We start from the raw sequence: 111,312 nt of genomic DNA, 5'->3' as shown, positions 1-111,312 counted from the left end.
CCTTCTTCAGACCGAGCGTGTTTGTGGGCTCGGCATAGATGAAATTGAAGGTCTGCCCCTGGAACGCTTTGACGTCCCATCCCGCCCGCATCAGTTCCAGTGGCATGAACCAGCGCAGGCAGATCCAGACCATCAGGCAGGCAAAGAGGAACAACACCACATCAACGAAGCGTCCCAGGCCGCGCCGCAGCGGAGCGGCGAGGACCTCGTTCAGGATCGTGACAGAAATCGCGCTGCGAAAATGCACGGCGGCAGAGGCAGCGAGAAAGGTCATCCAGACCATGGCATAGATCGCCGCCTCGTCGACCCAATAGATCGCGTTACCGGCGGCGCGGGTCGTTACGTTCAGCAGGATCAGCCCGGTCACGGATGCGGCCAGCGTTGCGGCGCAAAAGATCTCGGTCCTGGCCCAGAAACGCGATGCTCGATACAGCATGTGCCTGCCTGTTTGTTTGCGCGAAACGGGCCAGTCGGAGACCGGCCCGTTTGCCGTGTCGCTTGGGTTACTGGGTTTCCGAGGCGGTCTTGCGCAGATCCGGCAGGGACGGGGCCTTGCCTGTCCAGATCGTTTCCCATTGCGCGATCGCCTCGCCAAAGAATGTGGCATCAACCGTCTTGATGGTCTTGCCGGTCTTGGTCAGCGCTTCGGTCCATTCCGGTTCCTTGGCGATATAGACGTCCAGAGTGCTGTCCACATGCTTGGCCATCAGCTCGGCGATCATGGCCTTGTCGTCATCGCTCAGCCCGGCATAGACCCGGGCCGAAATCAGCCCGACCATCGGAAACATCATATGGTTCGAGAGCAGGAGCGTGTCGGCATGTTCATAGTATTTCAGGACGTTGATCAGTTCGACATCCATGTCGATCGCGTCGACCTGACCATTGGCCAGCGCGTCATAGACCGCCGGCAGCGGCATCGGGGTCGGCGCCGCGCCCAGCGCGTTGTAGAAATCGAGGATCGGGTCGAAGGGCGTGATGCGCAGCTTCAGCCCCTTGAGGTCGGCGGCCGAGGCAACCGGGCCACGGCTCAGGATCTGGCGCATGCCCGCGCTGCCATAGCCCACGCCCACGACACCGGCCTCTTGCGGCAGAACTGCCAGCATTCCTTTGGCGGTGTCAGACCGCAGGATGGCGGCCGCATGCCCGATGTCATTTGCAAGGTAAGGCGCATAGAAGGCACCCATGTTCGGCACCCGGTTCGAGACCTCGGCAATCGTCATGAAGGCCATGTCCAGCGCGCCGGTCTGCAGCTGTTGCAGCATCTGCGCCTCGTTGCCCAGCTGTTGCGCCGGGAACACCGAAACGCTGTGGGCGCCGCCGGATTTCTCGGCCAGTTCGGCGCCAAACGCCTCGGCCGCCTTGGTCCAGGTATGTGGCGGCGGGGTGATCAGGCCCAGGCGGAACTCCGTGGCAGCGGCGGGCAATGCCCCCAATACCAGCGCGGCACAGGCGATCCCCTGAGCCAGACCCTTGAAGCTGAATGTCATTGTCGTCTCCCTGTTAGAATCGTTGTTTTTTTGGCAGTTTAATCCGGGTTCATAGTTTCACCCAACCCTCGGGCGGCTCTTTACCTGGGTGGATTTCTCCGCAACTGGGGCAGGTACGCGCAGCCGTGTCGGCGTAGAATGTCTGGTAGACCGGCGGCAGGTCCCGCACGATGCTTTCCAGCACAAGCTCAGCCCGGTGGACCAGGCTACCGCAACCGAAACAATACCACTCGATGGCGTCATGGGCGCCTTCGGGGCGCTTGGGTTCGATCACCAGCCCGATAGAGCCTTCTTGCGGGCGCTGCGGTGAGTGGCGCACATGCGGCGGCAAGAGAAAGATGTCGCCCTCACGGATCGGCACGTCATAGAACTCGCCGCCTTCGTAGAGCTTCAGCACCATGTCGCCCTTGAGTTGGTAAAAGAACTCTTCGACCGGGTCGTCATGATAGTCGGTGCGCTTGTTAGGGCCGCCGACCACGGTCACCATCAGATCCGCATCCTCCCAGACCTGCTGGTTGCCGACGGGCGGTTTCAGCAGGTGTTTGTGTTCGTCGATCCATTTCTGGAAATTGAAGGCGCTCAGCCGTGCCATCACGTGTTCCTCCTCACCGGTACTGCCCCTTGCGGGCCTGTTTCAGCGTCGGGCCGGGCGGGGCTGCAAGACAAGGAATTTGTCCGAATGCCGCTATCAAAAATCGCGATAGCAGCGCGTTCGGTCGAGGGAGGTGAATAGGTATTCTTCATGTATGAAACTTTAAGATTAAAGTATATTGATCTGTCAAGCGCCTTGACCACGGGTGAGGGGCAGGGTGCTTGATCACCTCTGTGTCAACATGCTTTCCTGACGCGCGGGACGCGCCAGTTCGAGCGGAAAGAGGACAAGCAGGAGATTTCCCATGCGGATCAACGCGGATTTCAGCCAGCGCGCGGCGGTGCATTTTGACCAGATGGACTGGGTGCCGTCGCCCGCGCCCGGGGTCGAACGCAAGATGCTGGACCGAATCGGGGCCGAGGTGGCACGGGCCACCACCATCGTCCGCTTTGCGCCGGGCAGCGCCTTTGCCGCCCATACCCATGACGGGGGCGAGGAATATCTGGTGCTGGACGGTGTGTTTCAGGATGAGCTGGGCGACTTTCCGACCGGCTCTTATGTGCGCAACCCGCCGACCTCGTCCCATACGCCCGCAACCGAACCGGGGGCGATCATCCTGGTCAAGCTGCATCAGTTCGACCCCGCCGACCGCACCGAGGTGCGCCGTTCGATCACCGGAAAGAGCGACGAGACGCTCTTTGCCGATGTGCATGAAGAGGTGCGGCTGGAAAGCTGGGCGGCGGGTGCGCAGGTGACGCGCGATCTGCCCGGCGGGATCGAGGTCTTCGTGCTGGAGGGCGGGTTTCAGGAGGGTGGGGACTCCTTTTCGCGCTGGGACTGGCTGCGCCTGCCACCGGGCGCGCGGCTGGAGCTGACCGTGGGCGCCGAGGGGGCGCGTGTCTGGGTGAAATCCGGCCACCTCGCCGGAATGGTCTGACATACTTGCGGCAGGCGGCAAGAATTTTCGCCGAAAATTCTTGCACCCAGCCTTGCGGACCCGGGTGAATTCACCCGGGTTCTTCATTTTGACCGAAAGATAAATTTTACCAGTTGATAAAATTTCTGGATGTGGCAAGCTGATCCCAATAACAAACATATCTTCAGGGAGAAGAGCGATGGCACAGGGCCAGATGGCTCCCGGCATTGTCGCCGGGCGGCTTTCCAGCGACGAACTTGCCGCGAATTTCGACGATCTGCATCCGGCCTATGCGCCGCATGAGGCGGCGGTGGCTGCGGATCGCTGCTATTTCTGCTATGACGCGCCATGTCAGACGGCCTGTCCGACCGAGATCGACATTCCGCTGTTCATCCGGCAGATCCAGACCGGCCACCCCGAGGCTGCCGCGCGGACCATTCTGGAGCAGAACATCCTGGGCGGCATGTGCGCCCGCGTCTGTCCGACCGAGACACTGTGCGAAGAGGCCTGTGTGCGCGAGGCCGCCGAGGGCAAGCCGGTTGAGATCGGGCGCCTGCAACGCTATGCCACTGACACGCTGATGGCGCGCGGCGTGCATCCCTTTACCCGCGCGGCGTCCACCGGCAAGCGCGTGGCGGTTGTTGGCGCAGGGCCTGCGGGCCTGGCCTGCGCGCATCGTCTGGCGATGCTGGGCCATGACGTGGTCATCCACGAGGCGCGGCCCAAGGCAGGCGGGCTGAACGAATTCGGTATCGCGGCCTACAAGGCGACCGGTGGCTTTGCCGGGGCCGAGGTGGACTGGCTGCTGCAAATCGGCGGCATCACGGTTGAGCAGGGCTCGGCCCTGGGGCAGGGCCTCACGCTCGATGCGCTGCGCGCTGACTATGACGCGGTGTTCCTGTCCATCGGTTTGGCCGGGGTGAACGCCCTGCGCGCGGCGGGTGAGGACAAGGCAGGCGTCCGCGACGCGGTCGATTTCATCGCTGAACTGCGCCAGGCGGATGATCTGTCGGCCCTGCCGGTGGGGCGCAACGTGGTGGTGATCGGCGGCGGCATGACCGCGATCGATGCCGCCGTGCAGTCGAAACTGCTGGGCGCCGAGAACGTGACCGTCGCCTATCGCCGCTCGCGCGCTGAGATGGGGGCGAGCGGTTTTGAACAAGATCTGGCCGCCTCCAAGGGCGTCAGGCTGATGTTCAACGTGATGCCGGTGGCGGTACATGGCAATGGCGCGGCGGTCGAGATCGAGCTGGAATACACCACCAGCGCCGGCGGTTCTGTCACCGGCACCGGAGAAACCGTGCGCCTGGCTGCCGATCAGGTGTTCAAGGCCATTGGTCAGACGCTGCGAGGTGCGCCAGAGGGGCTGGAACTGGATGGCCGCAAGATCAAGGTCGAGGGGGCGGGTCGCACTTCGGTGCCCGGGGTCTGGGCCGGGGGCGACTGTGCCTCGGGAGGCGAGGATCTGACCGTGACCGCCGTGGCGGAGGGTCGCGACGCCGCCATGGACATCCACGCCCAGTTGAGTGCGTGACACCGAACAAGGATGCGAAAGCACATCAGGGAGGCCGTATAAATGGCTGATTTGAAGACAAACTTTCTGGGTATCGAAAGCCCGAACCCGTTCTGGCTGGCCTCGGCGCCGCCGACCGACAAGGAATATAACGTCCGCCGCGCCTTTGAGGCCGGATGGGGCGGTGTCGTCTGGAAGACGCTCGGTTCCGAAGGGCCGCCGGTGGTCAACGTCAACGGGCCGCGCTATGGCGCCATTTATGGCGCCGACCGGCGGCTGCTGGGCCTCAACAACATCGAGTTGATCACAGACCGCCCGCTGGAAACCAATCTGGAAGAGATCGCGCGGGTCAAGGCGGATTATCCCGACCGGGCGGTGATCGTGTCGATCATGGTGCCCTGCGAGGAAGCGGCGTGGAAAGCGATCCTCCCGCGGGTGGCTGAAACGGGGGCCGATGGCATCGAGCTCAATTTCGGTTGCCCGCATGGGATGAGCGAGCGTGGCATGGGTGCTGCGGTGGGCCAGGTGCCCGAGTATATCGAGATGGTGACCCGCTGGTGCAAGACCCATTACGACAAGCCGGTGATCGTGAAGCTGACGCCCAATATCACCGATATCCGCTACCCGGCGCGGGCCGCCAGGAATGGCGGTGCGGATGCGGTTTCTCTCATCAATACAATCAGTTCCATCACGTCAGTGAACCTGGATAACTTCAGCCCCGAACCCTCGATCGACGGCAAGGGCAGCCATGGCGGTTATTGCGGCCCGGCGGTGAAACCGATTGCGATGAACATGGTGGCCGAAATCGCGCGCGACCCGGAAACACAAGGCCTGCCGATCAGCGGCATCGGAGGCGTGACCACCTGGCGTGACGCGGCCGAGTTCATGAGCCTCGGTTGTGGCACCGTTCAGGTCTGCACCGCCGCGATGACCTATGGTTTCCGCGTGGTGGAGGAGATGAAATCCGGCCTCAGCCAGTGGATGGACGAAAAGGGATATACCAGCGTCGATGATTTTATCGGACGCGCGGTGCCGAATGTGACCGACTGGCAGTACCTGAACCTGAACTACGTCGCCAAGGCCAAGATCGACCAGGATCAGTGCATCAAATGCGGGCGCTGCTATGCCGCCTGCGAGGATACCTCGCACCAGGCGATTTCCATGTCCGAAGACCGCGTGTTCGAGGTGATGGATGACGAATGTGTCGCCTGCAACCTCTGCGTCGATGTCTGCCCGATCGAGGGGTGCATCTCGATGGTGCCGATGCAGCCGGGCGAAACAGATCCGCGCACCGGCAAGGTGGTGCAGGCCGATTATGCCAACTGGACCACGCATCCCAACAACCCGATGGCACGCGCGGCAGAGTAATCTGCGGGGATAGAGGCGGGTTGTTTCTCCCGGCACGACTTGATTAAATTGATGTCAGGGGCGGCCCATTCGGCCGCCTTTGGCTTTCGGAGACTTGTTCATGGTACGTCAGTTACTGCCAGTCAGCGCCCTATTGCTCGGCTCTGCCTTGCTATTGTTTGCGGGTGGTATGAATGGTCTGATTCTGCCGATCCGGGGGACGCAGGAAGGGTTCAGCGCGGCGGCGTTGGGTCTGCTCGGCACTGGTTGGGCGTTGGGTTATGTCGCGGGCTGCTTCTATACGCCCCGGCTGGTGGGCAAGGTCGGGCATGTGCGTGCCTTCAGCGTGATGTCGGGTTTCGCTGCCGTCGCCGTACTGCTCTCACTGTTGCTCCTGACCCCGTGGACGTGGATTCCCCTGCGCGCGATGTCGGGTTTCTGCTTTGCCGGGGCGGCGATGATTGTTGAAAGCTGGCTGAGCGAGCGGGCCGAGCCAAGCACACGCGGCCGCATCTTCGGTCTGTACACCATGGTCAACCTCGGCGCCTCGACTGCCGGTCAACTGGTGCTGACGATGGGGGACACTACGGGGTTTCTGTTTTTTGTCCTGCCCGCGATTTTTTACTGCCTGGCGTTGATGCCCACTGCGATGTCGTCAAAAGCGGTGCCGAAACCGCTGGTCAGTGTCCGGCTCGATATGATGGCTCTGTGGCGTAATTCGCCGGTGGCGGTGATTGGGGTGCTGTGCGTCGGCATATCGAACAGCGCCTTTGGCACGCTATCGGCGGTCTATGCCGATGGGATCGGTCTGGCGCTTACGGCGGTGGCGCTGTTTGCCAGCCTGCCAGTGCTGGCAGGCGCCGTGTCGCAGATCCCGATTGGCTGGCTGTCGGACCGGCTGGACCGGCGCGCGGTGTTGATCGGCGTTGCGGCATTGGCTTTGGCGGTTGATCTGATCTTTATCGCCGTGTCGCCCGAGGCGCGGATGCTGAACCTCGTGCTGGCCTCGCTGTTCGGTGCCGCGATTTATGCCATGTACCCGATCATCATTGCCCATGCCAACGACCATGCCGCAGCGAATCAGGCGATTCAGGTCAGCGGCGGATTGCTGATGCTCTACGGGGTAGGTGCGATCCTTGGGCCTTTGCTTGCAGGGTTCGGTATGCAGTATCTTGGCGGCACAGGTCTGTTTATGAGCTCGGCCGGTGCGCATGTGCTGCTGATCCTGTTCGCGGGCCTGCGTATCCTGTTGCGCGCGCCTGTGGATGAGGCCGACAAGGCCAGCTTTGTACCCGCGCCCGCCGCAAGGGCGATGACGCCGGAGACCGCAGTGCTGGCAAGCGGCGAAACGGATATTGCCGAAAATGCCGATGGCGGCTCTATTCGGGACGCGGACTGAGCAATCGGCGATAAAGCGTGTCGAGGAAAATGTCGGCACCGTCAAACGGGTCTTCATTTCCCAGCACCGCGCGCACCTGCACGTCGAAATCCGCATAGTGCTGGGTCAGCGACCAGATCGAGAACAGCAGGTGGTAGGGATGCACGCGGGCGATCCGGCCCGCTGCCATCCAGTCCTCGAGCAGCGCCACCTTGTCATCCACCAGCGCCTTCAGATCCTCGCTCAGAGCCTGATAAATCCGCGGGGCGCCCTGTACGATCTCATTGGCGAACAGGCGGCTTTCGCGGGGATAGGTGCGGCTCATCTCCAGCTTGCGATGGACATAGGCGAGTAGTTCGGTCAGGGGCTCACCCTGATCATTGAGCGCGCGAAGCGGATCCAGCCAGGTATCGAGCAGCTCTGCCAAGAGCGCATCGTGCATCGCTTCTTTCGACGGGAAGTAATACAGCAGGTTGGGTTTGCTCAACCCGGCTTCAGCGGCAATCTGGTCCACCGTTGCCCCGCGGAACCCATGGGCAGAAAAGACGTTCAGCGCTGCCTCCAGAATGGCGGCGCGGTTTTTCTTCTGGATGCGGGTCGGCGCACGGTCCTGCGGCATGATCTGCTGATTTTTCCTTCGCTTGCCCGTCGAAGTGACGGAATCTTGCAGGGGAACTCGGCTATTTCTTGACTGGTGTCAAACCCGTGATAGCGTGAGTTTGACCAGTTGGTCAAATAGCTAGGCCAGCAAGAATGCAAAGCAAGCAACAGGGGAACAGGTATGGCGGCTCCGGCACAGAATCTCAGAATCAACGGTGACCGGTTGTGGGACAGTCTGATGGAGATGGCCAAGATCGGCCCCGGCGTGGCCGGCGGCAACAACCGTCAGACCCTGACCGACGAAGATGGCGAAGGCCGCGCGCTGTTCCAGAAATGGTGCGAGGCGGCGGGCTGTTCCATGGGGCTGGACCAGATGGGCAACATGTTCGCCATGCGTGCGGGCAGCGACCCGGACGCGCTGCCGGTCTATGTGGGCTCGCATCTGGATACCCAGCCCACGGGCGGCAAATATGACGGGGTGCTGGGGGTTTTGGCGGGGCTGGAGGTGATCCGCACCCTGAACGATCTGGGTATCCGCACCAAACACCCGATCGTCGCTACAAACTGGACCAACGAGGAGGGTACGCGCTATGCCCCCGCGATGCTGAGTTCCGGCGTGTTTGCCGGGATGCATACGCAGGACTGGGCCTATGCCCGTACCGATCCCGAGGGCAAGAAGTTCGGTGACGAACTGGTGCGGATCGGCTGGCGTGGCGAGGAAGAGGTAGGCGCGCGCAAGATGCATGCGTTTTTCGAGCTGCATATCGAACAAGGGCCGATACTGGAGGCCGAGGGTAAGGATATCGGCGTTGTGACCCATGGCCAGGGGCTGAGCTGGACCCAGGTCACGGTCACCGGCAAGGACGCGCATACCGGCTCGACGCCCATGCCGATGCGGCGCAATGCGGGGCTGGGCATGGCGCGGGTGCTGGAAAAGGTGGATGAGATCGCGCTGAGTCACGCGCCGCATGCGGTGGGGGCGGCGGGCCATATCGACGTCTATCCCAACTCGCGCAACGTGATCCCGGGCAAGGTGGTGTTCACGGTGGATTTCCGCAGTCCCGAATTGTCAGTGATCGAGGATATGGAGGCGCGGCTGCGCGTCGAAGGCCAGAAGATCGCCGATGATATGGGGCTGGAGATCGCCTTTGAGAAGGTGGGCGGCTTCGACCCGGTGGCCTTTGACGAAGGCTGTGTTTCGGCCATCCGCAAAGCGGCCGAACGGCTGGGATACAGCCATATGAACATCATCTCGGGCGCGGGTCACGATGCCTGCTGGATCAACCGGGTGGCGCCAACGGCTATGGTGATGTGTCCCTGCGTCGACGGACTGAGCCATAACGAGGCCGAGGAGATATCGAAGGACTGGGCTGCTGCCGGGGCGGATGTTCTGTTCCATGCGGTGGTGGAGACGGCGGAAATCGTGGAGTGATCCGGGGGCGATGCCCCCGGACCAGCGGGGGGCGCTGCCCCCCGACCCCCCCGGAGTATTTTCGGCGAAATGAAGGACATGGGATGGTGCCGGACACGGCCATAATGCGCAAACGGGTCAGGGAGGCAGTTGACGCCGATCTTTCGAACGCGCCATTGGATGCGGTGGGTCGGGCCACGCTGCGCGATTTCGCGGCTTTGCGGCAAGAGCCGGAGGTTGTGGAGGTGCAGTTCAGCGGCGGCGTGATGGGGCAGGGCTGGGCGGTCACGCGGCCCAATGGCCCCTATGTGGTCGTCTACCTGCCGCAGGCGGGATGTTTCTCGCTCTGTGTCGAGGGGCCGTTCGGGCCGCTGGATATCGGGGTGCATGGCAATGCGATCGGCTGTTTCGGGTCGGTCTGACAAGAAAACAGGGAGTTCAAGCAAATGAGCACAGTCATCAGGAACGGCACCGTTGTAACCGCCGATCTGAGCTATAAGGCGGATGTGCGGATCGAAAACGGCGTGATCGCCGAAATCGGCCCGGGGCTGAAGGGTGATACCGAGCTGGACGCAACCGGCTGTTACGTGATGCCGGGTGGCATCGACCCGCATGTGCATCTGGAGATGCCCTTCATGGGCACCTATTCCAGCGACGACTTCGAGAGCGGCACACGTGCCGGGCTTGCGGGCGGCACCACGATGGTGGTGGATTTCTGCCTGCCCAACCAGGGTGAGAGCCTGCTGGACGCGATCAAACGCTGGGACAACAAGTCGACCCGGGCCAATTGCGATTACTCTTTCCACATGGCGGTGACCTGGTGGGGCGAGCAGGTCTTCAACGACATGAAGACCGTGATCGACACCCGCGGCATCAACACGTTCAAGCATTTCCTCGCCTACAAGGGCGCGCTGATGGTGAATGATGACGAGCTTTTCGCCTCGTTCAACCGACTGGCCGAACTGGGCGGGATTGCCATGGTGCATGCCGAAAACGGCGATGTGGTGGCCGAGATGACGGCCAAGCTGCTGGCTGCGGGCAATACCGGTCCCGAGGCGCATGCCTATTCGCGCCCCTCTCAGGTCGAGGGCGAGGCCACCAACCGCGCCATCATGATCGCCGATATGGCGGGCGTGCCGCTTTATGTGGTGCATACGTCGTGCGAAGAGGCGCATGAGGCGATCCGGCGCGCCCGCATGCAAGGCAAGCGGGTCTGGGGCGAGCCGCTGATCCAGCACCTGACACTGGACGAGAGCGAATATTTCCATCCCGACTGGGATCATGCGGCACGGCGCGTGATGTCGCCGCCCTTCCGCAACAAGCAGCATCAGGACAGCCTGTGGGCGGGGTTGCAATCGGGCTCACTGAGCGTGGTGGCGACCGATCACTGCGCCTTTACCACCGAGCAGAAACGCTATGGCGTGGGCGATTTTTCCAAGATCCCCAACGGCACAGGCGGGCTGGAGGACCGGATGCCGATGCTGTGGACCCATGGGGTGGCGACCGGTCGTCTGACGCCGAACGAGTTCGTAGCCGTCACTTCAACGAACATCGCCAAGATATTGAATTGCTATCCGAAAAAGGGTGCGGTTCTGGTCGGCGCCGACGCCGATCTGGTGGTCTGGGACCCGGAGAAATCCAAGACGATCAGCGCGGGCAGTCAGCAATCGGCGATTGATTACAACGTGTTCGAGGGCAAGGAGGTCAAGGGCCTGCCGCGCTTTACCCTGACGCGCGGCCAGGTGGCGGTGCATGATGGCGAAATTCGCACCCAGGAGGGCCATGGCAAGTTCGTGGCGCGCGAGGCGAATACTCCGGTGAACCGGGCGCTCAGCAGCTGGAAAGAACTGACCGCACCGCGCCCGGTGGAACGGTCGGGCATTCCGGCGACGGGGGTGTGATGCGCCTACTCGGGCACAAGCGCATCCAGTTCGGGCAGGAGAACGACGCTCTCCTGTTCGTGCGGATCGGTGCGGGCCAGGATGGCGACCGCCTCGGTCTGGCCGGTGTTGATCGGCAGGTGCGGGACACCGGCGGGGATATAGATCAGATCGCCCGCATTGGTTTCCATCCGGTGTTCCAGCGCAGGACCCCAGTACATGACCGCCGACCCCTCGATCACGTAGATCGCGGTCTCGTGGTCGGCGTGCAGATGGGCCTTGGCCCGGCCACCTGGCGGAATGCGAAGCATGTGCATGCAAATGGATTGGGCGCCGGTCGTCTCGCGCGCGATCCCTTGAAAATAATTGAACCCCTGCTTGCCGGCATAGGTTTCGCCAAGGCGGAGTTTTTGGCAGGTATCTGGCATCTGATCGGACATCGTTCGGGGGTCTCCAACAGGACAATGACACTATGAATGGGACAGGGCAGCAGCCGGAGTTGTCAAGCGTGGTTTCGGCCAAGGGGCTGGATCTGACGTTTCAGACCAATGACGGCCCGGTTCACGCGCTCAAGGACGTGAACCTGGAGATCAACAAGGGTGATTTCGTCAGTTTCATCGGGCCGTCGGGTTGCGGCAAGACGACGTTCCTGCGCTGTATCGCGGCGCTGGAAACACCCACTGGTGGCAGCCTGACGGTGAACGGGATGACACCTGACGAGGCGCGGCGCAAGCGTGCCTATGGCTATGTGTTCCAGGCGGCAGGGCTGTATCCCTGGCGGACTATCGCCAAGAACATCAAACTGCCGCTCGAGATCATGGGATACTCCCGGCAGGAGCAGGATGAACGAGTGAGGAATGTTCTGGAGCTTGTTGATCTTGCTGGATTTGGTGGCAAGTTTCCCTGGCAGCTATCGGGTGGGATGCAGCAGCGGGCGAGTATCGCGCGGGCTCTGGCCTTTGACGCCGATATCCTCTTGATGGACGAGCCGTTCGGGGCGTTGGACGAGATCGTGCGCGACCACCTGAACGAGCAGTTGCTGGCGCTGTGGGCGCGGACAGGTAAGACGATTGGCTTTGTCACCCATTCGATTCCCGAGGCGGTCTATCTGAGTACTCGGATCGTGGTGATGAGCCCACGTCCCGGCCGGATCACCGATGTGATCGAAAGCCCGCTGCCCAAGGAGCGTCCGCTCGACATTCGCGACAGCGCTGAGTTCATCGAAGTGGCGCATCGGGTGCGCGAGGGGCTGAGGGCGGGACACGCCGATGAGTGAGCGGGGTTCAAGCATCAAGGCGGGGCAGAGAAAACTCGACAAATTCTCTCTGTCGGTTCCAGGCCGGGCCGGAGGAGCGTCATGAGACAGATGCTGGCTGTTCTGACCGTGGTCGCGACGCTGATCGGCCTTTGGTATCTCGCCTGCATTCCGATGAACATGCAAGGCGTGCTGGTCGAGGCCGAACGCGCGGGGGCCGAGGTGTCGCCGCCAGATGCCGCCGTTCGACGCGAGATGGGGGGCGTATCATTGGCATTGCGCAACGGGTTTGCCGTTCCGGCGACCTGGGCGCAGGAACGGCCGCGATTGCCCGCGCCGCATCAGGTGGCGGTCGAGTTGTGGGACACCACGGTGATGAAGAAGATCACCTCGAAACGCAGCCTGGTCTATCACGGCTGGGTGACGCTGAGCGCCACGCTTTTGGGTTTTGGCATCGGCACCGTTCTGGGGGTGTTGCTGGCGGTGGGGATCGTGCATTCCCGCGTCATGGACATGTCGGTGATGCCCTGGGCCATTGTCAGTCAGACCATCCCGATCATCGCGCTGGCGCCGATGATCATCGTGGTGCTCTATTCGGTAGGCGTTCAGGGGATCATCCCCAAGGCGGTGATCTCGGCCTATCTGAGCTTTTTCCCGGTCGTGGTCGGTATGGTCAAGGGGCTGCGCAGCCCTGATGCGATGCAGCTCGACTTGCTCAGGACCTATAGCGCCTCGAAGGGCGAGACCTTTTGGAAGCTGCGCCTGCCCGCGTCGATGCCCTATCTCTTTGCCTCGCTCAAGATCGGTATCGCCGCCTCGCTGGTCGGTGCCATCGTGGGCGAGCTGCCCACTGGTGCGGTTTCCGGTCTCGGCGCGCGCCTGCTGGCAGGCAGTTACTATGGCCAGACCGTGCAGATATGGTCGGCGCTATTTGGCGCCGCGATCCTGGCGGCCTGCCTTGTCGGCCTGTTGGGGCTGATCGAGAAAACAGTGTTGAAACGGATGGGGATGGCCTGATGACGCTGGTTGCCTTTGCTCTTGTCCTTTGGGGGTTCGGCTGGTGGCTCAACACCCGGCTGGCCGAGGGGCCGCGTTCCGGCACCCGGGCCATCCGGCTCGCCATTCCCCTGATCTTTGGCGCCACGATCCTGGTGGTATGGGAGCTGGTGGTGCGGGGGCTGGAAGTGCCGCTGGTGATCCTGCCCGCGCCCTCGCTGATCGCGGCCCGGGTTGCAGGGAGCTTGCCGATCCTCTGGGCGGATTTCGTACAGACCTTCGTCAAGGGGGCACTGAGCGGCTATCTGATCGGCTGCGGTGCCGCGTTCCTGATGGCGGTTGCGGTAGACCGGTCCGAGTTTCTGCGGCTGGGCCTGCTGCCAGTGGGTAACTTCGTGGCGGCCCTGCCCATCGTCGGCACCGCGCCGATCCTGGTGATGTGGTTCGGCTTTGACTGGCAGTCGAAGGCCGCCGTGGTCGTGGTAATGGTGTTCTTTCCCATGCTGGTCAACACCGTGGCGGGTCTGCGCGAGACCACGGCTATGCAGCGCGACCTGATGGAGACCTATGCGGCCAGCTATTGGCAAAGCTTCTTCAAGCTGCGGCTGCCGGCGGCGATGCCGTTCATCTTCAACGGTTTGAAGATCTCGACCACGCTGGCGCTGATCGGGGCGATTGTGGCCGAGTTCTTCGGCTCGCCGACGCTTGGCATGGGGTTCCGCATCTCGACCAGTGTCGGGCAACTGGCGCTGGACATGGTCTGGGCCGAAATCGTGGTGGCGGCGCTTGCCGGAACGCTGTTCTATGGGCTGGTGGCGCTGATCGAACATCATGTCACCTTTTGGCATCCCTCGCAGAGGCGCTAGGCTGACAGATATGCGACAAGATCCCGGACCGAACCGGGGCAAAGAATTGAACAACCAACAAGGAGTGAAATCATGAAGAAACTGATGAATGGCGCGGCGCTTGCCCTGGCCCTGGCGGCTGGTCCGGCTCTGGCGGCCGACGAGGTCAAGCTGCAACTGCAATGGGTGACCCAGGCGCAGTTTGCGGGTTACTACGTGGCGCTGGACAAGGGGTTCTATGACGAAGAGGGGCTGGACGTGACCATCCTGCCCGGCGGCCCCGATATCGCCCCGCCGCAGGTTCTGGCCGGTGGCGGTGCCGATGCGATGCTGAACTGGATGCCCTCGGCGCTGGCGGCGCGGGAAAAGGGGCTGCCGGTGGTGAATATCGCGCAGCCCTTCAAATCCTCGGGCCTGATGCTGACCTGCTGGAAGGATACCGGCATCACCGGGCCGCAGGATTTCAAGGGCAAGACCATCGGTGTCTGGTTCTTTGGCAATGAATACCCGTTCCTGAGCTGGATGAGCCAGGAGGGGATCAGCACCGATGGCGGCGCCGACGGGGTGACCGTGCTGAAACAGGGCTTCAACGTCGATCCGCTGCTGCAACGGCAGGCCGATTGCATCTCGACCATGACCTATAACGAATATGGTCAGGTGCTGGATGCCGGCGTCAGCGAGGACGAACTGGTGACCTTCAAATACGAGGACATGGGCGTCGCCACGCTGGAGGACGGCATCTATGTGCTTGAGGACAACCTCAAGGACGCGGGCTTCAAGGACAAGATGACCCGCTTTGTACGCGCCTCGATGAAGGGCTGGAAATATGCCGAGGCCAACCCGGAAGAGGCAGCAGGCATCGTTCTGGACAATGATGCCACCGGCGCCCAGACCGAGGCGCATCAGGTCCGAATGATGGGCGAGATCGCCAAGCTGACCGCCGGATCAAACGGTGCGCTGGACCCGGCCGATTTCGACCGTACCGTTGCCACATTGCTGGCGGGCGGCTCTGATCCGGTGATCACCAAGACACCCGAAGGCGCCTGGACCCATGAGATCACCGATGCGGCGCTGAAGTAACGCCACACGAGCTGAACCGGGGTCATACCCGGGATGCGCGGTCCCTTTCGAGGGGCCGCGTTTTTTCATGCCGGAATGTCGGTTTTGTTTGGGATGACATCTTGAAGGATGATATGAATTAAGCAGCAAGATACCGTTTTCCCGTTAAATATGTGAGACATTTTGGAGAAAATGCAGAATTTTGCGCATGAAATGCAAGTGGCTTTCGCCCTGATCCTGGCTGGTGATTCCGAGCTGCTGGGCATCGTCGCTCTGTCGCTGCGGGTATCGCTGTTTGCGGTTCTGTTTGCGGCACTGATCGGCATGCCACTGGGGGCTGCGCTGGCGGTGGGACGGTTCCCGGGTCGGCGCGCGCTGGCGGTACTGGTCAATGCGCTGATGGGGCTGCCGCCGGTGGTGGTGGGGTTGCTTGTCTATCTGATGCTGTCGCGCTCGGGCCCGCTTGGGGTGTTGCAACTGCTCTACACGCCAACCGCCATGATCATCGCACAGGTGGTGCTAGTAACCCCGATCATCGCCGCCCTGACCCGGCAGGTGATCGAGATGCTGGATGCGGAATACGCCGAACAGATGCGCAGCCTGGGTCTGTCGCGGCTGGCGACGGTGCCGGTCCTGTTGTGGGACGGTCGGGTGGCGCTGCTAACGGCGCTGCTGGCCGGGTTCGGACGAGCGATCGCCGAAGTGGGCGCGGTGATCATCGTCGGTGGAAACATAAACCACGTCACCCGGGTGATGACCACCACAATCGCGCTGGAAACCTCCAAGGGGAATCTGGCGCTGGCCTTGGCATTGGGGACGGTCCTGATTGCCATTGCAGTCACTGTAAACGCGATGGTCAGCCTGCTCGGACAGCGTGCCGAGGCCCAGGAGGACGTCCGGCATGCGTGATTTCTGTGGAGGACAGGGCGTGCTGATCGAGGCCACGGGCCTGCGCTTGGTGCGCGGCGACAAGCTCCTTCTGGACATCGCGCACCTGCGATTGGGTGGACCGGGGCCGACGGTGATCCTGGGACCGAACGGTGCCGGCAAGAGCCTGCTGTTGCGCTGCCTGCACGGGCTGATCCGGGCCGATGCGGGGCAGGTGTGCCAGGATGGGTTGCCGTTGAACAAGGCCCAGCGGATGCGGCAGGCTATGGTCTTTCAGCGCCCGGTTCTGTTGCGCCGCTCGGTGGCGGCCAATCTCGACTTTGTGCTGCGAAGGCAGGGTTTGTCGCGCCCTGCGCGGCGAGAGCGGACCGCCGAGTTACTGGCAACCGGTGGATTGAGCGGTCGAGAGCGGCAATGGGCGCGCTCGCTGTCGGGGGGCGAGGCTCAGCGCCTCGCGATCCTAAGGGCGTTGGCGACCGAGCCGGATGTCCTGTTTCTGGACGAACCGACCAGCGCGCTTGATCCCGGTGCCACCCAAGCGATTGAGGCGCTGGTGATGCGTGCCAGCGCCCATGGGGTGCGCATTGTCATGGTGACCCATGATATCGGTCAGGCCAGGCGTTTGGCGCGGGATGTTGTGGTGATGATTGGCGGTCAGGTGGCTGAACATGGGGATGCCGCGCGCGTATTGGATCAATCCACACATGGAACAGTCCGGCGCTTTCTCGCCGGTGACCTCATTTTCTGAACAGAGCGGAGAGAATTGGATGTTCGAGAACTGGATCAAGGCTGGCGCTGTTGCGTTGGCGATCACTGGGGCAGGGTCTGCGCAGGCGACCGAGGAGTTCATCGTGATGCAGTCCACCACATCGACACAGAACTCGGGGCTGCTTGATCATATCCTTCCCGCGTTTACGGCGGAAAGCGGGATCGAGGTGCGGGTCGTTGCGGTCGGTACCGGCCAGGCGATCAAGAACGCGATGAACGGTGATGGCGACGTGCTGCTGGTGCATGCCAAGGCGGCGGAAGAGAAATTTGTTGCCGAGGGCTGGGGCGTTCAACGATTCGACGTGATGTACAACGACTTTGTACTGGTTGGACCGGCTGCGGATCCGGCTGGTATCAAGGGGGGTGAGGATGTGGTCGCTGCGATGAGCATGATTGCAACGGCGGGGGTGCCGTTTGCCTCGCGCGGCGATGACAGCGGCACGCACAAGGCGGAACTGAGCCATTGGAAATCGGCTGGTGTGGATGTCGCCGCTGCCTCGGGGGGGTGGTATCGCGAGACCGGATCGGGGATGGGCGCGACACTGAACCTTGCGGCCGGAATGGGGGCGTATGCGCTGACCGACCGCGCCACCTGGATCGCGTTTGCCAACAAGGGCGACCTTGAGATCATGGTCGAAGGCGACACGCGGCTATTCAACCAGTATGGCGTGATTCTGGTGAACCCGGAGAAACACCATGGCGTCAAGGCGGAAGCTGGTCAAAGGTTCATCGACTGGCTGATCGGATCGGACGGCCAAGCCGCGATCGCGTCCTACACGCTGGACGGTGAGCAGTTGTTCTTTCCCAACGCGAACTAAGCATGCCACACCGGGCACAAGATTTTTCGTCGAAAAACTTGCGCCCGGCGGGACTTATTACAGCGAAATCAAAAGGCGGAACCGCGCGTCAACCAGACGCGCCGTTCCAGTGGACTGTCCCAAGCCCGGAAATGTCATACCCGTCGAGTTCGGCGGCCCGCGTCGCAAAGGATGATGACCGCAAGAACTGCATGAGGCGCTGCATCGGCGGATCAAACGCGGCGCGGCGCCAGATCGCCAGATCAAATCTCTCTTCATGGGTGGGGATGAAGCTCAGCCCGTGCGACGCAGCCAGCGCGCCCAGGCCAAAACCCAGCTCGGCCTTGCCGGTCTGGAGCAGAACGGCAAGGTCTTCTTCGGTGCGGGCGCGGTTTTCGAGAGGTTCGATGTCGTTCAGTGTCAGACCGGACCTTGCGAGTTCGTTACAGAACAGGTGTTGGCTGGCGGCGCTATCCTGGCGCATCGCGACCTTTCGGCCGCGCAGATCACCGAAGCCAGCAACACCTTTTACCTCTGTCGCCAGTAACAGGCCGCGGCTGCGGCGGGCGATCTCGATCAGGACCACCGGCGCCTCGCCCATGGTTTCGGCCAGGGTTTTGACGTTGAACCCGTCATCCTCGCGAATGTGAAGTGCTGCGGCTTGTGCTGCGCGGTCTTTCAGCCGGTCGAGCCCATCGAAAGACCCATCGTAATAGGTCGCCAGCCCCGATCCGCTTTCGCGCAGCGCCCAGTCGAGCAGCGGGTCGTGGCTGCCCGCCAGGATTGGCGGCAGAGACGGTTCGGCCACAAGCGGCCCCGCGCGCGAAGCGTTCAGCCAGGCCAGCACCTCGGCGCGGGGGAACAGCAGCTTGCCCATGGCGCGCACATGCGGGATCTCGCCTGACGAGGCAAGATCATACGTCTTGCGCTCGCCGATCCGGAGCAGATCGGCAAGCTCGCGGGTGGTCAGGTACTCGGGCATTCAGTCGAGGCGCACGTCGATGCCAGATGTCCGGTCGGCGGCGGAAAAGCCGAATTGGTTCAGGGCATAGGGGGCGGCCACGGTAACGACGATCATCATGACGACGGCGCTCAGGAAGGCTTTCATTTCTGGTTCTCCACTTGAGTGGCCCGGTGCAGATAAGCGATCAGGTCGGCGCGATCCTGCGCTTGGGTGATCCTCTGCATCGGCATCTTTGACCCCGGAATGTAATGGTCCGGGCCGAGGTCGAAAAGCAAATTGATCGTTTCGTCCGTCCAGACGATATCCGAACCTTTCAGTGTGTCGGAGTAAAGGTAACCGGACAGGGTACCGGCGGGGCGGCCAAAAATGCCAAAGAGTGTCGGGCCGGCCCTACGCCCGCCATCGGGCGTCAATGCATGACAGATCGAGCATTTGCGCGCGAACTGGCGCTCGCCGTTCTCCATCTTGTCCGGGTCTTTCAGAAAACTCCGGTCCGTTTCCGCCATCTTGCCATGTTCGTCCAATGAATCGACGGGCCAGCTGTACATGGTGTCGGCAATCCCGCCAGCGTGGATGTTCTTGCCGTTCGGAGAGAACGCCAGCGCCCAGACCGGCCCGTTCAGGGTGGCGCGAAAGTCGCGGGCGATACGCCAGTCTGACGTGTCGATCACCATGATGTAGCCCTCGCCATCTCCCACGGCGAGGTGGCGGCGGTCGGGGCTCAAGGTCAGGGCCAGGATGGGACGGCGATCCAGCGTAAAATCGCGTTCCGCCCCGGTTTCGAGATCCAGAATCCGGGTCACCCCATCGACCGCGCCATAGGCCAGCCAGCCGTCGCTTTCATTCAGCACGATCTCGTTGATGCCAAATCCGTGGCGAACCAGCTGGCGCAGTTCCTGCCCGCTGTTCACATCCCAGAGCCGCAGTACCCCATCCATGCCGGCCGAGAAGAGGCGGGAACCGTCAGCGCTGAAGGCGACCGCGTTCACTCCGGCCCCTGTCGGACCCAGCAAGCGGCCCGTTGTGCCGTCCTGCGGCCAGAGGCCGATGGTTCCATCCCAACTGGCGGTCGCCACTTGGGTTTCGGACAGCGCCACCGCCACGATCTTGCCCTGGTGCTGGCCGACAATGCCGCCACCGGGCCAACGGCGCAGGGTAAAGTCGTCACTGACCGAATAGAGCGCGGTGCCGTTGAACGCGACCGCATTGACTGCTGCCTCATGCCCTTCCAACCAGCTGGCCTGCGTCCCGGTCCACAGACCCACGGAATTGTCGAAACTGGCGGTGGCGATGCGCCCGTCAGGGGCGGTAGCGATGCCCATGATCGGGCCGCCGTGCCCCTTGAGGGTAAAGAACTCTGCCGCCCCGGCCACGGGCAGCAGGATCATCGCCAGCGCCAGCGCCCGCATCATTCTGCTGGTGTGGGTTTTCCCTGGGTGGCTTCGGCCGATTTGACCTCGTCCAGCCACAGCGAATGGTGTTCACGGGCCCATTGTTCTTCGACTTCGCCGGTTCCCATCGCGTCAAAGGCACCTTCCATGCCGACCGAGCCCAGATAGATATGGGCGATGATGATGGTGATAAAGGCAAAGGCCACGATGATATGCCAGAGCTGGGCGAACTGCATCTCTTGATGCGGGCCCATTGTTTCGGAGAGCGTCAGGCCCATCATCTGCGGCAGGCCGGTGGCATTGGCCAGCGCAAAGGTCTTGGCAAACATCGGCATTTCAAAGGGGAAGAGCAGCGACAGACCCGAAAGCGAGATGGACACGCCCAGCAGGATGCAGAGCCAGAAGATGATCTTCTGACCGGCGTTGAACTTCTTGGCCGGTGGGTGGCTGCCCTTGCTGAACAACCCGCCGCCGACCGCAAGCCATTTGAGGTCGTGCCGGTTGGGGATGTTATGGGCGATCCAGTTGAGGGTGACGATGACCAGCCCCAGCATGAAGGCCCAGGCGATATTGTTGTGCAGCCACTTGCAGGCCAGCGCGACGGTCGCAAAGGCCTCCTTGCCAATCAGGGGGATCAGGAAGTCACGACCATACAGGGTGATCAAGCCCGATACCGCCAGCACAAGAAAGGATCCGGCAAACAGCCAGTGGCCAAAGCGCTCGAAATCCGTGAAGCGTGTGACCGTCCGACCGGTCTTTTCGCCGTCGATGCGGATCTTGCCGCGAAGCAGGTAGAACAGTAGCAGAACGACGACCATACCACCCAGGGCATAGGTCCCATATTCGCGCAGCGGGCCCGTGCGGAAAGTCACCCACCACATGCCGCTGTCCTGGATGATGACGTCTGCAGCAGGCCCCCGGGCCGAGACGGTGACGTCGGCCGAACCATAGCGCAGGGCGCGGTAGATGTCGCTGTCCGAGGCGCCTCCACGAATGCCGAGCTGGGCCTCATAGGGCGACTCCTGGCTTCCGGTTTCACTGGAGCGATAGGTCGGATCAACCTTTTCCCCACGCTGACGGGCCAGAATGTCCTCCAGCGTGGTGGCGCCACCGGTGGCAGATCGGTCGGGGGTCGCTTGCTCTTGTGCCCAGGCAGGCAGGGAGAGGCAGATGAGACAGAGGAGGAGTCGCAGAACCGGCATTTTACCCTCTTCGGCAGATCGCAGAAATAGTGCCCGCCACAAAGCGGGGCGGAGAACTTTCAAGGAAAATTCAAGTGGGGGACTGGCGCGGCGGGGCCGCGCCAGTCTGGTGTTCAGGCGGGATCAGCCGCCTTTCTGGTCATAGGCCGTGCCCCAGCCCCAGGCGCCCGAACCGAAGCCACGGGCCACCACGCGTTCGCGGTAGATGGCCGAGACCACGTCGCCGTCGCCCGCCAGAAGCGCCTTGGTCGAGCACATCTCGGCGCAGATGGGCAGCTTGCCCTCGGCGATCCGGTTGCGCCCGTACTTGGCGAATTCTGCCGTCGAGTGGGTCTCTTCCGGGCCACCAGCGCAGAAGGTGCACTTGTCCATCTTGCCGCGCGATCCGAAGTTGCCCGCTTGCGGATATTGCGGCGCGCCGAAGGGGCACGCGTAGAAGCAATAGCCGCAGCCGATGCACAGGTCCTTGGAATGCAGCACCACACCGTCTTCGGTCTGGTAGAAGCAGTCCACCGGGCAGACCGCCATGCAGGGGGCATCCGAGCAATGCATGCAGGCCACCGAGATCGAGCGCTCGCCCGGCTTGCCGTCATTGATCGTCACCACCCGGCGGCGGTTGATGCCCCAGGGCACCTCGTGCTCGTTCTTGCACGCGGTGACGCAGGCGTTGCACTCGATGCAGCGTTCAGCGTCGCAGAGAAACTTTGCTCTTGCCATTATCGGTCCTCCTTACGCTGCCCAGATCTTGCAGAGAGTCGCTTTGGTCTCCTGCATCTGGGTCACTGAATCGTAGCCATAGGTCTGGGCGGTGTTGGTTGCCTCGCCCAGGACATAGGGATCGGCCCCGGCCGGATATTTCGACCTGAGATCCTCGCCCTGGAAATGCCCGCCAAAGTGGAAGGGCATGAAGGCCACGCCGGCACCGACCCTTTCGGTCAGCATCGCCATCACCTTGACCTTGCCACCCTCGGGACCTTCGACCCAGACCTGTTGCCCTTCGCGGATGCCCAGGTTGTTGGCATCGCGGGGGTTGATCTCGACGAACATGTCCTGCTGCAACTCGGCCAGCCAGGGGTTCGAGCGCGTCTCGTCGCCGCCGCCCTCGTATTCGACCAGTCGACCCGAGGTCAGGATGATCGGATAATCCTTCGAGAAGTCGTTCTTCTGGATCGACGCATAAAGCGTCGGCAGACGATAGAACTTGCGGTCCTCGTAGGTTGGATAATCCGCCACCAGATCGCGCCGGTTGGTATAGAGCGGTTCGCGGTGTACCGGGATCGGGTCCGGGAAGGTCCAGACCACGGCACGGGCCTTGGCATTGCCGAACGGGGCGCAGCCATGCTTGATCGCCACCCGCTGGATACCGCCCGAAAGGTCGGTCTTCCAGTTGGTCTTTTCGGCCGCGACAGCGTCGATTGCCGCGCGTTCCTCAGGCGTCAGGTCGCCGTCCCAGCCCAGGTCCATCAGCATCTGCATGGTGAACTCAGGGTAACCGTCCTGGATCTCCGCGCCCGGGTTCGACACCCCTTCTGCCAGAAGGTTGTCTCCGTCCCGCTCGACCCCGAAACGTGCCCGGAAGCACAGGCCGCCTTCGGCAACCGGCTTGGACATGTCATAGAGGTTGGGCGTGCCCGGGTGGCCCATCTCGGCAGTCCCCCAGCAGGGCCAGGGCAGGCCATAGTACTCGCCATCATTGGGACCGCCCACAGCCTGCAACGTCGTCTTGTCGAACGTGTGCTGATTGGCCATGTGGCTCTTGAGCCGCTCAGGCGACTGGCCGGTATAGCCGATGGTCCAGAGGCCCGAGTTGAACTCGCGCGTGATGCTCTCGACATTGGGTGTTTCCAGGTCATCCATCTCGATGTTCCGGAACAGCCGATCGGCCCAGCCGAACTTGTTGGCGAACTTGGCCATGATGACCTCGTCCGGCAGCGATTCGAACAGCGGATCGACCACCTTGTCGCGCCACTGGAGCGAGCGGTTCGATGCCGTGACAGAGCCGCGGGTTTCGAACTGCGTGCAGGCCGGCAGCAGGTAGACCCCGTCGGTCCGGTCATGCATGACAGCCGAGACGGTCGGATAGGGGTCGATCACGACTAGCATGTCGAGCTTTTCCATCGCCGTCTTCATTTCCGTGCCACGGGTCTGGCTGTTGGGGGCATGACCCCACAGCACCATGGCGCGAACATTGTTGGGCTGGTCCATATTTTCCGGGTTTTCCAGCACACCGTCAATCCAGCGGCTGACCGGGATACCGGTTTCCAGCATCAACGACTTGTCCTTGCCGTCCTTGTCCTTGACGGTGGCGAACTGGGCCTTGAGCCAGTCCATGTCCTCGCCCCAGACCCGGCCCCAATGGCCCCAGGCACCCGCCGTCAGACCATAATAGCCTGGCAGCGTATGGCTGAGCACACCAAGGTCGGTCGCGCCCTGCACGTTGTCATGGCCGCGGAAGATGTTGGTGCCGCCGCCGCTCGTGCCCATGTTGCCCAGCGCCAGCTGGAGCACGCAATAGGCGCGGGTGTTGTTGTTGCCATTGGTGTGCTGGGTGCCGCCCATGCACCAGATCACGGTGCCGGGACGGTTGTTGGCCATCTGCATCGCGACGCGGCGCAACTGGCTTCCGGGCACGCCGGTGACGCGCTCGGTCTCTTCGGGCGTCCAGCGGGCGACTTCTTCACGGATCTGATCCATCCCCCAGACGCGGGTGCGGATGAACTCCTTGTCCTCCCAGCCGTTCTCGAAGATGTGCCACAGGATGCCCCAGACCAGCGCCACGTCGGTGCCGGGCCGGAAGCGCACGTATTCGTCGGCATGCGCGGCCGTGCGCGTAAAGCGCGGGTCGCAGACGATCAGCGGTGCGTTATTCTGCTCCTTGGCCTTCAGAACGTGCAACAGAGAGACGGGATGCGCCTCGGCCGGGTTGCCGCCGATGATGAAGATGGCCTTGGAATTGTGGATGTCGTTATAGCTGTTCGTCATCGCGCCATAGCCCCAGGTGTTGGCAACACCTGCGACGGTCGTCGAGTGACAGATACGGGCCTGGTGATCCACGTTGTTCGTGCCCCAATAGGCGGCGAACTTGCGGAACAGATAGGCCTGTTCGTTATTGTGCTTGGCCGAGCCCAGCCAGTAGACGCTGTCAGGTCCGCTTTCGTCGCGGATCTTCATCATGCCGTCGCCGATCTCGTTGATCGCCTGGTCCCAGCTGATGCGCTTCCACTCGCCGCCCTCTTTCTTCATCGGGTACTTGAGGCGGCGTTCGCCATGGGCATGCTCGCGGACCGAGGCCCCCTTTGCGCAATGTGCACCCAGGTTGAACGGGCTGTCCCAGCCGGGCTCCTGCCCGATCCAGACGCCGCTCTTGACTTCGGCGATGACGGTACAGCCCACCGAGCAGTGGGTGCAGACCGATTTCACGGTCTCAACGGCGGATCCGGCTGCCGTTTGGGCGCTGGCCTGCGTCACGGTTCCGCCCGTGGCGCTGATCGCGGCAAGGCCGCCGATCGCCAGACCCGAACCGCGCAGGAACGCGCGGCGGTCGACATGGGTGTCACCGACCTGGGACAGGATCGAAGTCCGCTGGGGGCGTCGCGCAACCCCGTTGGTCTTTTTCCTTAGCATCTTTTTCCTCCCGTGCTGGCCACGACCATCGTGGCTGGCTTGGTACTCTCCGAAACCGGTGTCAGGGCCTCACGCAACCGTCGACCGGGGGTGACGGCGTCCGGTTTTCAGAACCGGGCGCTGTCGAGATAGGCGCGGGTATGCGCGGTGTCCTGAAGACGGGTTTCGTCCACGGGCAGGTCGGCGGCCTGTGCCTCGCCCCCGATGGCGGCTGCGGCCACCGCGGCGGGCGCGGCGGTGCCGGCCAGTTTCAGGAAGTCGCGGCGGGTTGCGCCTTCTTCCCTGGTCTTGCTCATGGGATCCTCCTTTCCCATTTGCGGTTCTGGCATCCCGTTCGGGACACCGGCGAAAGGCGGCCTCAGGCCGCCGTCATCCGGAAGGCTTCGCGCTCGATCTCCATGAACACCCGGCCGGCAGAGCCGACCGAGGCATAGAGGACCGAATTCTCGGCGCCTTCCAAATCCGTAAAGAAATGACCGGCCCAGGGGCCGATATGTCGTGCCCAGAAGGTCTTCTGGTCGTCCAGCGTGGCCGGTTTTCCGAACCGCCCCACGATCATGCCCGCCATCATTTCCATAAGTGAGGCGATATTGTCCTCGGGCTCATAGACATTCCGGGCACGGGTGATGCCACGCGCCGCCATGTCCTGTCGCAACTGAGCCAGCGGCTTTTCATTCAAGAAACCGGTGAGGTAGTAGCTGGCGTAAGGCAGCAACTCGCCCCGTCCCAAGCCAATGAACAGCGCGTTGAACTCGCGCTCCGCGGCGGCTGGTTTTGTCACACGGGCCACGCGCGCCATGGCGCCGATCGCCTGGCCCAGATCCGACTCGTCGCCCGAAAGTCCAGCCACCTGGTTCAGCAGCATCTGGTCTGGCGGCGCCGCCAGGATGAGCCCCAGGAAATTGTAGAAATCCGCGCGCAGCCGGTCCTCTTCGCCGATCGTGGGTATTGCTGTGCTGGTCTGGGCCATTCTCTATCCTTCGAACGAAAAACGCATGCGGCGCGGTGCGGGGAGGGCGGGCGCCTCGGGGTCCCGCAAGGGGACCACCTCGTTGCCCGCGTCGGCTGCGGACGCAGCCTCCATCTCGGGCGGGGAGGTCTCGGCGAGCACAAGCGGGGCCTCTTCCGTCTCGTCTGGCGTTGTGGCGGGCAGGTCTTCCTCTCCGGTGTCCTCCTCGCCTTTGGCCTGCGCGGCCAGAGCCTCGATATGCGCAAGCATGCCCTTGCCGACCTGATAGGCGGTTTGCAGGTTCTCCACCACAAGTGCGGCATCGGTGTAGTCCTCGCCGTAATCGACGAGACCATCTACATTTGCCAGAACCGGGTTCAGGCGCCAGAGGCGGCGCAAGGCCCGGCGTCGCAGCCGGTCGGGTACCAGATCGGACATGAAACGCGCAACGTCATCGCCGGGTTGCAGCGTATCCGGATCAGGCAGTTCAAGCCGTGCGAGAATGTCTTCGTCGCTTTCCTGCTCCAGCGCCGCTTGCGCCTGCGCGCGCGCCTCGGCGCTGAGCGCCGCTGCTTCGGCGCGCTCTTCGGCCACCACCGCCGCGCGGCGCCTGGTCCAGAAATCACTGCCCGCGCTCATTGCACCACCCTCCGGCCCGGCGCACGATAGACATCAGTCTCCTGTCGGATACGCGCATCGCCGCGCCCGTCTTCGACCAGATCGACCCGCTTGCGATCCCGCTTGCGTTTGACAAAACCCTCGGCCTCGAAATGCGCCAGTGCGAAATCCCGTACCCATGCAATCAGCCCTGGTGTCATAGGAATCTTTTCGACGATGTCATCCGATGTGTCGGCATAGTCCTGACCTTCGTAAGGCGATGCCGTGACCAGAACCGCGTCCAGCGGACGGTCGGCCGCGTCGCTCTCGCGCAGCACCAAGTAAATGGAGGGCATCCCGTCGGCCAGGTTGATCATGTAGGCTTCGGCGTCCGAGGACCAGAGCACCAGCGGCAGAGTGGCCGCATGGTATTCGACAGCCTCGCCTTCGCGCCGCAATTCCGCCCAGTCGGCTGGTCCCGCCCCCGGCAGGACAGCGACGGCACGCCAGTTCCATCGAACCCAGCGGGTTACGCCCGGCGACTTGCGGACAACCACGCCCAGCGGCATTTCGATGCGTTTGTTTGCGGCCTTGGCCAAACGGTCCTCCCCGGAAAGCTCTCCCCTTCTTTCCGTCCGTCAAACTATGCGAGGTAAAAACACATCTGCCAAGGCTTTTGAGAGGATTGGCCCAGTTTTCTTACCAGAAAAGATAGAACTCAAATGTATCTTAATCTGCTCAGTCTTCGTCATCTAGCGCGAACGGTCTGTGTGCCAAGGAAAGGTATACAAAAGTTTATCGCGATCCATGTGGCCTTTACGGCACGGTCAAGCTGGGCCACAGTCCAACACGGGAGAAGGGAGGTCCGCAGCGCCGGGCCGGATGGAGAAAGAATGTCCAAGACACTGATTCTTTGCGATTGCGCCGGGTCGCAATCCATTGACGCGGAACTGATCTCGACAGCTTGCGGAGCCGGATGCACGCGCGTCTTTAGTGCACTTTGCACAACCGGACAGGAACAAGCCGCCGATCTGCTTCAGGCTGGCGAAGCCATCATGGCCTGCGGACAGGAGCAGGCGGTATTCACGGCCCTGGCCGAAGACCTGGGGGTTGAAACACCCGGATTTGTCGACCTGCGCGACCGAGCGGGCTGGTCTGAGCAAGGGGAGCAGGCCGCGCCCAAGATGGCGGCTTTGGCGGCCGAGGCACTGATGCCGGTTCCGGTGACCCCGGCGGTGGATGTGCTCAGCGAGGGGGTGTGCCTGATCGCCGGTCCGGCCCATGCCGTCTGCGACCTGGCCGAGCGCCTGTCCGGGGTGCTGGCGGTGACCGCGCTGATTACCGAAGGCGACCTGCCGATCACGCGTGCCTATGACGTGGTGACCGGCAAACTGGTTCGGGTACGGGGCGCCCTGGGAGGTTTCCGGTTGCGGATCGACGGGTTCCGGCAAGTCCTGCCGGGCGGGCGTGGGGCCTTTGAACTGACGGCGCCGAAGGATCGCGCCGTGTCAGAATGTGATATCGTGATCGACCTTACCGGCGGCACGCCCATGGTGCCGGCCTGGGAAAAGCGCGAAGGCTATCTGCGCGCAGACCCGCGCGATGCGCTGGCGGTCGAGCGTCTGGCCTTTGAGGCCGCGCAACTGACCGGGACTTTCGAGAAACCGCTCTATGTCCGGCTGAACGAAAGCCTCTGCGCTCATGCGCGCGCTGAACAGACCGGCTGTTCGAACTGCCTTGATATCTGCCCGACCGGGGCGATCACGCCGGCGGGCGATCACGTGTCCATCGATCCGATGGTTTGCGCGGGGTGCGGCGCCTGTGCGGCGCTGTGCCCCTCGACCGCGATCACCTATGAAGATCCCGCGCTTGCCACCCTCCTGGCGCGGATGCAGATCCTGGCGCGGACCTATCGCAAGGCGGGGGGGAGCGCGCCGCGCCTCTTGGTGCACGACGCGCACGGGGCCGAGATGATCCGCCTCGCGGCCCGGTTCGGCCGGGGTCTGCCCGCCGATGTCATCCCACTGGAACTGAACGTTGTTTCCGGGTTTGGTCATGCCGAGATGCTGGCCGGGCTGGCGCATGGGTTTGCGTCTGTGTCGGTCCTGTGCGGACAGAGGACCGAGCGCGAGGCACTGGACCGTGAACTGGCGCTGGCCGTGGCGATAGCAGGGCCGGGACGGTTGAGCCTGCTTGATATGACCGACCCTGACGCCTTGTCCGAACATCTCTACATGGCGGAAGTTAAAGCACCGCTGGCGGATCCGGTGCTGCCGATGGGCAATCGCAGGCAGGTCACGCGGCTGGCGGCTCAGGCGCTGAACCCGGGCGGGCCGGTCCTGCCATTGCCCGAGGCGGCGCCTTATGGTGCAGTGGTGGTGAACACGGATGCCTGCACCCTGTGCCTCAGTTGCGTGTCGCTCTGCCCCTCGGGGGCGCTGATCGACAATCCGGACATGCCGCAGTTGAACTTTCAGGAGGACGCCTGTCTGCAATGCGGTATCTGCCGGACCATCTGCCCGGAACAGGCGATCACGCTGGAACCGCGGCTTGACCTGTCCGAAGCGGCGCTAGGCCAACGCGTGCTGAACGAGGAAGAACCCTTTGCCTGTATCGAATGCGGCGCGCTCTTCGGCGTCCGCTCGACCGTCGAGCGGATCATGGAGAAGCTCGCGGGCAAACACCCGATGTTCGCCGAAAGCGCGCAGGCGCGGATGATCCAGATGTGCGACAATTGCCGGGTGGGCGCCCAGTTCCAGGCGACGGACAACCCGTTTGCCGCCAAGGAACGGCCACGCACGGTCACCACCGAGGATTACTTCAGCAGGCGCAAGGACCATTGACCCACGTCCTGTCTCCATTTCGCTGCAAATGCTCCGGGATGTATCGTGAGGCGCTATTTCATGATCAATGGCGCACCCAGGTCGGCTGCGCCGGTTGCCGCGACAAAGGCAAGGATGGCCTCCAGTTCCTCGGGCGTCAGCGTCACCGGGTAGATCGGCGAGGGGCGTTCGGCATCGAAGGGCGCCGTGATGCCTTCTACCTGGGTAAAGGCGGGGTGCGGGCGCAGAGCGTAGAAGGACTGGAACCGGCTGTCCCAGTCGGACAGGGCGCGCAGCACGCCAAAGGACGGGGTAGAACCGATCCCCTTCATCCGGTTCTGCTCGCCAACCACATGACATCGCCCGCATTTTTCCAGCGACAGTTGCGCGCCAAGGGCCGCGTTGCCGTCAAACTGCGGCGCGGCTTCGGGTTCAGCTGTCTCGAAACTGGCGGAAAAGGCGGGACCGTCCTGTGGCACGAAAGCTTCGATCGTGCGCTTGCCGATATCACTTTGCAGCCAGTCATGGAACCGTTCCTGCCGTTCCGACCCGTCGGTATGAAGGAAGTAAACCACATCGCCGCGCCGGAAAACCGGCGCGTCGTCGGTTACGGTCGTCAGTTCCATCGGGCCTTCGGAGTCGATGATAACGCGAATTCCGGTCTTGAGCGAGAAGCGCGGCAGAATATGTTGCAGAAGACCCGAGCGTGCCACCGCCTCGGGGCTGGCCAGACCGATTGCCTCCTGTGCGGCGCAGGGGGTGGCGGAGGCGAGCAGGGTGAGGCACAAGAGGGCGTGTCGCATGTTCGCAGCGTAATGGCGGTGCGGGGGATGCGTCAAATGATGCGTGGGATACAGGAGAGACCGGGCCATGAGCGGCGATTACAACATGTCGATGCGCAAGTTCCTCAAGCAGGTGGGCGTCACCAGCCAGCAGGCGATCGAGGAGGGGTTGCGCCTGGCGGGCAGTCCGGAAGGCAAGGAATTCAAAGCAAAAATCGTTCTGACCGTCGAAGGGCTGGATGTCAGCCACGAGGTGACCGGCCTGATCAAGGATGGTGACGCATGAGTCTGCGTGACGCCGTACTGGCCAACCTCAAGAAGATCACCGATCCGGCCTCGGGGCAGGATATCGTCAGCGCCGGAATCGTCCGGGCGCTGAACGTCGAGGGCGAAAATGTCCGTTTTGTCCTCGAGATCGACCCCAAATTGTCCGAAATGTACAAGCCCGTACAAAGCGCCGCCGAGCAGGCCGCGCAGATGGTCGAAGGGGTCGCCAAGGTCTCGGCGCTGATGACGGCGCATTCCGACAAGGCGCCGCCCGATTTGAAACCGCGCCCCAAGGCGGCGCCGCAAGGGCCGCAGCCGGTTGCCGGTGTCGACCGGATCGTCGCCGTCGCCTCGGGCAAGGGCGGCGTGGGCAAGTCCACCGTGTCGGCCAACCTCGCCTGTGCGCTGGCCGCCGAGGGGCGGCGCGTGGGCCTCTTGGACGCCGATGTCTATGGCCCGTCGCAGCCGCGCATGCTGGGCGTCTCGGGGCGACCCGCCAGCCCGGATGGCAAGACCATCCTGCCGCTCCGCAATCATGGCGTGACCATGATGTCGATGGGGCTGATGACCAACGAGGGGCAGGCGGTGGTCTGGCGTGGTCCGATGCTGATGGGCGCGCTGCAACAGATGATGAACCAGGTGCAGTGGGGCGGTCTGGATGTGCTGATCGTCGACCTGCCACCGGGCACCGGCGACGTGCAGTTGACGCTGAGCCAGAAATTCGCGGTGGATGGCGCCATCGTGGTCTCGACCCCGCAGGATGTGGCGCTGATCGACGCCCGCAAGGGCATCGACATGTTCCGCCAGCTCAAGACCCCGATCCTGGGCATGATCGAGAACATGTCGACCCATATCTGTTCCAATTGCGGGCATGAGGAACATGTGTTCGGTCATGGCGGCGTTGCCGCCGAGGCGGAGAAGCTGGGCGTGCCGCTGTTGGGAGAGATCCCGCTGCATCTCGACATCCGGGTCGCCGCCGACGGCGGCGCGCCGATCGTGGTCAGCAAGCCCGACAGCCCGCAGGCCGAGGCGTTCCGCCGGATCGCGCGCGAGATGATCGCCAAGGGGCAGGCATGAGCACACCCACCTTTCCTCCGCTGATGCAGGGCGTTGCCGTATCGGGGGGCGAGGCGCCGTTTGACCGCGCCCGCGCCATGGCCGCGATGGGCTGTGACGGCGGGACGGTGGTGCATAACGTCCAGGCCGACCGGCTGCGGGCGGCGCTGGTCTTTGCCCCCGAGGTGGCGCTGGCCGAGGCGATGGCGATGCTGCCGCTTTGCGGTGTCGGGTTCCAGAACGCACTGGGCGCGCTGGCCCCGCCCGAGGTGGCGGTGCACCTGACCTGGGAGGGCGGCATTCGGGTGAACGGCGCGCTGTGCGGGCGTTTGCAGGTGGCGGCGGATACGGCTGAGCCTGCGGCGGTGCCGGACTGGCTGGTCGTCGGCCTGGACCTGGTTCTGTTGCAGACCGCCGAGGATCCCGGAGATACACCGGACCGGACAGCGCTCTATGAAGAGGGCTGTGCCGATGTGCCTGCCGAGCAACTGCTGGAAAGCTGGGCGCGGCATGTGATGACCTGGATCAACCGCTGGGAAAGCGATGGCAACGGGCCGCTGCATGCGGAATGGATGGGGCTGGTGCAGGGTGTCGGCGAAGCGGTGACGCGAGCCGGGCTGTCGGGTACCTTTCTGGGGGTCGACGAGCGGTTCGGCATGCTGATCCGGGACAAGGCGACGACCCATCTGGTGCCGATGAGCGATGTTCTGGAGGAAGAGGCATGAACCTGGCCCGGGCGATCCATTTTGACGAGAGCGACACGCGCGTGTTCCATTCGCCCGCGCGCACCGGGGAGTGGTGCATTTCGGGCGGGTTCGAGTTTTCCAACTGGGGCGAGGCGGATCTGGAGGGCAAGGCGCGACAGGCGTTTGCCAATGGCTGGCTGGGCTTGGAAACCTTTGGCCGGGTGACATTTGTGGCGGTGACCCGGGCCGAGCCGCATGAGCTCGAGGCCTTGACCGAGAACCTGGCCCGGCATTTCGTGGCGTTTTACGGCGCGCCCTCGGTCGAGGCGGCGATGGGCGTGGCGCGGGCCGAGATCGACCATATGGCGGAGCTCTGCGACGGGCATGACCCGAACACGCTGCTGACCGTGGCGCGGGAACTGACCGAAGCGGGGGTGCGCGAAAGCTTTCGCACCATTGCGCCGCAAGAGGCGGAACTGGACCTGCTGGCGGTGCATGCCACGCCCGACGAATAGGTCGCCCGCGCGTTCTCTGTTGTCAAAAGGAGCGCCTGCGGCGCGCTCTTTTGGTGCCGCGCCTTGCGGCGCGGGATGCGAGGCGCTGCCTCGCGCTCCGGGATATTTTAGGCAAGAGGAAAGGGGCGGTGCGCCGGAGACAAGCGGTGTTTCGTCCGTCAGGCTGCCACGAGAGGACAAAGGGCGCGTTGGCGCGATCAAGAGCGCCTTTGCAGTCGCGGTTTGGGCCACGGGATGCGAGGCGCGGCTTTGCGCTCCTGGATGCCTTTGGCGAGCGGAACGGGGTGGGCGCGGCGCGCGGGGGAGCGGTCAGAGCAGGTCGGTGAAGCCGCCGAACTGTCCGCGCTTGAACATCAGCCCCTTGCCGGGCCGGTGGGTGGCGCTGAGCACTTCACCCACCAGAATCTGGTGATCCCCGGCCGGGTGGCGCGCGGCCAGGCGGCAGTCAAACCGGGCGAGGGTGTGTTTCAGGGTGGGCACGCCGTTGAGGCCCGGCTGCCAGTGCACGTGAGCAAAATCGAGCCCGTCGCGCGCGAAGCTTTGTGCCAGCGCGTGCTGATCCTCGGCCATGACATGGATGGCGTAATGGCGGGCGTTGGCAAACGTGTCATAGCGCGCCGACGCATTGGCCAGGCACCAGAGCACCAGCGCCGGGTCGAGCGAGACCGAGGCGAAGGAATTTGCGGTGATCCCGGCCGGCCCCCGTTCGGTCATGGCGGTGATCACGGTCACCCCGGTGCCGAAGCAGCCGAGCGCATCGCGAAAGGCGCGCGCGGTCTCGGGGCCGGGAGTGAAGGTGGTTTCGGTCATCTCGTGCTCGTGGGCGGGGTTTGCCCCCACGTGCCATGACAGGGGAGGTTTGTCCATGGCGGGCGCGGCGGTTCCGGCGGAGCGGGCGAGGGGCGATTTGGTATCCATTTTCGCAGGAAAACACGAAAATGCGCTTTTTCGATGTCGGAAAAGCGTCCAAGCGGGGTGCGGATGCGGCCCGGGGCTCAGTTCAGGTCTTCGAGCAGGCGGCCGTGTTTGCGGGTTTCGGCAATGACCTCGCCGAAGCGGGTGATTCCCCGGGCGCGCAGCATCGGCAGCATGCGGCAGAGCACCTCGGCGGTGGCCTGGGCGTCGCCCAGGGCGGTGTGGCGCAGCTCGGCCGGGATGGTGACGCCGAGCCGGTCGCAGAGCGCGTCGAGCGTGTGGGTCTCGCTGGCGCCGAAGAGGACCGCTGACAGGAGCACGGTGTCGAGGATCGGGTGATCCCAGTCGAGGCCGCAACGCGGCCCGTGGCGGCGCAGGAAGGCCATGTCGAAGGGCGCGTTATGGGCCACGATCACGGCGTCGCGGGCGAAGTGGTGGAATTGCCGTGCGGCGGTGACGATGTCGGGGGCGTTCCGGACCATGCTGTCGGACACGCCATGCACCCTGGTCGAGGCGGGCGGGATCGGGCGGCCGGGATTGACCAGCTGGTCGATGCGCTCGCCCGGCACGATGCGGCCCTTGACCACCCGGACGGCGCCGATCTGCACGATCTCGTCCTTGTGGGGGAGGAGCCCGGTGGTTTCGGTGTCGAAGACGGCGAAACTCAGCGCGTTCAGGTCCATATCCTCGAGCGCGGCATCGGTGAACTGGCTCAGCAGGTCGAAATCGTAGACCAGCGGGCGCGCAGCCTCGGGGGCGATGCGGGCGCTGGCCTCGTCGAGGATGAGCATGTAGCCGGGCGCGTCGCCCAAGGGCTTCATGCGGGCCTGATAGGTCTGCGCGCCGTCGGCGCCGGTCAGGGTACAGGGCACGTCCAGCCCGGTTCTGGCCAGCCGGGCATAAGCCTGTTCGAGGCTGTCGCGCTGGAAATAGTCGAACAGCGAGGCGTTGAGGCGCGGGTGGGCGATCTGGGCCAGCACTCCGGCGGCCTGACCGTCGTAGAGCACGATCTGGTGGCGCGGATTGGCCAGCAGCATGGCAACCGGGATTTCGGTCAGAAGCGCGGTCAGGCGCTCTTTCTCGGCCGACAGATGCGCGGTCTCGGCGGCGATGGCGGCGGCGGTGTCGAGGGTCGAACTGCTGAGTTGCCCGGCGAGGCCCGCGGCGGCGGGGGCCAGATCGCCGAGATAGCGGGCGGCGTGCAGGTCGACCTCGCCTTCGACCCCGGCATGGGCGCGGGCACGCATCTGGGCGGACAGACGCTCGATCGGTTTGGCTATGTTCTCGTCGAACAGCAGCCAGACACCGACGCAGAGTGCGGCGAGGCCGAAGGCGGAGATCATGCCCGCCAGCACAAAAGCGTTCAGCAGATCGGTAGCCGTGGCCCGCGCATAGGCGATCCAGAGCGCGCCCAGCACCACCGCGATGCCGCCAAGGGCCAGCAGGCAGAAGAAGAGAAAGACGCGCAGGCGCAGACTGAGACCGGTCAGCATGTCAGACCTCGCAGGTGGCCACGATCAGAGGATCGCCAGCCGCTGGCTGGCGCCAGTCGGCATCGAGCACCGTGCCGTCGGCGCCGAACTCGGCGCCATCTGCCAGGTTGGCGCGACGGAACCCGTCGCAATCGACCAGAACCGGCAGTTTCGACACCGGCGCCCAGCGGCCGAAGAGATAGAGATCGACAAGCCGCTGACCGGGCAGGGCGGGGTTGGTGCGGACCGAGCCCGCGTCGATGGCGGCGAACCGGTTGACGAAGGGCACGACATAGGTCCAGGGACGGTAGAGCGCCCGGCTTTCGACCGTTTCGATCACCTGCATCGTTTCGGGCAGCGGCGCGCGGGTGCGGGCGTACCAGCCGTATTCGCTGGCGATGGTGACGCCAATCATGCCGCAACCGGCGGCAACCGGCGCCAGCCAGCGCGGCAGCCGTCCGCCCAACAGCCGGTTCAGCGCCATGACCACACCGGCCAGGGCTAGCCCCGCCACCAGCGTTCCGATCAGTTCCAGAAACATCTTCTCTCTCCTCCAGCCTTCCGGTCCCCTCCGGTCAGCTCAGCATGCCTTTGCCATGGCCCACGGCCGATTGCATCGTCTTTACCACCACGAAGGCGTCGCGCAGATGACTTCGCTCAAAGTCCGACAGAGATGTGGGGGCCAGATAGTTGTCCGGCGCCTCGCCGCTCCGCACCAGCGCGGCCTGATGCTCCAGCCGGGTTTCGGCGATCAGGTCATAGGCGTCCTTGAGATCGCGCGCGCCCGAGGGGCTGAGCACGCCCGCCGCCTCGGCCGCCTCCAGCCGGGCGCGGGTGCCGACCTCGGTCAACTCGCCTTGCAGCGCATAGATGCGGCCCAGATCGACCACCGGTACCACGCCATTGTGTTTCAGGTCGAGCGTATTGCGGTGCTCGCCCGAACGGATGGTGGCGAACCCGCGCAACAGGCTGAGCGGCGGCGTGTGTTTCAGCGAGTTCGAAATCATATGGGCGACAAAGATCGAATTGGCCCGCGCCGCGCGCAGGGTTTCGGCCTGAAGATCGGTGAACAGCGCCTGATGCCCGCCGATCGGGCGCAGGTCGAACATGACGCTGGCCAGCATCTGTGCCTCGGGGTTGGGTTTGGCGATCCAGCCGCGGAAATAGTCGCGCCAGACCCGTACCGGCTGGCACCAGCGCGGGTTGGTGGCCATCATGTCGCCCGGGCAATAGACATAGCCGCAGGTGTTGAGACCGTCGCAGACGAACTGCGCAAGGTCCCGGAAGTAAGGTATCTGGGCCTCGGTCACCGCGTCGTCCAGCAGCAAGCAATTGTCCTGATCCGAAACACCGGTCTGTTCCTGGCGGCCCTGGCTGCCGCAGGCAAGCCAGAGATAGGGCACCGGCGGCGGTCCCAGCTTATCCTCGGCCAGCGCCAGCAGGCGGCGGGTGGCGGTGTCGGCTATATCTGTGATCAGGCGAGTGACCACCTCGTGCCGGTTGCCGCCTGCCACCAGTTGCACCAGCAGGCGCGGGATCTCGGCGGTGACCTCGGCCATCTCACCGGCGCTGGTGGCGCGGGCGAGACGGCTGACCAGTTCGGCGGAGCTGACCGCCTGGAACCGGGTCAGGTCGGTCTGGGTGACCATGCCCACCAGCCGCCCGGCCTCGACAATCGGGATATGGCCGATATGGCGCTCCATCATCGCATGAAGCACGTCCGAGCCGATGGCGGAGGGGGCGAGGGTGAGCGGGGCAGGGGTCATCACCTGGGCTACGGGTGTGTCGGGGCTGCGCGCCTCGGCCACCACCTTGCCCGAAAGATCGCGTTGGGTGAGAATGCCGACCAATGCATCACCTTCGCAAACGCAAAGCGAGGAGATGCCGCGCGCGCGCATGTCCTGTGCTGCGGCCTGCACCGTGGTGGCCGGTGCACAGGTGGCCGGATCGCGGGCCATCAGGGTTTCGACCCGGCTGGTGGCGAGGCTCTGCACTTGAGGGCGCGGCGCGCGGGCGCGGTTAAAGAATTTCGCCACCACCGGATGGGCGGCCATCAGTTCCGAGAACAGATCGGGCGGCAGCACCAGCAGCACCGAATGGGCATCGGCCCGCGCCGAGGTGACGGCGTGCCCGTCGCGCATCAGGCCGCGTTCGCCGAAGGAGTTGCGCAAGCCCAGATGCGAGACCACCGCGTCGTTCTCATCGCGGATCTCGACCTGGCCCTCGTAGACGATGAAGAGGCCCGGAAGTTTCTCGCCCAGATCGTAGACGGCAAAATCGCGCTCGACCTCCCAGGCGTCGATGCGGGGGGCGATGCGTTCAAGCTCGGCCAGCGGCAGCGCGTCATAGGGGTGGACGGATTTCAGGAACCGGGTGATCTGTTCGGGCGAAAGGGGCATGGGGCACCAGTGTAGCGGAACGAAAAAGTCCCGCCAGGGCAAGGCCTGGCGGGACCGTGGTCAGTAAGGGCGGCCCAAAAGAGGGAAGGAAGCAGGGCCGCCCGTCAACTCAGTGATCCTGAGCTGCGCTTGCGCCTCGGGGGATGCGCACGCTTTCGACCAGGTCCTTGATCTCCTGCGGAGTTTCCTCGGTCATGCCGGCGACCAGATAGGCGACGCCGAAGTTGACGAGGGCACCGATTGCGCCGAACGAGGTCGACTTGACCGTGCCCAGAAGCGGGTCGGCATCGGTGAAGGAGTTGGTGTCGGGAATGAAGAGCCAACCCTTGTGCAGGAAGATGTAGATCAGGGTCACAATCAGACCGGCCAGCATACCCGCCACGGCGCCGCGATTGTTGATCTTCTTCGAGAAGATCCCCATCATCAGCGCCGGGAAGATCGAGGCTGCGGCGAGACCGAAGGCCAGCGCCACCGTCTGTGCGGCAAAGCCCGGCGGGTTCAGACCCAGATAGGTGGCCACCGCGATCGAGACGGCCATGGCGATCCGGGCGGACAGAAGCTCGCCCTTTTCCGAGATCGAGGGGTTGATGGACCCTTTGATCAGGTCATGGCTGACGGCCGAAGAGATCGCCAGCAAGAGACCGGCTGCCGTGGAGAGCGCGGCGGCGAGACCACCGGCGGCGACCAGACCGATCACCCAGCCCGGCAGGTTGGCGATTTCCGGGTTGGCGAGAACCAGGATGTCGTTGTTGAACTTGGTCAGCTCGTTGCCGGCCCAGCCCTTTTCAGCAGCCTTGGCCTGCATGGCCTCGGACTTGTCGTTATAGTACTGGATCTTGCCGTCGCCGTTCTTGTCTTCCCAGCCCAGAAGGCCGGTCTTTTCCCAGGTTGCCATCCAGTCATAGCGCGGATCGGTTTCGATCTGCTCCAGCGAGACGGCTTCGGCGTCGGTGCCATTGGGCCACATCATGTCGGTGATGTTGAGCCGTGCCATGGCGCCCACGGCGGGGGCGGTCAGGTAGAGAAGCGCGATGAACACCAGCGCCCAGCCCGCCGACCAGCGTGCGTCGGACACCTTGGGAACGGTGAAGAAGCGCATGATGACGTGGGGCAGACCGGCGGTGCCGATCATCAGCGACAGGGTGAAGAGCACCATGTTGAACGTGTCGCCGTTATGGGTGGTGTATTCGGCAAAGCCCAGTTCGCGCAGGATCGCGTCCAGCTTGGCCAGCAGAGGCTCGCCCGAAGCGGCATGGTCGCCGAAGAGGCCCAGGCCCGGGATCGGGTTGCCGGTCAGTTGCAGCGAGATGAACACGGCCGGGATGGTATAGGCCATGATCAGCACGACATACTGGGCGACCTGGGTATAGGTCACGCCCTTCATGCCGCCGAACACCGCATAGGCGAACACGACCACGGCGCCGATCAAGAGGCCGGTGGTGTTCGACACTTCGAGGAAGCGGCCGAAGGCCACGCCCACACCGGTCATCTGGCCGATCACGTAGGTCACCGAGGCGACGATCAGACAGATCACGGCCACCAGGCGCGCGGTCGGGCTGTAGAAGCGGTCGCCGATGAACTCGGACACGGTGAACTTGCCGAACTTGCGCAGATAGGGTGCAAGCAGCAGCGCCAGCAGCACATAGCCGCCGGTCCAGCCCATCAGGAAGGTCGAGTTGTCATAGCCGACAAAGGCGATGAGACCGGCCATCGAGATGAACGAGGCCGCCGACATCCAGTCGGCCGCCGTGGCCATGCCGTTCATGACCGGGTGCACGCCGCGACCGGCGGCGTAGAATTCCGATGTGGAACCCGCGCGGGCCCAGATCGCGATGCCGATGTAGAGCGCAAAGGAGGCGCCCACGAACAGCAGGTTGATGGTAAACTGATCCATGGGTGATTACTCCTCTTCCACGCCAAATTCGGCGTCGAGCTTGTTCATGCGCCAGGCGTAGAAAAAGATCAGTGCCAGAAACACCAGGATCGAACCTTGCTGGGCGAACCAGAAGCCCAGATCGGTGCCGCCCACGGCGATGCCGCTGAGCATCGGGCGCAGCACGATGCCGAACCCGAAAGACACCAGCGCCCAGATGACGAGGCTGATGAGAATGATCCGCACATTGGCCTGCCAATACCCGCTTTGGGCATCGCTGGTCGCTGCGGAAGTTTTGCTGTGGTCCGCCATTGCGGGTCCTCCTTGCTTCCTCCTGAGGCGCCCGGCTGCGGTCCGGACGGTCTCACTCCTGAATCCCGCCGGTGATTGGCGGGCATGACTCCTCCGGTCCGCCAGGGCGGTCCGTCGGCATTCCATTTCGGGGGCAGGGGCGGCGCGGGCCGCGCGCCCCGGTCTTTCCTGCCTAGTCCATCGCCCCCTTGACGATGGTGGCAAGGCCCTGAGCGATCTCGTCGATCCCGCCCATGGCACCGATCCGTTGCAGCACGCCGTGGCCGTCGTAATAGGCGATCAGCGGCGCGGTCTGCGCGTGATAGGCCTCGAGCCGGCTGGCCACGGTTTCGGCATTGTCATCGGCGCGGCGCTTCATTTCGGTGCCGCCGCACTTGTCGCATTTGCCCGCCTCGGCGGGCTGCTTGAACGTGTCGTGATAACCCTCGCCGCATCCGCCGCAGGTGTAGCGGCCCGAAATGCGGGTCACCATCTCGGCATCCTCGACCTCGAGGCTGATGGCGGCGTTGATGCGCTGGCCGCTCTCGGAGAGCAGCGTGTCCAGCGCCTCGGCCTGCACCGTGGTGCGGGGAAAGCCGTCGAGGATCACGCCCTTGGCACAGTCAGGCTCGGCCAGCCGGTCGCGCAGGATGGCGATGACGATGTCGTCGGAAACCAGGTCGCCTGCCTCCATCACCGCCTTGGCCTGTTTGCCAGCGGGGGTTCCGGCGGCCACGGCGGCGCGCAGCAGGTCGCCGGTCGATAGCTGCACCAGCCCGAACCTGTCTTCCAGCATGCGGGCCTGGGTGCCCTTCCCGGCGCCCGGAGGGCCGAGAAGGATCAGAACGGCGGGGGTGGTCATCGTGGCAGCGTCCATGTCCATCCCCTTATTTGTTGGCCCGGTTGGCGATCAGGTCGTCGACCACCGAAGGGTCGGCCAGGGTCGAGGTGTCGCCCAGCGAGCCAAAGTCGTTCTCGGCGATCTTGCGCAGGATGCGGCGCATGATCTTGCCCGAGCGGGTCTTGGGCAGGCCCGGTGCCCACTGGATCACGTCCGGGCTGGCGATCGGGCCGATTTCGGTGCGCACCCAGGTGCGCAGCTCCTTCATCAGCTCGTCCGAAGGCTCGCGGTCGTTCATCAGGGTGACGTAGCAATAGATGCCCTGGCCCTTGATCTCGTGCGGGTAACCCACCACGGCGGCCTCGGCCACGGCCGCATGGGCGACCAGCGCGCTTTCGACCTCGGCGGTGCCCATGCGGTGACCCGAGACGTTGATCACGTCATCGACGCGGCCGGTGATCCAGTAGTCGCCGTCGGCATCGCGGCGGCAGCCGTCACCGGTGAAGTAATAGCCCTTGTAATCGGCGAAATAGGTCTTCTGGAACCGCTCGTGATCGCCCCAGACGGTGCGCATCTGGCCCGGCCAGCTGTCCTTGATGCAGAGCACGCCCTCGACCCCGTTGCCGCTGATCTCGACACCCGATTGCGGGTCGAGCACCACCGGCTGGATGCCGAAGAAGGGTTTCATCGCCGAGCCCGGCTTGGTCGCGTGCGCCCCCGGCAGCGGCGTCATCAGGTGGCCGCCGGTCTCGGTCTGCCACCAGGTGTCCACGATCGGGCATTTGCCCTTGCCGACCACGTCATTGTACCAGTTCCAGGCCTCGGGGTTGATCGGCTCGCCCACGGTGCCCAACAGGCGCAGGTCGCTCAGGTCGTGCTTTTCGACAAAGCTGGTGCCCTGACCCATCAGCGCGCGGATGGCGGTGGGGGCGGTGTAGAACTGGTTGACCTTGTGCTTGGCGCAGACCTCCCAGAAGCGGCCCGCATCGGGATAGGTCGGCACGCCCTCGAACATCAGCGTGGTGGCGCCATTGGCCAGCGGGCCATAGACGATATAGCTGTGGCCGGTGACCCAGCCCACATCGGCGGTGCACCAGTAGATGTCACCGTCGTGATAGTCGAAGGTGATCTCATGCGTCATCGCGGCATAGACCAGATAGCCGCCGGTGGTATGCACCACGCCCTTGGGCTGGCCGGTCGAGCCGGAGGTGTAGAGGATGAAGAGCGGATCCTCGGCGCCCATTTCTGCAGGCGCGCAGTAATCCGACGCCTCGAGCGCCATCTCGTTATAGTCATAGTCGCGGTCGGCGATCCAGGTGGTCTGGCCGCCGGTGCGCTTGACCACCAGGCATTTGACGCTGTCCTTGCAATGCAGCAGGGCCGCGTCGGCATTGGATTTCAGCGGCGTCTTGCGGCCACCGCGCGGCGCCTCGTCGGCGGTGATCACCACCTTGGCGTCGCAGCCGTTGACCCGGGCCGCCAGCGCGTCGGGCGAGAAACCGGCGAAGACGATGGAATGGATGGCGCCGATGCGGGCGCAGGCCAGCATGGCATAGGCCGCCTCGGGGATCATCGGCAGGTAGATCACCACGCGGTCGCCCTTGCGCACGCCCAGGCTCTCCAGAATGTTGGCCATGCGGCAGACCGAGCCATGCAGTTCCTTGTAGGTGATGTGCTTGGCGGGCTCAGTGGGCGAGTCCGGTTCCCAGATGATCGCGGTCTGGTCGCCCCGGGTCGCCAGGTGACGGTCGATACAGTTGGCCGCGACGTTCAGCGTGCCGTCGGCATACCAGTTGATCGAGACCTCGCCGAAGTTGTAATTGACGTCCTTGACCTGGGTGAAGGGCTTGATCCAGTCGACCCGCTTGCCCTGCTCGGCCCAGAACCCTTCGGGATCGGCCAGCGAGGCGGCATACATCCGGTCATAGGTTTCCGCATTCACATGCGCGCGCGCCACGGTGTCGGCGGACGGCGCAAAGAGCTTGGTCTCGGTCTGAGCTGCTGGTGACATGGAAAAGGCTCCTCCCTCTCACTGATTTCATTGCGACCGTTTTCACCCATCCCCATGGGCGTTGTCGATCCGCTTCCAACCCTGTCCGGATCATAGCTCAAACTGAAAACAATGGAATAAATTACTGTAATTCAACGAATTGCTTGTAAAGAACTTTTTCAAGATCGGAGTATTTGTAAATGTTTGCGCCGAAACTGCACAAAAAATTCAATAAAAACGTAGGGGACGGAGTCAACGAATTTCGCGTGGATTGTCCCTGCGCCGATCTGCCGAGGGGCGAGTATGCGCGCGCGACCTGCCGAAATGGGTGTGACATAATGTTTCGGCAAGTGGCTGGGTCGCGAAATCTTGCTGCGCTGCGGCGCCGAGCGACTCGCGGCTTGTGGGGTTGGCAGGGCGGTATGTTGGCGCTAGCTTGACCTCAAGCGGCCGAAGACGGGCCGCCATAAAGGGAGAGACATTCATGAACAAGATGTTGAGCGGAGCGGCCGCAGCCGCCCTGACCGTTGCTTTTGTCGCCGAAGCGGGCGCCACCGAATGGAACGTGTCGGTCTGGGGCAAGCGGCGCGCGTTCACCGAGCATATCGAGAAGCTGGCCGAGCTGGTCAGCGAAAAGACCGGCGGCAGTTTCACCATGAACGTCAGCTATGGCGGTCTGTCGAAGCCGAGAGAGAACCTCGACGGCATTTCGATTGGCGCCTTTGAAATGGCGCAGTTCTGTGCCGGCTATCATGCCGACAAGAACCGGGCCATCACCGTGCTGGAACTGCCGTTCCTGGGGGTGAACACCCTGGCCGAGGAAGTGGCGGTTTCGAATGCGGTCTATGCCCACCCGGCGGTGGCCGCGGAGATGGCGCAGTGGAACGCCAAGCTGCTGATGACCTCGCCGATGCCGCAGTACAACCTGGTGGGCACTGGCGATCCGCGCGACACGCTGGCCGAATACGAGGGGATGCGGGTGCGTGCGACCGGCGGTCTGGGCGAGGCGTTCAAGGCGGTTGGCGGCGTGCCGACCTCGGTCCCGGCGACCGAGGCCTATAACGCGATGGAATCGGGCGTCGTGGACACCGTGGCCTTTGCCCAGCATGCGCATCTGAGCTTTGGCACCATCAACAAGGCCGACTGGTGGACCGCCAACCTGAACCCGGGCACGGTGAATTGCCCGGTGGTGGTGAACACCGATGCCTATGAGGCGCTGAGCGATGACGAGCGCGCGGCGCTGGACAGCTCGATCGAGGAGGCGATCGCGCATTACCTTGCGAACTATGGCGAGCTGCTCAAGAAATGGGACGACGTGCTGGCCGAAAAGGGCGTTGAAAAGGTGATGATCTCTGACGAAGTGCTGGCCGAGTTCCGCGCCAAGGTGGCCGGGCCGATCAGCGCCAAGTGGGTCGAGGACATGAGCGCCCAGGGCCTGCCCGCGCAGGAACTGCTGGATCTGGTGCATGCAACGCTGAAACAGGCGCAAGGCAGCTAAGCTCCATTTGGGCCGGGCGCCACGGCGCCTGGCCCGCTCTTGCCCCCGAACTGACTTGAGAGGAGTTCTGCGATGGCAGGACATGCATCCGTATTGGAGGATGACAGCCCGCTGAGCCGGGCGGATCGGGCCCTGTTGCGGCTGGAGCGGTTTCTGGCCCTGCTGAGCGGTCTGGCGGTGTTTTCCCTGATGGTGCTGGCGGTGGTTTCGGTCGGTGGGCGCAATGCGTTCAATGCGCCGCTGCCGGGATATGTCGACTGGATCGAACAGGCGATGCCGCTGATCGCCTTCATGGGCATCGCCTATGTGCAGCGCGACGGCACCCATATCCGGATGGATCTGCTGGTGTCGCGGCTGTCGGGCCGGACGCTGTGGTTCTTCGAACTGGTGTCCGTGCTGCTGATCCTGATGTTGATGGTGCTTCTGGTCTGGGGCAGCTGGGCGCATTTCCTGCGGGCCTTTGACATGAGCGCGCCGCTGTGGAGCCGCGACAGCTCGATTGATATCGGCATCCCGCTCTGGCCCGCCAAATTGCTGGCGCCGGTGGCGTTTTCGGTGCTGTGCCTGCGGCTCTTGATTCAGGTCTGGGGCTATGGCCGGGCGCTGGTTCTGGGGTTGGAGACGCCGGTGGCGGTGCCGCTGATCCAGGATGTCGCCGCCCAGGCGGCGGCCGAGGCCGAGCAACTGGCGGGACATGACAATGGATAGTATCGACATCGGCCTCTGGGTCACCGGCGGGCTGCTGGTGATGGTTGTGCTGGGTATGCGGGTGGCCTTTGCCGCGGCCCTTGCCGGTCTGGTGGGGCTGGTCTGGATCTTCTGGTCCAAGAAGGGCTATGACCCCGAGGATTTCGGCTGGGCGCTGACCGTGGCAGTCAAGACGGCGGGGCAGGTGCCCCATTCCAAGGTGGCAAGCCAGGCGCTGAGCCTGATCCCGACCTTCATCCTGATCGGCTATCTGGCCTACTATGCGGGGCTGACGCGGGCGCTGTTCGAGGCGGCCAAGCGCTGGATGGCCTGGGTGCCGGGCGGGTTGGCGGTGTCGACCGTGTTTGCCACCGCGGGCTTTGCGGCGGTGTCCGGCGCCTCGGTCGCGACCTCGGCGGTGTTTGCCCGCATCGCCATCCCCGAGATGCTGGCAATCGGCTATAACAAGCGCTTTGCCGCCGGCGTGGTCGCGGCGGCGGGAACGCTCGCCTCGCTGATCCCGCCCTCGGCGATCCTGGTGATCTATGCGATCATCGTCGAACAGGACGTGGGCAAGCTGTTGCTGGCGGGGTTTGTGCCCGGTGCGTTCAGCGCGGTGATCTATGTAGCGCTGATCGTGGGCATTGCGGTGGTGTTCAAATCGGTGGGCCCGCCGGTGACCGGATTCACCTGGCGGCAGCGGTTTGCATCGCTGCCAGGCGCGCTGCCCATCGTGTTTGTCGTCGTGATCATCATCTTCTTTGTCTACAACCCCTTTGGCGGCGACGCCTGGGGCACACCGACCGAGGGCGGCGCGCTGGGGGCCTTCGTGGTGTTCTGCATGGCCGTGCTGCGCGGCATGAAATGGGCCGAGTTCAAGAGCGCGCTGCTGGAGACCGCCAAGCTGACGGTGATGATCTTCACCATCATCTGGGGGGTGCTGATCTATGTGCGCTTCCTGGGCTTTGCCGACCTGCCGGGGGCGTTTTCCGACTGGATCACCTCGCTTGCGATGTCGCCCATGCTGATCCTGATCTGCATCCTTCTGGCCTATGCGGTGCTGGGCATGTTCATGGATGCGATCGGCATGCTGCTGTTGACCCTGCCGGTGGTCTATCCGGCGGTGATGGCACTGAACGGGGGCGAAGCGGTCAGCGCCGCCGACAGCGCATTCGGCATGTCGGGACCGATGTGCGCGATCTGGTTCGGTATCCTGGTGGTGAAAATGGCCGAGTTCTGCCTGATCACCCCACCCATCGGCCTCAATTGTTTCGTGGTGGCGGGCGTGCGCCCGGATCTGAGCGTGCAGGACGTGTTCCGGGGTGTGACCCCGTTCTTTATCGCCGATGCGGTGACAATCGGGCTGCTGGTGGCCTTTCCCGGTATCGTTTTGTGGCTGCCGTCATTGGCTGGCTAGACCAGTTGTCGGAAAGCCAAACACGCGGATTGCGGGTTTGAAATCGGATCGAAACCGGGCGGGGGGCGCTTGTGCCGCCCGTCCGTTTCGTTAGCTTCGCCGCCACATGCGTGAAGGAGAGAAGCCAGTGTCGATAGACGCGAGGATAGTGGACGATCTTGTGGCCAACGGGATCGAATTTGTGACGACAGTGCCCTGCAAGCAGCTGGCGGGTGTGATTGACGAGGTGGACCGGCGCGAGGGGATCTTTCACATCCCGTCCAACAAGGAAGACGAGGGCATGGGGCTTTGCGCCGGTGCATGGATGGGTGGCAAGCGCCCGGCCATCATCATGCAGAACACGGCCATCGGCGTCACCATCAACACGCTGGCCACGCTGATCCAGTATTACCGGATGCCCTTGCCGATGCTGATCTCGTACCGGGGCGAGCTGCGCGAGCCGGTGGCCTGCCAGGTCGAGATGGCGGTGCATACCAAGGCGCTGCTGGCGCAGCTGAACATCCCCACCTACCATTTTCACCGGCAAAGCGATGTCGAGGAGCTCGACATGATCCTGAAATACACCTTCATGTGCTCGAAGCCCGTGGCGATCCTGACCGACGCCAATTTCTGGGGAGGCTATGGCGACCAATGATCCGTTCCGAAATCCTGCGCGAGATCGCGCCCATCCTGCGGGACCAGCTGGTGGTCTGCAACATCGGCATTCCCAGCCAGGAGCTGCATGCGATCGATGACCAGCCCAGCAATTTCTACATGCTGGGCACGATGGGGCTGGCCTCTTCCATCGGGCTGGGGCTGGCGCTGGCGCAGCCCAAGACGGTGATCGTGATTGATGGGGATGGCTCGGTGCTGACCAACCTGGGTACCCTGCCGACGATCGGCAACAACGCGCCCGGCAACTATATCCTGATGATCATCGACAACGGCTCTTATGGCTCGACCGGGGACCAGCCGACCTATACCGGCAAGAAGACCGACCTGGCCGGGATGGCGCGGGCGGCGGGCTGCGACAATGTCGTTGTTGTTCAGGACGTTGACACCGGCCCGGCGCTGCAAGCGGCGATCGAGGGCGGGCAAGCCACGGTGCTGGTGGTGAAATGCGACAGCGGCAATGCCAAGATGCCGGTCATCACCATGGACCCCGTCATCATCCGCGACAGATTCATGAAGGCTGTCCGCGCCTGACAGGCTAGGATCGCGGCGCGGCGCGCCGCGTTCCTCCCGAATTGACCGTTTTGTACCCCCCTGACAGCGGCGATTGACCGTTTTGTACCCTGCGATCCAGGTCGATTGCGGCCGTTCGGTCTGCTAGGATCAGGCAACAGAGGGGCGCATGGAAAGACGGATCGCTGCCATTCTTGCTGCTGACATGGTCGGGTTCAGCCGCCTCGTCGAAGCCGACGAGATCGGCACGCTTGAGCGGCAGAAAGCCTATCGGCTCGACCTGATCGATCCGCTGATCGAACAGTTCCGGGGACAGGTTGTCAAACTGACCGGTGACGGGCTGATTGCCGAATTCTCCTCGGTCGTGGCTGCCGTGCAATGCGCGCTGACCCTCCAGCGCCAGGTCACGGCGCGCGAGCAGGGCCAACCGGAGGACCGCCGGATCCGTTACCGCGTGGCGGTCAACCTGGGTGATGTGATCTTTGACGAGGGCGATGTCTATGGCGATGGGGTGAACATCGCGGCCCGGCTGGAGCAAATGGCCGACCCCGGCGGCATCGTGGTTTCGGGCCCCGTCTTTGACCTGCTGAAATCGAATGTCGATGCCCATTACGAACCGCTGGGGGAGAGGCGGCTGAAGAATATCGCAACGCCGGTCCGTGTCTATCGGGTCGTGCCCGGCGCGGCGACGGGTGGTTCGGTGACGGGCAGGGGGCGACGGCGCTGGCCGTTGCTGGTCGGGCTCAGTGCGGCGGTGGCCGTGTTGGCGGTTGCGGTCTGGATGGTCTATTCCTCGGTGACGCGAGCACCGACAGACATTGCCTCGGACAAACCATCGCTGGCGGTTTTGCCGCTGGACAACCTGAGCGGCGACCCCTCGCAGGATTGGTTTGCCGACGGTTTGAGCGAAGATCTGACCACGGACCTGTCACGGCATCCGGGGCTGTTTGTTATCGCCCGCAACTCGGCCTTTGCTTCGGCGGAAACGGCGCGTGACCCGGTCGAGGTGGCGCGCAGGCTGAAGGTGGCCTATGTGATCGAGGGCAGCGTCCGACGGGTGGGCGAGACTCTTCGGATCAATGTGCAACTTGTCGACGCCGGTACCGGCGGGCATGTCTGGGCTGAACGGTACGACGGCACGCCCGAGGATGTTCTGGCGTTCATGGACGGTGTGTCCGACGCTGTGCTGGGAGCTTTGAAACTGGCCTATCCTCAGAACGGCAAGACCGCGTCCACCGGCGAAACCGGCAATGCCCGGGCATTCGATGCGTTTCTGGAGGGCTGGGGGCACTACAAGCAGTCCACTCCGGCCGGTTTGCAGGCGGCGATCCCGTTGTTTGAACGGGCGTTGGAGCTTGATCCGGATTACGGACGCGCCCATGCCGCGCTGGCGGCCACCTACTTTCAAGCATGGGAGACGTTCAGAGGCGGTCTTTTGGGGTATGAAATGGAGCAGCGTCGAGCCCTGATGGTGCTGTCCGAAAGCAGCCTGGAGAAGGCTTTGCTGCATCCGACAGGTCTGGCCCATCAGGTTGCGGCGCAGATTCACCGGCTGAATGGCCGCCAGAAGGACATGCTGCGTTCGGCGCAGGCGGCGGTTGCGCTGGAACCGGGAGACCCCGAAGGCCATGCGGTCCTGAGTTTTGCGCTGGTGTTGGACGGGCGCGCGGCAGAGGGGCTGGAGGCCATTGAAACGGCAATGGTCCTCGAACCTCTTTACCCGGCCGATTACCTTCTGGCGAAGGGCATCGCATTGTTTCAATTGCGGCGATATGAAGAGGCGGTTGACGCGCTGGAACGCACTCGCGCACGGGACCCGGTCAATCAGGGAGTTCCGTTGTACTGGCTGGCGGCCGCCTATGGCCAATTGGACCGGCAGGACGCGGCGAATGCCGCGCGGCTGGCCAACCGGACACGGACAACCGTCGACGGGCTGAAGCTCTATCTGCCGTTCCGGCGCGCAGAAGACTGGAACCGCCTTGCGGAAGGGTTGCGCAAGGCGGGATATCAATAGGCGCGGGGTGCGGGCGGAATCTGTGACCGTTCCAGTCCGGGCTCAGCCGTTGATGTCGTCCTTGAAGCGTTTCACCTGGCCATGGGGCAGGGCGAATGTCCGGCGCAGGATCAGCCAGGCGGCGAGCGACAGGGCGGCGAAGATCAGCAGCAGCACCGGCAGCGACGGGGCGACCGCGAGCAGCAGCAGCCCGGTGAGGGCCGCGCCTATGGCAAAGCCCAGGAAGATGAAGCCGGGCAGCAGCATTTCGACCACGCCCAGCACCAGCGCACCGGCAAGCCAGAGCCACCAGACGGACCAGAGCGCACCCGTCATCATTTGCCCCCTTTCAGCAGCTTGAAGGCGTCGCCAAAGGCTTCGAGCGCGTTGGCGGGCAGGATGATGGTCTGTTTCCCGGCGCCATTGCCCAGGGCATTGAGCGCCTCGACCTGTTTCAGCGCCACCTGGTATTGCGCGGCCTCAAGCCCGTGGGCGGCGATGGCGCGGGCCACGACCTCGGTCGCATAGGCCTCGGCCTCGGCCTGGATGCGGCGGGCCTTGGCGGTCTGTTCGGCGGCGTAAAGCTCGGCATCTGCGTTAAGCTCGACCGCGCGCTTGGCGCCTTCAGCCTTGGTCACCTGGGCGCGGCGTTCACGCTCGGCGTTCAATTGTTGCAGCATGGCGTCGCGGGTGGCCTGGTCGAGGTTCACATCCAGGATCTCGGCCCGGGTGACCTCGATCCCCCAATCGTCCACCGCGTCCTCGACCGAAGCCTTTATGGTGGAAATCAGCTGCGCCCGGTTCGATTGCACCTCGTCCAGGTCCATCTTGCCGATCTCGGCCCGCACGATGCCGGCCACGGTGGTAGAGATGGCGCCGTCGACATCGCGGATGCGATAGACGGTCTTTTCCGGTTCGGTGATGCGGTAGAAGACGGATGTGTCCACCTGCACCAGCACGTTGTCCTTGGTGATCGCGTCCTGGCTGGCGGTGGGGAGTTGGCGTTCGAGGATCGAGATCTTGTGCCGGACCACATCGAGGAAAGGCACGATGAAGTTGATACCTGGCCCCAGCACCGCATGCAGCCGTCCGAAGCGTTCGACCACGAATTTCTCGGATTGGGGCACGATGCGGATGCCCTTGAGAATGACCACGACGATGAAGATCGCGGCAGCGAGATAGAAGATGTTCTGGGTGACGAGTCCGATGATCTGGTCTTCGGTCATGCTGTGCCCTCGTGCTTTGTGTACTATGGTATACATATGGGGCGTGTCTTGCCGCCGTTCAATACAGGTATGGGCTGTATCGCCCGCCGCGCAAAGGGGGAATTTGGGCGCGCGGCTTGCATTGCGGGCGCGCTTGAGGCAAAGCCTGCCCGGTTGACCCGAGCCGCGAGGATGAGATGAGCGAGCGTTTCTCTTTTGACCTGCATGCCACGGATGGCAAGGCGCGGACCGGTGTGATCCAGACGCCGCGCGGCGCGGTGCGCACCCCGGCCTTCATGCCGGTGGGCACGGCGGCGACGGTCAAGGCGATGATGCCCGAGAGCGTGCGCGCGACCGGGGCCGATATCCTGTTGGGCAATACCTATCACCTGATGCTGCGGCCAACGGCCGAGCGGATTGACCGGCTGGGGGGGCTGCACAGGTTCATGAACTGGGAGCGGCCGATCCTGACCGACAGTGGCGGGTTCCAGGTGATGTCGCTGGCGGGGCTCCGGAAGCTGACCGAGAAGGGCGTGACGTTCAAATCCCATATCGACGGCTCCAAGCACGAGCTGACGCCGGAGCGCTCGATGGAGATCCAGCGCCTGTTGGGCAGCGATATCGTGATGTGTTTCGACGAATGCCCGGCGCTGCCCGCCGACCGCGACCGGATCGCGGAGTCGATGCGGCTGTCCATGCGGTGGGCCGAACGCTCGCGCGCGGCGTTTGGCGACCGGCCGGGGCATGCGCTCTTTGGGATCATGCAGGGCGGGCTGGAGCAGGATCTGCGCGAGGAGAGCGCCGAGGCGCTGAAGGCCATCGGGTTCGAGGGCTATGCCGTTGGTGGTCTGGCGGTGGGCGAAGGACAGGCGGCGATGTTCGACTGCCTCGACTATGCGCCCGGTTTCCTGCCCGAGGACAAGCCGCGCTACCTGATGGGGGTGGGCAAGCCCGACGATATCGTCGGTGCCGTCAAGCGCGGCATCGACATGATGGATTGCGTATTGCCCTCACGCTCGGGGCGGACCGGGCAGGTGTTCACCCGCCACGGTGTTCTCAATATCAAGAACGCCCGCCACATGGACGACCCGCGCCCGCTGGACGAGGCCTGTACCTGTCCCGCCTGCAGCAATTACAGCCGCGCCTATCTGCATCATGTGTTCCGCAGTCAGGAGATCATCAGTTCGATGCTGCTGACATGGCACAACCTTCATTACTTCCAGGAGATCATGGCGGGCATGCGCGAGGCCATCTCGGCGGGCACCTTTGCCGCCTGGGAGGCGGAGTTCCACGCGGGCCGGGCGCAGGGCGATATCGAACCGCTCTGAGGTCGGGGGCGACCACGGTCCGCGGCCATGCCGGGGCGGCATGGCAGGGTTGCACGGAAAACCCTGTTCTGACGTTTGCGGATTTGCCGGGAAGATTTCCCGGCATGTGAGTAGCTGGAACAAAGCCGCAGTCATCGGGACGAAGGGGTGATTTCTTCCCTGACGTCCATTGCCGGTATGGTCCGGCCGCCCTTGCGCATCCCGGGTCAGGGCATAGCTCTGACTGACCCGGTTGTGGCGCCGATGGCCATGGGCGGACGAGCACAGGAGACCTATCGTGACCGATAAATTGTTTACCCCCCTGAAGGCTGGCGATATCGCGCTGAAGAACCGGATCGTGATGGCGCCGCTGACGCGGAACCGGGCCGATGACACAACCGGTGTCGTGTTCGACCGTCATGCGGAATATTACGCCCAACGCGCCAGCGCCGGGCTGCTGATCACCGAAGGTGCCCAGATCAGCGCCGAGGGCAAGGGCTATATCCAGACGCCGGGTATCCATACGCCCGAGCAGGTGGCCGCCTGGCGCAAGGTGACCGATGCGGTCCATGCAAGGGGCGGCAAGATCGTGATCCAGCTCTGGCATGTGGGGCGGATCTCGCACACATCGCTGTTGCCGGGCGGGCAGGCGCCAGTGTCGGCCTCGGCGCTGGCGGCGAAGGCCAAGACCTTTACCCATAACGGGTTCGAGCATACATCGGAGCCGCGCGCGCTGGAGACGGGTGAGATCGCCCGTGTCGTGGCCGATTACGCCCATGCCACCCGTTCTGCGCGCGAGGCCGGGTTCGATGGTGTCGAGATCCATGCCGCCAACGGCTATCTGATCGAGCAGTTCCTGAAGGACGGCAGCAACCGGCGCGCAGATGAATATGGCGGATCGGTGGAGAACCGGGCCCGGTTCCTGTTCGAGGTGCTGGATGCCGTCGTGGGCGCCTGGGATGCCGCCCATGTGGGCATCCGGCTGTCGCCCTTCACCACGGTAAACGGGATTTCCGAGAGCGATCCGGTCGCCACCTATACGCCGGTGATCGAACGGCTGGACACCTATGGGCTGGCCTATCTGCACATGATCGAGGGGCAGACCGGCGGCGCTCGCGAGGGCGCGTTTGACGATCTGCGCAAGCTCTGGACCGGGACCTATATGGGCAACAATGGCTATGACCGGGAGAGCGCGCTTGCGCGGGTGCGCTCGGGCGCGGTCGACCTGGTGGCCTTTGGCAGGCCGTATATTGCCAATCCCGACCTGGTCGAGCGGCTGGCCGCCGGTGCGCCGCTGAACGCGGGCGATACCGCCACCTATTACGGCGGTGGCGACGCAGGCTATACCGATTACCCGGTGTTGCAGACGGCCTGATCTGGTCGTCTCCCGCCCGGCGGGGCCCTGATCCCGGCCGGGTCGGACGGCGATACGGCGCTCCTGCGCCGGGGGCGCAGATCGCCCCGCCCGCCGTCCCGCAGGAATTTGCCGCCTGATTGCTGCAAGTCGGGTTTTGCGCTCTTGCGGTCGCGGCATACTCGCGTCATGCTGCGCGACACCAATCCGTTTGAGCGGTTGAAAAAGGGGGGCGGGCGCCCCACCTTTACACCCCGAGACAGGAGATGGCCGGGGGTCGCCTATGACAGGGACCGGTGTCATCTTGCCAATGATAAGGATAGAGCATGCAAGAGCCTCTGAACGCCTCTTACCCCGTCCTGCCGCTGCGCGACATCGTCGTGTTTCCGCATATGATCGTGCCGCTGTTCGTGGGCCGCGAGAAATCGGTGCGGGCGCTGGAAGAGGTGATGCAGGACGACAAGCAGATCCTGCTGTCGAGCCAGATCGACCCGGGCGTCGACGACCCCGCCGTCGACGGTATCTATCGCACCGGTGTGCTGGCCAATGTGTTGCAGTTGCTGAAGCTGCCCGATGGCACGGTCAAGGTGCTGGTCGAGGGGCAGGCGCGGGTGAAGATCACCGAATTCCTCGAGAACGAGGACTTCTTTGAGGCGCGCGCCGAGTATCTGACCGAGATTCCCGGTGACGTGACCACGACCCAGGCGCTGATCCGCACGGTGGGCGACGAGTTCGAGCGTTATGCCAAGGTGCGCAAGAACATCCCCGAAGAGGCGCTGTCGGCGGTGGGCGAGACCACCGAGCCCGCCAAGCTGGCCGATCTGGTCGCCGGGCATCTGGGAATTGAGGTGGGCCAGAAACAGGACCTGCTGGAGACCCTGTCGGTCAGCGAGCGGCTGGAGAAGGTCTATGGCCTGATGCAGGGCGAGCTGAGCGTTCTTCAGGTCGAGAAGAAGATCAAGACCCGCGTCAAGTCGCAGATGGAGAAGACCCAGCGCGAGTATTACCTGAACGAGCAGATGAAGGCGATCCAGCGCGAGCTGGGCGATGGCGAAGAGGGTGCCGGCGAGATCGCCGAGCTGGAAGAGAAGATCGGCGCCACCAAGCTGTCGAAAGAGGCGCGCGAGAAGGCCGAGGCCGAGCTGAAGAAGCTCAAGAACATGTCGCCGATGTCGGCCGAGGCTACGGTGGTGCGCAACTATCTGGACTGGCTGCTGTCGATCCCGTGGGGCGTGAAGAGCCGGGTCAAGAAGGATCTGGGCCGCGCCGAAGAGGTGCTGGACGCCGATCACTATGGTCTGGAGAAGGTCAAGGAGCGGATCGTCGAGTATCTGGCGGTGCAGCAGCGCAGCCAGAAGCTGAAAGGTCCGATCCTGTGCCTTGTCGGTCCTCCGGGCGTGGGCAAGACCAGCCTGGGCAAGTCGGTGGCCAAGGCCACCGGGCGCGAGTTCATCCGCATCAGCCTGGGCGGGGTGCGCGACGAGAGCGAGATCCGTGGCCATCGGCGGACCTATATCGGCTCGATGCCGGGCAAGATCATCCAGTCGCTGAAGAAGGCGAAAACCACCAATCCGCTGATCCTGCTCGACGAGATCGACAAGATGGGGCAGGATTTCCGGGGCGACCCGGCCAGCGCCATGCTGGAGGTTCTGGATCCGGAACAGAACAGCACCTTTGTCGACCACTACATGGAAGTGGAATACGACCTGTCGAACGTGATGTTCCTGACCACGTCGAACAGCTATAACATGCCCGGGCCGCTTCTGGACCGGATGGAGATCATTCCGCTGGCCGGGTACACCGAGGACGAGAAGCGCGAGATCGCGCATCGTCACCTGCTGCCGAAGCAGACCAAGAACCACGGTCTGAAGGCGAAGGAGTTCGAGCTGACCGAGGCGGCGCTGACCGACATCATCCGCTATTACACCCGCGAGGCGGGGGTGCGGAACCTGGAGCGCGAGATCGCCAAGATCTGCCGCAAGGCGCTGACCAAGATCCTCAAGAAATCCGCCGAACGGGTCGAGGTGACCCCGGCGAACCTGGAGGATTTCCTGGGCGTGCGGCGGTTCAAGTTCGGGCTGGCGGAAAAGGACGACCAGGTCGGTGTGGTGACCGGGCTGGCCTGGACCAGTGTCGGCGGCGATCTGTTGTCGATCGAGGCACTGCGTCTGCCGGGCAAGGGCCGGATGAAGACCACCGGCAAGCTGGGCGAGGTGATGAAGGAATCGATCGACGCGGCGGCGTCTTACGTGCACTCGATCGCGCCGTCGATCGGGGTGAAACCGCCGCGGCTGAACCGTTGGGACATTCACGTGCACGTGCCCGAGGGTGCCACGCCCAAGGACGGCCCGAGCGCCGGTATCGCGATGGTGACCTCGATCGTATCGGTCCTGACCCAGATCCCGGTGCGCAAGGATATCGCGATGACCGGCGAGGTCACCTTGCGCGGCAATGTGCTGGCCATCGGCGGGCTTAAGGAGAAGCTGCTGGCGGCTCTCAGGGGCGGCGTCAAGACGGTGCTGATCCCGGCCGAGAACGCAAAGGACCTGCCGGAGATTCCGGACAATGTGAAGGAAGGGCTGGAGATCATTCCGGTCGCCCATGTCTCCGAGGTGCTGAAACTGGCGCTGGTGCGGCAGCCCGAGCCGGTGGAATGGGACGAAGTGGCCGAGGAAGAGGCCGCCGCCGCAAAAAGCGCGATTTCGGGCGGTGAGGGGGCATCGGCCACCGCGCATTGATCAGCGGCAGAGATGACGGGAAAGGCGGGCACAAATGCTCGCCTTTCTTGTATTCGGGGAACAGGTTTCAACTATTTCTTCGGACACTGTAGCCAGAATGGCAACAGTTGAGTAACTTGGCGCAAAACGGAACCAAGAGGCGAGATCATGGCAAAACGCACGACCCGGACGCCGAGCACGACCCGGAAAACCACGACCCGAAGCCCGCGCAAGGCGCCCGCCACGCCCGTCGAGACCGACACGCAGGACCCGTCCGAACAATTGGAAACACCGCTGCCCGAAGTGACCAGGGGTCGCGCCGACGACAGCGACACGGGCGTCGAGGATGCCGATCCCGAGGATGCCGATCTGGGGACGGATGGCAACGAGTTGCGCAAGCGCGAACTGATCGACCTGGTTGTTGCCCGGTCGGAGGTGAAGAAGAAATTCGCCAAACCGGCGGTCGAGGCGATGCTGGCAATTCTGGGCGAGGCGATCTCGGACGGGCGCAGTCTGAACCTGTCGCCGATGGGCAAGCTGAAGGTGAACAGGTCCACCGACAAGGGCACCGGGCAGGTGATCATCTGCAAGCTGCGCCGCAGCACACAAGACAGCGCGCCGGTCGAAAAACTTGACCAGGACCCCCTTGCAGAGCCTGCCGAGTAACGCTAATAACCGGCCTCATGGGTGATTAGCTCAGTGGTAGAGCGCTTCGTTCACATCGAAGATGTCAGGAGTTCAAATCTCTTATCACCCACCATCCTACCCCCTTTGTAACTAAAGAAGAACCTTGCAAACAAAGGGCTTTGCCCGCTTGACGGTAACAAAACCGGCTGCAAACGGGGCGCGTTCCGGTCGCTGTTCTGGGGTTCCATGTTCCATCTGGACCGACTCAGCTTTAGCGGGAAAATCGACCATACCGAACGCGTTTTCCGGATCGAGAACAAAGGACCGACTTTCGGGAAACTGTCTCCGAATTCTCGATAACTGTCTAAATTTAAACATAATTTTGTCAAAAATGTAAAATTTATCTGATCAGGTGCCACGTTTTTGGCCCACTCTCTGCCTAGGATGACGGTGAAACTCAGCTGCCATCAGGCCCCAGATATGAAGCACTCGAACCCGGGAAGAGATCAGTTTCAAAAGAAGCTGGAACTGCGCGCGCAGAAGCAGAAACTGCTCAAGGTCTTGATCGTCGATGACGATGAAAGCATCCTGGAGTTGCTGAAAACGGCGTTGACGTCATTCGGCAACTGCAAGGTTTCGACGGCAAGTTCGGCAGAGCGTGCGCTCCGCGCGATCGAGGGCTGTGAGACCCCGTTCGATTGCTTCTTGCTGGACGTTCAGATGCCGCAGGTGAACGGCATAGAACTGTTGCGGCGCATACGCGCGCTGCCAGAGTACCGTGAAACCTCTGTCATCATGATCACCGCCATGACCGAGCGGCACTATGTCGAGGCGGCGTTCCTTGAGGGGGCGACGGATTATGTCAGCAAGCCCTTTGACTTCCTTGAGTTGCGCAGCCGGATCAACTCCGCTCATCTGCTGATGCAGGAACGGATGAAAGCGCAACGGACACTGGAGTCCGCAAGATTTCTTCAGGACGAACTGGACTTCAACCAGCAATTCAACCTGGACGATCCGTTCTCGATCGAGGGTCTGGGCCGGTGCCTGCGCTATGTCGAGTTCGACAACTATGTCGAGCAGCTGTCCCGTGGCCGTCTCTTCGAGTCGTCGGTCATCGCGGTCAAGATCCAGGATGCCGAGTATTTCTTTGATCTCAGCAAATCCGGCGATTTCCGCCGCGCGGTCTCCGACCTTGCGCGCGCCATCCAGATGACGACCAAAGAGGCAAATGCCATCTTCTCGTACAGGGGCAGCGGCGTGTTCCTGGTGGTGACGCACGGGAAAGACGCGACCGGCGCCCTTCCGTCAGAAGACAGGTTGAACCAGGTGTTCGGAACACTGGTCGGGAACCGCAGCGCGACCGGGTGGTTGCGGGTGCTGATCGGCGATCGGGTGTCGATGCGGTCTCTGTCCAAGGCCGGCGCCATGGCCGCGCTTGGCAAGGCGGTCCGGAGCGTGGACGAGCGCGAACAGGCTTTGCAGAAGGACGAGGATACGCATGACCTGGCAAGCGACCCGACCGAACCCGCGATCCAAGGCCGGGAACGCAGGCGGGTTTACGAACGGGTGATGTTCGAACTCTTCGGCGAAGACAGCTATCTTGCGCAGAAGTAAGCGCATGCCTGTTGAGGCGTCACCTGCGGTGGGCTAGGCCGGGGCCACGGTCAGGACCATCGGTCCGCTGGTACGCATGGTGAAGGTCAGCACCGGCTCGGGCAATGGCTGGTCGGACAGGGACAGTTTCACCCGGCGCAGCAGCGATGCCATCAGGATCATGATCTCTGTTTCGGCATATTGCGCGCCGATGCAGATGCGGGGGCCGTCGCCAAAGGGGATGTACTGTCCGCGCGGAAGCGGCGCGCCAAGGAACCGTTCGGGGCGATAATGATCCGGTTCGGGCCACAGGGCCTCGTTGCGATGCAATGAATAGACCGGAAAGAACAGCGCGTCGTTCTTCTTGATCGAGATCCCCTTTATTTCGATATCCTCGGCCGCATCCCTGGCGAAGAAGGCCGCAGAAGGATACAGGCGCAGCGTTTCCTTGATATGCGCCCGCAGCAAGGGCATGTGTTCAAGGTCCTCGAAGCGGATCTTGCCGCTGTCTCGGACCGACAGGATTTCACTGCGAATTCTGCGCTGCATCTCCGGGTGCATGGCCAGAAGATAATACCCCCAGCACAAGGCGTTCGCAGAGGTTTCGTGCCCGGCAACGACAAAAGTGAGAAGATTGTCGACCGTCGTTTCGGCATCCTCGAAGTCGGTTTTCAGCGCTTCGATCATGAAGTCCAGAAAATCACGCGGCGTGTCGCGGTTTTCGGCGCGGCGATGGTCAATCACGTTCCGCGCCAGGTCGCGCATTGTCGTGACCGGCGCCTTGCTGCGGAACCATTTCTTGCGCGGCAACCATTTCGGCAATCCCATCAGGTCGAACAGGGAGATGTCGGAAATGTAGTCGAAGTAGGAAATCAGACCCGTGCGGATCTGTTCTGCGCTGACCTCTTCGTTGCCCGAGAAAATGACCCTAGAGATGTTGGTGAGGGTCGATGCCGGCGCGACCTGGGCAAAGTCGACGGGCCCCGGATTTTCGGCCAGCGAGTCCGCGACCTCGATCCCGGTTTCGGCGAAGTGATCCGAAAGGGTGGGCAGGTTGCGGGCGGAAAAGAGCGGTGAATAGCGGCGCCTTTGTTGACGCCACTTCTGACCCTCGGACAGGATCAGGCCGTTTCCTACCGCCGATCCGATGATATCCTTGGTGAACTTCGCCTTTGGAAACGACCGGCCCTGGCCAACCAGCAGTTCGGTGATCATCTCGGGATCGCAGAAGTAGTGAATGTTCAGCGGCCCGCGGACATAGGTTTGCCGCAGGGTCTCCGCCGGGATCACCTCAAGCATGTTCCGACCGGCCGATCGCGCAAAATCAAGCAGACCAACCGGCTTTTCCGCCAGTCTGGCCGAAACCGGCGCAATGCTGATGTCTTTCATTTCCACAGTTCCAACCGAGTCTGCCAAGGTAAACCTGCCTGTCCGCGCATCCCCCACGGGGGAGGAAAGCCGGGCAAGGTTCAATTTCTGGATTTGCGGCACGCGTTAACGGCGAACAACGGTAAGCAAGACCGCGATAAGGCGGGGCCACTTGGCCCTGTGGGAATCTTAACCCGCGTGCGGCAGGAAGATAAACAATGGAATTCGCCCGGTGCGATTGGCCGCCGAGGTTGAGTCTGATCTACAACACTCCCGCCAGCGACAGGGCTGTGCCCAGGTCCCGCGTCGGGCTCATGGCGGGGTCAAGTGGTCCGTGCCGACCGGGGAAGATCTCATGCCGTTGCGGGATCGGGCACCTTACGGACTTCCGGAAACTCGACATAGAACACCGAGCCGACGCCGACCTCGCTTTCATAGTCGATGATGCCGCCGAAGTGTTCGACGATCTCCCTGGAGATGTTCATACCCAGCCCGGTTCCGCCGGCATGACGTTCGTCAGAGGAATCGATCTGCGAAAAGCGGTCGAAGACCTTGTCCCGGCTTCCGGGCGGAATCCCGATGCCGCGGTCTTTGACATAGATGCGAATGCCGGTATCGGTCCGACGGCAGCCGACGGTAACCCTGCTGCCCTCGGAGGAGAACTTTGCCGCGTTGGAGATCATGTTCGAAAGAACCTGTATCAAACGTGACGCATCCGCGGAGATGTACAGATCCCCCTCATCAGGGCAGTCCTGTTCGATCGTGACCTTATGGGCGCTGGCATAACCCAGATTGCTGGAAATCGCTTCCTGGACGATGGCGCAGACATCGACGGTCCGGATCCGGTACACCATCTCTCCGGCTTCCATCTTTTGAATGTCCAGGATGTCATTGATCAGGGATGCCAGGCGTTGGCTGTTCTTACTGGCCATATCGACAAGGCCCTGCATCTTTTCCGGGACTTCGCCGATGGCGCCCGAGTTGATCAGGTCCAGCGAGCCCTTGATCGAGGTCAGCGGCGTGCGAAGCTCGTGGCTGACCGTTGAGACGAACTGCGATTTCGCAATATAGGCCGCCTTGGTGCGTTCATGCTCTTCCCTGAGCTTTTCGAGCTGCGCCAGATTGGTTCTGTAGAGCCTCAGAAAGACAAACGCACAGTCGATCAGGAAATACATCACAAAAACAACGGTGAAGAAGTGCAACCAGAGTTCCGAGGACAGGTCGGGCCGTTCGACCCAGATGTCCTCGACGACAATCACCATGAACGAGATGCCGTACATGGTCAGCCGGAGGATCATCGCCCAAACGATCTGGTGGTTGTTCATTGCGGCAAAGAGGGCGGCGGCAAACAGGAAAAACAGCGGGGTAAAGTGCCCGCCAGACGGTTGCGCCAGCGCGACCGAGATGGCGTAAAGACAAATGGCGGTCGAATGCAGCACCGTATTGAGCAGAATCCAGGCCAGAGACTCGAAGATCGCCTTGCGCTGATCGGGCCGCAGACGGGCCACCCGTCTGGCAAGGATAAGATCCTGCCCCTCGCAAATCAGGATGCACGAATAGAACAGCAATGCGTTGAAGAAGTCGAAGAAATAGCCGGTGAGAATGGTTGCCGACAGCAGAATTGCCTGACGCTGCCAGATGAGCTCGAAGCTCATGGCAGTGTAATCCTTCATGTTTTGCAGCATCCGCTCGACGGGTTTTTCCGGAACCTGATCAAGCTGCCTTGCGTCTATTGCGGTCATGTTTCCAACTGCGCATTGGGGACATCACGGCAGTGGTATCTGCCGATTGAGGAAGCAGTGGGCCGGAAATGCGGTCACAGTTTGACTGGCTCGGGCCGGTTTCGACAGGGGCGGCTGCTTGGGGGCGCCCAGCAGGGGCGGGAAGGCGTCTATCGGCAGCGGCGTGAGGTCCCGAACTCCGATCCTGCCGCCGGTGCATGGTGCTGCCCGATCAGCACGTTGCCATTCGCGCACAGATTCCTTGCGAATTGGCCACACTGTTTTTCTGGGTGCACAGGACTTTCACTTAGGTATAGACTTTACTGGGATGTTCTTGTCAAAAGTGTGGCAAAAAGACAGAGCAGGACATGGACCAAACTTTCAGGCTAGCGGGTGCCAGTCTGGCTTCGACGGTTTTTCCGGAGCTGGAGCCGGTTACCGGAGGCGCCTCTGCGGAGATCGCGCCCAAAAGCAGGGTGCGACACAGGTTTCGCCTGCCTGCGCGCGGCTTGCCTCAGAAGCCGTCCCCGCTTGGCAATGTCCGGTCAAGCGTCATGAGCTTTCGCAATATCCACGAGCATGGAACGCTTCTTGCCAAATATCTCGAAGCCCGAAAATCCATCTTCATAGATACCCTGCACTGGAATGTGTCCGAGGCCGGGGGAATGGAGTTCGATCAATACGACACGCCCGCGTGTCAGTGGATCGTGCTGCATCAGTTCGGCGAGATCGTGGGCGGGGTGCGGTTGCTGCCGACCACGGCCAGATGCGGCATCTACAGCTATATGTTGCGGGATGCCCAAAGAGGTCTGCTTGACAGCATCCCGACCGATGTCCTGTTCTTTGAGGCACCGGTCAGAGCCAATGTCTGGGAAGCGACGCGGTTTTTCATCGCGGAGACGGTGCCCGCAGCCCGCAGGCTGTCGGTTCAGCACATGCTGTTTGAAGGCATGGCAAGGACGGCCTATCAGAATGGTGCCTCTTCCATTCTGGGCATCGTACCTGCGGTGTGGTCGCGCTGGGCTCGCCGCATCGGCGCGGACGCCACGCCTGTCGGGCCCAGGTTCTCGATTGATGGCGCGGCAAGCCAGCCGGTGCTGTTCAATATCCGGAATTACCTGAGCTGAGCCCAGGACCCGTCCATCGTAAAGACACGGTGGCCCGGTCATCTCGGGATCGCCCATCCCACCTACGGTTCGGGAGGTCGGCGGAAAATGCACGGACCTGCCACCTACGGGTCATCAATTTGCCGTTTTTTCCCTAAAGAATAGTAAAAATGACCCGGATCCGCTGTTCAGGCGGACCCAGATACATATCCGTATCGCCCCGGAAACCTGAGCGATGCCATAAAGGTGGTGAACCAATATGCGAATTCTTGCCGTAGACGATGAGCCCAGCATCCTGGAACTGCTGACGCAGATATTGGCCGCGTTCGGATATGACGATGTGGTCACGGCCGCCAATGGCCGTGCGGCGCTTCAGATTCTGGGCAGCGAACCAGAGCCGTTTGACTGCTTGCTGCTTGACGTACAGATGCCCCAGATGAACGGTATCGACCTTTGCCAGGAGGTCCGCAAGCTTCCGGATTATCGCTTTACCCCGGTCATCATGGTGACGGCCATGGTGCAGAAACAGTATATCGACCACGCATTCGACGCCGGAGCGACGGATTACGTGACCAAACCCTTTGAATTCGACGACCTTCGCCAGCGGCTTTCCGATGCCTATAGAATGGCGGCTGAACGGAAATCGGCCATTCTTGCGATGGAGGCGATTGAGGCGGCGCAGGACCAGGACGGGTCTGACCGTGAGTTCCATCTGAGCGATCCGATATATATCGACGGCGTTCCGGGATGTTTTGGCATGCCGGAGTTCGAAAACTATGTGTTCAAGATCTCGACAGCGCATCCGCTGCACAGCTCTGTTCTGGCGGTAAAGGTCGAGGAAGCGGAGCGGATTTTCGAGACAGGATCGTCCGCCGATTTCCGGCGCGCCATGTCATTCGCCGGCAAAGCGATCATGGAAAAGACCGATGGCGCAAGAAACTTTGCCGCGTATTGGGGCAATGGCGTGTTTCTGGTCGTTCTGGACAGTGATGCGGCCTTTGATTCACGCAGGCTGGCGGGTGAGGTGACGACTCTTACTTCGGCAGTTGGACGGGACGTTCCTGAGGTGGCATCTGTTTCCCTCCGGGTCGGCGAGACGGTACCGCTGAAGGCGGCAAACAAGCTTGAGGCGCTGTTCCTGGTCGACAAGGCTGTGGAAAGTGCCGAGGCACTTTCCTATTCGATGTCCAAGGTCAGCTGAGCGTCACGCGTGTCGCGGCTGGGCTTGGCGCCTTTGCCAGGCCTGCCTGGATACGCTTTCCGTTGGATGTTGACTCAACTGTTTGCGGGCCGCTGCGATACAGGGCAGGGGGGCTGGCAAAGGCTGGTGCGCGACGGGCCTCAGGCCCCGTTCGGGGGGGTGGCCAGCGACGCCCTGTACACGATATGTGTGTCGATGCAGGTTGAAACCCCCTTCGAGGTGCCATTGACCATGGCAATCAACTCCTGCGCCGCCTTGCGGCCCATCTCGCGGTGGGGAACGTGAACGGTGGTCAGGGCAGGGCTGGCGATTTCCGCCAGTTCGATATCGTCGAAACCGGTGATCGAGACCTCGTCGGGGACCGATACATCCATGCGCCGCGCTTCGCGAAGGGCACCGACCGCCAAGACGTCGTTCCCGCAGATGATCGCGGTGGGGCGCGGGGTCCGGGACATGAGGTCGCGAAACGCATGTGCGCCGCTGTCGATCTCGTAGGTGGTTTCGATCACTCTCATGTCATCGGCGCAAATTCCATTGGCCTGCAACGCATCCCGGACCCCCTGAACACGCCTTTGTGCCCGATCGTTTCCGGCGGTCACACCTGAAATCATGGCAATGCGGCGGTGACCCGTATTGATGACGTCCTGAGCCAGGGCGAACATGGCATCGCGGTTGCTGAACCCGACCGAAGGTTGCCGCGCGTCGGGAAGATAGGACCACGCGACAAGCGCGGGTACCTGATGCCGCTTCAGATAATCATAGATCTCGTTTTCGCGCTCGTGCCCGATCAGCAGCAGACCATCCGCCCCCCGTGCCACTAGGGCACGGATCTGTTCTTTCTCGATCTCGGGCTTGTAGTCGGAACTGGAGACAAGAAGAGTATACCCGTTCTGGCGCAGCTCGTTCTGAAAGGCTTGCAGTCCGCGCGCAAAGATCGCGTTATCCATGGTTGGGATGATGGCGCCAATGGTGAACGAGCGTTTCGCGGCCATGACCCGAGCGGCGAAATTCGGCGTATAGCCCAGCTCTTCGATCACTTGCAGCACCCGAACACGGGTCGTTTCCACGACCTGGTTTGGAGAGTTCAGGCAGCGAGACACCGTTGCGGTCGAAACCCCGGCATGACTTGCCACATCGTTAAGTGTCGGAGCGGAACGGGTTTTTCCCATATCTTGTTCACCAGTCTTTTCCCACCTTCTTACCACATGCGAAGGGAATTTCCATCTTGCAATGTAAGCGCTTGCATTTTTCATGTAAGCGCTTACAAATGACATGGAACCGATTCATTGCGGAGCAACCGATGTTCCTTGTCGCCTCAGCCATCGTCTTTGCGGTCTTCTTTGCGAATATTGCCCTTGGGGCTTTCGCGGGCAGCGCATTTCTCGGGGATGTTGGAGAGATGTTGGTTCTGTTCGCGGCGACGATCCTGTTCGTCATCGCGATTCTCAAAAAAGAAGCTGACCAGAAGACCAAGAAGCAAGGCAGCTGATGAATTCTAGGGAGGATAGAATGAGAAAAGACAAAGATGGGCTGAAGTCGGCGGAACGCCGCAACTTTCTGAAACTGAGTGCAACGGGCGGTTTTACCGCCGCCATGGTTGCGGGGGCCGGTGGCGTGCTTTGGTCAACCGAAGCCGTTGCGCAGACCGCCAAGGAGGAGAAGGAGCGGGAGGCTGCGGCAGAGCATGTGATGACGGTGGCCACGGCCTATGTGCTGGGCGCCTCGCGCAGCTACCCGATCATGCAGCTGGATCTGAAGGAGAACATCCAGAACGCCACCAACGGCAAGGTCTATGTCAAGCTGGCGCCGGGTGGGCAACTGGGTGCCGGTGGAGCGTTGGTGCAAAAGGTGCAGGGCGGCACCATCCAGGCGGCACAGCATTCGCTGTCGAACTTCGCGCCCTTCGCGTCGACCGTCGACCTGATCAACATGCCCTATCTCTGCGGCTCCAACCAGCGCTTTACCAATCTGGTGAACTCGGGTTTCTGGAAGTCCGAAGTCGAGCCCAAGGTCGAGGCCAATGGCTTCAAGGCGCTGTTCTATGTGAACATCGACCCGCGTGTGGTTGCGGTGCGCAAGGGCGGCAATGCCGTGATGACGCCGGGTGACATGGCGGGCGTGAAGTTCCGCGTGCCGGGTTCGAAGATGCTGCAACAGTATTATCGCATGGTTGGCGCGAACCCGACGCCGGTTGCCTGGGGTGAAACCCCTTCGGCGATCAAGCAGGGTGTCGCGGATGCGTTGGACCCGTCGGTTGGGGCGCTCTATGTCTTTGGTTTCAAGGATATCCTGAGCCATGTGACCTTTACCCAGGCGGTGCCTGACAGCCAGGTCTATTCGTGCAACCTTGAATGGTTCAACGCGCTGCCCGCCGATGTGCAGGAAGGCGTGATGTGGGGCTCTGAAATGACCGCGCATCAAAACCTGTCCAAGGTGCCTTCGGCGCGCAGCTATGCGATGTCCGAGCTTGCCAAGGCCGGGGTTCAGTTTCACTCACTCAGCGCAGACCAGCTTGGAGAGTGGAAAGAGGCCGGTGGTTATCAGCGGTCCGAATGGGATGAATTCAAGGTCGAACTGGCCGGTTCCATGGAGAATTTCGCCAAGATGGAAGAGGCCGCCGGAACGCAGGGCAAGTATTACGTTCACGACGCCTGAGCCGGACACGGCGGGCACGAGGTGTTGTGCCCGCCTTTTCACCCCGATGACATGACCGTCGAACGGCCCAACGGGCCGCATTCCGGCGCATGTCTAATGCAAGGGATGCGAGATGGATATCCTGCGGGCAATCGACAAGAATGCGGAACGATGGCTGCTCTTGACCTTTTACGTGATGCTGGTGGTCACGATGGCGGTCGAGGTCATCCGGCGCGAACTGTTCGCCTATTCCTCGATCTGGGGCGAAGAGATCGTGCGCTATTCCTTCATCTACCTGGCCTGGATCGGGGCCGCAGCAGCGGTCAAGGAGCGCGCCCATATCCGCATTGATGTGGTGATGCACTACCTTGGGCCGCGCGCAAAGGCGCTGCTCTATATCTTTGGCGACCTGGTGATGTTCGTGGTCGCGGTGATCGCCCTCTACTGGTCGCTTGAGACGGTTCATGTCTCGGCAAAGTTCGGATCGGTCAGCCATGGGCTGCGCATCTCGATGGTGTGGTTCCTGATGGCGGTTCCGGCCGGTTTCGCCCTGATAATCTGGCGCCTGCTGCAATCCTTGTGGCGCGATGTCCGCAGCCTTCGGGACGGTACGCCCGTCTTTGAAGGTGACAAACTCTTCGATTGAGGACGTAGCAGATGCTCTGGCAACAAGTTGGTCAAACAGTCGAACTGGGGTGGGATTTCTACCTTCCCGTCCTCCTCTTTGTCGGCCTCATCGCATTGGCCGTGCCGGTCTGGGCCGCCATTGGTGCGGCGGCGATCACCATGCTGGTCATGTCGGGTGACTTGCCGCTGTCCGCGGTGGGGGAAAGCCTGTTCACCGGCATAGACGCGTTTGCCCTGACCGCCGTACCGTTGTTCATCCTGACCGGTGACGTGCTGGTGCGCACCGGGCTGAGCCGAAAGTTCCTGGACGTGGCAGAGGCGCTGACCTGCTGGACCAAGGGCGGGTTCGGCTCCGCCACGGTTCTGGTCTGTGGCATGTTCGCGGCAATCTCGGGATCTGATGCCGCCGGGGCGGCGGCGGTGGGCCGGATGACGATTAACCGGCTGGTGGAAAGCGGCTATCCGCGCCCCTATGCCTGTGCTCTGGTGGCGGCGGGTGCCTGTACCGGCATCCTTATTCCCCCCTCGATCGCCTATATCATCATCGGCCTTGTGCTGGGTATTTCCGCCTCGACCCTGTTTCTGGCCGCACTTATTCCCGGCCTGGCCATTCTGGTCTCGATCCTGGTGACGAACATCATCGTCAACCGGCTCTACAGTTACGAATCCGGCGGCAACATGAGCGTCGGCGAATGGGCGGCCAATCTGGGCAAGTCCCTGAAATCCGGTTGGTACGCCTTCATCGTGCCGGGCATCATCTTTTTCGGCATCTTCTCGGGTCGCCTGACCCCGACCGAGGCGGGCGCGACCGCCGTGGTCATAACGATCCTCATGGGCTTTGTCCTGCGCACCCTGCGGTTTTCCGACTTTCCGGCCATGCTGGTCAGTTCGGCCAAGGTGAACGGGGTGATCCTGCCGATCATCGCCTTCTCGGCTCCGCTGGCCGAGGCACTGGCGATCATGGGCGTGCCGCAGGGTTTTGTGACCGCAGTCACCGGAATGACCGAGGACCCCTATGTCCTGATCCTGCTGATGATCGGCATTCTGATCGCGGCCGGCTGCGTCATGGAAACCACGCCGAATATCGTGATCCTTGCGCCGATCCTGAAACCGCTTGCCGACAATATCGGCATGAACGAGATCCAGTTCTGCATCATGATGATCACCGCATTGGGTGTGGGCTTTATCACGCCTCCCCTGGGGCTGAACCTTTTCGTTGTCTCGGGGATCACCGGAGAGTCGATCCTCAAGATCGCCGCCCGCGCCGTTCCCTTTGTTCTGACCATGCTGATTGTGGTTCTTCTGATTGCCTATATCCCGGCAATCTCGACCACGCTGCTTCCCGATATCTACAAGTAGGACCCGCCTGACATGACCCGTGAATATCTGAAAAAGGCCTCTCTGACAGCGAAGTCGAACGCAACCGAAACCCATGAGATCGTCAAGTCAATCCTGGATGACATCGAAGCGGGCGGTGATGCCAAGGCGCTGGAATATGCCGCCAAGTTCGACCAGTACGAAGGCAGCATCCTGTTGTCGCCCGAGGAGATCGAGGCAGCCTGCGCCCTAGTGCCGGAGAAGCTGAAAGCCGACATCCGGTTTTCCCATGACAATGTGCGCCGCTTTGCCGAATTGCAAAAGAGCACGGTCAGCGATGTGGAAACCGAGATAACGCCGGGCTTTGTGACCGGGCAAAAGGCGATCCCGGTCGAGGCGGCGGGATGTTACGTTCCGGGTGGGCGCTACAGCCACATCGCCAGTGCGATCATGACCGTGACCACGGCCAAGGTCGCCGGGTGCAAGCACATCACCGCATGTTCCCCGCCCAGACCGGGCGTGGGGATCAACCCCGCCATCGTCTACGCGGCGCATATCTGCGGCGCGGACAAGATCATGGCGATGGGCGGTGTGCAGGGTGTGGCGGCGATGACCTTTGGTCTGTTTGGCCTGCCCAAGGCAAACATCCTGGTCGGCCCCGGCAACCAGTTTGTCGCGGAGGCCAAGCGCATCCTGTTTGGCCGGGTTGGGATCGACATGATCGCAGGTCCCACCGACAGCCTGATTCTGGCGGACAGGACCGCCGATGCGCATATCGTGGCGACCGATCTGGTGAGCCAGGCCGAGCATGGTTACAACTCGCCCGTCTGGCTTGTCACCGACGACCGGGCATTGGCCGAGGATGTTATGGCCCGCGTGCCCGTGCTGATCGCCGATCTGCCCGACGTGAACCGGGAGAATGCCTCGGCCGCATGGCGGGACTATGCCGAGGTGATTGTCTGTTCGGATCGCGCGGAAATGGCCGCGTGTTCGGATGAATACGCGCCCGAACACCTGACCGTGCAGGCCGAGGACCTGGATTGGTGGCTGGAGAACCTGACCTGTTACGGGTCGCTGTTCCTGGGCGAGGAGACTACCGTGTCTTATGGCGACAAGGCGACGGGCACGAACCACGTTCTGCCCACCTCGCGCGCGGCGAGCTACACCGGCGGTTTGTCGGTGCACAAATACATGAAGATCGTGACCTGGCAGCGCGCCACGCGCGAAGGGTCGAAAGCCGTGGCCGAAGCCACGGCCCGCATTTCACGTCTGGAGGGAATGGAAGGCCACGCCCGTGCGGCGGATGTGCGTTTGGAGAAGTACTTTCCCAACGAAACCTTTGATCTGACTGCAAATGGCTGATCCCAGATCCCTGTTTGACCTGACGGGCAGGGTCGCCTGCATCACCGGCGCCAGTTCGGGGCTGGGCCGCAGGGCCGCCATTGCCCTGTCAGCGGCGGGCGCTCGAGTGGTGTCGGTCGCCCGCCGCACGGACGCGCTGGAAAGCCTGACCGCGGAAATCGGAAGAAACGCGGCATATGTCACGGCGGATGTGGCGGATCGCTCAAATCTTGGCGCTTTGTGTGCCGCACTCTCCGACCCGTTCGGATCGCCGGATATTCTGGTGCATGCGGCGGGCGTCAATACCCGGCAAGCCGCCGACGAGGTGACCCCGGAAGGTTGGGATCGGACATTGGCGCTGAACCTGTCGGCACCGTTTTTCCTCAGTCAGGCGCTGGTGCCCGCGATGAAGGAAAAAGGCTGGGGGCGCATTGTCAATTTCGCCTCGCTTCAGACCACGCGCGCCTTTCCCGGCGGCATTGCATATGGGGCCAGCAAGGGGGGTGTCGGGCAACTGACGCGGGCGATGGCCGAGGCCTGGTCGCCCTTCGGGATCACGGTAAATGCCATCGGTCCGGGTTTTTTCCCGACCGAGTTGACCCGGGCCGTGTTCGACGATGATGCGCGCGCGGCGAGAAACGCGGGCCAGACCTGTATCGGGCGGAACGGGAGGCTGGAGGACATGGACGGTCCGTTGCTGTTCCTGTGCTCGGATGCGTCGGCCTATGTGACGGGGCAGGTTCTGATGGTCGACGGGGGGTTCACGGCGAAATGAAGGCATTGGTCTATGATGGGGTCGAAACGCTTGGCTATCGCGACGTCGCGAAGGCCATGCAGAACGAGGGCGAACACCTGATCCGCATCGAGGCTTCGGGCATTTGCGGATCCGACATGCATGCCTATCTGGGGCATGACAACCGGCGCCCGGCCCCCCTGATCCTGGGCCACGAGGCCGCGGGGGTCATCGAAGGCGGCCCCGAGGCCGGGCGGCGTGTGACGATAAATCCGCTGGTCACCTGTCGCCGCTGCAAGGCCTGTACGACGGGTCGCGAGAACCTCTGCGCCGAGCGGCAGATCATCTCGATGCCGCCGCGCGAAGGCGCGTTTGCGCAGTACGTGGCCATGCCGGGCAGCAACCTTGTGACCGTGCCGGACGGCGTAGCGCTGGCGAAGGCGGCCCTTGCCGAACCGCTGGCGGTCAGTTGGCACGCCGTGCGTCTTGCGCTTGAGGCGCTGCATCCGGAGATGGAGCGCTCGGCACTGGTGCTGGGGGGCGGTGCGATCGGATTGGCCGCGGCCCTGGCCCTGCATGCGATGGGGGTCGAGGAGGTCACCATCCTTGAGCCAAACGACAACCGGCGCGGGTTCCTGGCCGACCGATGTGGCCAGGCGGTGACGCATGAGGGCAAGCGTCCGGCATCCATCGTGATCGACGCGGTTGGCTATGCGGCGACCCGCGCCACGGCTTCCAGGCTTGCGATGCCGGGTGGGGTGATTGCGCATGTCGGCCTGGGCGAGGGTGCGGGCGGGCTGGATATCCGCCGGATGACGCTGCAAGAGATCAGTTTTATCGGCACCTATACCTATACCGCCCGGGATTTCCGCGACACGGTTCAGGCGATTTTCGATGGTCGGCTGGGTGCGCTGGACTGGTTCGAAACGCGCGCGCTGTCGGAGGGGGCGCAAGCCTTTCGCGATCTTCGCGCGGGCGCCGTTGCCGCCCCAAAGATCGTGCTCGACCCGTGGTCGTGAGTGGCGCCGCAATGAAGGAGGCCAATGATGTATGACAGAATTCTGGTTCCCATGGCCCTCGATCACGGGGTGTCCGGTTCCACCCTTGGCGTGGCGAAGGCCCTGTGCAATCCAGGTGGGCAGATCATCGCGCTGCACGTCTATGAGGCGCCGCAGGGATCTGTGAGCGCCTATCTGGACAAGGACGTGGTTCGCGAAGCGTTTGAAGCCGCGCGCGCCTTGCTGGCCAAGAAAACCGCAGGGATTCCGGGCATCAAGGCCGAGATTGTCACTGGCCACACCTATCGCACCATCATCAGCTACGCGGTCGAACATGACATCGGGTGCATTGTCATTGGCTCTCACAAGCCGGGTTTGAGCGATTACCTGCTTGGCTCGACCGCAGCTCGTGTCGTGCGCCATGCGCCCTGCGCCGTGCATGTCCATCGCAGTTCCTGAGATCAATTCATCAACAAGACAAAGGCTAACCGATCATGAGTATCGACAAGAAGATCGTGGACGACCTGGTCGCCAATGACGTCTCGTTTGTCACCACCGTGCCCTGCAAGCAGCTGGCGGGTGTGATTGACGAGGTGGACCGGCGCGAGGGGATCTTTCACATCCCGTCCAACAAGGAAGACGAGGGCATGGGGCTTTGCGCCGGTGCATGGATGGGTGGCAAGCGCCCGGCCATCATCATGCAGAACACGGCCATCGGCGTCACCATCAACACGCTGGCCACGCTGATCCAGTATTACCGGATGCCCTTGCCGATGCTGATCTCGTACCGGGGCGAGCTGCGCGAGCCGGTGGCCTGCCAGGTCGAGATGGCGGTGCATACCAAGGCGCTGCTGGCGCAGCTGAACATCCCCACCTACCATTTTCACCGGCAAAGCGATGTCGAGGAGCTCGACATGATCCTGAAATACACCTTCATGTGCTCGAAGCCCGTGGCGATCCTGACCGACGCCAATTTCTGGGGAGGCTATGGCGACCAATGATCCGTTCCGAAATCCTGCGCGAGATCGCGCCCATCCTGCGGGACCAGCTGGTGGTCTGCAACATCGGCATTCCCAGCCAGGAGCTGCATGCGATCGATGACCAGCCCAGCAATTTCTACATGCTGGGCACGATGGGGCTGGCCTCTTCCATCGGGCTGGGGCTGGCGCTGGCGCAGCCCAAGACGGTGATCGTGATTGATGGGGATGGCTCGGTGCTGACCAACCTGGGTACCCTGCCGACGATCGGCAACAACGCGCCCGGCAACTATATCCTGATGATCATCGACAACGGCTCTTATGGCTCGACCGGGGACCAGCCGACCTATACCGGCAAGAAGACCGACCTGGCCGGGATGGCGCGGGCGGCGGGCTGCGACAATGTCGTTGTTGTTCAGGACGTTGACACCGGCCCGGCGCTGCAAGCGGCGATCGAGGGCGGGCAAGCCACGGTGCTGGTGGTGAAATGCGACAGCGGCAATGCCAAGATGCCGGTCATCACCATGGACCCCGTCATCATCCGCGACAGATTCATGAAGGCGGTGGCAAGCTGATGGGGGCAAACGCCATCCATTCCGCCGCCGACGCCCGCCGCTTGGCGAAGCGTCGTCTGCCATGGATGGTGTTTGACTATATCGATGGCGCCGCAGGTCAGGAAACCGGGGCCGCGCGCAATCGCGCGGCCCTTGACGCCGTGACGCTGCGCCCCCGGATCCTGAAAGACGTCAGTCAGCGCTCGTTGGCCACCAGTGTTTTTGGCGCGTCGGCGGATCGGCCGTTTGGCATTGCCCCGATGGGGATGTGCAACCTGTCGCGCCCGGGCGCGGACCTGATGCTGGCCCGGCTTGCCGCAAGGTACCGTGTTCCACATGGTGTCTCTACGGTGGCCTCGACCCCGATGGAGAAGATCATCGAAACGGCTGAAGGCCATGCCTGGTTTCAGCTCTATTTCAGTGGCGATGGTGTTGGCACGTTCAAGCTGGTCGAACGGGCAAAAGCGGCGGGGTACCAGACCCTTGTCCTGACGGCAGATGTCCCCGAGGTGGGCCGCCGCCCGCGAGAACTGCGGCATGGTTTCAAGATGCCGTTCCGCATTGGACCGCGCCAGTTCGTGGATTTTGCCCTGCACCCGCGATGGTCTCTTGCCACTCTCTGGCAAGGCAAGCCGCAGATGGCGAATTTCGAAATGGACGGGTATGACTTCGACCGGACCGAGACACGCGCCAATCTGACCTGGGATGTGCTCAAGAGGCTGCGCGACGCGTGGCCCGGGACCCTGGTGGTCAAAGGTGTCCTGGATGTCGAGGACGCCAAGGGGTTGGTGATGGCCGGCGTCGACGCAATACAGGTGTCCAGTCATGGTGCAAGGCAGCTGGAAAGCGCGCCTGCGCCAATTGATGTGCTGGCCGAGATCCGTGCCGCGTTGGGACCCGACTATCCGATCTACTACGATAGCGGCATCCGATCCGGAGAGGATGTCCTCAAGGCGCTGGTACGGGGGGCGGATTTTGCCTTTGTCGGACGTATTCTACAATACGCCATAGCCGCCGCGGGCGAGGCCGGGCTGCACACCATGTGGGCGATACTGAGCGAAGAGTTGAGTATCGCGATGGCCCAGATCGGGGTTACTTCCATCCGCGAGGCCCGCGAACAGGCCTGAGCAAGCAGCGTCTTGCGACAAGCCGGAGTCCGGACCGGGGCGCGCATTTGCGACCCCGATTCCGAGCGCGATTGTTATCGCTCCGCTATTCCGCCGCGATCTTGATCACCGGCTCCATTTCCGCGAACGTGGCCTCGGACAGATGGCACTTGATCTGGTGACCATCTGCCAGGGTCTTGACCGGGGGCACCTCGCGTTCGCAAAGCCCGTCTGCCACCTTGGATTTCCAGCGGCAGCGGGTCTGGAACGGGCAGCCGGGCGGCGGGTTCATGGCCGAGGGAATGTCGCCTTCCAGAACAATATGCTTCTTCTGCACGCTGGTATCGGCAATCGGGACCGCGCTCAGCAGTGCCTCGGTATAGGGGTGATAAGGTGGGCTGAACACCTGGTCTGTGGTGCCGAGTTCCACCACATGGCCCAGATACATCACCATCACCCGGTCGCTGAGATAGCGCACGATGCTGAGGTCGTGGCTGATGAACAGCAGCGTCGTTTTCTGCTCGCGCTGGATCTCCATCAGCAGGTCGGTCACCGCCGCCTGCACCGACACGTCCAGCGCCGAGACCGGCTCGTCCGCCACCACGATCCGGGCACCGCCGGCAAAGGCGCGGGCGATGCCGACGCGCTGTTTCTGGCCACCAGACAGCTGTCGCGGCATCCGCTCGGCAAAGGCACGCGGCAGTTTCACCAGATCGAGCAGTTCCAGCATCCGCTGCTGGCGTTCGCCATCGGTCTTGCCGATGCCAAAGATTTCCAGCGCGCGGATGATCTGGCGGCCCACGGTCATCGAGGGGTTGAGCGTATCGAACGGGTTCTGGAACACCATCTGCACATCCGACACGGTCTTGGTATCGCGCGCCTCGATCGGGATCTGTTCGATGCTGCGATTGTCGAGCAGGATATGGCCGTCTGTCGCCGTTTCCAGCCCCATCAGCACCTTGGCGAATGTGGACTTCCCGCAGCCCGATTCGCCGACGATGGCCAGCGTCTCGGATTCGCGGGCTTCAAATGACAGGGTCTCGTTGGCCTTGACCACCTTCTTGTCACCGCCGCCGAACAGGGCATTGGCGGCCACCTCGTAATACTTCTTGAGGTTGTCCATCTTCAGGACCACGTCGCCCACCTGCGCCTTTGCCTTTTGTTTGCCCAGGGCAATCGGCGCGTTCCAGTCGATCTCGCGGAACTTCAGGCAACGGGTGTGGTGGCGGTCATTGCCGGGCACCGCCTCCATCAGGATGTCCTGCGCGTCACAGCGCCCGGCCTCGAAATAGTCGCAGCGCGGCCCGAAATTGCAGCCGGGCGGGCGCTCGTGGGGCAAGGGGAAGTTGCCGGGAATGGCCACCAGCGGGCGGCTGTTCTTGTCGGCACCCGGCAGCGGGATCGAGCGGAACAGCGCCTGGGTATAGGGGTGCTGCATCTCGTCGAAGACATCCTTGATCGAGCCGCGCTCGACCGCCTCGCCGGAATACATCACGCAAAGCCGGTCGCAGGTTTCCAGCACCAGGCCTAGGTTGTGGCTGATGAACAGCATCGAGGTGCCGTATTTCTTGCCCAGATCCTTGACCAGCGCGACCACGGCGGCCTCGACCGTCACATCAAGCGCGGTAGTGGGCTCGTCCAGGATCAGCAGCGCCGGTTTCGACATCAGCGCCATGGCGATGACGATACGCTGCTGCTGACCGCCCGACAGCTGGTGTGGGTAGCTGTTCAGCATCCGCTCGGGGTCGGGCAGGCGCACATCGGTCACCACCTCCAGCGCGCGTTTATAGGCCTCTTCCTTGCTGACCCCTTCATGGATCATCGGCACTTCCATCAGCTGTTTGCCGATTTTCATCGCCGGGTTCAGGCTTGCCATCGGCTCCTGATAGATCATCGCGATTTCGTTGCCGCGAATGTCGCGCAGCTCGTCGGCGCTCATCTCGGCCAGGTCGCGGCCCTTGAACTTGATGGTGCCGCCCACGATGCGGCCGTTCTTGCCCAGGTCCTGCATCACCCCCAGCGCCACGGTGGATTTGCCGCAGCCGGATTCGCCCACCAGCCCCACCGCCTCGCCGGGCTGCACGCTGACCGAGAAATCCATCACCGCGGGAATTTCCCGCAGCCGGGTAAAGAAGGAAATCGACAGCTTGTCGATCTCCAGGATCGGTCCGTCATATTCCGCCAGTTTCGACATTATGCATCTCCCTGTTGGAGCGTGGGCCGTTTCGCCCCCTTGTTCTTCATTTCGCCCGAAATACTCCGGGGGGTCCGGGGGGCTGGCCCCCCGGCCGTATTCACCTCAGTCCTTCAGGCTTTCTTCGCGCAGCCCGTCGGCCAGGAGGTTCAGACCCAGAACCAGCGACAGCAGCGCCAGCGCGGGCGGCAGGGCCGGGTGCAGGTAGATCGACAACAGCTTGCGCCCTTCGTTGATCGTGCTGCCCCAGTCCGGGCTTTCCGGCGGCAGACCCAGGCCAAAGAAGCCCAGCGTTCCCAGAAGGATGGTGGTATAGCCGATCCGCAGACAGAAATCGACGATCAGCGGTCCGCGCGCATTTGGCAGGATCTCCCACAGCATGATGTACCACGGACCCTCGCCGCGGGTCTGGGCGGCGGCTACATAGTCGCGCGTCTTGATGTCCATCGCCAGGCCCCGCACGATACGGAACACCGTGGGCGAGTTGACGAAGACCACCGAGACAAAGACCACCAGGATGCCGCCCGGAATATCGAACGGATCCAGCACCGAGGGTAGGCCGGGGATGCTGCGCACCAGATAGCCGTTCTCTGAAATAAGCGCCAGATAGAGCCACAGCGCGAACCCCAGCACCCCGATCAGCAACGGCGTGCGGAACGCGGGCTGGGTACGGTAACGCGAGTTCAGCAGCACGCCCAGAAAGATGATCGGGAACATGAACAGCACGATGGCCATCATGGTGGGCAGGCCGGTGGCCACGATTTCGGGTGTGACCAGCAGGTAGAACAGCAGGATGACCGGAAAGGCCAGGATCAGGTTGGCGAGGAAGGACAGGAACGTGTCCAGCCGACCTCCGTAATACCCGGCAGGCAGGCCCAGCGTGATCCCGACCATGAAGGCGAAAAGCGTGGCCAGCGGTGCGATCTGCACCACGATCCAGGCGCCCTTGACCACCCGGCTGAACACGTCGCGCGCCAGGTTGTCGCCGCCCAGCAGATACCAAGCGTATTCGCCTTCCTCGGCGCCCGCCAGGGGCGTGCCGGGCACCTTGTTCTTCATGCCCGATACCTGGCTCAGCGGGTCATGGGTGATGATCAGGTCCATGGCGCCAAAGATGCCGACAAAGACCCAGAACATCACTAGGCCAAAGCCGATCATGCCGATCGGACTGTCAAACAGCTTGCCATAGAGCCCCAGCCGCCGCTTGAAGGCGATCGACAGGGCAAAGAGCAGCAAGAGCGCGATCCAGACCGATGACAGCTGATACAGCACGCGGATGATGATTTCGAATGTACCGAGAGGTTCCATGTCCCGTTCCTCCCTTACGAAATGCGGATGCGCGGGTTGAGGTAGACATAGCCGATATCCGAGATCAGCTGCGTGATCAGAACCACGAAGACCGAAACCACCGATACCGCCAGCAAGAGCTGGATGTCGTTATTGCCCGCCGCTTCGACCAGAACCCAGCCGAAGCCCTTGTAGTTGAACAGGCTCTCGACGATGACCACACCGTTCAACAGCCAGGGAAATTGCAGCATGATCACCGTGAACGGCGCGATCAGCGCGTTTCTGAGCGCATGCTTGATCACGATATTGGGGAAGGATACGCCCTTGAGCCGCGCGGTGCGGATATACTGCGCCGTCATCACCTCGGTCATCGAGGCGCGGGTCATCCGGGCGATATAGCCCATGCCGTAAAGCGCGATGGTCAGCACCGGCAGAAAGAAGTTCTCAAACGTCGGTTCTTCCATCGCCTGGGTCGCAGTACCCTTGAACCATTTCAGCCCCACCGTCGACGAGGTGAAGACCGCGATGAAGATCACGCCCGAGACATATTCCGGGGTGGCCGTGCTGAGGATGGAAAAGGTCGAGAGCGAACGGTCCGTTCGCGATCCTTCGCGCATGCCCGCCAGCACGCCGACCAGCAGCGCCGAGGGCACCATCAGGATCATCACCCACATCATCAGGTAAAGCGTGTTGCCGAGCCGTTTCCAGATGATCTCGTCCACATCGGCCTTGAAGCGGGTGGAGTAGCCCCAATCGCCTTGGGCGATGCCACAGAACCGGGGCGTCTCTTCCGGGGTCAGCCCGGGGCGCACGCAGGTTCCGACGAACTGGCCATCGTTCAGGGTCTTGGTAAAGCCCGGCATCACGCCCAGCCAACGCCCGTATTTGGTCAGAAGCGGGTCGCTGTAACCGCGATTGTCGAGCCAGGTCTGTACCTGCTCGTCGCTCATCCGCTGGTTGCCCTGGGTTTTCGCCAGTTTTTCCAGGTTCGGGTACAGATTGGTCAGGAAGAAGACGATGAAGGTCAGGCACAATGCCGTCAGCAGCATCACCCCGAACCGCCGCAGAATGAAAAGTCCCATGTTAGCCCCTGTTGGTCAGGCTGGTCCGCAGCTCTCGCGCCCTTGGTTTCGGCGTCTGGACCCCGGAAGCGGGGTAATTCTGCGGCTGGAGGAGCGCGCCCAAAGGCGCGCTCCGGTCGATATCGGGTGGTGACCGATCAGGCCGCCCAGCCCCACTTGTAGTGGTGGTGTTCAAAGGCGATGTGCATGTCGGTGCCCACCAGACCCTCTTTCATGTGACGGTAGAGCGCGCGCCAATAGGGCTGGATGGTCACGCCTTCCTCCTGGATCAGCGCCTCGCCCCTGGCCACCACCTCGCGCCGCTTGTCGGCATCGGCAAGGGCCAGCGCCTCGGACAGGATGGCGTCGAACTCGGGGTTGGCCCAGCCGAACTCGTTCCATGCTTCGCCCGAACGATAGGCCAGCGCCCAGATCTGCACGCCCAGCGGACGGTGGTTCCAGTTGGTCGAGCTGAACGGATACTTGGTCCAGTCGTTCCAGAAGGTCGAGCCGGGCAGAACCGTCCGCTTGACCTTGAAGCCCGCGTCACGCAGCTGAGCTGCCACGGCGTCGGTGGTGTTGCGGCGCCAGTCGTCGTCGATGGAGACGATCTCGTGCTCGAAATCCATCATGCCGGCTTCTTCCATCAGGGCCTTGGCCGCGGCCGGATCATGCTTGCGCGCAGGCAGGGCGGCATATTCCGGGTGGCTCGGGCCGACATGGTGGTTTTCGGCCGGCGCGCCGCGCCCGCCATAGCCCAGCTCGAGGCAGACCGCGTTGTCGACTGCCATCGAGATGGCCTGACGCACGCGCTTGTCGGCATAGGGTTTCTTGCCGTCGATCTCGGCCAGCTGGTTGGGACGCACCACCACGGTGCTCATGGTCACCACTTCGGACTTGGCATAGCCCAGCCCATCCATCACGTCGATGAATTCACCGACGGATTCGTGCAGCATGTCGACTTCGTCGGATTCCAGCGCCGACAGCCAGGCCGACGGGTCGGTGCCATAGTCGATATACTCGATCCGGTCGAGCGCCGGACGCCCGAACACGGCCTCACCCCACCAGGTATGGTTCTCGTTGCGCACCAGCGAGCATTTCACGCCCACTTCCAGCTCTTCGATCACATAGGGGCCGGTGCCCACGTTGTTGGTCAGGTCGCTTTCGCTGAACGAGCTGTGCACGATGGCCGCCGGATAGTCCGACATGCCCGCGATCAGCGAGATGTCCGAATTGGGCAGGTTCAGGCGCACGGTATGGCTGTCGACCACTTCGATGGCGCCGTCGATCGCCTGGCCGGAATCGGCGTCGATCAGCGTTGCGAACCGGCCCGCCATCGAGTTGGTTTCCGAGCTCTTGTCGCACCAGCGGGCGATGTTGCGGGCAACGTCATCGGCTGTGAAATCATCGCCGTTGTTCCATTTGACACCCTTGCGGACATTCAGGGTGTAGACGGTTGCGTCGTCGTTGATCTCCCAGCTTTCCAGCAGGATGCCGCGGAAGGTCCCGTCCGAGTTGTACTCGACCAGATATTCCATGGTGCCGCGGGTCTCGTTGCCCAGTTCGGACCAGTCATAGGTGCGCGGATCCTTCAGTTCGCGCACGCTCATCTGCACGCGAAGGGTGCCGCCCTGCTTGGCTTCGGCCGCTGCCGGTGTCGGCGCAGTCAGACCGATCAGGCCATAGGCGGCGGCGGCGCTGACACCAAGACCGGTCGCGCGGGTGAGGAACTCGCGGCGGCTCAGTTTGCCATCGCGATACTCCTGTGCGTGCATTTCCGCTGCCCAATGGGTGGACTGCGTGGTGTGAAGTTCGGTTTTCATGAAAGTCTCCCTGTGACTTCGTTCAGGTTCTGGAAGATGTTGATCCAGAATGGCGCCCGGTGCACCAATCGGACCGCCCCCAACTTGTGGAATTCTTGCGTCCCCGTGGGCTCCATTCCGCAACAGAAATCCCCTCACGTCAATGACTGGTTTCGTCACTTACTGGTTAGAATGCGACATTTGACCGTCGATTTTGGACCCTGAGAGCGCTAAAGTGGACAGGAGTGTCCATTTCGTCATTTTGTCGCCCGGCGAAGATCGCGCGGGGATTGTCCGGTTTGCTGCCGGACAAAGCGCGAGAACGACTGGATGCTGGCAAAGCCAAGATCGCTCGCGATGACACCTATTGGCCGTTTGGTGCCGCAGATCAGGCTGCGCGCGGCATGTTCGATACGGCCTGACAACAACTCCGAGGCGGTTTTGCCGGTAGCGGTCTTGCAGGTCCGGGTCAGGTGCTCTGGCGTGACGCCAAGGGCGGCGGCATGCATTGCAACGCTGTCGCCGCTGTCGAAATCGGTGACGAGACGGTTGAGGTATTTGCATACCAGACGGCGGGCCGGGGTTTCCGGTAGGGTCGAAGAAAGGGTTGCAGATTTTCGAAGCAGCCAGATGCCGACCAGATTGGCCGTCGCATTCACCGCCTCGGTCACATAGGGCCGATTGGCCAGTTGTTCCTGCCCGATCGCGTCCAGCAGACCGGTAAGCTCGGCCTGACTGGACGTGTCCCGAATTCTCAGGTGCTGCGGCTTGTCTGGCAAGAGCGTTGTGGCCCCGGCGGGTATGGACAGCGCCTGTCCCAGGCACCCTCTGCCGGGTTCGAGAATGAAAAGATGGCGGGCTGGCAGAAACAGCGCATTATGCGCCCCGAATCCCTCGCGTGCGCCATCCAGAATGCAGGTTCCCTGACCCCGGGTGATCCAGACCAGGAGATGGTGGCTGCGATCATGGGGGAGGGTGACCTGCCAGGCCCCGCGCGCCGTCAGCTGCGCAAGGGTTTGCAAATGGCTTTGGAAGGGGGATGCGGGGGCAGACGCCATGGCAGGCCTATTCAAACGTGTTGCGGTAAGGGCAGGGACCTCAGACCGGCACGGTCAGGTGGTTCCATGCCCTCATTCTTGCGCGGAACCATGTGCGCTGGCGCTTGGCATATCTGCGCGTGGCGATGGTGGCCTTTTCTCGCGCCGCATCCAAAGACAATTCGCCACGCAGATGGGCGACAAGTTCGGGTACGCCGATGGCTTTGAAGGCGGGCAGCGCGGGGGTGTAATGATCCATGATGGCGGTCACCTCGTCCAGTGCGCCCTCGTTGAGCATCTGATTGAAGCGCCGTGCGATTCGATCCCACAGCCAGAGCTTGTCGACCCCGAGCACGAGCGGCACACAATCCCGCAGCTCAAGCGTGGGGGGCGGCGTTTCGGCCTGCCAGGCATGCAGGGTCCGGCCCGTTGCGCGCTGAACCTCCCAGGCGCGCTGCACCCGCGCCCGGTTCATCAGGTCCAGCCCCGTAGCGGTCACCGGGTCTATCCCGGCCAAGAGCGTTTCCATGGAAAGCGTGTCGGCTTCGGCCCGTATCTCGGGAGGGGTTTCGGGTATGTCGGCCATGCCTTCGGTCAGCGCTGAAAAGTAGAGCCCGGTTCCGCCCACGATGATGGGCCTTTCCGCGCCAGCAAGCGTCGCCCTTGCGTCCCGCAGCCAATGGCCGGTCGAATAGGAGGTCTGGCAGGATATGTAGCCATAGAGCCTGTGTGGAACACGCCTTTCGTCCTCGTCTGAGGGCCGGGCGCTGATCACGCGCCAGCAGTCATAGACCTGGCTGGCATCGGCGTTGACGATGACGCCGCCAAACCGTTCCGCGATTTCCATTGCCAATGCGGATTTTCCCGAGGCGGTCGGACCGGCCAGCAGGATCGGCCGACCCTCCGGTATCTCGGGCAACTGGTCGATCAGTTTCACGGTCGTTGCGCGGCCTTTGTCGTTCATTCTGTTTTTCCCGCCGCGACCTGCATTGAACCCTCGGTGATTTTCCGTCATTTTGCGCCGGAAAAATAGACCTGTGCCAGAGCGGAGCGCAATATGACCCTGTCCCCCAAACCGGAAATCTCGGATACCAAGTACCAGCGCGTGATGCTGAAGATCTCCGGTGAGGCGCTGATGGGGGATCAGGGGTTTGGCCTGCATCCCCCCACGGTGCAGCGGATCGCGCAGGAAGTGAAATCGGTGCACGACCTGGGTGTCGAGATCTGCATGGTCATCGGTGGCGGCAACATCTTTCGCGGGCTGAGCGGCGCGGCGCAGGGGATGGAGCGGACGACCGCGGATTATATGGGGATGCTGGCGACCGTTATGAACGCGCTGGCCATGCAGGCGGCGCTGGAAAGCCTGTCGGTCTTTACCCGGGTCATTTCGGCGATTCCCATGGATCAGGTTTGCGAGCCCTATATCCGCCGACGCGCGGTGCGGCACCTGGAGAAGAAACGGGTCTGCATCTTTGCCGCCGGTACCGGCAATCCCTATTTCACGACAGACACGGCGGCCACGCTGCGGGCCAATGAGATGGGATGTCAGGCGATCTTCAAGGGAACCAAGGTCGATGGCGTCTATGACAAGGATCCGGTCAGGTTCGCCGATGCCAAGCGCTATGAGACGGTCAGCTATGATGACGTGCTGGCCAAGCGTCTGGGGGTCATGGATGCCAGTGCGATCGCGCTGGCACGTGACAACAATCTGCCGATCATCGTCTTTTCGCTGGATGAGCCGGGCGGCTTCCGGGGTATTCTGGCGGGGCGCGGAACCTATACGACCGTGCGGGGCTGATCAGACGAAACGGTCGGCACATTGAACATACAGCCATACGTGGCGTGTTTGGAAGCGGGCCGGGCCGGGCGGTCGACCGTTGCCAAAACGTTTCGAAAGCCTTTCTATTCCCTGATTGCTATACATCTCGCCGGGGATGGCTTAAGACCCAACAAACAGGACCTCAAGCAGAGGAGTGAGCAGCATGTCCGATGAATTCGAGCTGGACACCGACGATCTCAAGCGCCGCATGGAAGGCGCGATGCAAAACCTGAAGACCGAGTTCGCCTCGCTTCGGACCGGGCGCGCGTCCGGCTCGATGCTGGAGCCGATCCAGGTCGAGGCTTATGGCCAGATGACCCCGATCAACCAGGTCGGCACCATCAACGTTCCCGAGCCGCGGATGGTCACCATCAACGTCTGGGACAAGTCGATGGTCGGCAAGGTCGAGAAGGCGATCCGCGAGTCTGGTCTGGGCATCAACCCGCAGCTCAACGGGACGATCATCATGTTGCCGATCCCGGAGCTGAACGAGGAGCGTCGGCGCGAACTGACCAAGGTCGCGGGGCAGTATGCAGAACATGCCCGGGTGTCCATTCGCAACGTGCGCCGGGATGGCATGGACCAGATCAAGAAAGCCAAGGCCGACGGCATCTCCGAGGATGACCAGAAGTTCTGGGAAGCCGAGGTTCAAGAACTGACAGACAAAATGATCAAAGGGGTGGACGCAGCGCTTGAGCACAAGCAAGCAGAAATCATGCAGGTTTGATCGCTTTCATGCCGAGTGATCCGCAATCCGGAACCGAATCCTCTGGCCCGCGGCACGTCGCCATTATCATGGACGGCAACGGTCGCTGGGCCCAGGCGCGCGGCCGACCGCGCCTGTTCGGGCATCATGCAGGTGCCAAACGCGTGCGCGAGGTGGTCGAGGCCTGCCCAAGTCTGGGCATCAAATATCTGACGATATTCGCTTTTTCGACCGAGAACTGGAAGCGGACCCAGGTCGAGGTTGCCGGTTTGATGAGCCTCTTCCGTCGCTATATCGCCAAGGAGACCCGGGCGCTTCATGCGCGCGGGGTCCGGGTGCGCTTCATCGGCGATCGGGTGCGGCTGGATGCCAAGCTGATCGCGCTGATGGACACGCTCGAAGAGCAGACCCGCGAGAACGAGGGTGTCCACCTGACCATCGCGCTCAACTATGGCGGCCGCGACGAGGTGGCCCGCGCCACCCGCCGTCTGGCCCGCGACGTGGCCGAGGGCCGCCTGAAGCCCGAGGAAGTGGATGAGGAAACGCTGCCACGCTACCTGGATACACGGGTGCTGCCCGATCCCGATCTGGTGATCCGCACCAGTGGCGAGGCGCGGATCTCGAACTTTCTGCTCTGGCAGTCGGCCTATTCCGAGTATGAATTCATCGACACGCTATGGCCCGATTTCACCGCCGAGGAACTGGCCCGGCTGTGTCAGAGCTATGGAAGCCGCGACCGCAGGTTCGGTGCGGTCAAGGCATGAACGACGGGCGCTGGTCCGATCTGGCCCCACGGGTGGGCTCGGCGGTGGTGATGGTCGCCGTGGCGGGAATCGAGCTGTGGCTTGGCGGATTGTGGTTCGAGAGTTTCATCGCCGTTGTGACCGGCCTGATGGTCTGGGAACTGATGCGGATGGTCGCGCCCGAGCGCGGCGGGGCGGCGGTGCAGATGGCGCTGCTGACCGGGTTTGCCGTATTGCTCGCCTATCACCTGCCATCGCTTTACAGCTTGCCGGTGCTTGTGGCCCCAGCATTGGTGGGGGCCGGGCAAGCCGGTAGGCACAAGGGGCTCTATGCCGTCTTTGCGCTCTGGATCGCCCTGGCCGGGCTGGGCTTCATCTGGATTCGCGAGGTCATGGGGCTTGACTGGATGCTGTGGCTGGTGCTGGTCGTGGTGGCCACCGATGTGGCGGGCTACTTCGTGGGCAAGATGATCGGCGGGCCCAAGTTCTGGCCGCGCGTCAGCCCGAAGAAGACTTGGTCGGGCACTGCGGGTGGCTGGGCCGCGGCGGCGCTGGTTGGTGGTGGTTTCGCGATCTATGCGGGGCTGGGCGCGGGGCTGCTGCTCCTTTCCGTGCTGGCCTCGATGGCCAGCCAGGCGGGCGATATCGCCGAAAGCGCGTTGAAGCGGAAGATGGGGGTCAAGGACAGTTCCAACCTGATCCCGGGTCATGGCGGCTTTCTTGACCGGTTCGACGGGATGATGGGTGCGGCGGTCTTTGTGATGCTGGCCGGGCTGTTTCGCGCGTTCGGAGGCCTGTGATGCAGGCGGCCGATCCGCGCAGGGTCTCGATTTTCGGGGCGACCGGCTCGATCGGGCAGAATACCATCGACCTGATCGCCCGCGATCCGGACGCTTATGATGTTGTGGCGTTGAGCGGCGGTGCCAATATCGCGCGGCTGGCCGAGGACGCGCGGCGGCTGCGCGCCGATGTGGCGGTGACCGCTTTTCCCGAGCGTCTGCATGATCTGCGCGCCGCGCTGGCGGGCAGCGGGGTTATGGCGGCGGCGGGGCCTGCGGCGCTGGTCGAGGCGGCCGCACGCCCGGCGGATTGGGTGATGTCGGCCATTGTCGGCGCGGCGGGGCTGGCGCCCGGTCTGGCGGCGCTGGAACAGGGCGCTACGCTGGCGCTGGCCAACAAGGAAACGCTGGTCTGCGCCGGTCCTCTGGTGCTGGAAACCGCGCGTCGCCATGGCGCCCGGCTCTTGCCTGTGGACAGCGAGCATTCGGCGGTGTTCCAGGCGCTGGTGGGCGAGGACATGGCGGCGGTCGAACGGATCGTCATCACCGCCTCGGGCGGGGCGTTCCGCGACTGGCCGCTGGAGCGGCTGGCCAGCGCCACCGCCGAAGAGGCCGCCCAACACCCCAATTGGGACATGGGTCAGCGCATCACCATCGACAGTGCATCCATGTTCAACAAGGCGCTGGAGGTCATTGAAACCAGGGAGTTTTTTGGGATAGACCCGGATAGGATCGAGGTCATCGTGCATCCCGAATCCATGGTCCATGCGCTGGTCGGATTCCGCGACGGCGCGCTGATGGCGCATCTCGGCGCGCCCGATATGCGGCACGCGATCGGCTATGCGCTGCACTGGCCGGAACGACGCGACCTGCCGGTGGCGCGGCTTGACCTTGCAGCGCTGGGGCAACTCAACTTTCGTGCGCCCGACGGTGCCCGCTACCCGGCGCTGGCGCTGGCGCGGCGGGTGATGGCGCGGGGCGGGCTGTCGGGCGCGGTGTTCAACGCCGCCAAGGAGCGCGCGCTTGATCACTTTATCGCGGGGCATATCGGATTTCTCGACATGGCGCGGCTGGTCGAGGCGGTATTGGACCGGTTTGAGTCCGACCCGGGTCTTATTGATGCCCCAATGACCCTTGATACTGTGACGCAAACAGACCATCTGGCCCGTCAGAGGGTGGACGCGGCCATGGCACAACGAGCAGGGTAGGGACTTTGGATATTCTGGGCTTGATTCCGCAATTCGGTGGATTGCTGTACACGATTGCGGCCTTCGTCGCGGCACTATCCGTTATCGTCGCGGTGCATGAATATGGTCACTACATCGTCGGCCGCTGGTCGGGCATCCATGCCGAGGTGTTTTCCATCGGCTTCGGCCCGGTCTTGTGGAGCCGGGTCGACCGGCGCGGAACCCGCTGGCAGATCGCAGCGCTTCCTTTTGGCGGCTATGTCAAGTTCATGGGCGATGCCAACGCGGCCTCGGGCAAGGACGGCGACTCCTTGGCCGAGATCTATCGGCGCAACCCTGACGATCTGCGCCGCACCATGCATGGCGCGCCGCTCTGGGCGCGGGCGGCGACGGTTGCCGCGGGCCCGGTGTTCAACTTTGTCATGTCGATCCTGGTCTTCTCGGCGATCTTTTTCGCGCGTGGCGTTCCGGTCGAACCCTTGACCGTGGGCGAGGCACCGAGCCATCCCGGGATCGAAAGCGGATTGCAGCCCGGTGACAGGATCGTGTCGATTGCGGGACATGTTCCGCCCCAGGGAACCGAAACCTCTGGATGGAACACATTCGAGGCATCTTTGCCGCTGGAAAGCCCGCTGGACTACAAAGTCGCACGCGATGGTGCCGAGTTGGTGGTACCCGGTCCGCATTTCTATCCGGCGGTGGTCGGCAGCGTGATTCCGCGCAGCGCGGCGCAGGACGCGGGACTGCGCCCGGACGACGTGATCGCGGCCATTGACGGAACGCCGATCGTCGCGTTTCGTCAGTTGAAGGATACGGTCGAGGGGTCTGGCGGAAAACCTTTGGTTCTGGATGTCCGGCGGGGGGGCGAGACGTTGCAGTTGCTGCTTGTGCCGCGCCGGACCGACACACCAAAGCCAGAAGGAGGCTACGAGACCAACTGGCGGATTGGTGTTGCAAGCGGGCAGGCTTTCGAGCCGGCAACCACGACTCCGGGGGTGGGCGCTGCGCTGATGGCCGGGGTCGAAGGCACCTATGGCATCGTCGAGTCGTCGCTCTCGGGCCTGTGGCACATGATTGCGGGCCAGATATCGACCTGCAATATCTCTGGCCCGATCGGAATCGCGCAGGCCTCCGGGGCTGTCGCCAGCCAGGGTGCACAGAGCTTCATTGCCTTCATCGCCGTGCTGTCCACTGCCGTTGGCTTGCTGAATCTTTTCCCGATACCGGCGTTGGATGGCGGGCATCTTATGTTCTACGCCTACGAGGCCGTGGCAGGTAAACCCCCCAGCGACAATGTGCTGCGGGTGCTGATGGCGATCGGCATCACCCTGATCCTGTCGCTGATGCTGTTTTCGCTCAGCAATGATCTTTTTTGCTGAGGCTTTGGCGTTCTGAGGGATCGAACGGCCGGTGCCGGGTAAACGCGCGCGCGGCCTCACGATTTTGAAATGCGCCAAAGTCTTGCCATATTCACCGGCTAGTCTGCCATGGAAACGCAAAAAGCCGGAGCTTTGCCATGCAGATGTTGAATCATTCCTATCGCGGTCTGGGTCTGCTCATGCAGTTGAACTGGGATCGCATTCTATTTGTCGGAGCGATTGTGGCGGCCCTGTTCCTGGGCGCATTTCTGGGCAGCTTCTGAACTTTGTCCTCCGGTTCCGAGGCAAGACGCGGCCCCTGAGCCGCGTCTTTCGTTTTTGGGCTTTTGACAACCCGGCTCAATCCCGGTACTGACTGACCAAAGTCTGCTGAAATCTGGGTTGATAATAAAGATGAACAACAGGAGTGGCACAGGTAGATACTGTGGCGGTCGAATTTCTGGCAGCCATATGTTGATGAATTCTGTCTCGGCGATTTTTCTGGTGACGGCAACGAGTTTGGTCAGCTTGCCGCAAACAGCGTTCGCACAATCCTATACCTTTACGTCGGTTCAGGTTGAGGGCAACCAGCGTATCGAGAGCTCGACAATCGTGGCGCGGACCGGTCTCGAACGGGGCAAGGAAGTCAGTGCCGGACAACTCAACGATGCTTATCAGCGCGTGCTTGACAGTGGCGTCTTCGAGACAGTCGAGATGATTCCGCGTGGCAACACCCTGATCATCAAGGTCACCGAGTTCCCGACGATCAACAAGATCAACTTCGAAGGTAACAAACGCGTCAAGGACGAAACCCTCCAGGGGGCCATCGCGTCGGAATCACGGCGTGTCTTTACCGCGGAACAGGCCGAACGCGACGCGGCGACGATTGCCGAGATTTATTCGACTCAGGGCCGCGTGGCGGCGACGGTCGTACCCCGGATCATACGCCGCAGCGACAACCGGGTCGATCTGATCTTTGAGATTGCCGAAGGCGACACCATCGAGATCGAGCGCGTAAGCTTCGTCGGCAACCGGGCGTTTTCGGACCGGCGCCTGCGGCGCATTCTTGAAACCAAGCAGGCGGGTCTGCTGCGGACCTTCATTCGCTCGGACACGTTCATTGCCGACCGGATCGAGTTCGACAAGCAGGTGCTGCGCGATTTCTATCTGTCGCGGGGCTATGTCGATTTCCGCGTCAACAGCGCCAACGTCGAATTCACCCGTGAGCGTGACGCCTTCTTTCTGGTCATGGATGTAACCGAGGGCCAACAGTTTTCCTTTGGCAACATCACCACGGTCAGCGAAATCCCGGGTGTGGACGCCGCCGATTACCAGGCCGCTCTCAATGTCAAGCCTGGCGTGGTCTACTCCCCAAGCCTGGTGGAGAACTCGATTGCCCGGCAAGAGCGCCTTGGCCTCAAGAACGGTGTCGATTTTCTGCGGGTTGAGCCGCGGATCAAGCGAAACGACCGGGATCTAACGCTGGATGTCGAGTTCGCTCTGGTCAAAGGCCCCCGTATCTTTGTCGAGCGGATCGATATCGAAGGTAATACCACCACCCTGGATCGCGTGATCCGTCGTCAGTTCCGCACGGTCGAAGGCGATCCGTTCAATCCGCGCGAAATCCGCGAGAGCGCTGAACGCATCCGGGCATTGGGTTTCTTTGCCGATGCAAACGTGGAAACCCGCGAAGGCTCGACCCCGAGTCAGGTCATCGTCGATGTGGATGTCGAGGAACAACCGACCGGCTCGCTCAGCTTTGGCGGCAGCTACTCGGTGTCCGACGGTTTTGGCGTCGCCATCGGGCTCAGCGAAAGCAACTTCCTTGGCCGCGGTCAGCGTCTGGGTCTGACCCTGTCGACCGCGCAGGATGCCGAACAGTACATCCTGTCGTTTACCGAACCGCAGTTGCTGGGCCGCGATCTGAAGTTCGACATCGACCTGGGGATTTCTGCGACCAATTCGAGCTTTGCCAGCTACGATACAGATCGGCGCTTCTTTGCCCCCGGGCTGACCTTCCGCCTGGGCGAATTGTCCAGTCTGCAGGTCAGATACCGCTGGGATGCCAGCGAGATGGTCAAGCGGAGCGCGACATCGGTCAGTGGCGCGGTCATCGCCAGCGAAATTGCCCAGGGGCGTCTGACATCGAGTTCCCTGGGGCTGACATACACTTATGACAGCCGGATCGGGGGGCTTAACCCGAATGCGGGTGTCCTGTTCGAGGTCGGTGTCGATGCGGCGGGTCTTGGCGGCGACAACAAGTATTTCAAGACCAACGCGCGCGCGATCGCCCAGACACGGGTCTGGCACGAAGAGATCACGTTGCGCGCCTCGGTGGATGTGGGGGCCTTCAGTTGGCAGGGAAACGGGTTTAGCCGGGCGATTGACCGTTTTGTCATCGGGCCGAATACGTTCCGCGGGTTCGAACCGGCGGGCGTCGGGCCGCGTGACCTGTCGAATGGGGTGAACGACGCGCTTGGCGGCAACTATTACGCTGTGGCACGTTTCGAGGCAGAGTTTCCCCTGGGCCTGCCCGAGGAACTGGGTTTGCGCGGTGGCCTGTTCTATGACGTCGGCAACGTCTGGGACCTGAGCGATGTGAACACGGCAGGCGGAACCATCGTGGGCGCGGACGGGTCCTTCCGTCACGTGGTCGGTTTCTCGCTGCTGTGGACGACCGCCTTTGGACCGCTTCGGTTCAACTTCTCCAAGGCGCTCAAGAAAGAGACCTTTGACAAGGAACAGAGTTTCGACCTGACAATCCAGGCCCGGTTCTGATCTGCGATGTCACGCAACGGCTCAGGGCGGTGGCGGCTTGGTCTGATGGTCGCGGTCGCCCTGGCAATCGCGACCTCTGCGCCTGCGACGGCGCAACAGCTGGGACTGCCCCGGCACGAGGTGCTGACGATTTCCGGCGAAATCCTGTTTGCCAAATCCGCCTATGGACGGCGGGTGATCGACGAGATCGAGGCAGAAGGCGCGCTGTTGGCGGCAGAGAACGAGCGCATCATCGCCGAACTCAGCCGCGAGGAACTGGACCTGACCGAAAGGCGCGCCAAGATGGAGCCGGATGCGTTTCGCGTTCTGGCCGAGGCCTTCGACCGGAAGGTGCAATCGCACCGCGAGAATCAGGAAGCCAAGCGGGAGGCCTTGGCCCGGCGCGGTGACGCGGCGCGCGCGGCCTTTGTGGAACTGACCCGGCCGATCCTGGGCGCCTTGATGCGGGATACTGGCGCCAGCGTTATCCTGGACCGTTCGACGGTGTTCTTCAGTCTCGATTCAACCGATGTCACGGCGCTGGCGATCAGCCGGATCGACGAGGTGATCGGCGATGGCAGTGCCTTGCGCAAGGACGGCAAGAACTGACCGGTGCGGCTTTGCTTGCTGTTGCCTGTCAGTATTGCTAATCCCTGATGATCACGCACGAATACAGGACCTGTCCCGCATGACCACCGAAACCAAGAGTGCCGACATCCAGTTGATCCAGCGGATTCTGCCGCATCGCTACCCGTTCCTGCTGGTGGACAAGGTGATCGAGATCAACGGCTACTCTTCGTCCGTGGGCATCAAGAATGTCACCATGAACGAGCCGCATTTCCAGGGCCATTTTCCCGGAACGCCAATCATGCCCGGCGTGACCATTGTCGAAGCGATGGCGCAAACCGCAGGGGTCATGCTGGGGGTCGGTATGGATATCATCGACAGCGAGTTGCTGATCTATTTCATGAATATCGACAACTGCAAGTTCCGCCGCAAGGTGGTGCCGGGGGATGTCATGAAGATGCATGTCGAGACGTTGCGCGGCAAGATGGGGGGCAAGATCTTCAAGTTCAAAGGCGTTGCGACCGTCGACGGCGAAGTTGCCGCAGAAGCCGAGTTTTCCGCTTATGTCGACCTGACCGGAGAGAAAAGCAAATGAGCCGCATTCACGCCAGCGCCATCATCGAACAGGGGGCGCAGATCGGCCAGGACTGCGTGATCGGCCCGTTCTGCGTCGTCGGCCCCAACGTGGTTCTGGGTGATCGCGTCGAGTTGAAAAGCCATGTCGTGATCACCGGAAATACCACCATCGGTGAAGAGACCATCATCTTCAACTTTGCCGTTATCGGTGAGATTCCGCAGGACAAGAAATTCGGCGGCGAGGAAACACGGCTGGAGATCGGCGCGCGCAACAGGATTCGCGAACATGTGACCATCAACACCGGCACCGCGGGTGGCGGCGGAGTGACGCGTGTCGGCAATGACTGCCTGTTCATGGCGGGTGTTCATGTCGCCCATGATTGCCAGATCGGCGACCGGGTGATCATGGTCAATCATGCCGGGGCGGCGGGGCATTGCATTGTCGAGGATGACGTTATCATCGGTGGTATTTCGGGCCTGCACCAATGGGTTCGGGTGGGCCGGGGGGCGATCATCGGCGCCCTGACGATGGTCCCCAACGATGTCATACCTTATGGGCTGGTTCAGGCTCCGCGCGGTGAACTGGACGGGTTGAACCTTGTCGGGCTCAAAAGGCGGGGTGTCGCCAGGAGCGATATCACCCAATTGCGCGCCGCCTTCCAGATGCTGGCGCAGGGAGAGGGAACGTTTCAGGACCGGGCGCGCAGGATGGGGCAGGAGTTTGACAGCGCGTATGTGCGCGAGATTGCCGAGTTCATCCTGGGTGAAACAGACCGGTCGTATCTGACCCCGGGTCGGTAGCATGCTGGCCCTGATCGCAGGCGCCGGCGCGTTACCGGACGAGGTCGCCATCCGGCTGCAAGACAGACCTTTGGTCTGCTCGATGGCTGGGTTCCTGCCGGATCGTCTGAAACCGGACGTGGTCTTTCGGATCGAACATCTGGGCAGTTTCCTTGCCGATCTGAAAGCGCGGGGCGTGACCGAGGTTTGCATGGCAGGGGCTGTGGGCAGGCCTGTTGTCGATCCCAGCCAGATCGACACCGCGACCCTGCCGCTTGTGCCGGTGATCCAGCAGGCTTTGGCCACTGGAGATGACGGAGCCCTGCGGGCCGTGATCGGCCTGATCGAACAGGCGGGCATGACGGTTCGGGCCGCGCAAGAGATCGCGCCGGATCTGTTGTTGCCGGTGGGCTGTGTCACCGCCAGTGCTCCAGGCGATCAGGAGAGTTCCGATGCGCGGCGCGGCGCGACGATCCTGCGCGCCATGGCGGTCGCCGATGTGGGGCAAGCCTGTGTGGTGCATCGTGGACAGGCGCTGGCCATCGAAAGCGTCTTTGGTACGGATTGGATGCTCAACAGTCTCGCTCAACGTCCTGATGCCGGTGGCGGGGTTCTCTACAAGGCTCCGAAACCGGGACAGGACAGGCGGGCGGATTTGCCGACGATCGGAATTGATACCGTGACGGCGGCGGTGGCTGCGGGCCTCTCCGGGATCGTGATCGAAGCGGGCGGGGTGATCGTGCTGGACCAATCCAGGGTCATTGCCGAGTGCGACCGGCTCGGGCTGTTCCTGATGGTGCAGGAGCGTGCCTGCTGATGCGTGTCTTTGTCCTGGCGGGTGAACCTTCGGGCGACCGGTTGGGAGGCGCGCTGATGGAAGGTCTGCGGACCCTGCGCCCTGATGTGGTGTTCGAAGGCATCGGGGGTCCGGCGATGGAAGCGCAGGGTCTTCGGAGCCGTTTTCCGATGGCCGAACTCAGCATCATGGGGCTGGTCGAGGTCCTTCCCAAGTACTTTCACCTCAAACGCCGGATCGAGGAGACGGCGCAAGCCGTTCTGGCGATGCGGCCGGATGTCCTGATCACCATCGACAGCCCCGATTTCAGCCTGCGTGTGGCGCGGCGGGTCAAAGCGGCGAGCGATATCCGCACCGTCCATTACGTGGCGCCCAGCGTCTGGGCCTGGCGGCCCGGGCGCGCCGACAAGATGGCCAAGGTAATCGACCACGTGTTGGCGCTGTTGCCGTTTGAGCCGCCGTATATTGAGCGCGCCGGGATGGAATGCGATTTCGTCGGTCACCCGGTGGTGGGGGAGCCCGAGGCGAGCGGCGCCGAGATCGCGGCACTGCGCGACGAACTGGGGCTTGGCGACGCGCCGCTGCTCTTGGCGCTGCCCGGATCGCGGCGCGGCGAGGTGGAGCGTCTGGCGCCCGTCTTTGGCGCGGCACTCAAGAGGTTTTTGCCGGAGCATCCCGGCATGCGGGTGGTGGTGCCGGTGGTGCCGCATGTGGCCGATCAGGTGGCGCAGCATGTGGCCGATTGGCCGGGTGCGCCGGTGCTGGTCGATCCGCGCGGGCTGGCGCCTGAACAGGCCGCCACGCACAAGCGCGCGGCCTTTGCCGCCGCCGATCTGGCGCTGGCGGCCTCGGGCACGGTGTCGCTGGAGCTGGCGGCGGCGGGCACACCCATGGTGATCGCCTACAAGGTGAACTGGCTGACCCAGAAGATCGCCGAGCGGATGGTCACCATCGACACGGTGACTCTGGTCAATCTGGTCAGCGAGACACGGGTGGTGCCGGAATGTCTGGGCCCCGCCTGCACGCCCGAAAACATTGCCGCGCGGCTGGCAGCGGTGCATGCCGACCCTGCCGCGCAGGACGCAGCAATGCGCTTGACGATGGAGCGTCTGGGCCGGGGTGGCCCTCCGCCCGGGCTGCGCGCGGCACAGGCGGTGCTGGACCGGCTGACGCGATGAGCGCGCTTTTGGGCTTTGCCGCCTCGGCGGCACTGGCGCAGATCCTGACCAATCTGGACAATCTGGCGCTGCTGCTGACGCTTGTGGTAGCCACGGGGTCGCGCGCCGCCGTGGGCGGCTATCTGCTGGCACAGGTCGTGGTTCTGAGCGCGGCGCTTGCTGTGACGCTGGGGGTGTCCAGTCTGCCGCTCACTTGGACCGGTTATCTGGGACTGGTGCCGTTGGCATTGGGCCTTCGCGGCATCGTCGCGCAGAGGCGTGGACAGCTAGAGGCGGAACAGCGGGTGCCAATGCGGCGGGGCCTTGTGGCCACCGCAGTCCTGTTTCTGAGCCTGTCGCTGGACAGCTTTTCGGTGCTGGCGCCGCTCTTGGCAGACTCGGCACCGGCCTTTCGCAGGGCCGGTCTGGCGGGAGCTGCCTTTGCCGCGCTGACCCTCGGCGTGGGCGGTCTGGCCGCTGCTGGCTTGCGCCGGGGGCTGGGCCGCTGGGCCGCCCGGCTCGAGGCGCTGGCGCCCTGGGTCATGCTGGGCGCGGGTCTCTATGTCCTGTCCAACAGCGGCACCGATCTGGTCTGATCCGGGCGGGAAAGCCTGAGATAGACGCTGTCGGTCCACTCCCCGCCGATCTGGATCGTCCGGCTGGCGCGATGGGTTTCGACAAATCCAAGGTGTCGTAAAAGCGCAAGCGAGGCGGCGTTGCGCGGGTCGACATCGGCCCGGATATGGTCGAGGGGCAGGGTCGCGAACAGATGCGGTATCAGCGCAGTCAAGGCTTCGCGCATCAGCCCCTGGCCCCAGCGGTCGCGGCGCAGAAAGAAGCCAAGTTCGGGTGCCGCCCACAGTCCCGCCTTGCCGATCGCCACACCGTCCTGAAGCAACACATATTCGCGGCACCGCTCGGGCGGTTCGGCCAATGTCCCGGCGACCCAGCGTTCGGTCTGGGCCGGATCGGTATGGGTGTCACCAAAGAACCGCATCGCCTGCGGGTCGGAGAAGAAGGCATGCAGGGCAGGGGCATGCTCTGCTCGCATCGGGCAGAGGGTCAGGCGCGGGGTTTGAAGCGTCTCAATACCCACGCCAGATCCAGCCGCCGCCAAAGATGCGGCTGTCTTCGCTTGCATAGAACACGCAGGCCTGCCCGGGCGACACACCTTCCTCGGGCGTCAGCAGCTCTACCTCGGCCTCGGTCTCGCTGATCGGGCGCACGATGGCTTCGCGCGGCGGTCGGGTCGAGCGGACCTTGACCGACAGATGCCATTCGGGGCGCGAGGTGAATGCTTCATCACCCAGCCAGTTGATCTCGCGAACCGGGATTGTGCGGGTGGCCAGCATCTCCTTGGGGCCGACGACAACCTGTTTCCTGTCCACGTCCAGACGCACAACATAAAGCGGATCACTGAGGCCGCCGATGCCCAGACCGCGGCGCTGGCCGATCGTGTAGTGGATGACGCCCTCGTGGCTGCCCAGCACGCGGCCATCGGCATGCACGATCTCGCCCGGTTCGGCGGCGCCGGGGCGCAGTTTCTCGATCACACTGGCGTAATTGCCGTTGGGCACGAAACAGATGTCCTGACTGTCGGGCTTGTCGGCCACGGCCAGGCCGTATTGCGCCGCCATTTCGCGGGTCGCGTCCTTTGACGGCAGATGGCCCAGCGGAAAGCGCAGATAGTCGAGCTGTTCCGGCGTGGTCGAGAACAGGAAATAGGACTGGTCGCGGTTGGCATCCTCGGCGCAATGCAGCTCGGGCCCGTTCGGGCCCATCTTGCGCTGGATGTAATGGCCGGTGGCCATGCAGTCGGCCTCGAGATCGCGGGCGGTTTCCAACAGGTCCTTGAACTTTACCCGCTCGTTGCAGCGGATGCACGGCACCGGGGTGGCACCGGCCAGATAGCTGTCGGCAAACTCGTCGATCACCGCATCCTTGAAGATGTTCTCGTAATCCAGCACGTAATGAGGAAAGCCGCGTTCCTCGGCAACGCGGCGGGCGTCATGGATGTCGATCCCGGCGCAACAGGCGCCCTTCTTGGCCAGGGCCGCGCCGTGATCGTAGAGCTGCAAGGTGACGCCGACCACGTCATAGCCCTGATCGGCCAGATAGGCGGCCACGACCGAGCTGTCGACGCCACCCGACATGGCAACCACCACACGTGTTTCCGAGGGCGGTTTGGCAAAGCCAAGCGAGTTCAGCGGCGTTTCGGTGTCCAGCGCCATTGGGGCAGCTCCTGACGATTAAGGAAGACCGGCAGAATATAGGAAAATCCGAAATACTCTCAAGGGGCGGTTTCACCCCGCATTAAGTAGGCTGTCGCCAATGTTGCCCTGACACAAGAAGGGATAGGTGATGTTCTTGCGAAAGGTTGAAGGCCCCCGGTCAGTCACTCTGCCGGATGGAACCAAAATGACACGTTCGGATCTGCCGCCGGCGACGACCCGACGATGGGTCGCGTCTCGAAAGATCGCTGTGGTTCGGGGGGTGTTGTACGGGCTGATTCCGCTGTCCGAAGCGAAAAATACCTATGGGTTGAGTGATGAGGAGTTCAACAGCTGGGTATCGGCCTTTGCCGAGCACGGGAAAGATGGATTGAAAGCTACTTTGCTAAAAAAGTATCGACAACTTTAGGTTGATTTTGCATAAAAAAATATCGATAACGTCGAGTTAACCTTTGTTCGGCACGGTTGGTTTCAAATCTGAACAAGGTGAAGACGGAGAAACGAGATGCGCATACTTCTGGTTGAGGATGATTCGACGACATCGAAAAGCATCGAACTGATGCTGACGCATGCCAGTTTGAATGTCTACGCGACCGATCTGGGCGAGGAAGGGATCGATCTCGCCAAGTTGTATGATTACGATCTTATCCTTCTTGACTTGAATCTCCCCGACATGAACGGCCTTGAAGTCCTGCGCCAACTACGTCTGGCGCGGATCGAAACACCTATTCTCATTCTTTCCGGGGTCGATGATACTGAAAGCAAGATCAAAGGCTTCGGATTTGGTGCCGACGACTATATGACGAAACCATTCCATCGCGAGGAACTGGTCGCGCGGATTCATGCGATCGTGCGCCGGTCAAAGGGACATTCGCAGTCGATCATCAGAACCGGATGTATTGCGGTGAACCTGGACGCCAAAACGGTCGAGGTCGAGGGGCAGGCGGTGCACTTGACGGGCAAGGAGTATCAGATGTTGGAACTCCTGAGCCTGCGAAAGGGGACCACGCTGACCAAGGAGATGTTCTTGAATCATCTCTATGGTGGTATGGATGAGCCCGAGCTGAAAATCATTGATGTGTTCATTTGCAAGCTGCGGAAGAAACTCAGCAATGCAACCGGGGGCAAAAATTATATCGAAACCGTCTGGGGGCGTGGCTACGTGTTGCGGGATCCGAAGTCGGACGAAGTGCCGCCCTCGCGCATTGCCGTAAACGCATAGGAAAGGCAGGAACACCGGCTGCGAGTCCAGCGCGGCACCACCACTCACAGACAGTATCTGGACCTGAACATGGCCTCGCCCTATCACTGGTTATGATGACCAAAGGTACAGGGCGAGGCCATGACAGCAGACCAGTCTATCCCGAACATGAGCGAAGAAGAGGCTGCAAAAGAGCTTTCGCGACTGGCGGATGTCCTGGGACGCGCGAATCTGGCCTATCACTCGAAAGATGCGCCGGAAATCTCGGACGCCGAATACGATTCGCTCAAACGGCGCAACGCTGCGATCGAAAACCGGTTTCCGCATCTCAAACGGCCTGACAGTCCGACGGATCAGGTAGGCGCACGACCCGGTGAAAAGTTTGCTAAGGTTGCGCATGCGGTGCGCATGATGTCGCTGGGCAATGCTTTCGTGGACGAGGATGTCTATGATTTCGATCGTTCTATCAAGAAGTATCTTGGGTTAGCCGACGAAGCTCAACCAGCCTACACGGCGGAGCCGAAAATCGACGGACTGTCGCTTTCGCTGCGCTATGAAAACGGAGTGCTGATCCAGGCCGCGACCCGGGGAGACGGGGAAACCGGCGAGAATGTTACGGCCAATGCCCTGACGATTGCCGACATTCCGACCCGGTTGAGCGGCGCCCCCGCCGTTCTTGAAGTGCGGGGCGAGGTCTATATGAGTCATGCGGATTTCAGTGCGCTCAACGACCGTCAGGCCCGGGAAGAGGGCAAACTATTCGCAAATCCACGAAATGCCGCTGCCGGATCCCTGCGACAGCTTGATGCCAGGATCACCCGGGATCGCCCCTTGAGGTTCTTTGCCTATTCCTGGGGCGAAGTCTCTCAGCCTCTCGCCACCACGCAAATGGCGTCCATCGAAAGGCTGACGCAGCTTGGCTTTCGCACCAATCCGCTGACCCGCCTCTGCGCAAACCCGGATGAAATGCTCGCGCATTACCGCGATATCGAAGCACAGCGCGCCACCTTGGGCTATGACATTGACGGAGTGGTCTACAAAGTCGACGACGTGAGTCTTCAGACGCGTCTTGGATTTCGCTCGAATACGCCGCGTTGGGCCATCGCGCACAAGTTTCCGGCGGAACTGGCCTGGACACGACTCGAGGCGATCGACATTCAGGTCGGCAGAACCGGTGCCTTGAGCCCTGTTGCGCGCCTGACGCCGGTGACTGTCGGTGGCGTTGTCGTGTCGAACGCCACATTGCATAACGAGGATTACATCGCCGGCCGGGATTCTCGCGGACAGACAATCCGGGATGGCAAGGATATCCGCATCGGCGATTGGGTGCAGGTGTACCGGGCCGGCGACGTGATACCGAAAGTCGCCGATGTCGACCTGTCCCAAAGGGCCGAAGGGGCGATGCCCTATCGCTTCCCCTCGACCTGCCCGGATTGTGGCAGTCCGGCGGTTCGCGAAGAGGGCGATGCTGTCCGGCGGTGTACCGGGGGCGTGATCTGTCCCGCTCAGGCGGTGGAAAAGCTGAAACATTTTGTCAGCCGGGCTGCTTTTGATATCGAGGGGCTGGGGGCCAAGCAGGTCGAGCAGTTCTACAATGATGGCTGGATCAGGGAGCCTTCGGACATCTTCGAGTTGAGCGCGCGTTATGGTGAAGGTCTACAGCAACTCAAGAATCGCGAGGGCTGGGGCGAGAAATCCGCGTCTAATCTGTTCGAGGCCATCGAGGAGAAACGGACAATACCATTGGCCCGGCTGATCTTTGCCCTCGGTATCCGGCATGTTGGCGAGGTTGGCGCCAAGGATCTGGCGCAACACTATCAGAACTGGCGCGCCATGGCCGCGGCATTGGATACCGCGCGACCCGCCGCTCTGGCGCATCGGGCTGCTGATGCGGCAGAGGAAAGGGAGCGTGCCGCCGCCGCCGAGGAAGGGCGCCGTGCCCGCATCGCCGAGACGCGCGCCAGCGCCATCCTTGCCAGCGATGTGCCAGCCGAGGCTGCGGCGGCATGGGCGGATCTGACCGGCATCGACGGGATCGGCGCGACCCTTGGCCTTTCTCTGTCGGACGCGTTTTCCAACGCCGATGAACGCAAAGCCTTCGACCGCCTGACCAAAAAGCTGACCATTGTCGCGCCGGACGCGCCCCTTGCCGACAGCCCGGTGGCGGGCAAGACGGTTGTCTTCACCGGCACCTTGGAGCGCATGACCCGAGCCGAAGCCAAGGCGCGCGCCGAGGCCCTGGGGGCCCGGGTCGCGGGATCGGTGAGCGCGAAAACCGATATCCTGGTCGCGGGGCCGGGGGCAGGGTCCAAGGCGAAGAAGGCCGCTGATCTGGGGATCGAGACGCTGGACGAGGATGGCTGGCTGCGCCTGATCGGGGACCTATGAGCGGACGGCCGGAACAGCTGTTCCCGCTGTTTGCGGGACTGGAAACGCTCGAAGGGGTGGGGCCCAAGACGGCGCAGCTTCTTGCCCATCTGGATGTCGAAACGCCGCGCGATCTTCTGTTTCTGCTGCCCTATGCCGTTGTGGATCGGCGCCGCCGGACAACGATTGCCGGGGCCGATTTGCCTGCGACATTGACGGTCGAAATCACGGTTGGCGTGCACCGGCCACCGCGTGGCCGTGGCGGGGCCTACCGGATATTCGTCGAGGACGCGCAAACGGATTTCCAGCTGGTTTTTTTCCATTCGCGGGGCGATTACCTGAAAAAGGTTCTGCCGGAAGGCGCCCGCCGTGTTGTCTCGGGAAAGGTCGAACTGTTCGACGGCATGGCCAACATGGTGCATCCCGATCATATCCTGCCGGTATCCGACGCAGATGAGATCCCCGAGTTCGAACCGGTCTATCCGTTGACGCAAGGGGTGACACAAAAGACGGCCTACAAGGCCGCCCAGAGCACGCTCGCTCGCATACCGGAGTTGTCCGAATGGATAGATCCCGCGCTGGTTCGGCGGGAAAGCTGGCCGGACTGGCAAACGGCGATCCGCGATGCGCATGCGCCGCACGGGTTGGAGGATGTCACGCCAACGGCACCGGCGCGCGTGCGGCTGGCCTATGACGAACTTTTTGCGCATCAACTGACCTTGGCACTGGCCCGCCGCCGGGAGCGCAAGGCACGTGGTATCTCCAGTGTCGGCACTGGCAACTTGCAGTCCAAAGTGCTGGACAGCCTGCCGTATCGGCCGACTGACGCGCAGGCCCGCGCAATCGAGGAAATCGCCGCCGACATGGCGGGGCCCGAGCGGATGAACCGGCTGCTGCAAGGCGATGTCGGGGCGGGAAAGACGCTGGTTGCCTTCATGGCATTGCTGGTCGCGGTAGAGGCGGGCGGGCAGGGGGTGATGATGGCACCGACCGAGATACTGGCGCGCCAGCATCTCGAAGGGTTGCAGCCCCTGGCCGAAGAGGCCGGTGTGGTGCTCGAACTGTTGACCGGGCGCGACAAGGGTGGCGAGCGCCAGGCGAAACTGGATGCGCTCAGCCGCGGAGATATCCAGATCCTGGTTGGAACCCATGCTGTGTTCCAGTCGGATGTCGCGTTTCACGATTTGCGGCTGGCGATTGTCGACGAACAGCACAGGTTCGGTGTGCGTCAGCGCATGGAGCTGGCCGAGAAGGGCGTAGGGGCAGACGTTCTGGTGATGACTGCGACCCCGATCCCGCGCAGCCTGGCACTTGCCCAATATGGCGATATGGACGTGTCGGTGCTGGACGAGAAACCGCCAGGCCGCAAACCGATCCGGACGGCCATTGTCAGTACCGATCGGCTGGACGAGGTGATTGGCCATCTGCGCAGGGCGATTTCCGACGGGCGACAGTGTTACTGGGTCTGTCCGCTGGTCGACGAATCCGAAGTGAGCGATCTGATCGCCGCCGAAGAGCGGTTCAAACGCTTGCGTGCCGTGCTGGGTGAAGGGGTCGTGGGGTTGGTGCATGGACAGATGCCGCCGGGTGACAAGGACGCGGCCATGGCCGGTTTTCAGTCCGGCAAGACCAAGGTTCTGGTTGCCACAACGGTGATCGAGGTGGGGGTGAACGTTCCCAACGCCACGATCATGGTGATCGAACGGGCCGAGATATTTGGTCTGGCGCAGTTGCATCAGTTGCGCGGCCGGGTCGGGCGGGGCGACGCAGAGTCCACTTGCCTGTTGATGTATCAGGCGCCGCTGACCGAAGGGGGGCGGCGCAGGCTGGAGGTCTTGCGCGAGACCGAAGACGGGTTTCGCATCGCCGAAACCGATTTGCAGATGCGGGGGGCAGGCGACCTTATCGGCACGGCGCAATCCGGACTGCCCAAGTTTCGCATCGCCGATCTCGAACGGCAGTCGGCCCTGATGGCGTTGGCGCAAAGCGACGCACGGGCGTTGCTTGCAGCAGACCCCGATCTGGCTGGCGCGCGCGGCAAGGCCGCGCGGATGCTGTTGTGGCTGATGAAACAGGATCAGGCAATTCGTTTGATTTCAGTAGGATAAACCTGATTTGCCAAAAAGTTCACAAATGTTCTCATAAAGTTCTTGATCGACTCGCGAAGAAATGAGAACAAAGGGTCAACAAATGATTAACTGATGGCGAGGAGGAAAGCTGATGGTGACCCAGATCAAGAACGTTCTGTCCCGTTCCCAGGGCACGCTGTTGCAGGATGCAATTGGCGCGGCCTCGCTAATGGTCATGCTCATGGTCGCCCTCCACCTGCCCGGAGTCCTTTAACCGTTTCTGCCTGCGATCTCGTTCCGGCGCTGTGCGCATCCTGTCCCATTCGATGCAAGGGTGACCTGCCTATCCCGATACCCTTCCCTGGGCCCCGCCTCGGCCCATGGCGCACCGCCACCGGACCCCGTACGAGAGACGCATAACCTGCCGCCGCCCTTCCTGATCGAAGGTGCGGCGGTTTTTTTTCAGGCGGCACGCTACGCCGCGAAGCATCTCGCGTGGCAAGCAATCTGTGATGGGCGGAGAGGCCGCAGCAGGCTCAGGCGCAGTTTGCCTGTTCCGCCTTTGCCATCGCCTCGGCCGTCGCTTCGAGGGTCAACAGGATCGACGCGTGACGGTTCTTGTACTCGCGCGCGGGCATCAGCACTTCGAGCCCTTCAAACGGTGCGTCGGGCACCGGCCCGTTTTCCTTGAGCATCGCCTTGAGCTGATTCCGCCCGGTTTCCACCTGAGCCCGCGTTGCACCGATGATCGCGCCGCCGACCACGGCAGCCGACGCCTGTCCCAACGCGCAGGCCTTGACATCCTGGCCAAACTCCGCGATCCGGCCATCCTTGAGTTTGACATCAACGGTGACGGTCGATCCGCAAAGCGGCGAGCGTTTCTTGACCGTGGCATCCGGGTTATCGAGCCGGTCCAGATGCGGAATATCCGCGGCCAGCGCAAGGATGCGACCGGAATAGAGCTTGATCAGATCGGTTTCCGTGGACATGGCTTTCCCTCTTGGCCGGTTCCCAATACATAGTGGGCGATACTCCGGATGCAAAAGGTTTTTGGCCATGTCCTTCGACGCTTCGACACTAAAGTATGATGCCAATGGTCTGATCCCGGCCATTGCCCAGGATGCGGCAACGGGCGAGGTTCTGATGATGGCCTGGATGAATGCACGGGCGGTGGAGCGGACGCTGGCCAGTGGCCGCGTGACCTATTGGTCGCGGTCCCGGCAGAGCTTCTGGATCAAGGGCGAAAGCTCGGGCCATGTGCAGGAACTGGTGGATTTGCGGGTGGATTGCGACCGGGATTGCCTGCTGGTCACTGTGCGTCAGACCGGACCGGCCTGCCACACCAACCGGCGCAGCTGTTTCTATACGGCGGTACGGGACGGGGCCGAAGTGGAACTGATGCAGCCCGAGGTCTGAGGTCAGAGACCGACCATTTGGCGGATATCCTGAGGGGTGGCACCGTCGCTGCGATATCTGGCTATGGCGCGCGCGTCGTCACGCTTGGCCAGACGCTTGCCTTGATCGTCGCGGATCAGGCCATGGTGATGGTAGACCGGCGTTGGCAAGCCCAGCAGCGATTGCAAGAGCACATGGATGCATGTCGCTTCAAACAGATCTTCGCCCCGGATGACATGAGTCACGCCGCTGGCAGCATCGTCGACAACGACAGACAGATGATAAGAGGCCGCCATGTTGCGGCGTGAGAGGACCACATCGCCCACAGTCTGCATCAGGCTGTCCGCCGACAGATTGTGCTGCCCGGCGTGGCGGGGGCCAGTTTCGAGGAACTGGGCGGGCAATCCCGTGGCGCAGGCCCGGGCCATGTTCAGCCGACAGCAGGTTTCCGACGAAGGGTGCAGATCAAGGTCGCGGCAGGTGCCTGGATAGATCCGCCCATCGGGACCAAACGCGGGTACGCCTTCTTGCGGGGCATTGGCGGCGCTCTCGATGTCACGGCGGCTGCACCGGCATTCAAAGGTCAGGTCCGCCATGCGCAACTGGTCGAGTGCGTGGACATATTCTCTTGTGTGGTCGGATTGCCGTCGTGGCGGCGCGTCCCAGGTCACGCCCAACCAGGCCAGATCATCCATTAATTGCGCTTCCCAATGCGGGCGGGCGCGGGATTGGTCTATGTCATCTATCCTGAGAAGGAACCGCCCGCCCTCGGCCCGCGCGCGATCATGCGCAAGCAGTGCCGAATAGGCATGGCCAAGATGCAACGGCCCTGTTGGGGACGGAGCGAAGCGGGTGGTGAAAGTCACGCTTTTTCAACGATGAAGATGTCAGAGTTCAAGTTTATTCCAGGTAAATGTGGCCCGGACTGGCGCAATAGCAGGCGCGCGGCGCCCATGTCCAGCCATTCGCTCAACCGCCCTACATAGGCCCGCTCAGCCAAGGCGATGTCGTTGAGCGAAAACCCAAGGATACCGCCCTTGGGCAAGGCATGCAGCAAGAGATCGACGGTTTCGGGTGGCGCCGCGCCCTGACCGATGACGCCGATGGCGGCAATCGCTCGATACACCCCTTTCGGGACTGGCGGCGGCGCGGAGATCGCAAAGCCCGTCAGATCGCGATAGATCCCTTTTTCGCGCGCGGCCTCCAGCATTCCCGGGGTCGGATCCATGCCGTCAAGTATCTGGAAACCGGCCCGTTGCAGGGCCAGCCCCGACAAGCCGGTACCGCAGCCGAAATCGAGAACCGGCATCTGGCCGTCCGGGCGCTTCTCCCATAGGGCGCGCGCCAGCCGGTCGGGCGTTGCATAGCCGTTGTCGGTCAGTTCCTCGTCATAACTGTTGGCCCATTTGTCGTAATGGGCCTGAGTGTCCTTTGGCGAGGACAGCGTGTAAGACGATTTGAGAAACCGCAGGATCATGTCCGATGTTAGGCACAGGCCGCGATTTCCGTCCAGTCAGGAATGAGACAACCAATCGTTCCACGCGGCCTTGGCCCGATCGGTATAGGCTTTGTAGCGGTCCTTGCGCCCTCTGCGGCCGCCTTTCAACCCGTCGACCGGGCGAAACAGACCAAAGTTGACGTTCATCGGCTGAAAGGTCTTGGCATCCGCGCCGCCGGTGATGTGATGGATCAGCGCGCCCATGGCGCTGTCGTGCGGGACCTCAGCGATATCGCGCCCCAGCATCTCGGCGGCGGCAAACCGTCCGGCAAGAAGCCCCATCGCGGCGCTTTCCACATAACCCTCGACCCCGGTGATCTGCCCGGCAAAGCGGATGTTGGGCCGCGACCTGAGCCGCATCTGGCTGTCCAGAAGTGTCGGCGAGTTGATGAACGTGTTGCGATGGATGCCACCCAGGCGCGCGAAACCGGCCTCTTCCAGTCCAGGTATCATCCTGAAAACAGAGGTTTGCGCGCCGTATTTCATCTTGGTCTGAAAGCCTACGATGTTATAGAGCGTGCCCAGCGCATTGTCGCGGCGCAGTTGCACGACGGCATAGGGTTTGACGTCCGGCTGGTGCGGGTTGGTCAGGCCCACGGGCTTCATCGGACCGTGGCGCAGGGTCTCGCGGCCGCGTTCGGCCATGACTTCGATCGGCAGGCATCCGTCAAAATAGGTGGCGGTTTCACCTTCATGAAACTCGGTCTTGTCCGCCGCCAAAAGCGCGTCGATGAAAGCTTCGTATTGGTCGCGATCCATCGGGCAGTTGATATAGGCGGTCCGTTCCTCTTCGGTCTCGCCCTTGTCGTACCGCGATTGCAGCCAGGCACGGCGCATGTCGATGGTGTCGGCATAGACAATCGGCGCAATCGCATCGAAGAAGGCCAGCGAATCCGCTCCGGTCTGGTGCCGGATCGCCTCTCCCAGGGCCGGAGAGGTGAGCGGGCCGGTGGCAAATATCCACTGGCCGTCCTTCGGCAGGTCGGTGACCTCTTCCTCGGTGACCGAGATACGAGGGTGGTTGCGCAACCGGTTGGTCACCGTCTCGGCGAACGGGTCGCGGTCAACGGCCAGGGCGCCGCCGGCAGGCAGGCGATGGGCGTCGGCCGATGACATGATCAATCCGCCTGCGGCGCGCATTTCCCAATGCAGCAAGCCGACGGCGTTCTGTTCATCGTCGTCCGACCGGAAAGAGTTGGAACAGACCATTTCGGCCAGGTTGCCGGTCTGGTGGGCAAATGTTCCGACCTTTGGCCGCATTTCGTGAATCACCACGTCTACGCCCATTTCCGCCGCCTGCCAGGCCGCTTCGGACCCGGCCATGCCGCCGCCCACGATATGCAAACTGTCTGTCATGAGTGGCCACATAGGGCAGCGCGCGACGCGGCGCAACGGGGCAGGCGGGATCCGCTTGAAATAGAACAGCCAACCCTGCGCTTGCGGGTTGCCCGAAACTCTTCAATTTGGGGATTTTGGGGTCGCCGCTGCGGGAATGTCAGCGCCGGTGAGAGAGAACGGCTGGAGGGACCTTCCGCCCACGGCGACCCAAAAGTCAGCAAGGCATCTGCCTTGCCCTACCTTTGCCACGTTGTTGCCCAATTTGAAAGGCTTCGTTTGGAAACAATTCTCCGCGATTGATCACGTTGGCGGGCTATTGGTTCCAATCAGGGTCGCGCTTTTCGATGAAGGCGGCGATGCCTTCCTTGGTGTCGCGGTAAAGCATGTTCTCGACCATTACATCCCCGGTATAGGCATAGGCCTGATCCAGCGGCAGCATCTGCTGGCGATAAAACGCCTCTTTACCGATCCGTACAGCGGCACCCAGCTTGCCCGCGACGGTTGCGGCCAGGGTCTGGGTTTCGTCGGCAAGCTGCTGAGCAGGCACCACCCGATTGACCAACCCCAGTTCCGCAGCGCGGGTGGCTTCGATGAACTGGCCGGTGGTCAGCATTTCAAAGGCCTGCTTGCGCGGGATGTTGCGGCTGAGCGCCACCATGGGGGTGGAGCAGAACAGGCCGATATTGACGCCATTGACCCCGAACCGGGTGCCCTCGGCGGCGACGGCCATGTCGCAGGTGGCCACCAGCTGGCAGCCCGCGGCGGTGGCGATGCCATGGACCCGGGCAATGACGGGTTGCGGCAGCGATTGAACTGTCATCATCATCCGGGCGCAGCGGTCGAACAGGTCCTTGAAATAGGCCTTGCCGCCGTCCTCGGCCTGTCGTCCGGCGGTCATCTGTTTCAGGTCGTGGCCCGCGCAAAATGCCTTGCCCGCGCCCGACAGGATGACGGCCCGGATCGAGCGATCATCGCGCAGCGTGTCGAACTCTGCCTGAAGCGCCGCCAGCATCTCGTCGCTGAGCGCGTTCAGCCGCTCTGGTGCATTCATTTCCAGATGCGCGATTGCCCCCGTGTCGTGACGTTCCAGAATTGCCATCTTGCCCTCCCTGCCAAAGTCGGGGCAACTCTAGGCGCACTAGGCAGGGAGGGAAAGCATGGCATTGGCGTTGAACAAGGAGGAATTGTCGCAATACCTGGCCGAGGTCTTTCCCCAGGTGCGCGAGGATTTTGCCATCGACGCCCTGACCGAAGACTCGGTAACCATGCGCCTGTTGACGGCAGAGCGGCATCTGCGGCCCGGCGGCACGGTATCCGGGCCTTCGATGTTTGCGCTGGCGGATGTCTGTGTCTACGCGATGGTCCTGGCGCGCTTGGGCCGCCAGGCGCTGGCGGTGACCACCAATTGTTCGATGGATTTCATGCGCAAGCCCGAAGGCGGTGCCCAGATGATCGCCGAGTGCCGTCTGCTCAAGCTGGGCAGAACGCTGGCGGTGGGCGATGTGCTGATGTTCTCGGACGGATCGGATAAACCGGTGGCACGGGCGACGCTCACCTATTCCATTCCGCCGGCGGGCAGCGCTGCGGCCTCGTTCTCATGAAAAAAGGCCGGGGCGAACCCCGGCCAGTGAAGAGGTCCCAATGAAGGGACTGGGGATTTCTGTCAGCCCTGCCAGAACCTGCGGGCGGTTTCATGGCGCATCTGGCTGCGGGTAAGGCCGACGTCCTGCAACAGGCGGTCGTCCAGCTTTCCGAGGTTCAGGCGGGTTCGCCGGCGTTGTTCCCACTTGGTCACGGTCGCAGCAAAACCCACGGCCAGTGCGGCGATCAGCGGCAGCCGGGGGCTGGCGTTCAGCAGCATGAGGGCGGAGGAGGGCATTGCGCGTGTCATGACGGGTTCCTTTCGAATTGTATTGACACAATGTGAATGTACTTGGTACATAAGATTGGTACATTTAAGAATGTATGGAGATCAAAGGAAAGATTGTAATGGGTACAATTTGGCCGGATACTCTCCCTGCCACCAAGGGTCCCAAGTACACCCTGGTTGCCGATGCCATCCGAAAAGGCATAGAAAACAAGTCTCTGGAGGTTGGGGCCAAACTTCCGCCGGTGCGGGAGCTTGCCTATAAATTGAGCATTACGCCGGGGACGGTGGCGCGCGCCTATTCCATCCTGACGGAAGAAGGGCTTCTGTCGGCCGAAGTTGGTCGCGGCACATTCGTGGCGCCGCCGAAAAAACCGGTGCTGGACGATGTCTGGTCACGGCAATTGTACAAGCTGGAAGAGCAGGACGACGAGCATGTCAGCCTGTTCAGCCCGCGCCTGCCGGACGTTGGGCAGGTTTCGGTGATTCGCGAGTGCCTGAACAAGATCGCACAGGGCGATCCCGCCATGTTCCTGAACTATCCGACTCGCGACGCATATGTCGGGGTGCGCAAGGCGGTTGTCGAATGGCTGTCGCCATTGCCCTTGGGGCATCTGAGCTCGGATGACATCGTGTTGACCCATGGTGGGCAGAGCGGCCTGTGTGTTGTCTTTCAAAGCATTCTCAGCGGTCCCAAACCGGTGGTCTTTGTCGAGGACCTGTCATATGCCGGATTTCGCCGGGCCGCAGAGCTGATGCGGGCCGAGGTAGCCGGTATCCGTATGGACAAATGGGGGATCGATCCCATGTCGCTCGATCTGGCCGCGCGCCAGATGCCGGGGCAGGCGGTGTGTGTTTCACCCGAGGTCCAGAACCCGACCGGCAGCTTCTCGCCTCTGGAAAGGCGCAAGGAAGTGATCGAGGTTGCGCGCAAGCATGACCTTCAGATCATCGAGGACGATTGCTATCGGATCGGAGAGCCGCGAGCGCCGAGCTATCGCGCATTGGCGCCGGAGCGGGGCTGGCATGTGTCTTCTATCTCGAAATCGCTGACCCCGTCGTTGCGTGTCGGTTTTGCCATCGCGCCTGTGGAGCAGGCCGCGCGACTGCGCCGATCGGCCGAGTATGGTTACTTTGGCCTGGCACAGCCATTGGCGGAACTGACCCGGTTGCTGTTGTCCGATCCCCGCGCGCGGCTTCTGGCGCTCGCCGTGCGCCAGCGCATGTCGGATTACGTGCGGGTTGCCGTCAACACCCTGGGCGCCTTTGATCTCGTCTGGGATTCTGACGTTCCCTTTCTGTGGCTGCGGCTGCCGTCGGGGTGGCGTTCGGCGGCCTTCACCCGGGCGGCAGAGCGCATCGGAGTTCAGGTCCGGTCCGCCGACGAGTTCGCGTTGCGCGACGGGCGCGCACCCAATGCCGTGCGGATCGCGATCAACGCTCATGTCTCGCTTGAACGTTTCGAGGATGCGATGCAACGCCTCAGGGGGCTGCTCGACAATCCTCCGGAGCAAATAAGTGTCTGAATTTTTGGGGTATTATAATACCGATTTTTCAAGACACTGATAATACTAAAGAAATTCAAAGGTAACCTGCTTGACGCGGGTGTTGGCAGTCTCTAGAACCCGCCCATCGGATCAGGGCCGGTCGCTTGCGTCCGGTCTGTCACATCAAACAGGACCATCCTGCCATGAAAACCTTTTCTGCAACACCTGCAGACATCGACAAGAAATGGATCCTGATCGACGCCGAGGGCGTTGTTCTGGGCCGTCTTGCGTCGATCGTTGCCATGCGCCTGCGTGGCAAGCACAAGCCGTCGTTCACCCCGCATATGGACATGGGCGACAATGTCATCATCATCAATGCCGACAAGGTGCAGATGACCGGCAAGAAGCGCGAAGAGCACTTCTACTGGCACACCGGCCACCCGGGCGGCATCAAGTCGCGCACCAAGCAGCAGATCCTCGAGGGGGCTCACCCCGAGCGCGTGGTCTTCCAGGCCGTCAAGCGCATGCTGCCGGGCAACCGCCTGTCGCGCCAGCAGATGACCAACCTGCGCATCTATGCCGGTGCCGAGCACCCGCATGACGCCCAGGCCCCCGAAGTTCTGGACGTCAAGTCCATGAACAAGAAAAACACCCGGAGCTGAAACCGATGGCTGATCAGATCAATACTCTCGAAGAGCTGGGCGCCGTCGCAGGCCTCGAAACCCTGGCCGCCGACGAGCCGCGCGAACCCGTTCGCGACGAGCTGGGCCGCTCCTATGCCACCGGCAAGCGCAAGGACGCGGTCGCCCGCGTCTGGATCAAGCCGGGTTCGGGAAAGGTCATCGTCAATGGCAAGGACCAGGACACCTATTTTGCACGTCCCGTGCTGCAACTGATCCTGCGCCAGCCGTTCCAGGTGGCCGGTGTCGAGGGTCAGTTCGACGTGATGGCAACCGTCAAGGGCGGCGGCCTGACCGGTCAGGCCGGCGCGGTCAAGCACGGCATCTCGAAGGCGCTGCAACTTTACGATCCCTCGCTGCGTGGCGCGCTCAAGGCTGCCGGCTTCCTGACCCGCGACAGCCGCGTGGTCGAGCGTAAGAAATACGGCAAGCGCAAAGCCCGCCGTTCGTTCCAGTTCTCGAAGCGCTAAGCTTCGGACCCAGAACATGGAAAAGGCCGCGCATTGCGCGGCCTTTTTTGTTGTGGGGTGTGGGGGAAGTGGCTTTGCAGACCCATGAAACAGCCGAGACCGGTCATTTGGTCTCTTTGCAGCAAACGTCTGGTTTGAGCCCAAAGCGGTCCCGCGCCTTCTTCTCGACGACATCTGGCTAAGTGTGCAAAACTGGAGGGGGAGGGCTAACAGCCATGAGTCTGAAATGACCGAAAACTCTGACCGAAAATTAGCCGTTATTCTAGCAGCTGACGTTGTTGACTACTCGCGCCTAGTCGCCAAGGACGAGGAAGGGACCGTTCGTGCATTCCAAGCTTTGCGTGAAACGATCGTTGATCCGATCATAGAAAAATTCGGAGGTCGGATAGCCAATACGGCTGGTGATAGCTTGCTAGGCCGTGTTGACAAAAGGGATTCACAGGCAGCGCTGAACGTGATTCAAGCTGGTATCTGCGATGGAGACCAGCTT

Annotated in this window: 110 protein-coding genes, 1 tRNA gene and 1 pseudogene (1 of these 112 only partly in view); 69 read left to right on the top strand and 43 right to left on the bottom strand. The window is 62.6% G+C overall.

Annotated features, from left to right (window positions below):
• From OE747_RS00560 to nbaC, 3 genes are all read right to left on the bottom strand, one after another.
• On the bottom strand, nt 1-436 hold the 5' portion of the coding sequence (locus OE747_RS00560; protein WP_263826664.1) for a TRAP transporter small permease. The gene continues 107 nt to the left of window position 1, outside the view; the window shows 436 of its 543 coding nt (coding positions 1-436); it begins with the start codon at nt 434-436; its stop codon lies beyond the left edge, outside the window.
• 67 nt (nt 437-503) lie between these two features.
• A complete protein-coding gene (locus OE747_RS00555; RefSeq protein WP_263826663.1) occupies nt 504-1,487 on the bottom strand; it encodes a TRAP transporter substrate-binding protein in 984 nt (327 codons plus the stop codon).
• Nucleotides 1,488-1,536: 49 nt separating this feature from the next.
• Nucleotides 1,537-2,079: a 3-hydroxyanthranilate 3,4-dioxygenase gene (nbaC, locus tag OE747_RS00550; protein ID WP_263826662.1), complete on the bottom strand. Its 543-nt coding sequence runs from the start codon at nt 2,077-2,079 to the stop codon at nt 1,537-1,539.
• Nucleotides 2,080-2,383: 304 nt separating this feature from the next.
• On the opposite strand from nbaC, the gene OE747_RS00545 reads away from it, so the two are divergent.
• The 4 genes from OE747_RS00545 to OE747_RS00530 all read left to right on the top strand — a co-directional run bounded on the left by OE747_RS00545 (nt 2,384) and on the right by OE747_RS00530 (nt 7,254).
• On the top strand, nt 2,384-3,016 hold the full coding sequence (locus OE747_RS00545) for a cupin domain-containing protein (protein WP_263826661.1): 633 nt from the start codon (nt 2,384-2,386) through the stop codon (nt 3,014-3,016).
• Nucleotides 3,017-3,194: 178 nt separating this feature from the next.
• A complete protein-coding gene (locus OE747_RS00540) occupies nt 3,195-4,529 on the top strand; it encodes an NAD(P)-dependent oxidoreductase (RefSeq protein WP_263826660.1) in 1,335 nt (444 codons plus the stop codon).
• 42 nt (nt 4,530-4,571) lie between these two features.
• Nucleotides 4,572-5,876: an NAD-dependent dihydropyrimidine dehydrogenase subunit PreA gene (preA, locus tag OE747_RS00535; protein WP_263826659.1), complete on the top strand. Its 1,305-nt coding sequence runs from the start codon at nt 4,572-4,574 to the stop codon at nt 5,874-5,876.
• Nucleotides 5,877-5,976: 100 nt separating this feature from the next.
• A complete protein-coding gene (locus OE747_RS00530; protein WP_263826658.1) occupies nt 5,977-7,254 on the top strand; it encodes an MFS transporter in 1,278 nt (425 codons plus the stop codon).
• On the opposite strand, the gene OE747_RS00525 is transcribed toward OE747_RS00530, so the two are convergent.
• Entirely contained in the window at nt 7,235-7,852 is a 618-nt protein-coding gene (locus tag OE747_RS00525; RefSeq protein ID WP_263826657.1) for a TetR/AcrR family transcriptional regulator, read from the bottom strand. The two genes, OE747_RS00530 and OE747_RS00525, sit on opposite strands and share 20 nt — an antisense overlap.
• A gap of 162 nt (nt 7,853-8,014) precedes the next feature.
• Between OE747_RS00525 and OE747_RS00520 the strand changes: the two genes are divergently transcribed.
• The 3 genes from OE747_RS00520 to hydA all read left to right on the top strand — a co-directional run bounded on the left by OE747_RS00520 (nt 8,015) and on the right by hydA (nt 11,145).
• Nucleotides 8,015-9,265, top strand: coding sequence for a Zn-dependent hydrolase (locus OE747_RS00520; RefSeq protein WP_263826656.1), 1,251 nt, complete (start codon nt 8,015-8,017; stop codon nt 9,263-9,265).
• Nucleotides 9,266-9,369: 104 nt separating this feature from the next.
• Nucleotides 9,370-9,666 (top strand): hypothetical protein, encoded by a 297-nt coding sequence (locus OE747_RS00515; RefSeq protein ID WP_263826655.1) that lies wholly within the window; start codon nt 9,370-9,372, stop codon nt 9,664-9,666.
• A gap of 24 nt (nt 9,667-9,690) precedes the next feature.
• Nucleotides 9,691-11,145, top strand: a complete 1,455-nt coding sequence (hydA, locus tag OE747_RS00510) for a dihydropyrimidinase (RefSeq protein WP_263826654.1) — start codon at nt 9,691-9,693, stop codon at nt 11,143-11,145.
• A 5-nt stretch (nt 11,146-11,150) separates the two neighbouring features.
• On the opposite strand, the gene OE747_RS00505 is transcribed toward hydA, so the two are convergent.
• Nucleotides 11,151-11,564 carry a cupin domain-containing protein gene (locus OE747_RS00505; protein WP_263826653.1) on the bottom strand — a complete coding sequence of 138 codons (414 nt, stop codon included), beginning with the start codon at nt 11,562-11,564 and terminating at the stop codon, nt 11,151-11,153.
• Nucleotides 11,565-11,596: 32 nt separating this feature from the next.
• Here OE747_RS00505 and OE747_RS00500 point away from each other — a divergent pair, with 32 nt between their 5' ends.
• The 7 genes from OE747_RS00500 (at nt 11,597) to OE747_RS00470 (ending at nt 17,753) form a co-directional block, all read left to right on the top strand.
• Nucleotides 11,597-12,400, top strand: a complete 804-nt coding sequence (locus OE747_RS00500) for an ABC transporter ATP-binding protein (RefSeq protein WP_263826652.1) — start codon at nt 11,597-11,599, stop codon at nt 12,398-12,400.
• A gap of 81 nt (nt 12,401-12,481) precedes the next feature.
• The gene (locus tag OE747_RS00495; RefSeq protein WP_263826651.1) at nt 12,482-13,396 is read left to right on the top strand and encodes an ABC transporter permease; all 915 of its coding nucleotides are present in this window, start codon (nt 12,482-12,484) and stop codon (nt 13,394-13,396) included.
• Complete coding sequence (locus OE747_RS00490) at nt 13,396-14,241, top strand: ABC transporter permease (RefSeq protein WP_263826650.1); 846 nt, start codon at nt 13,396-13,398, stop codon at nt 14,239-14,241. Before OE747_RS00495 ends, OE747_RS00490 begins: the two co-directional genes overlap by 1 nt.
• Nucleotides 14,242-14,313: 72 nt before the next feature.
• Nucleotides 14,314-15,300, top strand: coding sequence for an ABC transporter substrate-binding protein (locus OE747_RS00485; protein WP_263826649.1), 987 nt, complete (start codon nt 14,314-14,316; stop codon nt 15,298-15,300).
• A 171-nt stretch (nt 15,301-15,471) separates the two neighbouring features.
• Nucleotides 15,472-16,188, top strand: coding sequence for an ABC transporter permease (locus OE747_RS00480; RefSeq protein WP_263826648.1), 717 nt, complete (start codon nt 15,472-15,474; stop codon nt 16,186-16,188).
• Entirely contained in the window at nt 16,181-16,915 is a 735-nt protein-coding gene (locus tag OE747_RS00475) for an ATP-binding cassette domain-containing protein (RefSeq protein WP_263826647.1), read from the top strand. Before OE747_RS00480 ends, OE747_RS00475 begins: the two co-directional genes overlap by 8 nt.
• Nucleotides 16,916-16,934: 19 nt before the next feature.
• The gene (locus OE747_RS00470) at nt 16,935-17,753 is read left to right on the top strand and encodes a substrate-binding domain-containing protein (protein WP_263826646.1); all 819 of its coding nucleotides are present in this window, start codon (nt 16,935-16,937) and stop codon (nt 17,751-17,753) included.
• Between the two features lie 88 nt (nt 17,754-17,841).
• Here the strand turns inward: OE747_RS00470 and OE747_RS00465 are convergent, their stop codons facing one another.
• The 10 genes from OE747_RS00465 to OE747_RS00420 all read right to left on the bottom strand — a co-directional run bounded on the left by OE747_RS00465 (nt 17,842) and on the right by OE747_RS00420 (nt 27,058).
• Nucleotides 17,842-18,714, bottom strand: a complete 873-nt coding sequence (locus tag OE747_RS00465) for a helix-turn-helix transcriptional regulator (RefSeq protein ID WP_263826645.1) — start codon at nt 18,712-18,714, stop codon at nt 17,842-17,844.
• Complete coding sequence (locus OE747_RS00460; RefSeq protein WP_263826644.1) at nt 18,715-18,840, bottom strand: hypothetical protein; 126 nt, start codon at nt 18,838-18,840, stop codon at nt 18,715-18,717.
• Nucleotides 18,837-20,105, bottom strand: a complete 1,269-nt coding sequence (locus tag OE747_RS00455) for a c-type cytochrome (protein ID WP_263826643.1) — start codon at nt 20,103-20,105, stop codon at nt 18,837-18,839. Before OE747_RS00455 ends, OE747_RS00460 begins: the two co-directional genes overlap by 4 nt.
• The gene (locus OE747_RS00450) at nt 20,105-21,289 is read right to left on the bottom strand and encodes a formate dehydrogenase subunit gamma (protein ID WP_263826642.1); all 1,185 of its coding nucleotides are present in this window, start codon (nt 21,287-21,289) and stop codon (nt 20,105-20,107) included. Before OE747_RS00450 ends, OE747_RS00455 begins: the two co-directional genes overlap by 1 nt.
• A 123-nt stretch (nt 21,290-21,412) precedes the next feature.
• Nucleotides 21,413-22,006: a formate dehydrogenase FDH3 subunit beta gene (fdh3B, locus tag OE747_RS00445; protein WP_164127012.1), complete on the bottom strand. Its 594-nt coding sequence runs from the start codon at nt 22,004-22,006 to the stop codon at nt 21,413-21,415.
• Between the two features lie 12 nt (nt 22,007-22,018).
• On the bottom strand, nt 22,019-24,913 hold the full coding sequence (locus OE747_RS00440) for a formate dehydrogenase subunit alpha (RefSeq protein ID WP_263826641.1): 2,895 nt from the start codon (nt 24,911-24,913) through the stop codon (nt 22,019-22,021).
• A gap of 107 nt (nt 24,914-25,020) precedes the next feature.
• Nucleotides 25,021-25,209, bottom strand: coding sequence for a ubiquinol-cytochrome c reductase iron-sulfur subunit N-terminal domain-containing protein (locus tag OE747_RS00435; RefSeq protein ID WP_164127014.1), 189 nt, complete (start codon nt 25,207-25,209; stop codon nt 25,021-25,023).
• Between the two features lie 62 nt (nt 25,210-25,271).
• Nucleotides 25,272-25,883 (bottom strand): TorD/DmsD family molecular chaperone, encoded by a 612-nt coding sequence (locus OE747_RS00430; protein ID WP_263826640.1) that lies wholly within the window; start codon nt 25,881-25,883, stop codon nt 25,272-25,274.
• Between the two features lie 3 nt (nt 25,884-25,886).
• A complete protein-coding gene (locus OE747_RS00425; protein WP_263826639.1) occupies nt 25,887-26,501 on the bottom strand; it encodes a DUF3306 domain-containing protein in 615 nt (204 codons plus the stop codon).
• On the bottom strand, nt 26,498-27,058 hold the full coding sequence (locus tag OE747_RS00420; RefSeq protein ID WP_263826638.1) for a DUF3305 domain-containing protein: 561 nt from the start codon (nt 27,056-27,058) through the stop codon (nt 26,498-26,500). The genes OE747_RS00425 and OE747_RS00420 overlap by 4 nt, the downstream gene beginning before the upstream one ends.
• A gap of 294 nt (nt 27,059-27,352) precedes the next feature.
• Between OE747_RS00420 and OE747_RS00415 the strand changes: the two genes are divergently transcribed.
• Nucleotides 27,353-29,302, top strand: a complete 1,950-nt coding sequence (locus OE747_RS00415) for a 4Fe-4S binding protein (protein WP_263826637.1) — start codon at nt 27,353-27,355, stop codon at nt 29,300-29,302.
• A 53-nt stretch (nt 29,303-29,355) separates the two neighbouring features.
• Here OE747_RS00415 and OE747_RS00410 read toward each other — a convergent pair whose 3' ends face one another.
• Entirely contained in the window at nt 29,356-30,084 is a 729-nt protein-coding gene (locus OE747_RS00410; protein WP_263826636.1) for a cytochrome c, read from the bottom strand.
• Between the two features lie 67 nt (nt 30,085-30,151).
• On the opposite strand from OE747_RS00410, the gene OE747_RS00405 reads away from it, so the two are divergent.
• Genes OE747_RS00405 through OE747_RS00390 form a run of 4 tightly spaced genes read left to right on the top strand, consistent with a single transcriptional unit; the run spans nt 30,152 to nt 32,587 of the window.
• A complete protein-coding gene (locus OE747_RS00405) occupies nt 30,152-30,349 on the top strand; it encodes a DUF6494 family protein (protein WP_263826635.1) in 198 nt (65 codons plus the stop codon).
• On the top strand, nt 30,346-31,407 hold the full coding sequence (locus OE747_RS00400; protein WP_263826634.1) for an Mrp/NBP35 family ATP-binding protein: 1,062 nt from the start codon (nt 30,346-30,348) through the stop codon (nt 31,405-31,407). The genes OE747_RS00405 and OE747_RS00400 overlap by 4 nt, the downstream gene beginning before the upstream one ends.
• Nucleotides 31,404-32,111 carry a biotin/lipoate--protein ligase family protein gene (locus tag OE747_RS00395; RefSeq protein WP_263826633.1) on the top strand — a complete coding sequence of 236 codons (708 nt, stop codon included), beginning with the start codon at nt 31,404-31,406 and terminating at the stop codon, nt 32,109-32,111. Before OE747_RS00400 ends, OE747_RS00395 begins: the two co-directional genes overlap by 4 nt.
• Nucleotides 32,108-32,587: a DUF6505 family protein gene (locus tag OE747_RS00390; protein WP_263826632.1), complete on the top strand. Its 480-nt coding sequence runs from the start codon at nt 32,108-32,110 to the stop codon at nt 32,585-32,587. The genes OE747_RS00395 and OE747_RS00390 overlap by 4 nt, the downstream gene beginning before the upstream one ends.
• A gap of 309 nt (nt 32,588-32,896) precedes the next feature.
• Here the strand turns inward: OE747_RS00390 and OE747_RS00385 are convergent, their stop codons facing one another.
• The 8 genes from OE747_RS00385 to acs form a co-directional block, all read right to left on the bottom strand.
• Complete coding sequence (locus OE747_RS00385) at nt 32,897-33,397, bottom strand: flavin reductase family protein (protein ID WP_263827082.1); 501 nt, start codon at nt 33,395-33,397, stop codon at nt 32,897-32,899.
• A 185-nt stretch (nt 33,398-33,582) separates the two neighbouring features.
• Complete coding sequence (locus OE747_RS00380; RefSeq protein WP_263826631.1) at nt 33,583-34,995, bottom strand: 3'-5' exonuclease; 1,413 nt, start codon at nt 34,993-34,995, stop codon at nt 33,583-33,585.
• Between the two features lies 1 nt (nt 34,996).
• Nucleotides 34,997-35,515: a hypothetical protein gene (locus OE747_RS00375; RefSeq protein WP_263826630.1), complete on the bottom strand. Its 519-nt coding sequence runs from the start codon at nt 35,513-35,515 to the stop codon at nt 34,997-34,999.
• Between the two features lie 34 nt (nt 35,516-35,549).
• A complete protein-coding gene (locus OE747_RS00370) occupies nt 35,550-37,373 on the bottom strand; it encodes a DUF294 nucleotidyltransferase-like domain-containing protein (protein ID WP_263826629.1) in 1,824 nt (607 codons plus the stop codon).
• 109 nt (nt 37,374-37,482) lie between these two features.
• Nucleotides 37,483-39,267, bottom strand: a complete 1,785-nt coding sequence (locus OE747_RS00365; protein WP_263826628.1) for a sodium:solute symporter family protein — start codon at nt 39,265-39,267, stop codon at nt 37,483-37,485.
• A 6-nt stretch (nt 39,268-39,273) separates the two neighbouring features.
• Nucleotides 39,274-39,558, bottom strand: a complete 285-nt coding sequence (locus OE747_RS00360) for a DUF4212 domain-containing protein (protein ID WP_263826627.1) — start codon at nt 39,556-39,558, stop codon at nt 39,274-39,276.
• A gap of 172 nt (nt 39,559-39,730) precedes the next feature.
• On the bottom strand, nt 39,731-40,414 hold the full coding sequence (locus OE747_RS00355) for an adenylate kinase (RefSeq protein WP_263826626.1): 684 nt from the start codon (nt 40,412-40,414) through the stop codon (nt 39,731-39,733).
• Between the two features lie 10 nt (nt 40,415-40,424).
• Nucleotides 40,425-42,389 carry an acetate--CoA ligase gene (gene acs, locus OE747_RS00350; protein WP_263826625.1) on the bottom strand — a complete coding sequence of 655 codons (1,965 nt, stop codon included), beginning with the start codon at nt 42,387-42,389 and terminating at the stop codon, nt 40,425-40,427.
• Nucleotides 42,390-42,852: 463 nt separating this feature from the next.
• Here acs and OE747_RS00345 point away from each other — a divergent pair, with 463 nt between their 5' ends.
• From OE747_RS00345 to OE747_RS00320, 6 genes are all read left to right on the top strand, one after another.
• Nucleotides 42,853-43,866: a C4-dicarboxylate TRAP transporter substrate-binding protein gene (locus OE747_RS00345; RefSeq protein ID WP_263826624.1), complete on the top strand. Its 1,014-nt coding sequence runs from the start codon at nt 42,853-42,855 to the stop codon at nt 43,864-43,866.
• 72 nt (nt 43,867-43,938) lie between these two features.
• Nucleotides 43,939-44,574 (top strand): TRAP transporter small permease subunit, encoded by a 636-nt coding sequence (locus OE747_RS00340; RefSeq protein ID WP_263826623.1) that lies wholly within the window; start codon nt 43,939-43,941, stop codon nt 44,572-44,574.
• Nucleotides 44,567-45,970, top strand: a complete 1,404-nt coding sequence (locus OE747_RS00335; protein ID WP_263826622.1) for a TRAP transporter large permease — start codon at nt 44,567-44,569, stop codon at nt 45,968-45,970. Before OE747_RS00340 ends, OE747_RS00335 begins: the two co-directional genes overlap by 8 nt.
• Nucleotides 45,971-46,097: 127 nt before the next feature.
• Nucleotides 46,098-46,604, top strand: a complete 507-nt coding sequence (locus OE747_RS00330) for a thiamine pyrophosphate-binding protein (RefSeq protein ID WP_263826621.1) — start codon at nt 46,098-46,100, stop codon at nt 46,602-46,604.
• Nucleotides 46,601-47,155 carry a sulfopyruvate decarboxylase subunit beta gene (gene comE, locus OE747_RS00325; RefSeq protein ID WP_263826620.1) on the top strand — a complete coding sequence of 185 codons (555 nt, stop codon included), beginning with the start codon at nt 46,601-46,603 and terminating at the stop codon, nt 47,153-47,155. Before OE747_RS00330 ends, comE (OE747_RS00325) begins: the two co-directional genes overlap by 4 nt.
• A gap of 148 nt (nt 47,156-47,303) precedes the next feature.
• Nucleotides 47,304-49,148: an adenylate/guanylate cyclase domain-containing protein gene (locus OE747_RS00320; protein WP_263826619.1), complete on the top strand. Its 1,845-nt coding sequence runs from the start codon at nt 47,304-47,306 to the stop codon at nt 49,146-49,148.
• A gap of 42 nt (nt 49,149-49,190) precedes the next feature.
• Here the strand turns inward: OE747_RS00320 and OE747_RS00315 are convergent, their stop codons facing one another.
• Both OE747_RS00315 and OE747_RS00310 read right to left on the bottom strand, forming a co-directional pair.
• On the bottom strand, nt 49,191-49,463 hold the full coding sequence (locus OE747_RS00315; RefSeq protein ID WP_263827081.1) for an NfeD family protein: 273 nt from the start codon (nt 49,461-49,463) through the stop codon (nt 49,191-49,193).
• Entirely contained in the window at nt 49,463-50,353 is an 891-nt protein-coding gene (locus tag OE747_RS00310; protein ID WP_263826618.1) for an SPFH domain-containing protein, read from the bottom strand. The genes OE747_RS00315 and OE747_RS00310 overlap by 1 nt, the downstream gene beginning before the upstream one ends.
• A gap of 176 nt (nt 50,354-50,529) precedes the next feature.
• On the opposite strand from OE747_RS00310, the gene tgt reads away from it, so the two are divergent.
• From tgt to OE747_RS00280, 6 genes are all read left to right on the top strand, one after another.
• Nucleotides 50,530-51,660: a tRNA guanosine(34) transglycosylase Tgt gene (gene tgt, locus OE747_RS00305; protein WP_263826617.1), complete on the top strand. Its 1,131-nt coding sequence runs from the start codon at nt 50,530-50,532 to the stop codon at nt 51,658-51,660.
• Between the two features lie 277 nt (nt 51,661-51,937).
• Entirely contained in the window at nt 51,938-53,014 is a 1,077-nt protein-coding gene (locus OE747_RS00300; RefSeq protein ID WP_318527288.1) for an alkene reductase, read from the top strand.
• A gap of 305 nt (nt 53,015-53,319) precedes the next feature.
• Nucleotides 53,320-55,731 carry an endopeptidase La gene (lon, locus tag OE747_RS00295; protein WP_263826616.1) on the top strand — a complete coding sequence of 804 codons (2,412 nt, stop codon included), beginning with the start codon at nt 53,320-53,322 and terminating at the stop codon, nt 55,729-55,731.
• A gap of 147 nt (nt 55,732-55,878) precedes the next feature.
• Nucleotides 55,879-56,376 carry an HU family DNA-binding protein gene (locus tag OE747_RS00290; protein WP_263826615.1) on the top strand — a complete coding sequence of 166 codons (498 nt, stop codon included), beginning with the start codon at nt 55,879-55,881 and terminating at the stop codon, nt 56,374-56,376.
• 19 nt (nt 56,377-56,395) lie between these two features.
• Nucleotides 56,396-56,470 (top strand) — tRNA-Val (locus tag OE747_RS00285).
• 347 nt (nt 56,471-56,817) lie between these two features.
• Nucleotides 56,818-57,951: a response regulator gene (locus tag OE747_RS00280; RefSeq protein WP_263826614.1), complete on the top strand. Its 1,134-nt coding sequence runs from the start codon at nt 56,818-56,820 to the stop codon at nt 57,949-57,951.
• A gap of 33 nt (nt 57,952-57,984) precedes the next feature.
• On the opposite strand, the gene OE747_RS00275 is transcribed toward OE747_RS00280, so the two are convergent.
• Together OE747_RS00275 and OE747_RS00270 are read right to left on the bottom strand one after the other, a co-directional pair.
• The gene (locus OE747_RS00275; RefSeq protein WP_263826613.1) at nt 57,985-59,319 is read right to left on the bottom strand and encodes a cytochrome P450; all 1,335 of its coding nucleotides are present in this window, start codon (nt 59,317-59,319) and stop codon (nt 57,985-57,987) included.
• Nucleotides 59,320-59,651: 332 nt separating this feature from the next.
• Entirely contained in the window at nt 59,652-61,040 is a 1,389-nt protein-coding gene (locus OE747_RS00270; protein ID WP_263826612.1) for a sensor histidine kinase, read from the bottom strand.
• A 533-nt stretch (nt 61,041-61,573) separates the two neighbouring features.
• Between OE747_RS00270 and OE747_RS00265 the strand changes: the two genes are divergently transcribed.
• The gene (locus tag OE747_RS00265; protein ID WP_263826611.1) at nt 61,574-62,146 is read left to right on the top strand and encodes an acyl-homoserine-lactone synthase; all 573 of its coding nucleotides are present in this window, start codon (nt 61,574-61,576) and stop codon (nt 62,144-62,146) included.
• A gap of 238 nt (nt 62,147-62,384) precedes the next feature.
• The gene (locus tag OE747_RS00260) at nt 62,385-63,326 is read left to right on the top strand and encodes a response regulator (protein WP_263826610.1); all 942 of its coding nucleotides are present in this window, start codon (nt 62,385-62,387) and stop codon (nt 63,324-63,326) included.
• Nucleotides 63,327-63,466: 140 nt separating this feature from the next.
• On the opposite strand, the gene OE747_RS00255 is transcribed toward OE747_RS00260, so the two are convergent.
• Nucleotides 63,467-64,495, bottom strand: a complete 1,029-nt coding sequence (locus OE747_RS00255) for a LacI family DNA-binding transcriptional regulator (RefSeq protein WP_263826609.1) — start codon at nt 64,493-64,495, stop codon at nt 63,467-63,469.
• Nucleotides 64,496-64,626: 131 nt separating this feature from the next.
• Here OE747_RS00255 and OE747_RS00250 point away from each other — a divergent pair, with 131 nt between their 5' ends.
• The 11 genes from OE747_RS00250 to OE747_RS00200 all read left to right on the top strand — a co-directional run bounded on the left by OE747_RS00250 (nt 64,627) and on the right by OE747_RS00200 (nt 73,634).
• The gene (locus tag OE747_RS00250) at nt 64,627-64,815 is read left to right on the top strand and encodes a hypothetical protein (protein ID WP_263826608.1); all 189 of its coding nucleotides are present in this window, start codon (nt 64,627-64,629) and stop codon (nt 64,813-64,815) included.
• 20 nt (nt 64,816-64,835) lie between these two features.
• Nucleotides 64,836-65,981, top strand: coding sequence for a TRAP transporter substrate-binding protein (locus OE747_RS00245; protein WP_263826607.1), 1,146 nt, complete (start codon nt 64,836-64,838; stop codon nt 65,979-65,981).
• A 112-nt stretch (nt 65,982-66,093) separates the two neighbouring features.
• Complete coding sequence (locus OE747_RS00240) at nt 66,094-66,606, top strand: TRAP transporter small permease (RefSeq protein WP_263826606.1); 513 nt, start codon at nt 66,094-66,096, stop codon at nt 66,604-66,606.
• Between the two features lie 11 nt (nt 66,607-66,617).
• Entirely contained in the window at nt 66,618-67,946 is a 1,329-nt protein-coding gene (locus OE747_RS00235) for a TRAP transporter large permease (RefSeq protein WP_263826605.1), read from the top strand.
• A 12-nt stretch (nt 67,947-67,958) separates the two neighbouring features.
• Nucleotides 67,959-69,266, top strand: a complete 1,308-nt coding sequence (gene hisD / locus OE747_RS00230; protein WP_263826604.1) for a histidinol dehydrogenase — start codon at nt 67,959-67,961, stop codon at nt 69,264-69,266.
• Nucleotides 69,259-70,020 (top strand): SDR family NAD(P)-dependent oxidoreductase, encoded by a 762-nt coding sequence (locus tag OE747_RS00225; protein ID WP_263826603.1) that lies wholly within the window; start codon nt 69,259-69,261, stop codon nt 70,018-70,020. The genes hisD and OE747_RS00225 overlap by 8 nt, the downstream gene beginning before the upstream one ends.
• Nucleotides 70,017-70,997, top strand: a complete 981-nt coding sequence (locus tag OE747_RS00220; protein WP_263826602.1) for an alcohol dehydrogenase catalytic domain-containing protein — start codon at nt 70,017-70,019, stop codon at nt 70,995-70,997. The genes OE747_RS00225 and OE747_RS00220 overlap by 4 nt, the downstream gene beginning before the upstream one ends.
• 27 nt (nt 70,998-71,024) lie before the next feature.
• The gene (locus tag OE747_RS00215) at nt 71,025-71,435 is read left to right on the top strand and encodes a universal stress protein (protein WP_263826601.1); all 411 of its coding nucleotides are present in this window, start codon (nt 71,025-71,027) and stop codon (nt 71,433-71,435) included.
• Between the two features lie 35 nt (nt 71,436-71,470).
• Entirely contained in the window at nt 71,471-71,977 is a 507-nt protein-coding gene (locus tag OE747_RS00210) for a sulfopyruvate decarboxylase subunit alpha (protein WP_263826600.1), read from the top strand.
• Nucleotides 71,974-72,528: a sulfopyruvate decarboxylase subunit beta gene (comE, locus tag OE747_RS00205; RefSeq protein WP_263826599.1), complete on the top strand. Its 555-nt coding sequence runs from the start codon at nt 71,974-71,976 to the stop codon at nt 72,526-72,528. Before OE747_RS00210 ends, comE (OE747_RS00205) begins: the two co-directional genes overlap by 4 nt.
• The gene (locus tag OE747_RS00200; protein WP_263826598.1) at nt 72,528-73,634 is read left to right on the top strand and encodes an alpha-hydroxy acid oxidase; all 1,107 of its coding nucleotides are present in this window, start codon (nt 72,528-72,530) and stop codon (nt 73,632-73,634) included. Before comE (OE747_RS00205) ends, OE747_RS00200 begins: the two co-directional genes overlap by 1 nt.
• A gap of 85 nt (nt 73,635-73,719) precedes the next feature.
• On the opposite strand, the gene OE747_RS00195 is transcribed toward OE747_RS00200, so the two are convergent.
• From OE747_RS00195 to miaA, 6 genes are all read right to left on the bottom strand, one after another.
• Nucleotides 73,720-75,807, bottom strand: a complete 2,088-nt coding sequence (locus OE747_RS00195) for a dipeptide ABC transporter ATP-binding protein (RefSeq protein WP_263826597.1) — start codon at nt 75,805-75,807, stop codon at nt 73,720-73,722.
• Between the two features lie 105 nt (nt 75,808-75,912).
• Nucleotides 75,913-77,115 (bottom strand): ABC transporter permease, encoded by a 1,203-nt coding sequence (locus OE747_RS00190; RefSeq protein WP_234145040.1) that lies wholly within the window; start codon nt 77,113-77,115, stop codon nt 75,913-75,915.
• 14 nt (nt 77,116-77,129) lie between these two features.
• A complete protein-coding gene (locus tag OE747_RS00185; protein WP_263826596.1) occupies nt 77,130-78,176 on the bottom strand; it encodes an ABC transporter permease in 1,047 nt (348 codons plus the stop codon).
• A 137-nt stretch (nt 78,177-78,313) separates the two neighbouring features.
• Nucleotides 78,314-79,978, bottom strand: a complete 1,665-nt coding sequence (locus tag OE747_RS00180; RefSeq protein ID WP_263826595.1) for an ABC transporter substrate-binding protein — start codon at nt 79,976-79,978, stop codon at nt 78,314-78,316.
• Nucleotides 79,979-80,214: 236 nt separating this feature from the next.
• Nucleotides 80,215-81,015, bottom strand: coding sequence for a helix-turn-helix transcriptional regulator (locus tag OE747_RS00175; protein ID WP_263826594.1), 801 nt, complete (start codon nt 81,013-81,015; stop codon nt 80,215-80,217).
• A gap of 40 nt (nt 81,016-81,055) precedes the next feature.
• On the bottom strand, nt 81,056-81,958 hold the full coding sequence (gene miaA / locus OE747_RS00170; RefSeq protein WP_263826593.1) for a tRNA (adenosine(37)-N6)-dimethylallyltransferase MiaA: 903 nt from the start codon (nt 81,956-81,958) through the stop codon (nt 81,056-81,058).
• A 93-nt stretch (nt 81,959-82,051) separates the two neighbouring features.
• Between miaA and pyrH the strand changes: the two genes are divergently transcribed.
• The 14 genes from pyrH to OE747_RS00100 all read left to right on the top strand — a co-directional run bounded on the left by pyrH (nt 82,052) and on the right by OE747_RS00100 (nt 94,815).
• On the top strand, nt 82,052-82,792 hold the full coding sequence (pyrH, locus tag OE747_RS00165; protein WP_263826592.1) for a UMP kinase: 741 nt from the start codon (nt 82,052-82,054) through the stop codon (nt 82,790-82,792).
• 184 nt (nt 82,793-82,976) lie between these two features.
• Nucleotides 82,977-83,540: a ribosome recycling factor gene (gene frr, locus OE747_RS00160; protein ID WP_263826591.1), complete on the top strand. Its 564-nt coding sequence runs from the start codon at nt 82,977-82,979 to the stop codon at nt 83,538-83,540.
• Nucleotides 83,541-83,548: 8 nt separating this feature from the next.
• Complete coding sequence (locus OE747_RS00155) at nt 83,549-84,283, top strand: isoprenyl transferase (protein WP_263826590.1); 735 nt, start codon at nt 83,549-83,551, stop codon at nt 84,281-84,283.
• Nucleotides 84,280-85,062, top strand: coding sequence for a phosphatidate cytidylyltransferase (locus OE747_RS00150; protein WP_263826589.1), 783 nt, complete (start codon nt 84,280-84,282; stop codon nt 85,060-85,062). The genes OE747_RS00155 and OE747_RS00150 overlap by 4 nt, the downstream gene beginning before the upstream one ends.
• On the top strand, nt 85,062-86,249 hold the full coding sequence (dxr, locus tag OE747_RS00145; RefSeq protein ID WP_263826588.1) for a 1-deoxy-D-xylulose-5-phosphate reductoisomerase: 1,188 nt from the start codon (nt 85,062-85,064) through the stop codon (nt 86,247-86,249). The genes OE747_RS00150 and dxr overlap by 1 nt, the downstream gene beginning before the upstream one ends.
• A gap of 5 nt (nt 86,250-86,254) precedes the next feature.
• Complete coding sequence (rseP, locus tag OE747_RS00140; protein WP_263826587.1) at nt 86,255-87,607, top strand: RIP metalloprotease RseP; 1,353 nt, start codon at nt 86,255-86,257, stop codon at nt 87,605-87,607.
• A gap of 137 nt (nt 87,608-87,744) precedes the next feature.
• Complete coding sequence (locus tag OE747_RS00135) at nt 87,745-87,870, top strand: hypothetical protein (protein WP_263826586.1); 126 nt, start codon at nt 87,745-87,747, stop codon at nt 87,868-87,870.
• A 187-nt stretch (nt 87,871-88,057) separates the two neighbouring features.
• Nucleotides 88,058-90,364, top strand: a complete 2,307-nt coding sequence (gene bamA, locus OE747_RS00130; protein WP_263826585.1) for an outer membrane protein assembly factor BamA — start codon at nt 88,058-88,060, stop codon at nt 90,362-90,364.
• Nucleotides 90,365-90,370: 6 nt separating this feature from the next.
• Nucleotides 90,371-90,952, top strand: coding sequence for an OmpH family outer membrane protein (locus OE747_RS00125; RefSeq protein WP_263826584.1), 582 nt, complete (start codon nt 90,371-90,373; stop codon nt 90,950-90,952).
• Between the two features lie 79 nt (nt 90,953-91,031).
• On the top strand, nt 91,032-91,505 hold the full coding sequence (gene fabZ / locus OE747_RS00120; protein WP_164126800.1) for a 3-hydroxyacyl-ACP dehydratase FabZ: 474 nt from the start codon (nt 91,032-91,034) through the stop codon (nt 91,503-91,505).
• Nucleotides 91,502-92,287 carry an acyl-ACP--UDP-N-acetylglucosamine O-acyltransferase gene (gene lpxA / locus OE747_RS00115; RefSeq protein ID WP_263826583.1) on the top strand — a complete coding sequence of 262 codons (786 nt, stop codon included), beginning with the start codon at nt 91,502-91,504 and terminating at the stop codon, nt 92,285-92,287. The genes fabZ and lpxA overlap by 4 nt, the downstream gene beginning before the upstream one ends.
• A 1-nt stretch (nt 92,288) precedes the next feature.
• Complete coding sequence (locus OE747_RS00110) at nt 92,289-93,083, top strand: LpxI family protein (protein ID WP_263826582.1); 795 nt, start codon at nt 92,289-92,291, stop codon at nt 93,081-93,083.
• Nucleotides 93,083-94,240 (top strand): lipid-A-disaccharide synthase, encoded by a 1,158-nt coding sequence (gene lpxB / locus OE747_RS00105; RefSeq protein ID WP_263826581.1) that lies wholly within the window; start codon nt 93,083-93,085, stop codon nt 94,238-94,240. Before OE747_RS00110 ends, lpxB begins: the two co-directional genes overlap by 1 nt.
• Nucleotides 94,237-94,815, top strand: a complete 579-nt coding sequence (locus tag OE747_RS00100; RefSeq protein ID WP_263826580.1) for a hypothetical protein — start codon at nt 94,237-94,239, stop codon at nt 94,813-94,815. Before lpxB ends, OE747_RS00100 begins: the two co-directional genes overlap by 4 nt.
• On the opposite strand, the gene OE747_RS00095 is transcribed toward OE747_RS00100, so the two are convergent.
• Complete coding sequence (locus tag OE747_RS00095; RefSeq protein WP_263826579.1) at nt 94,779-95,360, bottom strand: GNAT family N-acetyltransferase; 582 nt, start codon at nt 95,358-95,360, stop codon at nt 94,779-94,781. The genes OE747_RS00100 and OE747_RS00095 overlap by 37 nt on opposite strands.
• On the bottom strand, nt 95,305-96,450 hold the full coding sequence (gene mnmA, locus OE747_RS00090; RefSeq protein ID WP_263826578.1) for a tRNA 2-thiouridine(34) synthase MnmA: 1,146 nt from the start codon (nt 96,448-96,450) through the stop codon (nt 95,305-95,307). Before mnmA ends, OE747_RS00095 begins: the two co-directional genes overlap by 56 nt.
• A gap of 130 nt (nt 96,451-96,580) precedes the next feature.
• Between mnmA and sciP the strand changes: the two genes are divergently transcribed.
• From sciP to OE747_RS00065, 5 genes are all read left to right on the top strand, one after another.
• The gene (gene sciP / locus OE747_RS00085) at nt 96,581-96,859 is read left to right on the top strand and encodes a CtrA inhibitor SciP (protein ID WP_263826577.1); all 279 of its coding nucleotides are present in this window, start codon (nt 96,581-96,583) and stop codon (nt 96,857-96,859) included.
• 96 nt (nt 96,860-96,955) lie between these two features.
• Nucleotides 96,956-97,672, top strand: coding sequence for a response regulator transcription factor CtrA (ctrA, locus tag OE747_RS00080; RefSeq protein ID WP_263826576.1), 717 nt, complete (start codon nt 96,956-96,958; stop codon nt 97,670-97,672).
• 147 nt (nt 97,673-97,819) lie between these two features.
• Nucleotides 97,820-100,039 carry an NAD-dependent DNA ligase LigA gene (ligA, locus tag OE747_RS00075; protein WP_404818284.1) on the top strand — a complete coding sequence of 740 codons (2,220 nt, stop codon included), beginning with the start codon at nt 97,820-97,822 and terminating at the stop codon, nt 100,037-100,039.
• The gene (gene recG, locus OE747_RS00070; RefSeq protein ID WP_263826574.1) at nt 100,036-102,126 is read left to right on the top strand and encodes an ATP-dependent DNA helicase RecG; all 2,091 of its coding nucleotides are present in this window, start codon (nt 100,036-100,038) and stop codon (nt 102,124-102,126) included. The genes ligA and recG overlap by 4 nt, the downstream gene beginning before the upstream one ends.
• Nucleotides 102,127-102,238: 112 nt before the next feature.
• Complete coding sequence (locus tag OE747_RS00065) at nt 102,239-102,361, top strand: hypothetical protein (RefSeq protein WP_255455737.1); 123 nt, start codon at nt 102,239-102,241, stop codon at nt 102,359-102,361.
• Nucleotides 102,362-102,623: 262 nt separating this feature from the next.
• Here OE747_RS00065 and OE747_RS00060 read toward each other — a convergent pair whose 3' ends face one another.
• Nucleotides 102,624-103,076: an iron-sulfur cluster assembly scaffold protein gene (locus OE747_RS00060; RefSeq protein WP_263826573.1), complete on the bottom strand. Its 453-nt coding sequence runs from the start codon at nt 103,074-103,076 to the stop codon at nt 102,624-102,626.
• Nucleotides 103,077-103,143: 67 nt separating this feature from the next.
• On the opposite strand from OE747_RS00060, the gene hisI reads away from it, so the two are divergent.
• Nucleotides 103,144-103,503 carry a phosphoribosyl-AMP cyclohydrolase gene (hisI, locus tag OE747_RS00055; RefSeq protein WP_263826572.1) on the top strand — a complete coding sequence of 120 codons (360 nt, stop codon included), beginning with the start codon at nt 103,144-103,146 and terminating at the stop codon, nt 103,501-103,503.
• Between the two features lie 2 nt (nt 103,504-103,505).
• On the opposite strand, the gene gluQRS is transcribed toward hisI, so the two are convergent.
• The 4 genes from gluQRS to OE747_RS00035 all read right to left on the bottom strand — a co-directional run bounded on the left by gluQRS (nt 103,506) and on the right by OE747_RS00035 (nt 107,417).
• The gene (gluQRS, locus tag OE747_RS00050; protein WP_263826571.1) at nt 103,506-104,348 is read right to left on the bottom strand and encodes a tRNA glutamyl-Q(34) synthetase GluQRS; all 843 of its coding nucleotides are present in this window, start codon (nt 104,346-104,348) and stop codon (nt 103,506-103,508) included.
• On the bottom strand, nt 104,345-104,959 hold the full coding sequence (locus tag OE747_RS00045; RefSeq protein WP_263826570.1) for a class I SAM-dependent DNA methyltransferase: 615 nt from the start codon (nt 104,957-104,959) through the stop codon (nt 104,345-104,347). The genes gluQRS and OE747_RS00045 overlap by 4 nt, the downstream gene beginning before the upstream one ends.
• A gap of 36 nt (nt 104,960-104,995) precedes the next feature.
• Nucleotides 104,996-106,336, bottom strand: a complete 1,341-nt coding sequence (gene trmFO, locus OE747_RS00040; RefSeq protein WP_263826569.1) for a methylenetetrahydrofolate--tRNA-(uracil(54)-C(5))-methyltransferase (FADH(2)-oxidizing) TrmFO — start codon at nt 106,334-106,336, stop codon at nt 104,996-104,998.
• Nucleotides 106,337-106,631: 295 nt separating this feature from the next.
• On the bottom strand, nt 106,632-107,417 hold the full coding sequence (locus OE747_RS00035; protein ID WP_263826568.1) for an enoyl-CoA hydratase: 786 nt from the start codon (nt 107,415-107,417) through the stop codon (nt 106,632-106,634).
• 58 nt (nt 107,418-107,475) lie between these two features.
• Between OE747_RS00035 and OE747_RS00030 the strand changes: the two genes are divergently transcribed.
• Complete coding sequence (locus OE747_RS00030; protein WP_263826567.1) at nt 107,476-107,919, top strand: PaaI family thioesterase; 444 nt, start codon at nt 107,476-107,478, stop codon at nt 107,917-107,919.
• Nucleotides 107,920-107,981: 62 nt separating this feature from the next.
• Here OE747_RS00030 and OE747_RS00025 read toward each other — a convergent pair whose 3' ends face one another.
• Complete coding sequence (locus tag OE747_RS00025) at nt 107,982-108,209, bottom strand: DUF1127 domain-containing protein (RefSeq protein ID WP_263826566.1); 228 nt, start codon at nt 108,207-108,209, stop codon at nt 107,982-107,984.
• Between the two features lie 98 nt (nt 108,210-108,307).
• Here OE747_RS00025 and OE747_RS00020 point away from each other — a divergent pair, with 98 nt between their 5' ends.
• The 4 genes and pseudogenes from OE747_RS00020 to OE747_RS00005 form a co-directional block, all read left to right on the top strand.
• Nucleotides 108,308-109,711, top strand: a complete 1,404-nt coding sequence (locus OE747_RS00020) for an aminotransferase-like domain-containing protein (RefSeq protein WP_263826565.1) — start codon at nt 108,308-108,310, stop codon at nt 109,709-109,711.
• 164 nt (nt 109,712-109,875) lie between these two features.
• Nucleotides 109,876-110,334, top strand: a complete 459-nt coding sequence (gene rplM / locus OE747_RS00015) for a 50S ribosomal protein L13 (RefSeq protein ID WP_263826564.1) — start codon at nt 109,876-109,878, stop codon at nt 110,332-110,334.
• A 5-nt stretch (nt 110,335-110,339) separates the two neighbouring features.
• Nucleotides 110,340-110,822, top strand: a complete 483-nt coding sequence (gene rpsI, locus OE747_RS00010; protein ID WP_263826563.1) for a 30S ribosomal protein S9 — start codon at nt 110,340-110,342, stop codon at nt 110,820-110,822.
• Between the two features lie 226 nt (nt 110,823-111,048).
• Nucleotides 111,049-111,312: pseudogene (locus tag OE747_RS00005) on the top strand (adenylate/guanylate cyclase domain-containing protein); the annotation flags it as partial.

Source organism: Ruegeria aquimaris (assembly GCF_025751555.1).
Lineage (GTDB): Bacteria > Pseudomonadota > Alphaproteobacteria > Rhodobacterales > Rhodobacteraceae > Ruegeria_B > Ruegeria_B aquimaris.
This window is presented reverse-complemented; position numbering and strand designations above follow the sequence as displayed.

Excerpts from the sequence above, each read along its gene's own strand:
- OE747_RS00525 (WP_263826657.1), bottom strand. The coding sequence starts at position 7,852 with ATGCCGCAGGACCGTGCGCCGACCCGCATCCAGAAGAAAAACCGCGCC.
- OE747_RS00240 (WP_263826606.1), top strand. The coding sequence starts at position 66,094 with ATGGATATCCTGCGGGCAATCGACAAGAATGCGGAACGATGGCTGCTC.
- OE747_RS00465 (WP_263826645.1), bottom strand. The coding sequence starts at position 18,714 with ATGCCCGAGTACCTGACCACCCGCGAGCTTGCCGATCTGCTCCGGATC.
- OE747_RS00260 (WP_263826610.1), top strand. The coding sequence starts at position 62,385 with ATGCGAATTCTTGCCGTAGACGATGAGCCCAGCATCCTGGAACTGCTG.
- OE747_RS00125 (WP_263826584.1), top strand. The coding sequence starts at position 90,371 with ATGTCACGCAACGGCTCAGGGCGGTGGCGGCTTGGTCTGATGGTCGCG.
- OE747_RS00335 (WP_263826622.1), top strand. The coding sequence starts at position 44,567 with ATGGATAGTATCGACATCGGCCTCTGGGTCACCGGCGGGCTGCTGGTG.
- OE747_RS00065 (WP_255455737.1), top strand. The coding sequence starts at position 102,239 with ATGGTGACCCAGATCAAGAACGTTCTGTCCCGTTCCCAGGGCACGCTG.
- OE747_RS00440 (WP_263826641.1), bottom strand. The coding sequence starts at position 24,913 with ATGCTAAGGAAAAAGACCAACGGGGTTGCGCGACGCCCCCAGCGGACT.
- OE747_RS00290 (WP_263826615.1), top strand. The coding sequence starts at position 55,879 with ATGGCAAAACGCACGACCCGGACGCCGAGCACGACCCGGAAAACCACG.
- OE747_RS00025 (WP_263826566.1), bottom strand. The coding sequence starts at position 108,209 with ATGACACGCGCAATGCCCTCCTCCGCCCTCATGCTGCTGAACGCCAGC.
- OE747_RS00190 (WP_234145040.1), bottom strand. The coding sequence starts at position 77,115 with ATGGAACCTCTCGGTACATTCGAAATCATCATCCGCGTGCTGTATCAG.
- lpxB (WP_263826581.1), top strand. The coding sequence starts at position 93,083 with ATGCGTGTCTTTGTCCTGGCGGGTGAACCTTCGGGCGACCGGTTGGGA.
- dxr (WP_263826588.1), top strand. The coding sequence starts at position 85,062 with ATGCAGGCGGCCGATCCGCGCAGGGTCTCGATTTTCGGGGCGACCGGC.
- OE747_RS00035 (WP_263826568.1), bottom strand. The coding sequence starts at position 107,417 with ATGGCAATTCTGGAACGTCACGACACGGGGGCAATCGCGCATCTGGAA.
- hisI (WP_263826572.1), top strand. The coding sequence starts at position 103,144 with ATGTCCTTCGACGCTTCGACACTAAAGTATGATGCCAATGGTCTGATC.
- OE747_RS00395 (WP_263826633.1), top strand. The coding sequence starts at position 31,404 with ATGAGCACACCCACCTTTCCTCCGCTGATGCAGGGCGTTGCCGTATCG.
- OE747_RS00410 (WP_263826636.1), bottom strand. The coding sequence starts at position 30,084 with ATGCGACACGCCCTCTTGTGCCTCACCCTGCTCGCCTCCGCCACCCCC.
- OE747_RS00215 (WP_263826601.1), top strand. The coding sequence starts at position 71,025 with ATGTATGACAGAATTCTGGTTCCCATGGCCCTCGATCACGGGGTGTCC.
- tgt (WP_263826617.1), top strand. The coding sequence starts at position 50,530 with ATGAGCGAGCGTTTCTCTTTTGACCTGCATGCCACGGATGGCAAGGCG.
- OE747_RS00315 (WP_263827081.1), bottom strand. The coding sequence starts at position 49,463 with ATGACGGGTGCGCTCTGGTCCGTCTGGTGGCTCTGGCTTGCCGGTGCG.
- OE747_RS00150 (WP_263826589.1), top strand. The coding sequence starts at position 84,280 with ATGAACGACGGGCGCTGGTCCGATCTGGCCCCACGGGTGGGCTCGGCG.
- OE747_RS00195 (WP_263826597.1), bottom strand. The coding sequence starts at position 75,807 with ATGTCGAAACTGGCGGAATATGACGGACCGATCCTGGAGATCGACAAG.
- OE747_RS00495 (WP_263826651.1), top strand. The coding sequence starts at position 12,482 with ATGAGACAGATGCTGGCTGTTCTGACCGTGGTCGCGACGCTGATCGGC.
- fdh3B (WP_164127012.1), bottom strand. The coding sequence starts at position 22,006 with ATGGCAAGAGCAAAGTTTCTCTGCGACGCTGAACGCTGCATCGAGTGC.
- OE747_RS00370 (WP_263826629.1), bottom strand. The coding sequence starts at position 37,373 with ATGCCCCTTTCGCCCGAACAGATCACCCGGTTCCTGAAATCCGTCCAC.
- OE747_RS00365 (WP_263826628.1), bottom strand. The coding sequence starts at position 39,267 with ATGGATCAGTTTACCATCAACCTGCTGTTCGTGGGCGCCTCCTTTGCG.
- OE747_RS00380 (WP_263826631.1), bottom strand. The coding sequence starts at position 34,995 with ATGCTGACCGGTCTCAGTCTGCGCCTGCGCGTCTTTCTCTTCTTCTGC.
- OE747_RS00060 (WP_263826573.1), bottom strand. The coding sequence starts at position 103,076 with ATGTCCACGGAAACCGATCTGATCAAGCTCTATTCCGGTCGCATCCTT.
- OE747_RS00415 (WP_263826637.1), top strand. The coding sequence starts at position 27,353 with ATGTCCAAGACACTGATTCTTTGCGATTGCGCCGGGTCGCAATCCATT.
- OE747_RS00180 (WP_263826595.1), bottom strand. The coding sequence starts at position 79,978 with ATGAAAACCGAACTTCACACCACGCAGTCCACCCATTGGGCAGCGGAA.
- OE747_RS00555 (WP_263826663.1), bottom strand. The coding sequence starts at position 1,487 with ATGACATTCAGCTTCAAGGGTCTGGCTCAGGGGATCGCCTGTGCCGCG.
- fabZ (WP_164126800.1), top strand. The coding sequence starts at position 91,032 with ATGACCACCGAAACCAAGAGTGCCGACATCCAGTTGATCCAGCGGATT.
- OE747_RS00460 (WP_263826644.1), bottom strand. The coding sequence starts at position 18,840 with ATGAAAGCCTTCCTGAGCGCCGTCGTCATGATGATCGTCGTTACCGTG.
- OE747_RS00110 (WP_263826582.1), top strand. The coding sequence starts at position 92,289 with ATGCTGGCCCTGATCGCAGGCGCCGGCGCGTTACCGGACGAGGTCGCC.
- OE747_RS00200 (WP_263826598.1), top strand. The coding sequence starts at position 72,528 with ATGGGGGCAAACGCCATCCATTCCGCCGCCGACGCCCGCCGCTTGGCG.
- OE747_RS00360 (WP_263826627.1), bottom strand. The coding sequence starts at position 39,558 with ATGGCGGACCACAGCAAAACTTCCGCAGCGACCAGCGATGCCCAAAGC.
- OE747_RS00310 (WP_263826618.1), bottom strand. The coding sequence starts at position 50,353 with ATGACCGAAGACCAGATCATCGGACTCGTCACCCAGAACATCTTCTAT.
- OE747_RS00030 (WP_263826567.1), top strand. The coding sequence starts at position 107,476 with ATGGCATTGGCGTTGAACAAGGAGGAATTGTCGCAATACCTGGCCGAG.
- OE747_RS00155 (WP_263826590.1), top strand. The coding sequence starts at position 83,549 with ATGCCGAGTGATCCGCAATCCGGAACCGAATCCTCTGGCCCGCGGCAC.
- acs (WP_263826625.1), bottom strand. The coding sequence starts at position 42,389 with ATGTCACCAGCAGCTCAGACCGAGACCAAGCTCTTTGCGCCGTCCGCC.
- OE747_RS00320 (WP_263826619.1), top strand. The coding sequence starts at position 47,304 with ATGGAAAGACGGATCGCTGCCATTCTTGCTGCTGACATGGTCGGGTTC.
- OE747_RS00540 (WP_263826660.1), top strand. The coding sequence starts at position 3,195 with ATGGCACAGGGCCAGATGGCTCCCGGCATTGTCGCCGGGCGGCTTTCC.
- OE747_RS00505 (WP_263826653.1), bottom strand. The coding sequence starts at position 11,564 with ATGTCCGATCAGATGCCAGATACCTGCCAAAAACTCCGCCTTGGCGAA.
- OE747_RS00265 (WP_263826611.1), top strand. The coding sequence starts at position 61,574 with ATGAGCTTTCGCAATATCCACGAGCATGGAACGCTTCTTGCCAAATAT.
- comE (WP_263826620.1), top strand. The coding sequence starts at position 46,601 with ATGATCCGTTCCGAAATCCTGCGCGAGATCGCGCCCATCCTGCGGGAC.
- OE747_RS00340 (WP_263826623.1), top strand. The coding sequence starts at position 43,939 with ATGGCAGGACATGCATCCGTATTGGAGGATGACAGCCCGCTGAGCCGG.
- rplM (WP_263826564.1), top strand. The coding sequence starts at position 109,876 with ATGAAAACCTTTTCTGCAACACCTGCAGACATCGACAAGAAATGGATC.
- sciP (WP_263826577.1), top strand. The coding sequence starts at position 96,581 with ATGTTCTTGCGAAAGGTTGAAGGCCCCCGGTCAGTCACTCTGCCGGAT.
- trmFO (WP_263826569.1), bottom strand. The coding sequence starts at position 106,336 with ATGACAGACAGTTTGCATATCGTGGGCGGCGGCATGGCCGGGTCCGAA.
- OE747_RS00405 (WP_263826635.1), top strand. The coding sequence starts at position 30,152 with ATGAGCGGCGATTACAACATGTCGATGCGCAAGTTCCTCAAGCAGGTG.
- OE747_RS00475 (WP_263826647.1), top strand. The coding sequence starts at position 16,181 with ATGCGTGATTTCTGTGGAGGACAGGGCGTGCTGATCGAGGCCACGGGC.
- comE (WP_263826599.1), top strand. The coding sequence starts at position 71,974 with ATGATCCGTTCCGAAATCCTGCGCGAGATCGCGCCCATCCTGCGGGAC.
- OE747_RS00185 (WP_263826596.1), bottom strand. The coding sequence starts at position 78,176 with ATGGGACTTTTCATTCTGCGGCGGTTCGGGGTGATGCTGCTGACGGCA.
- OE747_RS00175 (WP_263826594.1), bottom strand. The coding sequence starts at position 81,015 with ATGGCGTCTGCCCCCGCATCCCCCTTCCAAAGCCATTTGCAAACCCTT.
- lon (WP_263826616.1), top strand. The coding sequence starts at position 53,320 with ATGCAAGAGCCTCTGAACGCCTCTTACCCCGTCCTGCCGCTGCGCGAC.
- mnmA (WP_263826578.1), bottom strand. The coding sequence starts at position 96,450 with ATGGCGCTGGACACCGAAACGCCGCTGAACTCGCTTGGCTTTGCCAAA.
- OE747_RS00225 (WP_263826603.1), top strand. The coding sequence starts at position 69,259 with ATGGCTGATCCCAGATCCCTGTTTGACCTGACGGGCAGGGTCGCCTGC.
- OE747_RS00220 (WP_263826602.1), top strand. The coding sequence starts at position 70,017 with ATGAAGGCATTGGTCTATGATGGGGTCGAAACGCTTGGCTATCGCGAC.
- OE747_RS00375 (WP_263826630.1), bottom strand. The coding sequence starts at position 35,515 with ATGTTTCTGGAACTGATCGGAACGCTGGTGGCGGGGCTAGCCCTGGCC.
- frr (WP_263826591.1), top strand. The coding sequence starts at position 82,977 with ATGTCCGATGAATTCGAGCTGGACACCGACGATCTCAAGCGCCGCATG.
- OE747_RS00470 (WP_263826646.1), top strand. The coding sequence starts at position 16,935 with ATGTTCGAGAACTGGATCAAGGCTGGCGCTGTTGCGTTGGCGATCACT.
- OE747_RS00390 (WP_263826632.1), top strand. The coding sequence starts at position 32,108 with ATGAACCTGGCCCGGGCGATCCATTTTGACGAGAGCGACACGCGCGTG.
- bamA (WP_263826585.1), top strand. The coding sequence starts at position 88,058 with ATGTTGATGAATTCTGTCTCGGCGATTTTTCTGGTGACGGCAACGAGT.
- OE747_RS00235 (WP_263826605.1), top strand. The coding sequence starts at position 66,618 with ATGCTCTGGCAACAAGTTGGTCAAACAGTCGAACTGGGGTGGGATTTC.
- OE747_RS00250 (WP_263826608.1), top strand. The coding sequence starts at position 64,627 with ATGTTCCTTGTCGCCTCAGCCATCGTCTTTGCGGTCTTCTTTGCGAAT.
- nbaC (WP_263826662.1), bottom strand. The coding sequence starts at position 2,079 with ATGGCACGGCTGAGCGCCTTCAATTTCCAGAAATGGATCGACGAACAC.
- OE747_RS00345 (WP_263826624.1), top strand. The coding sequence starts at position 42,853 with ATGAACAAGATGTTGAGCGGAGCGGCCGCAGCCGCCCTGACCGTTGCT.
- OE747_RS00245 (WP_263826607.1), top strand. The coding sequence starts at position 64,836 with ATGAGAAAAGACAAAGATGGGCTGAAGTCGGCGGAACGCCGCAACTTT.
- OE747_RS00425 (WP_263826639.1), bottom strand. The coding sequence starts at position 26,501 with ATGAGCGCGGGCAGTGATTTCTGGACCAGGCGCCGCGCGGCGGTGGTG.
- preA (WP_263826659.1), top strand. The coding sequence starts at position 4,572 with ATGGCTGATTTGAAGACAAACTTTCTGGGTATCGAAAGCCCGAACCCG.
- ligA (WP_404818284.1), top strand. The coding sequence starts at position 97,820 with ATGAGCGAAGAAGAGGCTGCAAAAGAGCTTTCGCGACTGGCGGATGTC.
- OE747_RS00485 (WP_263826649.1), top strand. The coding sequence starts at position 14,314 with ATGAAGAAACTGATGAATGGCGCGGCGCTTGCCCTGGCCCTGGCGGCT.
- pyrH (WP_263826592.1), top strand. The coding sequence starts at position 82,052 with ATGACCCTGTCCCCCAAACCGGAAATCTCGGATACCAAGTACCAGCGC.
- OE747_RS00280 (WP_263826614.1), top strand. The coding sequence starts at position 56,818 with ATGAAGCACTCGAACCCGGGAAGAGATCAGTTTCAAAAGAAGCTGGAA.
- OE747_RS00530 (WP_263826658.1), top strand. The coding sequence starts at position 5,977 with ATGGTACGTCAGTTACTGCCAGTCAGCGCCCTATTGCTCGGCTCTGCC.
- OE747_RS00385 (WP_263827082.1), bottom strand. The coding sequence starts at position 33,397 with ATGACCGAAACCACCTTCACTCCCGGCCCCGAGACCGCGCGCGCCTTT.
- OE747_RS00135 (WP_263826586.1), top strand. The coding sequence starts at position 87,745 with ATGCAGATGTTGAATCATTCCTATCGCGGTCTGGGTCTGCTCATGCAG.
- OE747_RS00430 (WP_263826640.1), bottom strand. The coding sequence starts at position 25,883 with ATGGCCCAGACCAGCACAGCAATACCCACGATCGGCGAAGAGGACCGG.
- OE747_RS00455 (WP_263826643.1), bottom strand. The coding sequence starts at position 20,105 with ATGCGGGCGCTGGCGCTGGCGATGATCCTGCTGCCCGTGGCCGGGGCG.
- hisD (WP_263826604.1), top strand. The coding sequence starts at position 67,959 with ATGACCCGTGAATATCTGAAAAAGGCCTCTCTGACAGCGAAGTCGAAC.
- OE747_RS00270 (WP_263826612.1), bottom strand. The coding sequence starts at position 61,040 with ATGACCGCAATAGACGCAAGGCAGCTTGATCAGGTTCCGGAAAAACCC.
- OE747_RS00100 (WP_263826580.1), top strand. The coding sequence starts at position 94,237 with ATGAGCGCGCTTTTGGGCTTTGCCGCCTCGGCGGCACTGGCGCAGATC.
- OE747_RS00490 (WP_263826650.1), top strand. The coding sequence starts at position 13,396 with ATGACGCTGGTTGCCTTTGCTCTTGTCCTTTGGGGGTTCGGCTGGTGG.
- OE747_RS00500 (WP_263826652.1), top strand. The coding sequence starts at position 11,597 with ATGAATGGGACAGGGCAGCAGCCGGAGTTGTCAAGCGTGGTTTCGGCC.
- miaA (WP_263826593.1), bottom strand. The coding sequence starts at position 81,958 with ATGAACGACAAAGGCCGCGCAACGACCGTGAAACTGATCGACCAGTTG.
- lpxA (WP_263826583.1), top strand. The coding sequence starts at position 91,502 with ATGAGCCGCATTCACGCCAGCGCCATCATCGAACAGGGGGCGCAGATC.
- OE747_RS00450 (WP_263826642.1), bottom strand. The coding sequence starts at position 21,289 with ATGCCGGTTCTGCGACTCCTCCTCTGTCTCATCTGCCTCTCCCTGCCT.
- OE747_RS00355 (WP_263826626.1), bottom strand. The coding sequence starts at position 40,414 with ATGGACGCTGCCACGATGACCACCCCCGCCGTTCTGATCCTTCTCGGC.
- rpsI (WP_263826563.1), top strand. The coding sequence starts at position 110,340 with ATGGCTGATCAGATCAATACTCTCGAAGAGCTGGGCGCCGTCGCAGGC.
- OE747_RS00480 (WP_263826648.1), top strand. The coding sequence starts at position 15,472 with ATGCAGAATTTTGCGCATGAAATGCAAGTGGCTTTCGCCCTGATCCTG.
- ctrA (WP_263826576.1), top strand. The coding sequence starts at position 96,956 with ATGCGCATACTTCTGGTTGAGGATGATTCGACGACATCGAAAAGCATC.
- OE747_RS00520 (WP_263826656.1), top strand. The coding sequence starts at position 8,015 with ATGGCGGCTCCGGCACAGAATCTCAGAATCAACGGTGACCGGTTGTGG.
- hydA (WP_263826654.1), top strand. The coding sequence starts at position 9,691 with ATGAGCACAGTCATCAGGAACGGCACCGTTGTAACCGCCGATCTGAGC.
- OE747_RS00400 (WP_263826634.1), top strand. The coding sequence starts at position 30,346 with ATGAGTCTGCGTGACGCCGTACTGGCCAACCTCAAGAAGATCACCGAT.
- OE747_RS00545 (WP_263826661.1), top strand. The coding sequence starts at position 2,384 with ATGCGGATCAACGCGGATTTCAGCCAGCGCGCGGCGGTGCATTTTGAC.
- OE747_RS00210 (WP_263826600.1), top strand. The coding sequence starts at position 71,471 with ATGAGTATCGACAAGAAGATCGTGGACGACCTGGTCGCCAATGACGTC.
- OE747_RS00515 (WP_263826655.1), top strand. The coding sequence starts at position 9,370 with ATGCGCAAACGGGTCAGGGAGGCAGTTGACGCCGATCTTTCGAACGCG.
- recG (WP_263826574.1), top strand. The coding sequence starts at position 100,036 with ATGAGCGGACGGCCGGAACAGCTGTTCCCGCTGTTTGCGGGACTGGAA.
- OE747_RS00045 (WP_263826570.1), bottom strand. The coding sequence starts at position 104,959 with ATGATCCTGCGGTTTCTCAAATCGTCTTACACGCTGTCCTCGCCAAAG.
- OE747_RS00275 (WP_263826613.1), bottom strand. The coding sequence starts at position 59,319 with ATGAAAGACATCAGCATTGCGCCGGTTTCGGCCAGACTGGCGGAAAAG.
- OE747_RS00435 (WP_164127014.1), bottom strand. The coding sequence starts at position 25,209 with ATGAGCAAGACCAGGGAAGAAGGCGCAACCCGCCGCGACTTCCTGAAA.
- OE747_RS00020 (WP_263826565.1), top strand. The coding sequence starts at position 108,308 with ATGGGTACAATTTGGCCGGATACTCTCCCTGCCACCAAGGGTCCCAAG.
- OE747_RS00255 (WP_263826609.1), bottom strand. The coding sequence starts at position 64,495 with ATGGGAAAAACCCGTTCCGCTCCGACACTTAACGATGTGGCAAGTCAT.
- OE747_RS00095 (WP_263826579.1), bottom strand. The coding sequence starts at position 95,360 with ATGCAAGCGAAGACAGCCGCATCTTTGGCGGCGGCTGGATCTGGCGTG.